The organism is Falsiroseomonas ponticola, assembly GCF_016805305.1.
Lineage (GTDB): Bacteria > Pseudomonadota > Alphaproteobacteria > Acetobacterales > Acetobacteraceae > Falsiroseomonas > Falsiroseomonas ponticola.
Genome location: NZ_JAERQN010000002.1, coordinates 333,395 through 446,998, shown reverse-complemented (window position 1 = coordinate 446,998; position 113,604 = coordinate 333,395). Strand labels below are relative to the sequence as shown.

Below are 113,604 nucleotides of genomic sequence, written 5' to 3'. Positions count from 1 at the left end.
GATGGTTGCGATTGGGTGTCGAATTGGGCGAGAGTGCCGAGCAGTCTTCACCTAGCGTGAGGTTCAGCAGGCATCATGAAGGCACTTGGTGGGTAATGAGCCGCGTTGAGCGCGGTCCAAGGTCAGTCCACCCATATACAAAGTTTGTATATCTGCCCCCCAAGGTTCTCGGCGGAAAATTTAATAACGGCTTGACTTAACGCGAATATATAAGAAAATTTATTATCCATCAACAAACAAGGATATATGGACATGATGAGTAAAGCAAAGCGTTTGGCTTATATTGCAGAGGCAAAGCGAATGAGGGCGGCTGGCGAGAAGCCCAGCGAGGAATTTAGGAAGCTGGCTATACAGGTTATTGCGGACGAGGCAATGGATAAGCTGCGACTGCCAGAGAACAGGGACTTACTGATTGCGCTTGGCGCGCCCACGCCAAGACACAGAACGGCGCGCAAGCGCTAAATGAGCACGACAAGATAGGCATAATGCAGCTGTGCGGGCTTTGGCATATGAGGCACATTTATAGCACTGCCCCAGCTGCCAGCACTACTTTCGTGAAGCCGCCTGTCGCGCGACCTGTCTTACGTGTCGCGCGGACGCCAGTTCTTGTTCTGAATTGCGAATGAGATTGAACGCTGGCATATACAAACTTTGTATATGGCTTGAGGGAGGTGGAGGACGGGGCGTGAGCAAGGCGGACCTGCAGACCAGATACGAGGCGTTGCACAAGGAGTGCGGCGGCAGCTTCGACGCCCTCCAGCGCTCCCGCGAGGGGCTGTGGCGCTCCCTGGTGCGTGCGTATCTGTGGTGGCGCGACTGCCAGCAGACGCCTGGGTTCCTGGAAGCGCTCTACGTCGAGCAAAAGATCGGGTACCAGGCGACCAAGGACAACACCCCCAACTTCAATCCGCTGCTGAGGTTGCTGTTTTACAAGCCCACGCTGAGTGGCAGCGAGCGCAGCATGATCAGCAACTGGAACGCCGCTCTGGTCACGCTGCACGCGGAGTTCACAGACAACGACGCTGCCTACCGCACCAATCCTGAAGGCAAGCTGGTCAAGCTCATCGGGGACCGAGGCGGGCTTGTGCAGATGGCGCGCAAGGCTGAGCAAGAACGCACGCAGGTAGACGAGGAAGACCTCACCACGAAAGCCGCCAAGAAGGCGATCACCAAGCCACCCGCGCCCGATGTGAAGCGCCAGATCCAGACGCGGGCGCTGGACATGATGGGCACGCTCAAGGGCACTGGCACAGTCACAGCTGATGTGCCGCTGCGTGTGGGAACGATGGACCTGATCGCGCTGCTGGCGCGGCGCATGCCAGACGGCAGTGTGGTCACGCTGGGCAGCACCTCCAACAGTGAGGCGATCAGGCTGATCAGCGAGGACATTGCGGCACGCAGCGTGGTGCATCTGAGTGCCAATCTGCGTGTGATCCTGGAAGTGCTGCGCAGTCAGCTGTATCCCCCGCAGTCGCAGCCGCGCGATCCTGTGCAGCGAGCCGCTTGGCGACGTGCCGTGCTGCTGGATGCCACCGAATTCCGTGTGAGCGATGTGCCAGGACGCACTGGCAGCAAGGGGCAGCGCCTCACATCCGCCAAGAAGCTCTTGATCCACGGTGCGGATGGCACGCTGCTGCTGAGTGGCACCAAGCTGAAAAGCAGCGTTGTCACACGCTGTCGCACCAAGGTGAGCCTCGTGGGCAAGGCAGATCATGTGTTTCTGCGCATCAATGATCGGGCGCGGCTGGAGCATTGGCTGGAAACCAGCGAGGTGCATGTGCGAGCTGTGTCTCCCGCCAAGGGCTTGGAGCGGGCAGCTGGCACTGAGAAGTTCACGCACAGGCTCACGCTCAAGGGCGATAAGCCCCAAGCTGATCTGCGCATGCACTTCTATGACGTGAAGAAGAAAGCTACCCTGCCCACCAGCTTTCAGGCGACCTTCAAGTTCGACAGCTTCAAGCCTGATTGGTCATGTGAAGTCACCCATGCCTGGTTTGGCAAGCTGCGAGAGCAGATGCTGGATACATGGTTTGTGAAGCTGGGCGAGAAGTGGCAGATCAATCGTGCCAACAATCGTCTCATGTGGCTAAATGTGAGCGAGCGCCAGATTTCGATCCGCTTCAATGCAGTGGATGCCACAAAGCTTGCTGCCGACCACCCCATGCCTGCTGGCACTCAATGGCAAGGCGGAAAGACCACCTATGAAACGCAGCACTTGAGCAAGGACATAGCGCCAGTGCTCTATAATTTGGCTGATGCACACGTGACAGGCAACATCAAGATCAGCGGAAGCGCACACACCGTTCTGTTCACATATGCGACCGATATGGGTGAATTCGATATCGCTGTGCCTGCTGTGTATGTGAGCAAGAAAGCCATAGTGCGGCACGAGCAGAACTTCACGGTGCTGCGCTATGGCTGAGAATCTGAGTGTAGCCGCAGATGCCTACGCTCTGTATCTGCCAGCTTTGCAGTCTGGCAGCGCACAACGCCTGCTGAGTGATCGCAAGGCTCTGCGTGCCAAGGACTTCCCCAAATGGCTGCATGTGAAAGACCTAAACTGGCTCGACCCTGGTAATCGTTATTGGCATTACCGTTGGTGCCTTGCCAGCGCAGGACACATGATCGACGCTCGTGATCGTAACGCGATCGCCCATCGGCACCCAGACACGGTGATCATGGGCGATAGCGGCGGATACCAAATTGCCACAGGTGCGTTGCGCGACATGGCGGCTGCCACGGAGCTGCGCAAGCAGCCCGATGCCGTGATGGAGCTATGGCGGGCTAGCGATGTGCGTGATCGCATCATCTCATGGCTGGACGCACACTGCACCGTGGCAGCCACCATCGACATGCCTATCTGGGTGCGTCATGCCAAGCACGAAAGCTCGCCATTCCACTATTTCTCGGAAGCGCAGCTGATCCAGGCGACGGTGGAAAATCTGGAATATATCCAGAGACACCGCGATAAACAAACAGGCTGCAAGTTCCTGAATGTGCTGCAAGGCTTTAGCCCCACAGGCGACTTGCGGGAGAGCATCGAGAGCGAAGATCGCTGGTTCGATGCTGTGAAGGCTTATCCATTCGAGGGCTGGGCATTCGGCAGCGATGTGGGCTGGCGAGGCGGGCTATATCGCGTGATGCGGCGGCTGCTCGTCTTGCGGGATGCAGGCTTGTTGAATCCACCGCGCAGCTGGTTCCACATGCTGGGGCTCAGTCAGCCTGTGTGGGCGGTGTGTCTCACAGCCATGCAGCGCGGCATCCGCGCCACCGTGAACCCCGAGTTCAGGATCAGCTTCGACAGCGCATCGCCCTATCTGATGGCTGGCAAATACAACCAGTATTCCATCATGCCCCAGTTTGGCGACGATCTGCGCAACTGGGCAATCCGCAGCGTAGCTCTGCCCTCAGACTATGCTGTGGCTAATGCTGCAACCACTCAGCCATTTCCAGGCAGCAGCCCCATCGCCACACGCTTAACATTGCAGGACATGAATCCGCGTAAGGGCGATAGATTTGTTGCGAGAGCCATAGACGATCTAACCGCCGAGGTCCTGAATAATCACAATGTGTATGTTTATGTGAAAGCCATGATCGCTGCCAATGAGGCTGTGTTTAGCGCCCAGGCAGATGCTGATCATGAGTTGGTGCGTGCAGCTCGCATGATCGAAGAGATCATGACTAGCCCTGACGGCTTGCAGAAGCTGGAGCAACAGGCTCAGGCGCTTGAGAATGTGATCATGCGCACCAAGACTACCCCCACGGATAGCGCTGGAGAGGATCGGGAATAGCTTTGACTGAGTGCGGCTCCATATATAAACTTCTTATATATTGCCGCACGTGCTGGTCACCATATCTAGGAAATTCAGCAGAAAGGCGGGAAAATATACAAACTTTGTATATCGCTCCGCTCTTCGGGAGAATAGCAAACATGAGTGACGCTTCCCGTTTCGCATCACAGCTATCGCGCTTCATGCTGCTCGCCAGCGTGGCAGTCATCACCCTGCCCGCATCCCCAGCATATGCGCAGCCCAACCGAGTGACCGCCTGCGATGTGCTCACCGCACATCCTGATGACAGGCAGCGTGTTGCTGATCCTGTACCCATCACGGAGCGCGATCCTGCACGTGCCATCCCTGCCTGCGAAGAAGCACTGCGTGCGGACCCCAACAATGCACGCCTTCGCTACCAGCTGGGACTAGCCCTGGACACCGCGCGCAGGTTCACAGAGAGCTTCGCAGCATACCAGCAGGCAGCTCGCGCTGGGCATGTGGCAGCTGGTCATGCGCTGGGTTGGGCGTATTCCAGCGGTGAAGGCGTGGAGCGCAACGACGCTGAGGCTGTGCGCTGGTATCGCTGGGCTGCCGAGCGTGGTCACACAGGCAGCATGAACACGCTGGGCGTGATGTTCGAGAATGGTCGCGGTGTGCCGCGCGATCTTGCCCAGGCAGCTGACTGGTATCGTCGTGCTTACGACACCGATGGCAGGGTGATTGCTGGCTACAATTTCGCGCGGCTGCTGGCTGGTGGTCGTGGTGTGCCGCAGGACAATGCCCGCGCTGTGCAGCTGTTCAGAGTGGCTGTGCAGGCAGGACGTGCAGACGCAGCCCTGCAACTGGCACTCATGGCTGAGCGTGGTGAGGCGCCACAGGTCGCACCCGCCGAGCTGATCCAGCTGCTGGTGCTCGCGGAGACTGGCTCAGGTCAGCGAGATCGAGCTTTGCGCTCCATCAATCAGCAGATCGCGGCAGGAAATGGCGCTGCTGTGGACGCCGCTCGTCGTGCAGCCACAGCACGTGCCGACACGCAGCAGCGTGAACAGGAAGCTGTGAGGCAGCAGCGCGAACAAGCATTTGCACGCCTGAGCCAGCCTGCCCTGGCTGCTGCGCCTACTCCTGCGCTTTCTGCTGGGTCTTCAGCACCCAGCGCGGCTTCTGCCACCGCAGCTGCTTCTGCAAGCCCTGCCGCGCCCGCACAGATCGCCTGGGTTGGAGTGCAGCCGCCAAGGGCAGCACCTCAACCCGCAACGAACGACTTCGTTGTTACTCTGGACACATCAAGAGCCAACGTGCCTGATCGCGCACGTACCACATTGCAGCAGGTGGGCACCGCCGCACGACAGGGGGCGGGTGCGGTGGTGTGGGTCCATCTGGCTGATGGCGTCGCACGCTCAGTGGCTTGGGATTGGAGCGATCCTGATGCGTGGCAACGTATGAACGCTGTAGCAACAGAGCTGATGCGTTCAGGTGTGCAGCCCTCACAGATCGTGCTCACAACTGGATCGCGGACTTGGACGATATCTGCTGGCGGCAACGCAGTCTCTGACATTCGCCGAATTCAAGTGCTGCTCTATGTGGCTGGCTCACAGGGTATTGCGGCAGCGCCACGCGCGGCTTCTGTGGTGCCTGCACCTGCGCCTGCGCCGATCAGCAGCGCTCCATCAGCTGCTTCGCCTGTTGGAATCTCAACTACTCTGCATTCCGCGACTACCGACCCAGCTAATTGGTGCAGATTGACTTTTGAATTTCACAATCACACAGGAAGAAATATAACCCTGGCTCAGTCTGCAATCACCGCCAAAAACAACGACGGTCGAATTATAGACACAAGTACGTTTGCGGCGATTTTTTCCGGGCGCGACACCGCCACGGTTACTCATCTAATTTCCTTGCCATGCAGAGAACTTGCATCAGTTGAAGGAGCAATAACGTCCGTTATGGTCGATGGTAATTTTGCGCGCGACGCTTCACTGGTTGCTGCGGTAAATCGCGGCGATCGAGCTTCGCTTGTAGCTGGTATCGCAATGGCTGGCGCTGCTGGGCTTGCAGCCACATCCAATGCTAGCGGATTACCAGCACAGCAGCGTGCGAATCCTTCTGACGTCACTTCTTTGGAGGGGGCGCGCGCATTCATCGCGGGAAGGACATTCGAATGGCGCGATGAAACTGGCGTGCGGCTTGGCATTCCAGTGGGCATCACCCAAATGACGTTCAATAATGACGCGAGCCAGTGCACAGTTCGAGGTCGAATGATTACCCAGGACAATTGGGATGCGCCGCGAATGGGATCGTCGTCCTTGAGCTCAGGTAGATACATTGATACCGGAGCGCAATTTGTAAGGATAAACTGCTCCCTCATTGGATTTTCCGTCATAATTCAGCCAAATGGTCTATCTGTTGGAAATAGCTCTGTTAGGTGGTTTGCTAGGATTGTTCAATGAGGAGTTCGGCGTGCGTAAGCATTCTTAATGTAATGGTGCGCCGATACGCCTGCTGTTGCTATCTGGTGTTGCGTTGGCGTCTAGCTGATTGGCGATCCTGGCAGGGCATATCAGGGATCACCCAGATCCGCAGCTTGGCTCTGGGGCGTGGCAGCCTTGTGATAGTAGCCCTCCATCCTGCTCACGCTAGCGCGCAACTATTATTCCCATTTGATGGAGTATGAAAATTTTATATGTCACTCCACTCTTTGGGAAACCAGTAGGTATGGCTGAGACGTCCTGTTTCGCATCAGAGCTATCTCGCTTCTGCCTACTCGCCAGCGTGGCAGCGATCACGCTATGTGCGTCCCCAGCACATGCGCGGCCCAATCGAGTCACAGCCTGCGATGTGCTCACTGCACATCTTGATGACAGGCAGCGAGTTGCTGATCCTGTAGCCTTCACAGAGCGTGATCCTGCACGCGCCATCCCTGCCCGTGACGCAGCTCTGCGTACGGACGCCAACAATGCACGCCTTCGCTACCAGCTGGGTCTTGCACACGACAGCGCGCGCAGGTTCACGGAGAGCTTCGCGGCATATCAGCAGGCGGCACAGGCTGAATATGTGGCAGCTGGTCATGCCTTGGCTTGGGCATACGCGAATGCTGAGGGTACCGAGCGCAACGACGCTGAGGCTGCGCACTTGTACGGCTAGGCTGCCGAGCGTGGTCACACAGGCATCATGAACACGCTGGGCTTTATGTTCGAAAATGGTCGCGGCGTGCAGCGTGATTTCTTGCAGGCAGCCGAGTGGTATCGCCGCGGCAAAAGCGGTTATCGATCTCGAATGCCCTCCTCAAGCGTCTTGCTGAGATTGCCCCGCTCGTTTTGTCTGCTCATTCAGACAGCTTCGGAGTAGTCCAGCCATGAACTTATCGCGAAAACCAGCAAGCACCGGCGGAAGCAGTTTAGTTGGACAGGAGCGGCGCGGAATCTATGCCGGCTCTTGCGGGCAATGGAGCACGCCGCGAGGCAGGGCTGTTAGCTGGAAGTGATCGCCCTCAGCGAAAGCGTTATAGCTGACAGGCTCGAAGCGCGCATCGCGCATCTAGCCGGTCAGTCTGAAAAATCCCGGAAAATTCGAGCAGCCAGTCAATCTGCCTCACAGTTGCTCACATCAGCGCCCCTGTCCGATGCCGGTAGGCAGCTTTTGAGAGGCGTACGGTCCTGGTCGAAGTTGCGTAATTCAGCGGTGCATGAGCTAGCAAATGTGGTCGAGGGAACGTCAATAACTTGGAATGAGCGGGTTGCGACAACGAAGGTTGCAGGTGAGCAAGGAATGTCGATCGCACGCGCCGTTTCGAACTGGACCCGTAAGGCGCATCGTGGAGCCGGTTAACATCAAAGAGGGGCACGGGAGACCATACATGAAATATGGAATACGCTCTCATTTAACGGCTATCTTGTCTTCAGTTCTTCTGATAGGCACAGCTTCTGCACAGCAGGGGCAACGCATATCCGCCCAACAGGCGATCGGTTTCTGGCAGACATACGACACGAGACCAAAAACATTGTTGGAACAGATATTGAACTACACTCAATTCAGTGACGAGAATATTCAAATAAGCGGCGGGCAGCTTTCTTTTCGGCAACACCAGTCGGATCGAGAAGCCCTTGAGAGCTCTCTACTGCAACAGAGACTGAGTCACGGAGCATGGATTTCTGGCTATCAGGGCTCTCACAAATGCGTGATGACTTTGGTGGCGACACCAGTCCGCTCCACACCTGAAATCAGCGCGACGACGATAGTCAGGGAACGGATTGATATTAGAGAAATTAATCTGAACGGTTTCAGAATCATGGCGCAGAACCTTGGCGGCATCCCCATGATAATTGTGGGCGATGAAAATTTGCGAGTAGTTGCGCCTCGCGCCTTACATCCGATGCCCTCCCTGGAAAGACTACAGAACGCCTGGAATCTAGCATTCCGAGAATGTCCTGGTCGTCGCTCCGCATTCTAATCCTCAACCAACTTAGCATGGAGAGCCTTGTCGCCGCCGACCAGGGTGGCGAATTTGTGTGACCGGATCGGTAAAAGGTGGTGGCATCAGCAGTCGCTGAGGTAGTCACGACCATCAAAAGCCACAGCCTCACTCTGGGGCGTGGCTGCCTTTTGATAGCCGTGACTAATCCTATGCACACTGCCTGCTCATGTGGCAAATCAAGGTGCAACACCACCCAACTGGTCAGCCGTAGGTGTGACCACCGAGCTGCGCAGCCCGTGCTGCAGGCGTGGCTGCCTTGCCATAGTAGGCTTCAATCATAGCCACGCTGGTGCCCATGTTGCGGGCGATCATGTAGATATCGATGCCTGCACGAATGCTCATGACCGCGTAGAAATGCCGCAAGCTATAGAGTGTGAACTTCTCACCCGAGCTATTGTGCGTGCAGCCAGCCCGAGCGAGCACAGTGTTGAACTGATCGATGAGCGTGGTGATTGCGCCACCATCCTGCATGACGAACACCCGATCATGGGCTGAGTAGCTTTCACGCAGAGCCAGCACCCGAGACACATACTTTGCGACTGCCACACGTGGGATCACCACACGAGCACCCGTCTTGCCACGCACATGCAGTTCCACGTTGTGCCTGTCCAGCGCATCCACGAACGGCACCACATCACTCACCCGCAGATTGTTGGCTTCTCCCACCCGTATGCCTGAGTTTGCCAGCACCAACACATAATCACGCAGCAGCTGCCTTGTGTAGCGAGACCGCGGATTATCTGCCTCTACAATCCAGGCACGCATGGCGCGATAGAGTGCACGATATTCGGGGATGGTGAACGCAGGTCGCACACGTTTCACCTTGGGCACAAAGGTGAATGTGGGCAGCGGCTTGTTGCCGCGATAGCCAGCATCATGGGCAAACTTGATGATGGCTTTGCCCAGCATTATCTCCCACTGCAAAGTCTTGTCAGCAGGATGCAGCTGAGCATTCCGGGGCAGTTCCACCATGTGCTCATAGTAAGATTTGCGCCACTTCACGTAGCCAGCCAGCAGCTTGTCGTCCACGACCTCAATGGCGCGGTTGCCTGCATATGCACGCCAGAATTTCACCACCCGCTGAACCTGCCTGAGCATGTGGTCGCTGGTGAACTTGCTGGTGCTGTTGTGTGCTGCTTTGCCCTGTGCGTTGTCTCGCTCGCGCCAGCTCACGTATTCTGAGATCACGCTGTCCAGGCTGCGCTGATGCGTGGGCAAGCCAGCTTTGAGCTTGAACTGGGTCTCGTAGAACAGCTGCGTGCCCAGCTGCTTGGCACGTTCAAGGTCTACGGTTTTCAGGCTGCGCCACAGATAGCGACCGTGACCCAGATACACCCGTGCCTGCCACAGCCCGTTGCGCAGGAACAGCTGTAGCAGACCATCATGCAGTGCATGGGTGGGATTTGTGGGCATATAATCCTGCCGCTCGTTATGCCTAACTTCTGCATAACTGCCTGCAGGATTTTCATGTGCCCAGCAAGTGCCTAACAGCCAAAACCCTTAGGCTTGGCTGCTACCACATTGATTTCATTGGGCGCTATGCGCGACCGTGGCAGTGCTTGTACTTCTTGCCCGACCCGCAGGGGCAGGGCGCGTTGCGCGGCGTCGCCGCCCAGGTGGCGGGGTCGTTCGGGTCCACGCTGGCGGCCACCATGGGCTGGCGGGCGGCCTGCGTCGCCGTGCCGTATTCCATGGGCGGCGGCGGGCCATCCGCGTATTCCAGCTCGTTCGGCGGCGCATCGTGGCGCATGTCCATCACCCGCACCGGCTCCGGCATGGGCGGGGGGGCGTCCGGGCGGATGTCGATGCGCATCAGCACGCTGGTGGTGCGCTCCCGCAGATCCTCCAGCATGCCGTTGAACAGGTTGAAGGCCTCGGACTTGTATTCGTTCAGCGGGTCCCGCTGGCCATAGGCGCGCAGCCCGATGCCCTGGCGCAGATGGTCCAGCGACAGCAGGTGTTCCTTCCACACCGCGTCGAAGATCTGCAGCAGCAGGCTCTTCTCCACCATGCGCATCAGGTCGGGGCCGATATTGGCGACGCGCGCGGCGTAGGCTTCGTCCGCGGCCTTCTCCAGCCGCTCCCGCACCTGCGTCTCGTCGATCCCCTCCTCCCGCGCCCAGTCGGCGACGGGCAGGTCGAGGCCCAGGATGTTCAGCACCTTCTCCTGCAGCCCGGCCAGGTCCCACTGCTCGGGATAGGCGTTCTCCGGGATCGCGGCATCGACCAGCTTGCCGATCGTCTCCCGCCGCATCTCGGCCACCGTCTCCGCCACGTCCGGCGCGGTCATGAAGGACCGGCGCTGGGCATAGACCTCCTTGCGCTGGTTGTTCATGACGTCGTCGTATTTCAGCAGGTTCTTGCGCGTGTCGAAGTTGCGCGCCTCGACCTTCTTCTGCGCCTTCTCGAGCGCCTTGTTGATCCAGGGGTGGACGATCGCCTCCCCCTCCTTCAGGCCGAGCTTCTGGAGCATCCCGCCCATGCGGTCGGATCCGAAGATCCGCATGAGGTCGTCCTCGAGCGAGAGGAAGAAGCGGCTGGCGCCCGGGTCGCCCTGGCGGCCGGAGCGGCCGCGCAGCTGGTTGTCGATGCGCCGGCTCTCATGCCGCTCCGTGCCGATGACGAGCAGGCCGCCGGAGGCCTTCACGGCCGGGCGCACGGCCTCCACCTCCGCCTTGTGGCGGGCGAGCGCGGCCTCGTATTCCGGGCTGTCGCTGTTGCCGACCTCGGCGCGGGCCAGCATGTCGGCATTGCCGCCGAGCTGGATGTCCGTGCCGCGGCCGGCCATGTTGGTGGCGATGGTGACGGCGCCGGGCCGGCCGGCCTGCGCCACGATGCCGGCTTCCTGTTCGTGGTAGCGCGCGTTCAGCACCTGGTGCGGCACGCCGCGCTTCTTCAGGATCTCGCTGATCAGCTCGCTCTTCTCGATGCTGGTGGTGCCGACCAGGATGGGCTGGCCCTTGGCCCGCGCCTCCTCGATCAGCGTGCCCACCGCCTCGTACTTCTCGCGCGCGGACTTGTAGACCTCGTCGTCGGAATCGATGCGCGCGACCGGCACGTTGGTCGGGATCTCCACGACCTCGAGCTTGTAGATCTCCGCGAACTCGTCCGCTTCCGTGGAAGCGGTTCCCGTCATGCCCGCGAGCTTGGGATACAGACGAAAGTAGTTCTGGAAGGTGATGGAGGCCAGCGTCTGGTTCTCGGGCTGGACCGTCACATGCTCCTTCGCCTCCAGCGCCTGGTGCAGGCCGTCGGAGTAGCGGCGGCCTTCCATCATGCGGCCGGTGAATTCGTCGATGATGACGACCTTGTCCTGGCGGACGATGTAGTCCACGTCCTTGGTGAACAGGACATGCGCGCGCAGCGACTGGTTGGCGTGGTGCACCAGCGTGACGTTGGAACTGTCGTAGAGGTTGCCCTCCGTCAGCAGCCCCGCCGCCGTCAGCGCCTGCTCCAGCGCCTCCGTGCCGTTCTCCAGCAGATGGACGGTCTTGAACTTCTCGTCCTTCTCGTAGAGCGACTTGTCCTTCACCAGCTCCTTCATCACCGCGTCCACGCGGTTGTAGAGCTCCGAGGTATCGTCGGTGGGGCCGGAGATGATCAGCGGCGTGCGCGCCTCATCCACCAGGATGCTGTCCACCTCGTCCACGATGGCGAAGGCGAAGTCGCGCTGGACCATCTCCTCCAGCCGGTACTTCATGTTGTCGCGCAGGTAGTCGAAGCCGAATTCGTTGTTGGTGCCGTAGGTGACGTCGCAGGCATAGGCGTCGCGCCGCTCGTCATCCGTCATGCCATGGACGATGACGCCGACGCTGAGGCCGAGGAAGCGGTAGATCCGCCCCATCCATTCGCTGTCGCGCTTCGCCAGGTAGTCGTTCACGGTGACGACATGCACGCCCTTGGCGGGCAGCGCGTTGAGATAGACGGGCAGCGTCGCGACCAGGGTCTTGCCCTCGCCGGTCTTCATCTCCGCGATCCGGCCGTCATGCAGCACCATGCCGCCGATCATCTGCACGTCGAAGTGCCGCAGGCCGAGCACGCGCTTGGCGGCCTCCCGCACCGTCGCGAAGGCCTCCGCCTGGATGTCGTCGAGCGTCTTGCCCGCGGCCAGCGCCGCGCGGAACTCGGCGGTCTTGGCGCGCAGCGCGTCATCCGACAGCGCGGCGAAGCTGGGCTCCAGCGCATTGATCGCCGGCACCCGCGCCTGGTAGCGCTTGACCTGGCGGTCGTTGGAAGTGCCAAAGAAGGCGCGGACGAGGCGTTGGAACATGGGGTCCTGGGGTCTCCGGCCGGCGCGGCGCCGGCCCGGGTCCGCCGGGCGGGGCGCCCGCGCCGAATGGATCGGGGGGCGCGGCCGGCCAGGCAAGGGCCCATTGCCGGCGGCGGCGCGGCAGCGGCAGAGATAGGCGGGCGACCCCGCCACGTCAACGCGATGCGCCGAGCCCCGGCAATGCGACGGCGCCGGGCCCCGGCGACGCGATGCGCCGAGCCCCGGCGACGCGATGCGCCGTGGCCGGCGACGCGATGGCGCCGGGCCACAACCCCCACCCCCCCGTTCTTGTGGCTGTGACCGTCATCGGCCATGTTCCGGCACCTGACGGAGAACCCCCGAATGCGCCGCACGGCCCTGCTGTTCGCCGCCCTGATGCTGCCGGCCGGCATGGCCCTGGCCCAGGGCACCCCACCCGCCAATCCCGTGGTCGCCCGCGTCGATGGGCAGGAGATCCGCCTGGAGGATGTGCAGGAGGAAGCCCGCCGCCTGCCGGAGGAGCTGCGGAACATGCCGCCGCAGATGCTCTTCCCCCTGCTGCTGGACCAGATGATCACCCAGAAGGCCATCACCCAGGCCGCCCGCGCCGCCAACCTGGCGCAGGAGCCGGAAGTGGCCGCCCGGCTGCGCCGGGTGGAGGAGGAGACCCTCCAGCAGGCCCTGATCACCCGCGCGGTCCAGCCCCTGCTGACCGAGGAGGCGCTGCGCGCCCGCTATCAGCGTGACATCGCCGCCCGCCCGGCGGAGGAGGAGGTGCGCGCCCGCCACATCCTGACGCCGACCGAGGCCGAGGCCCGCACTGCCATGGCCGAGGCCCGCCGCCCCGGCGCCGATTTCGCCGAGGTGGCGCGCCGCCGCTCCACCGGCCCCGGCTCCCGCGAGGGCGGGGACCTCGGCTTCTTCAAGCGCGGCGACATGATCCCGGAATTCGCCGAGGCCGCCTTCGCCATGCAGCCCGGCCAGATCAGCACCACCCCGGTCCGCACCCAGTTCGGCTGGCACGTCATCAAGGTGGAGGAACGCCGCGCCGTGCCGCCGCCGCCCTTCGAGGAAGCCCGCGAGGGTCTCCGCCAGACCGCCTTCGAGGAAGGCGTGAACGCGGAGGTGGAGCGCATCCGCGCCGCCGCGCGCATCGAGCGCTTCGGCATGGATGGCAGCCCGGCGCCCGCGCCCTCGCTGCTCGACCGCGCCGCGCCGCCGGCGCCCGCCCCCGCCCAACCCCGCCGCTAGAAGAAGACGACGCCCATGGCCGGCAAGGACCTTCCCGTCTCCCCCCTCGCTTTGCCCCTGCCGGAACTGCCGCCGGTGGCGGGGGTGCGCCTCGGCTCCGGCCGCGCCGCCATCCGCTACACGACGCGGGAGGATGTGACGATGATGGTCTTCCCGCAGGGGACGACCGTCGCGGGCGTCTTCACGAAGAACAAGTGCCCGGGCGCGCCGGTGGATTGGTGCCGCGCCGCACTGGCGGGTGGCAAGGCCCGCGCGCTGGTGGTGACCGCCGGCAATTCCAACGTCTTCACCGGCAAGGCCGGCCGGCAGACCTGCGCCGACACGGCGGCCGCCATGGCGCAGCTCGCGGGCTGCAAGCCGAAGGAGGTCTTCCTCGCCTCCACCGGCGTGATCGGGGAGAAGCTGCCGACCGAGAAGCTGGTGGCCGCCCTGCCCGGCCTGTTCGGCGCGCTGGGCGATGATGGCTGGCAGGGCGCGGCCCGCGCCATCATGACCACCGACACCTTCCCCAAGGGCTCGACCCGGACGGCCAGGATCGGCGACGCGACCGTGACGGTCAGCGGCATCGCCAAGGGCAGCGGCATGATCGCGCCCGACATGGCGACGATGCTCTGCTTCCTGGCGACCGACGCGAAGATTCCCGCGCCCGTGCTGCAGAAGATCCTCTCCAAGGGCAGCGACCGTTCCTTCAACTGCGTCACGGTCGACAGCGACACCTCCACCAGCGACACCGTGCTGATGTTCGCCACCGGCGCCACCAAGCACCCCCGCGTCCCGGCCGAGGGCGGCGCGATGCTGCGCGACTTCACCCGCGCGGTGCATGAGGTGCTGATGGACCTGGCCCTCATGGTCGCGCGCGACGGAGAGGGCGCGCAGAAGCTGATCCAGATCGACGTCACCGGCGCGGTCAGCGCGAAGTCCGCGCACCGCATCGCCATGTCCATCGCCAATTCGCCGCTGGTGAAGACCGCGATCGCGGGCGAGGACGCGAATTGGGGCCGCATCGTCATGGCCGTCGGCAAGGCGGGGGAGCCCGCGGACCGCGACAGCCTCTCGGTTGCCGTCGGCGGCACCTGGATGGCCCGCGAAGGCGGCGTGGTGCCGGGCTATGACGAGACGCCGGTCGTCGCCCACATGAAGGGCCGGGAAGTGCATATCGAGGTCGATATCGGCCTCGGCCGCGGCAAGGCGACCGTGTGGACCTGCGACCTGACGCATGGCTACATCGACATCAACGGGTCGTATCGCAGCTGAGACGAGGGGCGCGCGGGACACAGCGGCGGAAACTTTCCGCCCGCCCCCGGCACGCCGCCTGACAGCGCCCGAGTCCCGGCGTTAAGACCGGGGCAACCCCCACCCACCAGGTCGTGATCGGCCCGGCGGGCGGGATCGCCCCGTTCGAACGCCGCAGGACCCCGCCCTACCCATGGCGACCACCTCCCCCCTTGCGCCGGCCGCCTCGCCCCCCGGGGATGAGCCGGATCCCCTCGCGCCGCCGCCCTTCACGCCGCTGCGCACGGAACGCCTGACCATCCGCCCCCTGCGGCCGGAGGATGCGGCCGACCTGCACCGCCTGGTGAATGACTGGGAAGTGGCCAAGACCCTGGCGCGCGTGCCCTTCCCCTATCCCCGCGACCTCGCGGATGAATGGATCGCCTCCACCCGCGCGCAGATGGCGGAGGGGCTGGCCTGGCACCTCGCCATCACCGGGCTGGAAGGCGCCGACACGGCGGAGGAGCGGGAGGTGCTGGTGGGCTGCATCGGCCTGACGCGCGATGCGGCGAAGCGGGAGGCGGAGCTGGGCTACTGGGTCGGCCGCCGCTTCTGGGGCCATGGCGTGGGGCCGGAAGCCGCGGCGCGCATCGTCAGCTGGGCCTTCGCCCATATCGACGTGGACCGCCTGGTCGCCTCCGCCCTGGTGGACAACGAACGCAGCCAGAAGCTGCTGGCCCGCATCGGCTTCCGGGAGACGGGGGAGGGCGTGCGGGATTTCGTTGCGCGGGGCGGGCCGATGCCGGTCAAGCTCTTCGCCATGACCCGTGCCGACCTGCCCACCCCCGCCCCTTCCGCCACCCCGCCCGCCGCGCCGGCGCTGGCCGATGGGCCCGCCGGGGCGCCGGGCAAGAAGATCCTCCTGGTCGCCGCCTGCGCGCTGATCGATGGCGATGGCCGCGTGCTGCTGGCGCGGCGGCCGGAAGGCAAGCCGCTCGCGGGCCTCTGGGAATTCCCCGGCGGCAAGGTCCATGCCGGGGAGACGCCGGAAGCCGCCCTGATCCGGGAGCTGAAGGAGGAGCTGGCGATCGATGTCGCGGAAAGCTGCCTGGCGCCCTTCGCCTTCGCCAGCCACGGCTACGAGGCCTTCCACCTGCTGATGCCGCTCTATCTCTGCCGGCGCTGGTCCGGCCCGGTGACGGCGGTGGAGGGACAGGCCCTGGCCTGGGTGCGGCCGCAGAAGCTGGCGGACTACGCCATGCCGCCGGCGGACAAGCCGCTGGTCGCGCTGCTGCGGGATTTCCTGTAGCGGCGCGCCCGGCCCCTCGCCATCATCGGCACCCGCCTGCCGCCAGGACTCCGCTGCATGACCGAATCGAATCCCGTCGCCTGCCTCCTCGTCATCGGCAACGAGGTGCTGTCCGGCCGCACGCAGGACGCCAACATCAAGTTCCTCGCGACGCGGCTGGGCGAGATCGGCATCCCGCTGCGGGAAGTGCGCGTCATCCCCGACATCCGCGACACCATCGTCGCGACGGTGAACGAGGTCCGCCGGAAGTTCGACCACGTCTTCACCACCGGCGGCATCGGGCCGACGCATGACGACATCACCAGCGAATGCATCGCCGCCGCCTTCGGCGTGCCCTGGGAACCGCACCCGGAGGCCTGGGGGCGGCTGGAGCGCCACTACAAGCCGGGCGAGTTCAATGCCGCCCGCCAGCGCATGGGCACCATGCCGCGCGGCGCCCGGCTGATCGACAACGCCATCTCCATCGCGCCGGGCTTCAGCATGGAGAATGTCCATGTCATGGCCGGCGTGCCGCGCATCATGCAGGCGATGTTCGAGGCGCTGGCCCCCTCCCTGCAGGGCGGGCCGCCCATCGCCTCCCGCACCGTCCACGCCAATGGCGTGATGGAGGGGCGGATCGCGGAGGGGCTGGCCGACATCCAGAAGCGGTGGCCCGACCTCGATATCGGCAGCTACCCCTATTACCGCATGGGCGGCGGCGGCGTGGCGCTGGTGGCCAAGGGCAATGATTCGGAGGCGGTGGACGCGGCCTCCGCCGCCATCACCATGCTGCTGCGCGCCGTGGGCAGCCAGCCCGTGCAGGGCGAGCCCCCCACCTGACCCCACCCCACCCCGGCACCATGCGGGCCACGCGGAGGGGGCATGCAAGGGTTCACGAAGCATTGCGCGATCCGGAACCCGCCCCATCTGCCCGTCCAGAGGAAGGCGCCGTGACGCGGCGGCGCGCCAAGACAGACGCCGCATCCAGACGCCATCAGGAAGCAAAGACCGTGAACATCCAGACCCCGCCCAGCATCGCCGCCCCCCAGGCCTCCACCCTGCAGCGTCCCTCGCGTGCCGAGGCCGAGGCCGCCGTCCGCACCCTGCTGCTCTGGGCCGGCGACGACCCGAACCGGGAGGGCCTGGTCGATACCCCCGCCCGCGTCGCCCGCGCCTATGAGGAATTCTTCGGCGGCTACGACACCGATCCCGTCGAGCTGCTGGCCCGTTCCTTCGAGGAGACGGACGGCTATGACGAGATGGTCGTGCTGCGCGACATCCGCCTGGAATCGCATTGCGAGCACCACCTGGTGCCGATCATCGGCCGGGCGCACATCGCCTATATCCCGGATGGCCGCGTGGTCGGCATCTCCAAGCTCGCCCGCGTGCTGGAAGCCTATGCCAAGCGCCTGCAGATCCAGGAGAAGCTGACGGCGCAGGTCGCCAACACGATCGAGACGGTGCTGAAGCCCAAGGGCGTCGCCGTGGTGATCGAGGCGCAGCACCAGTGCATGACCACGCGCGGCATCCACAAGCCGGGCGTCAGCATGGTGACCTCCCGCATGCTCGGCGCCTTCCGCGACGATGCCTCCACCCGCCGCGAATTCATGGCGATGATCGGCTCCCCGCGCCTGGGCGCGGAGGGCTGAGCCTGCCGGGGGGCCAGGCGGCCCCCCGCCCCCGCGGCCGTCCTCGCCGCGAAATATTCACCATCGCCAGGCCATCCTGTTCCCCCCGTGCCGGTCCCCGACCTGCGGCGCGGCGGAAGGGCCGGAGGCGATGCAGGTCACATCAGTCACGCTGCGGGCCGCGGGCCAGAGCCTGACGATCAACACGCTGACGCCCGACCAGGTCGCCGGGCTCGGCGACCCCTTCCTCGCGCGCATGACGCCGCAGGCCATCGCCGTGATGCGGGCGGACCAGCTGGCGGCGCTGACGCCGGAGGCGATCGGCAAGATCCCCGGCCGCGCCTGGTCCGGCCTTTCCTCCACCCAGGCGCCGGCGCTCGGCAGCGCGCAGCTGGCCGCCTTCGGCACCGCGGGCATCGCCGCCCTGCAGGCGCGCACGGTCGGCGCCCTCGCCTCCGGCCAGCTGGCCGCGCTCGGCGCCCCGCAGATGCGCGCCATCGCGCCGGCCGGCATCGCCGCGCTCTCGCCCCTCCAGGCCGCGGGGCTGTCCGCCACCCAGGCCGGGGCGCTGGGCGCCACGCAGCTTGCGGCGCTGCGGCCCCAGGCGGTGGCGGCGCTCGGCACGGCGGCGATCGGCGCCCTTGGCGCGACGGCGCTGGCGGCCATGCCGACGGCGGGGATCGCCGCGCTGCGGACGGACCAGGTGGCGGCGCTGTCCACCGCGCAGATCGGCAGCCTGACGCGCCAGCAGGTCGCGGCCCTCAAGCCCGCCCAGGTGGCGGCGCTGGGCACGGGGCAGATCGCCGCCCTCTCCCCCACCGCGGTCGCGGGGCTGCGCGCCGCCGCCGTCGCCCGCCTGTCCGGGGATGGCCTGGCCGCGCTCTCCTCCACCCAGGTCGCGGCGATGGAGGGGCGGCAGCTCGCGGCCATCGCGGCGGCGGATGTCGGCGACCTCTCCGGCGCGCAGCTCGCGGCCATCAGCGCCTCCGCCATGGCGCTGCTGACCGTGGCGCAGGTGGCGGCGCTGGACAGCGCGGACCTGGACGCGCTGACCACCACCCAGATCCGCGCGCTGGGCCGCGCGCAGGTGGAGGCGCTGACGGCGCCGGAGGTGGCGTCGCTGGAGACGACGCAGCTCGCGGCGCTGTCCGCCGATGGCATGGCGGGGCTGGGTGCGGAGGATCTGGCCGGCCTGTCCACCGACCAGCTGCGCGCCTTCGGCAGCACCCAGATGGCGGCGCTGCGGGGCGCGCAGCTCGGCGCGCTGTCCACCACCGCCATCGCCGCGCTGCGGCCGGACCAGGTGGCGGGGCTGCCGCCGGCCGCGCTCGCCGCCCTGTCCTCGGACGCCTTCGCCGCGCTGGGGACGGCGTCGCTGGCGGCGCTCCGGCTGCCGCAGCTCCGCGCGCTGGGCTCCGCGCAGACGGCCGCGCTCGGCTCCGCCAGCCTGGCGGCGCTGAGCGCGGGGCAGGTGGCGATGCTGGGCTCCGCCGCGCTGGCCGGCCTCTCCACGGCGGCGGTGCGGGGCCTCACGGTGGATGCGCTGGATGGGCTTTCCGCCGGCGCGCTCGGCGGCATCCCGCCGGCGACGCTGGCGGCGCTGACGACGACGCAGCTGGCGGGGCTGCTGCCGGGGCAGCTCCAGGGCCTGGGCTCCGCCCAGGTGGCGGCGCTGTCCAGCACCGCCATCGCGGCCTTCGCCACCACCCAGCTCGCGGCCCTTTCCTCCACCGGGATCGCGGGGCTGTCGGACCAGGCGGTCGCGGCGCTGGGCACCACGGGCCTGGCCGCGCTCGGCCGGCCGCAGGTCGCGGCGCTGTCCAGCGCCGCCATCGCCGCCCTGTCCACGACGCAGCTCGCCGCGCTGTCCTCGACCCAGCTCGGCGGCCTGACCGCCGCCCAGGGCGCGGCGCTGACGAGCGAGGCGCTGGACGCGCTCGGCACCACCGGGCTCGCCGCGCTGGCGCCGGCGGCGCTGTCGGGCGTGCTGCCGGGACGGCTGGCGACGCTTCCGGCCGCGCGCTTCGCCACGCTGTCCACCGCCCAGATCGGCGCCCTCACCGCCTCCCAGGTCGAGGCGCTGGGTGCCGACCGGATCGGCGCGCTGGGCACGGCGCAGCTCGGCGCGCTGACGCGGGTGCAGGCCACGGCGCTGACCTCCACCATGCTGGCCGGCTTCGGCACCACGCAATGGGCGGCGCTGTCCACCAAGGCCATCGCCGGCCTGGCGACGGAGGCCGTGGCGGCGCTGGACGCGGGGGAGTTCGCCACCTTCTCCACCGGCGCCATCGCCGCGCTGCGCCCGGCGACCCTGGCCGCGCTGGGCACGGCGCATCTGGCGGCGCTGGCCACCACGCAGGTCGCGGCGCTCACGGCCGGGCAGGCGGGCGCGCTGGCGGCGGAGGACATGGCCGCGATCGGCACCGCCGGCCTGGCCGCGCTGCCGAGCGCCACCCTCCGCGGCCTGTCCACGGAGGCGGTCGGCGCGCTGGATTCCGGCTTCCTCGCCGCGCTGTCCACGGATGGCCTGGCGGCGCTGACCTCCACCCAGGGCGGCGCGCTGCAGGCCGGCGCGGTCGCGGCGCAGGGGACGGCGCGGCTGGTCGTGCTGGCGCCAGCGGTGATCGGCGGCCTGCAGCCCGGCGCGGTGGCGGCCCTCGGCACCACGCAGCTGCGGGCGCTGACGACGGGCCAGGTGGCCGCGCTGGGCTCCGCCGCGCTGGCGGCGCTGTCGCCGGACCAGGTGGCGGCGCTGACCACGACGCAGTTCGGCGCGCTGCCGGCCGCGGCCATCGGCGGGCTCGGCCCCGCCAGCCTCACGGCGCGGCTTCCGGCCATGAGCACCACGCAGCTTTCGGGCCTGGTCTCCACCCAGATGGCGGCGCTGGGGAGCGAGGCGGTGACGGCGCTCGCCTCCACCGCCCTGCCGGCGCTGGCCTCCGGCGCCATCGCCGGGCTCACCACCGATACGCTGGCCGCGCTCGGCACGCGGATCGCGGGGCTGACCAGCACGCAGATGGGCGGGCTCGGCTCCGCCCAGATGGGCGCGCTGACCACGGCGATGCTCGGCGCGCTCTCCGCCGGGCAGGTCGGCGCGCTGGGCTATTCCGCCACCAGGGCGCTGACGACGGAGCAGATCGGCGTGCTGGATACCGCGCAGATCGGCGGGCTGAGCACGGTGCAGGTGCTGGCGCTGACGACCGACCAGCTCGGCGCCCTGACCACCACGCAGCTCAGGGCGCTGACCACGACGCAGATCGCGGCGCTGACCACGGCGCAGGTGGCGTCACTGACCACCGATGCGCTGGCCGCGCTGGGGCCGGAGGATACGCCGGGGCTGACCACGCTGCAGCTCCAGGCGCTGGAGCCCGGCGATATCGGGGCGCTGGGGGCGGAGGCCTTCGCGGCGATGCGCCCCGGCACGCTGGCGGCGCTGGACAATGGCCAGCTGGCGACGGTGACGACGGCGCAGCTGGCCGCCATCCGCGCCCGCCAGATCGCCGCCTTCACCCAGGCGCAGCTGCAGCAGTTCAGCGAGCCGCAGCTGGCGGCGCTCTACGGCTAGAGCAATATGCGTTCAGATGGAATCATCTGAACGCATTTCTTGCTCTAGATTCAATGACTTCTAGAGCACGAGCTGCGTTCATTTGAACGCAGCGTGCTCTAGGCGACGGCTTCCGCCTCCACCTCGAACAGGAAGCGCGGATCGGCCAGGCCCGCCACCACCAGCAGGGTGCTGGTCGGCGCCAGCGTGCCGAGGAACTTCTCCCGCTCCGCCCGCCAGGGGCCGATCAGGGCGCGGTCGGTCAGGAAGACGCCCATCTTCACGATGTTGGCGGGGCCCATGCCATGGGCGGCCAGGATGGCGCCGAGATTGGCCAGCGCCTGGGCGATCTGCGCCTCCCCGCCCGCGGCGATGCTGCCATCGGGGCGGACGCCGATCTGGCCGGAGATGACGAGGCGCCGGCCCGGACCCTCCACCAGGGCCGCGTGGGAATAGCGCGATCCCGGGGCATGGACGCCGTCCGGGTTGGCGAAGGTGACGGGCATGGGCGGGTTCCTCAGCGGGGCCGGGTGGCGGAGAGGTCCTCGCGCTCCACCGTCTCCGGCGCCGGCGCGGCGGGGGTGGTCACGGCATCCTGCATCCAGGCGCGGAGCGTGCGGCGGAGCTGGAACTCGAACTCCACGTTCAGCTGCTCCATCGCGTCGCGCACCACATCCTCCGCCGCGCGGGCGCGGGCGCCGGGGGTGGCGCCATCCGGCAGGGTGCGGCCGCGGCGGGCCTCGGCCTCCACGAAGGCGACGCGGCGGCCCTCGGGCGAGAGGATCTCCAGCCGGCAGAGCAGCTGGCAGGTCAGGCGCTCCCCGGGCTCCCCGGCGAAGAGGCTGGTGAGCCCCCCGCCGCCGGCCAGCCTTTCGCGGGTGAAGCGCGCCTGGCTGATGATGAAGCGGCCCTGGCCTTCCGTCCCCACCGGCACCAGGCGTTCATCCGCCATGCGCCGCATCTCCACATCCGGCCGCAGCGCGGGGGCGGGGCTGGAGATCTGGACGGCGCCGGGCAGCGGGTCCGCGACCTCGATGTCCTGGACGTTGAGGCGCAGCGGCGTCAGGTGCCGGTAGCCGGTGACGAGCGGCGGCAGGGCCACGGGTTCGGGATCCCCCCCGCAGGCGGCGAGGCCGAGCGGGAGCAGCAGGGGGGCCTTGAGCAGCGACCGGCGCATCGTCATGGGGTTCGGGGCCTCCGGCGGGAATCGGCGCTGACTAGACACGGGCCTTGCCCGATGGGCAACGGTCCCGCTCAAGCGCGCCCGGCCTGGCCGCGGACCTCCGCCCGGTCGAAGCGGAAATCCACCGCGCAGAACTCGCAGGTCATGGTGATGGCCCCGGCTTCCGCCATGTGGTCCAGGTCATCCTGCCCGAAGCTCTCCAGCACGGAGGCGAGGCGCGCGCGGGAGCAGCGGCAGCCATAGGACAGCGCGCGGGCGCGGTCGGCGGCCAGGCCTTCGGCATGGAACAGCCGGTGCAGCAGCTGGTCCGGCGACAGGCCATCATCCAGCAGTTCCGCCGGCGTGATGGTGTTGGCCAGCACCTGGGCGGTGTGCCAGGCATCCTCATGCTCCTCCGCATCCGCGGCGGCGCCGATGCCGCCATCGGCGGCCACGCGTTCGATCACCAGCGCGCTGGCGCGCCAGCCGGAGAGGTGGCGGCCGCAGGCCAGCCAGACCTGGCTTTTCAGCTGCTCCGAATTCGCGAAATAGGCGCCGGTCATCGCCGCCAGGCTGTCGCCCTCGATGGCGACGATGCCCTGGTAGCGGTCCATGTCCGGGCCCTGGTCGCAGGTGAAGGCCAGGTAGCCCTTGCCGAGCAGCTGCTGCGCGCTGGGCTCGGGGTTCCGGGCCAGCAGCGCCTCCAGCTTCCCGGCATCCACCTTGGCGGTGCCGCGGAGCGCGCCGCCATCGGTGCAATCCGCCAGCAGCATGGTCACGGGCCCGTCGCCCTTGGCCTGGAGGCTGAAGGACCCCTTGTATTTCAGCGCGGTGGCCAGCGCCGCGGTCAGCGCCAGCGCCTCCCCCATCAGCTTCAGCACCACGGGGTGCTGGCTGTGGCGGCCGAGCAGCGCATCGGCCAGGGCGCCGAGCCGCACCAGGCGGCCGCGGACGGGCCGTTCCTCCAGGTGGAAGGGCAGCACGCCGCGCGGGACGACCAGGTCCGGCACCGGCGGGCGGTCATGGTTCAGGAAGGCGGGCGTGGCGGAAGGCGACGTCGGATCGGTCACGGGCAGCTACCAGTCGGGGAGGGTAAGCCGCCTAGATAGGGGCGCGGGACCGGGGAGTGAACCCGGCCCGCATCCAAGCCTTGTCCCGAGCCTCGTCCCCGAACCTCGCCCCGGGCCTCCCCGGGGCGGCCGCGCCTCAGAAGAGGCGGTTGAGGATGCCGGTGCGGCTGTTGGTCGCCGCGGGCTGCTCGATGGGGGTGGTGCCGTCCGTCGTCTCACGCCCCAGCGCCGCATTCTCCCGCAGGCGCTGGGCTTCCCGCGTCGAATCCACGGCGATGCCGGGGGGCGGGGCCTCGCGCCAGAACATCAGGCGATCGACGATGCTGCGCTCCGGCCGGTCCAGCCGCAGGCTTTCGGCATCCACCGCGCGGCGGACATCGCCGGTGACGGGGCCGCCGGCCTGGGCCAGCAGCGCGCGCTCGGCGCCCGACGGCGCGGCGGCGGTGGCGCCGGCGGCGCCGCCGGCCAGGATGGCGGCCGGCGCGCGGGCCTGGTCCTGCGGGCGGGGCGCGCCCGGCGTGGGCGGCGGCAGGTCCACCATGCGCGGCGGCACGGAGAGCGGCGCGCGGGTCGTGACCTGGAACTCGTCCGGCGGATCCCGCGTGAAGCCGAGGGAGCGGGCGGTATCGCCGCCGCAGCCCGCGAGCGTAGCTGCGAGCGGCAGGCCGAGCAGGAGGGTGCGGATGCGGGTCATGGCGCCTGATCCTTACCCCTGCCCGATGGCCGGAACAAGGCATCCGCGAGCAGGCAGCAGACGCCGATCACGATGGCGGCATCCGCCACGTTGAACACGTACCAGTGCCACCCCCAGGCATGGGCATCGGCGAAGTCCGCCACGGCGCCGAAGCGGGCCCGGTCGATCACGTTGCCGACCGCGCCCCCGACCACGGCGCCGAGCGCGAGCGCCGTCAGGCGGTTTTCCGCCCGCGCCATCCAGCGCAGCAGGAAGCCCGCGATCAGCAGCGCCATGACGCCGAGCGCGACCTGCGTCCACAGGCTGTCGCCCGCGAACATCCCGAAGGTGACGCCGCGGTTCCAGACCATGGTCAGGTCGAAGCCGAAGGGGCCGAGTGCCAGCAGCGGGATGTGGCCCACCTGCGGCAGGGCCACGACGTAGAGGATGAACCACTTCGAGACCTGGTCGGCGACCAGCACGATCGCCGCCAGGATCAGCCCGATGCGCAGCATGGGGTCAGCCGACCACCGCGTCGCAGCGGCGGCAGAGCTTCCCGGGGTGGCCGACCACTTCCGGCAGGACGCGCCAGCAGCGCTCGCACTTCTCTCCCGGCGCCTTGCCCGCTTCATGCGGGGGCTCGCCGGCCTCGATCGCGACGTCGGAGACGATGAGGATCTCCGCCCAGCGCTCCGCATCCAGCAGCGCATCCCCTTCGGGCAGGCGCAGCGTGACCGCGGCCTGGAGGGAGGAGCCGATCTCCTTCGCGTTGCGCAGCGCTTCCAGCTGCGTCGTCACCGTGCCGCGGAGTTCGCGGATGCGCGCCCACTTCGCCGCCAGCGCCTCGTCCCGCCACTCGGCCGGGATGGCGGGCCAGTCCTCGAGGTGGATGGACCCATCCTCCGAGGGGAAGCGCGCCAGCCAGGCTTCCTCCGCCGTGAAGGCCAGCACGGGGGCGAGCCAGGCGCAGAGGCAGCGATGCAGCACGTCCAGCACCGTGCGCGCGGCACGTCGCCGCAGGCTGTCCGGCGCGTCGCAGTAGAGCGCATCCTTGCGGATGTCGAAGTAGAAGGCGCTGAGATCCGTCGAGCAGAAATGGTGGATCTCGGGATAGACGCCGGTCCAGTCGAAGCGCGTCGGGCTGGCGGGATCGGCGGCGGCGCGCAGCTTCGCATCCAGCTCCGTCAGCCGGTGCAGCACCCAGCGCTCCAGCTCCGGCAGCTGGTCGTGCGGGACCTTTTCCGCCTCGGAGAAGCCATCGAGGCTGCCGAGCAGCCAGCGCAGCGTGTTGCGGATGCGGCGATAGAGCTCCGCCTGCTGCTTCAGGATCTCCGGCCCGATGCGGAGGTCGAGCGCGGTGTCGGCGTTCATCACCCAGAGCCGCAGGATGTCCGCGCCGTACTGCTTCATCACGTCCTGGGGCGCGGTGACGTTGCCGAGGGACTTCGACATCTTCCGGCCCTGCTCATCGAGCACGAAGCCATGCGTCAGGATCGCCTTGAAGGGCGCGACGCCGTTGGTGCCGACGCTCTCCAGCAGCGAGGAATGGAACCAGCCGCGATGCTGGTCGGAGCCTTCCAGGTAGAGGTCCGCCGGGAAGGGCAGGCCGCGCGGCGGCAGGACGAAGGCGTGGGTGCTGCCGGACTCGAACCAGACATCGACGATGTCCATGACCTGCTCGTAGTCGTCAGGATTGCGTTCGTTGCCGAGGAAGCGGGCGGCGGCGCCGGGCTGGTACCAGGCATCGGCGCCCTCCACGCGGAAAGCCTCCAGGATGCGGGCCATGACGGTCGGGTCGCGCAGCGGCTCGCCCGTGCGCTTCTCCACGAAGACGGCGATGGGCACGCCCCAGGCGCGCTGGCGGCTGATGCACCAGTCCGGCCGCGCGGCGACCATGCTGCCGATGCGGTTGCGGCCGATATCGGGGACGAAGTGCGTCTTCGCGATGGCATCGAGCGACTTGGCGCGGATCTGGCGCTCGTCATCCATGGCGATGAACCATTGCGGCGTGGCGCGGTAGATCACCGGCTTCTTGGACCGCCAGCTATGCGGGTAGCTGTGCTGCAGCTTGCCCGTCGCGGCCAGCGTGCCGAGTTCGGTCAGCGCGGCATAGACCGATGTGTGCGCCTTGAAGACGTGCTGGCCCTCGAAGCCCGGGGCCTGGACGGTGTAGGTGCCGTCATCGCCGACGCATTCCGGGATCTCGATGCGGCTGTCCGGATGCGCGCGGTTATGCGCGACGACGAGGGCGAAGTCCTCCTCGCCATGGCTCGGCGCGATATGGACGATGCCCGTGCCGGCATCGTCGGTGACGTAGTCGCCGGCCAGCATCAGCGCATCATGGTTGTAGGCGCCGGCGTGTCCCCGCAGCGGCGCCGCGCAGGCCGCCCCTTCGAACTCCGTGCCCGGGAAGGTGCGGACCAGCGTGTGCGTTGCGACGCGAGCGTCGACGCAGAATTGCGGCAGCAGCGCGAGCGCCACCAGCATCCGGGCACCTGGCTTCACCAGCGCGCCCTCGGCGACGCTGTCCACATGGATCTCGGCGTAGGTCAGCTCCGGCCCATAGGCCAGCGCGCGGTTGCCCGGGATGGTCCAGGGCGTCGTCGTCCAGATCACCACATCCGCGCCGACCAGGCCGGGCGAGGACGGCGCGCGCAGCACGCGGAACAGCGCGTGCAGCGTGGGCGAGACATGGTCGTGGTACTCGATCTCCGCTTCCGCCAGCGCCGTCTTCTCGACCGGGCTCCACATCACGGGGCGGAGCCCGCGATACAGCGAGCCGTTCATCAGGAACTTGCCGATCTCGCCGGCGATCACGGCCTCCGACGGGAAGTCCATCGTCGCGTAGCGGCCCTGCCAGTCGCCGAAGACGCCGAGGCGGGTGAATTCGTCCCGCTGCACGCCGAGCCAGTGCTGCGCATAGGCGCGGCATTCCGCGCGGAAGTCGAGGACGGGGACGCTGTCCTTGTCCTTGCCCTTGGAGCGGTATTCCTCCTCGATCTTCCATTCGATCGGCAGGCCGTGGCAGTCCCAGCCCGGGACGTAGTCGGCATCATGGCCGGCCATCTGGGCGGCGCGGTTGATGACGTCCTTCAGGATCTTGTTGAGGGCGTGGCCGATATGGAGCGGGCCGTTCGCATAGGGCGGGCCGTCATGCAGGACGAACTTCTTCCGGTCCTTCGACCGTTCCCGCAGCTTCGACCAGAGGTCCATCTTCTGCCAGCGGGCGATCCATTCGGGTTCGCGCTTCGGCAGGTCGCCGCGCATGGGGAAGGGTGTCTTGGGCAGGAAGACGGTGCCGCGGTAGTCGCGGGCAGCGGCTTCGGCGGTGGCGGGGCTGTCGGTCATCGGTGGTGTCCCGGGCGGCCCGGCGGGGCGGGCGGCGGAAAGGGGGTGTTCGGCGCGCGGCGTGTCCCGACCCTCAGCGGAGGGCCGGGCCGCTAATTCGAAGGGCGGGCTGCCGGAACATGACGGGCATATGCGGAGGCGCGGGCTTCCGGGTCAAGCGGCGGGCTCGGCTGTGGCTTTGAGGCCACTAAGAATACAGCGGATTTAGCCGATTATGCCGATTAGGTGCGTTTAGCACCGTTTTTCGCATGGGGGCTCCGCCCCCCTGCACCCCCCGCCAGGGTCCAGCGGGACCCTGGACCGCGGCATGTTGGCGCCACGCCAACTGACGACGGTCCAGGCCCGTCTCGGGACCTTGGTCCCTTTGGGCGGATAGGGTCCGGGAAAGGCAGCGCCTTTCCCGGAATCACCGGCGCATGCCTCAGGCGTGGTCTTGGGAACCTATCAGGAACACCCGCGCCGATGCCAGCGGAATCAGACCCCCTCCGGCCGCCCCGCGATGGCGACCGACAGTGCCTCCGGCTTCAGCAGCCGCCCCGCCACGCCGCGCAGCCCCTCCACCGTCAGGGCCCGCAGGCGGTCGCTGCGCTTGTCGAGCCAATCGACCGGGCGGTTGTTGCGGCGGAGCGCCAGCAGCGTGCCGGCGATGCGGCGGCTGTCGGTGAATTGCAGCGGCAGGTTGCCGGTCAGGAAGGCGACGGCATCCGCCAGTTCCTCCGCCGTCGGGCCCTCGGCCGCCATGCGGGCCCATTCGGCGCGGGTGACGGCCATCGCCTCCCCCACCTTGGCGTTGTCGGTGGCGGAGGAGCCCACGACGAAGCCCTGGCCGAAGAGCGTGTCGAGCCCCGCGCCGATGCCGTAGGTGAGCCCGCGCTGGACGCGCACCGCCTCCATGAGGCGGGAGGAGAAGCCGCCCCCGGCCAGGATGCGCAGCACGACCTGGAACCCCTCCCAATCCGGGTCGGAGACCGCGAGGCCCGCCTGGCCGAACTGGATGGCGGATTGCGGGGCCGGGACCTCGATGATGCGGGGGGCGAAGGGGACGAAGGGGGGCAGCGGCGGGGCCGTGGGCGGCTCCCCCGCCGGGAGCCCGGCAAACAGCGTCGGCAGCAGGGCCGAAAGCTGCGCCGCGGTGATGGCGCCGGAGGCCGCCACCAGCACGCCGCCGGCGCGAAGCTGGCGGGCCAGCGCGTCCCGGATCGCCTGTTCGGGCAGGGTCGACAGCGTCTCCACCGTGCCGCCGGTAGGGCGGCCGGCGGGGTGGTTGGGGTAGGCGGCGGCCCAGAAGGCGCGGCCGACCTGGCCGCGCGGCGTCTCCAGCTGGGACCGTGCGCCGGCGACCGCGCGGGCGCGCATGCGGGCCACGCTGTCCGGCGCCAGGCGCGGCGCCGTCATGGCCAGGTTGGCCAGCCGCACAGCCTCGGGCAGCGCGGGCAGCAGGGCGCGCAGCGAACCCTCGAACCCGTCCCGCTGCGCATCGAAGCCGAGGCCGATGGCATTGTCCCGCAGCGCATCGGCGAAGCCGACATTGTCGAGCTCCCCGGCCCCATCGGTCAGCAGCCCGGCGCCGAGCGCCAGCGCGCCCGCATGCTCCGGCGCATCCAGCGCCGCGCCGCCGCCCCAGCCCCAGGCCAGCGACACGACGGGGACGGAATGGTCCTCGATCAGCCAGGCGGTGAGGCCACCCGGCGCGGTGACGGTCTGGATCTCGAGCCTGAAGGGGGTGCTCACAGCCGCACCTCCGCCGGCGCCGCGACGCCTTCGGGCAGCAGCCAGCCGCTGCCGGAGGGCGCGCGGCCCAGCACGGCCTCGGCCGCCTTCGCCACCTGGTCGCGCGTGACGGCGCGCATGCGGCGCGGCCAGTATTCCACCGTCTCCAGGTCGAGGCCGATGGCCAGCGCATTGCCGATCATGCGCGGCGCGGCGCCGAGCCCATCGAGGGCCAGCAGGGATCCCGCCGTCATCTGCCGGATGCTGCGCGCGACCTCGGCCTCGGTCGGGCCGCCGGCATCCAGCAGGCGCTTCACCTCCGCCACGATCGCCTGCTCGACGCGCTCCGCCGGCACTTCCCGCCGCGGGGTGGCCGAGATGTCGAAATCGGTCCAGCCGGCGACATCGCCGTCGTAGCTGGCGGAGGCCGCGAGCGCGATGCCGCCTTCCACCAGCGCGCGGTGAAGCCGCGACCCCTGCCCGCCGCCGAGGAGATGGCGCAGCACCTCCAGCGGATCGGCGAGCGTGGAATCGCCCGCCGTCATGGACGGCGCCTGCCAGGATCGGACGAAATTGGCCTCGCCGCGCAGGCGCGGGTCGTTGCGGACGAAGCGGGGCTCCGGCGGGCTGGCGGGCGGCGGGGCGCGGTCCCGCGGCACGGCGGGGCCGGCGGGCAGCGCGCCCCATTCGGATTCGGCGATGCGCCAGAAATCCTCGGCCGAGACCGCGCCGGCCACGACCAGCACGGCATTGCCCGGCGCGTAGCGGGCGCGGAAGAAGGCCAGCAGGTCGGCATGGGAGATGGCGCGGATCTCCTCCTCCCACCCGATGATCGGGCGGCCGCGCCAGTGCTGGCGGCCCCACATGGCGGCGTCGAAGCCCTCATAGAACAGCGCGCGGGGGGAGGAGCCGGTGCGCTGGGCGCGCTCCTCCAGGATCACGCGGCGCTCGCTTTCCATCTCGGCGGCGGGGATCAGCGCGCCCGCGAAGCGGTCGGCCTCCATCATCGTCACCAGCGGCAGGCGGGACGCCTCCACATGCTGGAAGTAGCCGGTGACGTCGCGGGAGGTGAAGGCGTTGTCGTTGCCGCCTTCCCGCGCCACGCGGCGGGAGAATTCGCCGGAAGCGACGCGCGGGCTGCCCTTGAAGAGCATGTGCTCGAGGTAGTGGGCGATGCCGGAGAGGCCCGGCGGATCCTCGCCCCCGCCGGCCGCGACATAGGCGTAGTTGGCGATCACCGGCGCGCGGCGCTGTTCCACATGCGCGACCCGCAGGCCGTTCGGCAGGGTGCGGAGCGTGGCGCCGAAGAGGGGCCGGTCCTCCAGCGCGGCGGCGGGGGCCGCGGGCTGGGCCACGGGCTGGGCCAGCGGGGTGGCGAGGAGGGTGGTGGCGGCCGCGGCCTGCAGGCAGGTGCGGCGGGTGATCGTCGTCATGACCGCAAGATGGGGCCGGATGGGCGCGGCGCAAAGCGGCGACGGTTTCGGTGTGTATCGGCTGCTCGACCCTGCGGCGGGGCGCATGGTAGGTGCCGGGCTTCACAGCACCGTGACCGCCCGCCATGCATGTCCAGCCCGCGATGACGGCGCCCCCTGCCCTGCTCCGCCCCCCGCCGCGCGGCGCGGGCTGGGGGGCGACGGCGCTGGTGGTGCTGGCCTCGCTGGCGGCGGCGCTGGCGGCGCTGCTGGCCTTCGGCCCGATGATGACGCCGGACAGCCCGAGCTACCTGGCCTATGCCGAGGCGCTGCGCGCCGGGCCGCTGCCGGCGGGGGAGGCGCTGCTGCGCCAGGCATCCTCCCCGGCGACGATCTTCCGCACGCCGGGCTACCCGGCGGTGATCGCGGCGCTGCAGGCGCTGTCGCCGGGGGGCTGGGTCTGGGGGCTGGTCGCGATCCAGATGGCGGCGCAGGCGGCGCTGGCGGGGCTGGCGCATCGGGTGGCCCTCGCCCTCGGCCTGCGGGGCTGGGTGGCGGTGGCGGCGGCGCTGATGCCGGCGGCCGGCGTCACCATCGCCATGCAGGTCGCGGTGATGACGGATGCGCTCTATGGCGCGCTGGCGGGCGGGGCGGGGCTGGTGCTGCTGAAGGCGGGGCTGGGACGCGGGTCGCTGCGCGCGGTGGCGCTGGCGGGCCTCCTGCTCGGCATCGGGCTGCTGGTGCGGGAGGCGACGGCCTATCTGGTGGTGGCCTTCCTGCCCGCGGCGGTGATCGCGGCGGGGCGCGGGGCGGCGCGGCGGATCCTGGGCGCGGGGCTGCTGCTGGCGCCCGTGCTGCTGGCCGCGGGCTGGCTGATGGAGGAGAATTTCCGCCGCAGCGGCCATGCCGTGCTGTCCACCACGAAGCAGATCGTGATGGTGCAGGCGGTGCTGCCGCTGCTGGCGCGCGGCGTGCCGGTCTTCGATGGCGATGACCTGTTCGACCGCACGGTGCGCGAACACGTCGTGCCGCGCGGCTACCAGGGGCTGGACGCGATGAATGACGCGCTCTTCGCCGCCGGCATGACGGCGCCGGAGATCGCGGCGGTGGCCGGCGACCGCTACTGGCGCGCCTGGCGGCGCCACCCCGGGGAGATGCTGCGCGCCATGGTGGTGCGCGCGCCGGTAAAGCTGTTCCAGATCGGCTTCATGCCGGTGGATGCGGTGGCGGAGCTGCATCTGCGCTTCGACCGCCCGCGCCCCTGGTACGGGCGGATCGACGCCATCCTGGACCGGCTGAAGGCGGGATCGCCCGTGGCGCTGGCGGCGCTGGCCGCGCTGTCCGGCAGCCGGGCCATCGCGCTGCTGCTGGCGGGGGCGGCGATGCTGGCGCCGCTGCTGCTGCGGGGCGACAGGCGCCTGCCCGCGCTGCTGGGCGCCTGGCTGGTCTGCGGCGGGTTCCTGGGCGTCTACCTGCCGGTGCATGTGGAGCAGCGCTACCTGATGCCGGTCGCGCCGCTCCTCGTCCTCATCGGGATGGTCGTGCTGTCACGCGGCGCGCAGGCGGTTCGCGAAGCTCGCCACCTCCGCCCGTAGCGCGGAGCCCTGGCGGCCGACGGCGGCGCCGGCCTCCCGCAGCGTCGCGATGCCCTCGGCGCCGGCGGCGACTTCCTCCGTCAGGCCGCTGATGTCGGCGGCGGCATCCTGCGTGCCGGCCGCGGCCTCCGCCGCGTTGCGGGCGATCTCCCGCGTCGCGGCGCCCTGTTGTTCGACGGCGGCGGCGATGCTGGTGGTGACTTCCTCCATCCGGCCGACCGCATCGGCGATGCCGCGCACGGCGCCCACCGCCTGGTCCGTGGCGCCGCGCATGGCGCCGATCTGGCTGGCGATCTCCTCCGTCGCCTTGCCGGTCTGCGCCGCCAGGGCCTTCACCTCCTGCGCCACCACGGCGAAGCCCTTGCCGGCCTCACCGGCGCGGGCGGCCTCGATGGTGGCGTTGAGGGCGAGGAGGTTGGTCTGCCCCGCGATGTCGCTGATCAGCTTCACCACATCGCCGATCCGCGTCGCCGCTTCCGCCAGCCCGGCGACGGTGGTGTCGGAGGCGCGGGCGGCGGAGGCCGCTTCCTGCGCGGTGCGGGCGCTTTCGGCGACCTGGCGGGTGATCTCCGCCACCGAGACGGCGAGTTCCTCCGCCGCCGCGGCCACGGCGTTGACGTTGCCGGTGGCCTGGTCGATGCGCCCCGCGCTCTGCGCCGCGCGGGCGGCGGTGCGGGCACTGGCCTCGCCCACCGTCTCGGCCGCGGCCAGCAGCGCATCGGCGCGGCCGCCGAGTTCGCCGGCGATGGCGCCGACCGCTTCCTCCAGCTGCGCGGCCGTGGCGCCGCGGGCGGCGATGCGCGCGGCCTGGGCTTCCTGGCGCTCGGTCTCCGCCGCGCGGGCCTGGGCCTGGGCGACGGCGGTCGCATCCCGCAGGGCGGCGACGGCGCGGCCGATATCGCCGAGTTCGTCATGCCGGCCCGTGCAGGGCACATCGGCATCCAGCCGGCCCGCCGTGATGGCGCGCAGCGCCCCGGCCAGGCCCTGCAGCGGGCGCAGCGACCGGCGCAGCAGCCACCACATCAGCGCGCCGGCCAGCACCAGCGTCAGCCCCGCGGCCATCATGGCGCGCTGGATCAGCGCATCGGCGCGGGCATCGGCTTCCGCCATCGGCACCGCGACGCCGATCATGCCGACCACGCGGCCGGTGCCGTCCTTCACCGGTTCATAGGCGCCGAGATGCGGCTGGCCGAGGATCTGCACCCGGCCTTCATACCGCACGCCCCGGCCATAGACCGCGTCGCGCACCGGGCCCGGGCCGATGGGAGCGCCGACCGCGCGGCTGCCATCGGGGCGCAGCACGTTGGTGGCCACCCGGACCTCCCCCGCGAAGATGGTCGCGACGCCGCCGGTGACGCGCTTCACCGTATCGACCAGCTCATGCCGCCCGTTCATCACCGTGTCGCCGAGCCGGAGCGTCTCCCCCTCCAGCCGCCACTGCGTGCCGAAGGGCTTCAGCACCTCCGCCAGCAGGGCGAGGTTGGCGCGGATGGATTCCTGTTCCTGCCGCCGTTCCTGTTCGCGGCTGTCGGAGAGCAGGATCGCGATGGGCACGATGGCGCCGATGGTCAGCATGGCCAGCGCCGCGGCCAGCAGCCCGGCGCGGAGGGAGGGGTTGAGCACGCGCATCAGCGCGCCCCGCATCATCGTGATCACGGCAGCTTCCTGTTCTGGGAGGTCACGACTTCATGACATGGCCGCCATGAAGACAGGCTGAACATCGCCACCCCGCGCGCCGGCGGGGCGCGCGCCCTTCACCCCGCGCGCATGCGGCCGGCGAAGCTGGCGACTTCCGCGCGCAGCGTGGCGCCCTGGCGGCCGACCTCCGCGCCCGCATCGCGCAGCGCGGCGAGGCCCGTGGCGCTGGCCGCGATCTCCTCACCCAGCGTGCCGATATCGGCGGCGGCGCCTTCCGTGCCCTGCGCGGCTTCCGCGGCGTTGCGGGCGATGTCGCGCGTCGCGCCGCCCTGCTGTTCGACGGCGGCGGCGATGCTGCCGGTCACCTCCTCCATCCGGCCGACGGCGGTGGCGATGGAGCGCACGGCGCCCACGGCCTGGTCCGTCGCGCCGCGCATGGCGCCGATCTGGCTGGCGATCTCCTCCGTCGCCTTCGCGGTCTGGTTGGCCAGCGCCTTCACTTCCTGCGCCACCACGGCGAAGCCCTTGCCGGCCTCGCCGGCGCGCGCGGCCTCGATGGTGGCGTTGAGGGCCAGCAGGTTGGTCTGGCCCGCGATGTCGCTGATCAGCTTCACCACGTCGCCGATCCGCGTCGCCGCTTCCGCCAGCCCGGCCACGGTGGTGTCGGAGGCGCGGGCGGCTTCCGCCGCTTCCTGCGCCGTGCGGGTGCCGGCGGCGACCTGGCGGGTGATCTCCGCGACCGAGCTGGCGAGCTGCTCCGCCGCCGCGGCCACGGCATGGACGTTCTGCGTGGCGTGGCCGATCCGCTCCGCGCTCTGCCGCGCGCGGCTGCCGATGCGCTGGCTGACCTCCCCCGCCCCGTCCACGGCGGTGAGCAGGGCGGTGGCGGCGCCGGCGACCTGCTGCGCGATGCCGCCGACCGCCTCCTCCATCTGGTCCGCGGCGGTGCGGCGGGCGGCGTCGCGCGCCGCTTCCGCCTGCTGCCGTTCGGCTTCCGCCGCCGCCTGGGCGCGCAGCGCTTCCGCATTGCTGTCGCGCAGCGCCAGCACGGCGCGGCCGATATCGCCGAATTCGTCGCCGCGATCCGTGCAGGGCACCGCGGTGGCGAGCTGCCCGGCGCCGATGGCGCGCACCGCGCCGCCCAGCGCCACCAGCGGGCGGAGCGAGAGGCGCAGCAGGGCCCAGAGGGCGATGGCCACGACCACGCCGAGGACCAGCGCCGCCATCGCCAGGTCGCGCTTCTGCGCCTCCACGATCATGGTCGCGGTGGCCAGGTCCTGGCCCACGAAGATGATGCCCACCTGGCGGCCCGCGGCATCGCGGATGGGCTGGTAGATGGTGACATGCGGGCGGCCGAGGATCATGGCCGGGCCGCGATAGGTCTCCCCCCGCCGGACCGCGTCCAGCGCCGGGCCCGGGCCCAGCGCGGTGCCGACGGCGCGGCCGCCATTCGGGCCGGGGACGTTGGTGGCGATCCGCGTCTCCCCGGCGAAGATGGTGGCGACGCCGCCGCCGCCCTGCTTCACGCGGTCGGGGATGCGGTGGTTGTCGTTCATCAGCGTGTCGCCGAGGAACAGGCGGTTGCCGCCCTCCAGCCGCCAGGTGGTGCCGACATCGCCGAGCAGCGCCGTCATCAGGTCGAGGCTGCGTTCCAGCTGGCGGGTGGCCGCGGCCATCTCATGCCCGTGCAGGGTCCGGATGCTCCAGGCGCCAAGGCCGGCGAAGCTGCCCAGCAGCGCGGCCACGACCAGCAGCAGGATGCGGGTCCGGACGCCGATGGCCGAGAGCAGGCGGAAGCGGCGGGCGGGCAGGTGCATGCGGCGACTCCGGCAGCATGCCGGGCCGCGGGGCGCCGCCCCGCCGGCCGGCGGTATCCGTCCCCGCCGGGCGGCGGAGATGCGCCGGATTCTAACGCCCTGGGAATGAATCGCGGGTGAAGCGCGGCCCGCCGCGGTTCAGCCGGCGCCGAGCGCCCAGAGCAGCACGCCCTTCTGGGCATGCAGGCGGTTCTCGGCCTCGTCGAACACCACGCTCTGCGGGCCGTCCATCACCTCGTCCGTGATCTCCTCCCCGCGATGGGCGGGCAGGCAGTGCATGACGATGGCGTCCGGCGCGGCGCCGCGCAGCAGGGCGGCGTTGAGCTGGTAGGGGGCGAGGAGGTTGTGGCGGCTGATCTGCGCCTCCCCCTTCTCATCCGACATGGAGACCCAGGTATCCGTCACCACGCAGCGCGCGCCGGCGACGGCGGCGTGCGGGTCGGCGGTGAGTTCGATGCGGGCCCCTTCCCGCCGCGCCCAGTCGATGAGCTGGGCGGGGGGCGCGAGTTCGGGCGGCGTCGCGAGCCGCAGCGTGAAGTCGAAGCGCGCGGCGGCCTGGATGAAGCTCTGCGCGACGTTGTTGCCATCGCCGGTCCAGGCCACGACCTGGCCGGCGATCGGGCCGCGATGCTCCTCGAAGGTCATCAGGTCCGCCATCAGCTGGCAGGGATGGGAGACATCCGTGAGGCCGTTGATGACGGGGATGGTCGCGTGTTCCGCCAGTTCGCGGATCTTCGCCACATTGTCGGTGCGCAGCATGATGGCATCGACGTAGCGGGACAGGACGCGGGCGGTATCGGCCGGCGTCTCCCCGCGGCCGAGCTGCATGTCCTTCGAGGACAGCACGATGGCGTCGCCGCCGAGCTGGCGGATGCCGACCTCGAAGCTGACGCGGGTGCGGGTGGAGGGCTTCTCGAAGATCAGGGCCACGGTCTTGCCGGCCAGCGGCTTGCCCTGCACCTGGCCGCGCTTGGCCTGCACGCCGAGGTCCAGCATGCGGCGCAGCGTCGCCGCATCATGGTCCATCAATTCGAGGAAATGCCGGGGGGCGGCCTTCCCGCCCCCCGGGACACTCTTGAGCGCCACGCTCACTTCGCCGCGACCTGCGCCTGCGACGGGGTCATGCGCAGGCAGGCGCGGTCGAGCAGCGCGAGCGCCTGCTCCACCTCGGCCTCCGTGATGATGAGCGGCGGCGCCAGGCGCAGCACGTTCATGCCCGCGGCGACGGTCAGCAGGCCTTCCGCCACCGCGGCGCCCTGCATCTCCCCGTTATTCACCTCCGGCCGCAGCTTGAGGCCGAGCAGGAGGCCCGCGCCCTGCACGCCCGCGATCACGGCCGGGTGCTTCGCGGCCAGGTCCAGCAGCCCGCGCCACAGCACGCGGGCCACGCGATCGACCTGGTCGAGGAACCCCGGCGCCAGCACCACGTCCAGCACGGCATTGCCGGCGGCGCAGGCCAGCGGGCCGCCGCCATAGGTGGTGCCATGCGTGCCGGGCTTCAGGTACTTGGCCACCTTCTCCTTCGCCAGGATGGCGCCCAGCGGGAAGCCGCCGCCGATGCCCTTGGCGGAGGACATGACATCCGGCTCGATCCCCGCCCATTCATGGGCCCAGAGCTTGCCGGAGCGGCCCATGCCGGTCTGCACCTCATCGAGCGCCAGCAGCAGCCCGAATTCGTCGCAGACGGCGCGGAGTTCGCGCAGGAAGCGGAGATCGGCGGGGCGGACGCCGCCCTCCCCCTGCACGGGCTCGATCATGATGCCGGCGGTCTGGGGCCCGATCGCGTCCCGCACGGCGTTCATGTTGCCGAAGGGGACATGGTCGAAGCCCTGCACCGGCGGGCCAAAGCCGGCCAGGTACTTCTCGTTCCCCGTGGCGGAGAGCATGCCGAGGGTGCGGCCGTGGAAGGCGCCCTCGAAGCAGATCAGGTGGAAGCGCTCGGGATGGCCCTGCTCCGCATGGTATTTGCGGACGGCCTTCACCATGCCCTCGTTCGCCTCGGCGCCCGAATTGCAGAAGAAGACGCTGTCGGCGAAGGAATGCGCGACGTGGCGCGCCGCCAGCTGCTCCGCCTGCGGCACCCGGTAGAGGTTCGAGACGTGCATGACCTTCGCCGCCTGCTCCGCGATCACCTTGGTCAGGTGCGGATGGCCATGGCCGAGGCTGGAGGTCGCGATGCCTGCGCCGAAATCGAGGTATCGTCGCCCATCCGCCGTCCACAGCCAGGCGCCCTCGCCCCGCTCGAAGGCGAGGTCGGCGCGGTTGTAGGTCGGCATCAGGGCGGGGATCACGGGATCCATCCTCCGTCGGTCCGCGCGGCCTTGGGCGTCCATTCGCCAAGGCGGGCGTGGAAGCGGTGGAAATTGCACGAAAGAGAGGCGCCGGTCAAAAGCGCCCGGCATGAAAAAAAGGCCGGCCCCCTGGCGGGGACCGGCCTTCCCGGGCGGCGCGGCCGCTACTGGCGGACGCCGCCGCTATTCGCGGGATAGGCGCCGGAGGTGTTGGAACCCGTGGCGCGGTCATAGGCGCGCTGGGCGGCCGTGCCCGGCGGGTTGCCCGGCGTGCCGTCCGACTGCGTCGGATAGGCGCCGGAGGTGTTGGTGCCCGCCGCCCGGTCCAGCGCCCGCGTGGCCGCGGTGCCGGAGGGGTTGTTGCCCGTGCCGTCGGCGCTGGTGGGCGGGCTGCCCGTGGCGCGGTCATAGGCGCGCTGGCTGGCGGTGGAGGGCGGGTTGCCCGGCCGGCCATCCTGCGGGTTGGCGCAGGCGACCAGCGGCGCGAGGGCGGCGAGGGCGAAGAGGGTGCGCTTCATGATATCGGGCCTTTCGTTCAGCCGCGGCGGTTCGCGTTGTCGTAGGTGAAGGCCGGCAGGGCCTGCAGGCCTTCCTTGGTCGCGCCCTGCAGCATCCAGCGGTTGCGCTCCCCATTGTGGGTCAGGCGCTCATAGGGCACGGCCACGAGGCGCGCGCCGATGCCGAGGAAGCCGCCGACCGAGATGACGGCGACGGGCTGGCCGCCGGCGGCGGGGACGATGAGGTCATCGACCTCCCCGATGCTTTCGTTGTTCTCGTTGTAGACGGTGCTGCCGATCACCTGGCTGGCGCGGCGGCCTTCGCGCAGGCGCATGCTGTCCACCGCCATGCCGGGGGTGGTGGCGCCGGTCGCGGCCGCGCCGGTGGCGGGCGCCGCCGCGGTGCCGGGGGCATTGCCCGTGGCGCGGTCGATGGCGCGGCCGGCGGCGGTGCCGGGCGGGTTGTTGCCGGTGCCGTCCGCATCCGTGCGGTTGCCCGTCACGGCATCCAGCGCGCGCTGCGTGGCGGTGGAGGGCGGGTTGCCGGGCGTGCCATCGCGCGGCGCGGACTGCGTGGTCTGCGGGGCCTGGTTCGCCGGCGCCGTCGTCTGACCGAAGGCCAGCACGGGCGCGGCGCAGAGCGCGGCCGCCGTGGTCATGGTGAGGATGGTCTTGCTGGTCAGCATGGCGTGGCGTCTCCGGGGGGTGGCGCCGCGGGGTTGCCCCCCGCGATCCGCCACCCAACGCGGCCACGGGCGCGATGGTTGCGAAAGACGCTTCGTCAAGCGCGCGGGAGAATCACGCCGGCGGCGCGGCGCGCGCGCCGCCGCCCGGCCGCTTCAGGCGCGCAGCCGCCAGCCGCGCCGCACCAGCCGCAGCGCCACCAGCCACAGCGCGAGGGTGGTGGCGGAGAGCGCCAGCAGGTCGAGCGCGGTATGGCCCTCCGCATGGCCGGCGATGCCGGCGCGGAAGCCATCGATCATCCAGAAGAGCGGGTCCGCATGCGCCACCGCGCGGATGGCGGGGGGCAGGCGCTCCACCGAGTAGAAGGTGCCCGACAGGAAGGCGAGCGGCGTGATCACGAAGTTGGTGATGGTGGCCATCTGGTCGAATTTCTGCGCCCAGAGCCCGGCCAGCACGCCGAGGATCGCCATCAGCGTCGATCCCAGCGCGGCGAAGGCCAGGGCGGTGAGCGGCGAGGGGACGGAGAAGCCGACGATCGGCCACATCGTCGCCACCACCACCGCCGCGACGGCAAGCCCGCGCAGCGCCGCGCCCGCCACCAGCCCGCCCAGCAGCGCGGCCGGGGGGAGTGGCGCCATCAGCAGGTCCACGATGTTGCCCTGCACCTTCATGATGATCAGGGAGGAGGCGGAGTTGGAGAAGGCGTTCTGCGCCAGCGCCATCACCACCAGCCCGGCACCAAGGAATTCGAGATAGGGGATGCCGCCCACCTCCTTCTTCGTCTCGCCGAGCGCGAGGACGAAGACGGCGAGGAAGAGCAGCGTGGTGACGACCGGCGCGCCGAGCGTCTGTGCCCAGACCTTGAGGAAGCGCTTCGTCTCCCGCGCCGTCAGCGCGAGGAAGCCGCGCCAGGCGGGGTGGGTGGCATCGATGGGGGAGTCGGGTGCGAGGGTCGCCATGAGGGGGCGGACCATGGCAGAATGAGCCCATGGCACAAGAGCGGCGCCGCCACCCCCGCGCCGGGCATTCCCCCTCAGAACCGCGTCCGCCCGGACCACCGCCCAGCGCCGCCCGGCTGCAGGAAGCGGCGGTGGCGCATCTCGCGCGCTTCGCCGCGACGGAAGCCGGGCTGCGGCGCGTGCTGATGCGGCGCGTGGATCGCTGGAAGCGCGCGGCGGAAGCCTTCGGCATGCAGGACACGGAAGCGGCCGTCGCGGCGGGCAGGCAGGCGGCGGCGGAGGTGGCGAGGAAGATGGTCGCCACCGGCAGCGTGGATGACGCGGCCTTCGCGGAAAGCCGGGCGCGGCGGCTACTGCGCGGCGGCAAGTCCCGCCGCGCGGCGCTGGCGCACCTGGCGGCCAAGGGCGTGGATTCCGAAACCGCCGCGGCGGCGTTGCCGGAAGGGGAGGAGGCGGAGCTGGATGCGGCGCTGGCCTTCTGCCGCCGCCGGCGGATCGGGCCCTTCGGGCCGGCGGAGCCGGGCCTCGAGGAACGCCGCAAGGCGATGGCGGCGCTGGCGCGGGGCGGCTTCGGGCGGGATGTGGCGGGGCGGGCGCTCGGGATGGATCCCGGCCTGGCGGAGGACCGGCTGCTGGCGGCCCGGCAATCGTGAGCGGCACCGAGGAGGGCGCGCGGGCGCGCGGGCGGGTGGTCTTCACGCGGGACGGGGTGCGGCGCGGGGCCGTGACCTCCGTGCCGCTGCTGATCGGCATGGTGCCCTTCGGGCTGGTCATCGGCGTGCTCTCCGCCGCCAAGGGGCTGAGCTTCGCGGAGACGGTGCTGATGAGCACCTTCGTCTTCGCGGGCGCGGCGCAGCTGGTGGTGCTGGAACTCTGGACCGATCCCGCGCCGATCCTGGCCGCGACCATCGCGGCGCTGGTGGTGAACATCCGCATGGCGCCGATGGGCGCGGCGCTGGCGCCCTGGCTCGACAAGCTGCGCGGCTGGAAGCTGTGGGGCACGCTGTCCACGCTGGTCGATCATTCCTTCGCGCTCGGCATCGCGGAGCAGCGGGCGGGCGGGCGGGATGCGGGGTTCCTGCTCGGCGTCGGGCTCTGCATCTGGGTGGGATGGGTGGGCACCGTGGCGGCGGGGCATCTGGGGGGCGGGCTGGTGCGGGTGCCGCCGGGGCATCCGCTGTTCTTCGCCTCCATCGCGGCCTTCCTGTCCATCCTGGTGCCGCTGTGGCGCGGGCCGCGGCTCGACCTGCTGCCCTGGGGGGTGGCGGCGCTGGTCGCCATCGCGGCGCATCGGGCGGAGCTGCCGGTGCCGCTGCCGCTGCTGCTCGGCAGCTTCGCGGGGGCGGGGCTCGGCGCCTGGATGGAGATGCGCGGGCGGGGGATGCCGGGATGGAAGGACCAGGCGCGTGGCTGAGATGTGGGCCGTGCGCTGGGACGTGCTGGCGGCCATCACGGGGATGGCGCTGGTGACCTATGCCTGCCGGGCGGGCGGTTATGCCGTGCTGAGAGCGGTCAGGCCGCCGCCCTGGGTGGAGATGGTGCTGCGGCACCTGCCCGGGTGCCTGTTTGCCGCCTATGTCGCGCCGCCGCTGCTGGCGCTGGGCTGGCCAGGCTGGTGCGGCGCGGCCGTGGTGGTGGGGGTGCAGGTCACGACGCGCAACATGGGCGCCGCGATCATCGCGGGGATCGCGGCGACCTGGGGGCTGCGGCTGATCGCGGGGTAGGCGGGCGCAGACCCCCACCCCGACCAGCCTGTGGCGTTGCGGCAGCGCCGCAACCCCCCGCAATCGCGGGGGAGGGAGATGGCGCTACTGCCGGTCGATCCGGGCGCGGTCGATCACCTGGTTCCAGCGCGCGACCTCGCCGGCCACGAAGCCGCGCATCTCCTCCGGCGCGTTGGGCGCGACGCGGGTGCCAAGCGCCTCCAGCCTCTCCTTCACGGCGGGGATGGCGACGGCGCGGCGGAGTTCGGCGTTCAGGCGCTCGACGATCGGCGCCGGCGTGCGGGCCGGGGCGGCGAGTCCGACCCAGGACACCACCTCGAAGCCCGGCGCGGCGCTGGCGACGGTCGGCACTTCCGGCAGGGCGGGCCAGGGCGTGGCGCTGGTGACGCCAAGCGCGCGGACGGTGCCGGCGGCGATGCCGGCGCCCGTCACCGTCACGCTGTCCACCATCATGTCGATGCGGCCGGAGAGCAGGTCCGTCAGCGGCTGGGTGCCGCCGCGATAGGGCACATGGGTCAGGGAGACGCCGAGCGTCTGCGCGAGCAGTTCGCCCGTGAGGTGCTGCGTCGATCCGACGCCGACGGAGGAGAAGGTGAGCGCGCCCGGGTCGCGCCGCGCGCGGTTCGCCATTTCCGCGATGGAGGTGATGGGCCCGTCCGCGCGCGTGGCGACGACGAAGGGGAAGACGGAGACGGTAGAGATGAAGCTGAAATCCTCGATCGGGTCGAAGCGGAGCGACCGGTAGAGCGCGGCGGAGACGGCGTGGCCGCCGGTCAGCAGGATCAGCGTATGCCCATCGGGCCGGGCGCGGGCGACGGCTTCGCTGGCGATGTTCCCGCCCGCGCCGGTGCGCGCTTCCACGACGACGGGTTTTCCCAGAGCTTCGGCCAGTGGTGCCGCGATGACGCGCGCGATGACGTCCGCGTTCCCGCCCGCGCCGAAGCCGTGCATCAGCGTGATCGGCCGGTCAGGCCAAGTCTGTGCGAGGGCTGGTGTGGCGAGTGCGGTGCCGAGTAGAGCACGGCGGGTGATCTGGAGCATTTCCTGTCGTTCCTCATTCTTGTTGATTGAAGGCGGGGTCCGGGGGGCGCCACGCCCCCCGGCGGAGCGCGAGGCAGAGCCTCGCACTTATTCGTTCTGTGCCACGTCGAAGCTCACCCCGAAGCGGAACCGGTCCGCGCGGTAGTCGATCTCCACCAGGTCCAGCACGCGCCGTTGCGCATCCTGGCTGATGCCGGTGAAGAACAGGATCGGGCTGAGCGGCGGCACGCCGAGAAGGCGCGTGACGTCGGGGCTGCCGAGCCGCGCTTCCACGCTGTTCTCGATGCGCGCCACGGGCAGGTGCAGCGCATCGCGCAGCACGCGCGTCATCGGCCAGCGCGCGAGTTTCTCCAGCGGCACGCGGCGGCCGTGCTCGACGGGCAGCCAGTTGACGGCGTGGCTGACGACCTCGCCCGCGTTGCGGCGCAGGCGGCGGAAGACCGACAGCGTCGTGGCACCCGGGAAATGCGCGGCGAGGCGCGGCGGCACCGGGACCTCCGCCTGGTCCAGCAGCTCGAATTCCTCCGCATCATGCTGCGCGAAGTGGGAGGCGAGGGAGCCGCGGAGTTCGAGCGGCGGCGCGGTGGGCGCATCGGCGCGCACGAAGGTGCCGCGGCGGCGGTGGCGGGTGATGACGCCCTCCGCCTCCAGCGGCCGCAGCGCTTCCCGCACCGTCACCACGCCGACGCCGTAGTGGCGCGCCAGCTCCGCTTCCGTCGGCAGGCGCAGCGCCTGGTTCGGGCGCGGCCTGGCGCGGATGGTGGCGAGCAGGTGCTGCTGCAGCTGGTAGCGCAGCGGCAGGTCGCGGTCGAAGCTGGCGGGGGCGGGCCAGAGCGTGCCCGCCGCCTCCGTGCTCATCGCGGCCGGAATTCGCGCGACAGGCCGTCCCAGCAATCGGGATAGCCGGTATCCATCAGCTCCAGCGAGGAGGCATAGCCGGTCGGCGAGAGCGGGTACCGCGTCTCGAACATGAAGGCCATGGTGCCGGAGAGGCGCTCGGGCTTCAGCTCGCGGTTGGAGGCCTTCTCGAAGGCCTCGGTATCCGGGCCATGGGCGATGAGGGCGTTGTGCAGGCTCATGCCGCCGGGCTTGAAGCCTTCGGGCTTGGCGTCGTACTGGCCGTAGATCAGGCCCATGAACTCGCTCATGACGTTCATGTGGTACCAGGGCGGCCGGAAGCTGTCCTCCATCACCACCCAGCGCTCCGGGAAGATGACGAAATCGACGTTCGCCGTGCCGGGGATCTCGGAGGGCGAGGTCAGCACCGTGTAGATGGACGGGTCGGGATGGTCGAAGAGCACCGATCCCACCGGGGAGAAGCGGCGGAGATCGTACTTGCAGGGCGCGAAATTGCCGTGCCAGGCGACGACGTCGAGCGGCGATTGCGCGAGCTCCGTCGCGTAGAGCTTGCCCTGCGCCTTCACCAGCAGCTCGCAGGGTTCCTCGCGGTCCTCATAGGCGGCGACGGGGGTCAGGAAGTCCCGCGGATTGGCCAGGCAATTGGCGCCGATCGGGCCGCGCTCGGGCAGGGTGAAGTAGGCGCCGTAATTCTCGCAGACATAGCCGCGCACGGGGCCGTCCGGCAGGTCCACCTTGAACTTCATGCCCTTCGGGATCAGCACGATCTCGCCGGGCGCGGCGTGCAGCTTCCCGCACTCCGTGAAGACCTCGATGGCGCCGATCTGCGGCACCAGCAGCATCTCCCCATCCGCATTGTAGAAGTAGCGGTTATCCATGGAGCGGTTGGCGAGGTAGACATGGCTCGCCATGCCCGCCTGCATATGGGCGTCGCCGCAGGTGGTGATGGTGCGCAGCCCCTGGAGGAAATCCGTGGGCTCCGCCGGCATGGCGATCGGGTGCCAGCGCAGCTGGCCGATCGGCAGGTCGCTCTCGTCCCGGCAGGGCGCGGTGCGGATCAGGCCGGGATCCACGGCGCGGAAGCCGCGGCCATGCCGGACGCTGGGGCGGATGCGGTAGAACCAGGTCCGCTTGTTGGCATGGCGCGGCGCGGTGAAGGCGGTGCCGCTGAGCTGTTCGGCATAGAGGCCGCGCGGCGCCTTCTGCGGCGAATTGCGGCCGACCGGCAGCGCGCCGGGCACGGCCTCCGTCGCGAAGGAATTGGCGAAGCCGGTCATGTAGGCCAGCGTGCCGTCGGTGGGGGAGAGCACCGCCTCGGAGGGCGGCATCAGCACGGTGTCGGGCATGGTCGATCCTCCCTGGGTTTCAAAGATGCCTGCCGCCATCGACGAGGATGGCGGTGCCGGTGGTCAGCCGCAGATGGGTGGCCGCCGCCATGATGGCGAGTGCCACGTCATCGGCCTCCGCCACCGTCTTCAGCGGCGTGGTCGCCGCCTGGCGCTCCACCCCTTCCCGCCCGCGGCCCGGCACGAAATCCGTCGCGACGGCGGCGGGGGAGACGCTGATGATCCGCACCTCCGGCCCCAGCACGCGGGCCAGCGACATGCCCATGGTGTCGAGCGCCGCCTTCGACGCGCAATAGGCGATGGAGGAGCCGAGGCCGGTGGAGGCCGAGAGGGAGGAGACATTCACCACCACCGCATCGCCGCCCCGCTTCATGAGCGGCGCGAAGGCGCGGATGGTGGAGAAGGGGCCGCGGACATTGGTGATGAGGATGCGGTCGAAGCTGGCATCGTCCAGCCCTTCGAGGTCCGCATGCGGCACGGCGCGCGTCACCCCCGCCGAATTCACCAGCACGTCGCAGCGGCCGTACTCGGCTTCGACCTTCGCCGCCGCGTCGCGGATGGCGGCGCTGTCCTCCATCGGGATGCGCAGCGCCAGGTGCCGGCCCGGCAGTTCAGCGACCAGCGCCGCCGCGCGATCCGCGCCGGCATTGTAGCCCACCACCACGGAAGCGCCGGCGGCGGCCAGGCGGCGGACGGTGGCGGCGCCGATGCCGCTGCTGCCGCCGGTGACGACGGCCACCCGACCCTCAAGCCGGTATTCGCCCTGTCCGCCCTGACGCAGCGTGGCACTCATGCGCTTCCTCCAATCCTTCTATGGATAGGAGGAATACGCCCGCCCCCGGCGGGTGGTCAACGCGGAAATCAGGCCGCCGCGCGGGCCAGCGCCGAATCCAGCGCCATGGCGAGTTCCGCCAGGCTGTAGGGCTTGGCCAGGCGCTGCGGCCCCGGCCCCTCCGGCCAGGGCCCCGCATGCCCGGTGGCGAGGATGACGGGCAGGCCCGGATGCAGCGCGCCGATCCGCCCGGCCAGCGCCGCGCCCGTCATCCCCGGCATGGCGAAATCCGTCACCACGGCGCGGAAGGGCTCGGCCGCGGCATCCAGCAGCGCCAGCGCCGCCTCGCCGGAGGTGGCCGTCACCACCTCATAGCCCAGCTCCTCGATCAGGGAGGCGGTGCTGTCGAGCACGAGGGGTTCGTCATCCACCAGCAGCACGCGGCCGCTGCCGAGCGGCGCGGATTGCTCCGCCGCCGCGGCGGCCAGCGGCGCCACGGGCGCGTCGGAGCGCGGCAGCCAGAGCGTGCAGGTGGTGCCCTGCCCCGGCGTGCTGTCGATGGTGAAGGCGCCGCCGGACTGGTGCGCGAGGCCATGCACCATGGACAGGCCAAGCCCCGTGCCCTGCCCCGGCCCCTTGGTGGAGAAGAAGGGCTCCACCGCGCGGGCCAGGGTGGTGGCATCCATCCCGTGGCCGGTGTCGCTGACGGCGATGCGCAGCAGGCGCGCCGCATCCGGCGCGGCGCCAGCCGCCGGGGGCGCGGCGCCAGCCGCCGGGGGCGTGGCGCCGGCCGGCGGGGGCACGAGGCCCAACGGCGGGGTCGCTTCCTCCACCACCACGGTGATGCACCCGCCATCCGGCATCGCATCCCGCGCATTCACGACCAGGTTGATCAGCGCCAGTTCCAGCGCATGGGGATCGACCAGCGCCGGCGGCAGGCCGGGCCCCGCCTGCACCGCCACCGTCACGCGCGGGCCGGCGGAACGCGCGATCAGGTCCCGGAGGTTGGCCAGCAGCGCCGCCAGGTCCACGGCGGAGGGCTTGAGGTCCTGCCGCCGCGCGAAGGCCAGCAGCCGCTGGGTCAGCTGCGCGCCGCGCTCCGCCCCCAGCACCGCGGCATCCAGGTGGCGGATGACGGCCGGCGCCGGTGCCTCCCCCAGCCGCTTGCGGGCCAGCGCCAGGTTGCCCAGCACGGCCATCAGCAGGTTGTTGAAGTCATGCGCCACGCCGCCGGTCAGGCGGCCCAGCGTCTCCATCTTCTGGGCTTCCAGCAGCTGCGCCTGCGCGACCTTCAGCGCGGTGACGTCGCGCGCTTCCGGCACCAGCAGGGCGACCAGCCCATCCTCCCCCCGCACCGGCTTGATGGAGAAGTCCACGGTGATGACGGTGCCGTCGGCGGCGCGCATGCGCGCTTCCCGCCGCACGAAGCCGCCTTCCGCCGCCTGGCGGATGGAGGCGCGCACGGCCTCCACCTCCTCCTCCGGCCACCAGGGGGCTTCCCAGGATTTGCGGCCGGCGATGGCGGCGCCCTCGGCGCCCACCAGGCGCAGCAGCGCGTCATTCGTCTCCAGCACCGTGCCGTCCGGCGACAGCAGGCCGATGAACTGGAAGGTGGCGTCGAAGATGCCGCGGAACCGCGCCTCCCCTTCCCGCAGCCGGGCATTGGCATCGGCCAGGGCGCGGGTGCGCTCCGCCACGCGGCGTTCCAGCGTGGCATTGGCCTCCGCCAGCGCCTGCGCTTCCCGCCGCCGCGCCGTGACGTCGAGCGCGATGCCCAGCAGGCGGCGCGCATCGCCGCCGATGGAACGCCGCACCTCCGCCCGCACGCCGATCCAGCGCTCGCCCTCCCGCCCCGGCGCCAGGCGGAACTCGAAATCGAGCGGCGCATCGCCGCGCACCGCGGCATCCAGCGCCGCGGCCAGGCCGGGGCGGTCCTCCGGATGGATGGCCCGGAACGCGGTGCGGGTGGTGACGCGGCGGCGGATGCGCAGCCCCCAGGCCAGGAAGACGTCGCCGATCAGCGTCAGCCGGCCATCGCGCAGGTCCCAGTCCCACAGCCCGATGCCGCCGGCCTGCTCCGCCAGGCGCAGCCGGGCCTCGCCCTCCTGCACCGAGGCCAGCAGGTCCTCCCGCTCCGCCAGCGCGAAGGCCAGCGCGCTGCCGCGTTCCTCCGCGGAGGCCAGCGCCGCCCTTTCCCGCCGCGCGGCGCGCAGCGCGGCCATGGCGAGGACGCCGGCGATGGCGATGGAGGCGCCGAACAGCACGCCGTTGCGCAGCAGCCGGGCGTGGAAGGGCGCCAGCACATGGTCGAGCGAGACGGCCGCGCTGGCGACCAGCGTCAGCCCGGGCGTGCTGGACCAGGCCAGCAGCCGGCGGCTGCCATCCGGCGCCACATCCTCCCGCCGCCCGATCGGGCCGGGCAGCGGGTCCGGCGGCGGCAGGGTGGCGCCTACCGGCGGCAGCGGCCACTGCATCACCGCCGTGCCGTCCTGGCGCGTCAGCCGCAGCACGGCCCCGGGGCCCAGCGCCAGGCCCTCCGCCACCCGGTTCATGTCCGTGCTGCCGATGGCGATGACGATCACCGCCCGCAGCGCGCCGGATTCGTCGCGCAGCGCGCGGCTCCAGGTATAGAACCAGCCGCTTTCCGGCCGGGTCCACAGCATGCCGGAGACGTGTTCCTGCCCGCCCTGCCGCAGCGGCGCGAAATAGGGGCGGTTCGAATAATCCTGCCCCAGCAGCAGCGTGCCCTCGCTGCTGCCCGCCACATGGCCCTCCGCATCCATGATCCAGAGCTTGGAGACCTCCGCCGTGCCGGTGGCCAGGGCGGCGAGCAGCGGCTGGCGGCGCTCCCCCAGCTCCTCCAGCCCATGGCGGTCGATCAGCGCCTCGACCCGTTCGGCGGTGATGGCGGCGATGCGCAGCACGCGGTCGGTGTGCTGGGCCAGCAGCGCCGCGGTGTTCTCCGCATCCGTCCAGCCCTGTTCCAGCGTCGCCTGGCGGTCCAGCAGCACGGTGGCGCCGAACAGCCAGGTGGCGATCAGCGCGAAGGCGGCCAGGCTGAGCGTCAGCCACCGCCCGCCCCGCGCCACCACGCGCCCAGCCCCGGATTGTCGCGCCGAACCCGCCGCCATCCCGCTTCCCTTCGCAGCACTCTACCGGAACGGTATCTAGACCGAGAACCGGACCCGCCGCACGCTCGTTAGGGCGCCGCCGGACCAGGGGCCGGCGAACAGCGGAGGGGCGGGCATGACGGATGGAGAGGCTTGGGGAGCGCTGCTCGCGCTGGGCCGCCAACCCGGCGCCGCCGCCATCCGCCCGAAGCTGGACGCCGACCCCGCCCGCGCCGCCGCCCTGACCCATGCCGCCGCCGGGCTGCTGCTGGACCTGTCCCGCACGTCACTGACGCCCGCGGTGCTGGACGCGCTGCTGGCGCTGGCGCGGGCGCGCGGCGTGGCCGCCTTCCGGGATTCCATGGCCGCCGGCCGGGCGGTGAACGGGACGGAGGGGCGCGCCGCGCTGCACATGGCGCTGCGCGGGCCGCAAGGCGCCTTCCGGGCGGGGGCGGAGGATGCCTCCGCCGCCGTGCATGGCACGCTGGCGGCCATGGCGGCCTTCGTGCGGGACGTCCATGCGGGGACGATTCGCGGCGCGCGGGGGGATTGCTTCACCGATGTGGTGAATATCGGCATCGGGGGCTCGGACCTCGGCCCCGCCATGGTGGCGCGCGCCCTGTGGCGCGCCGGCATGCCGATGCGGGCGCATTACCTGGCCAATGTCGATGCCCATGCGTGGGAGGCACTGCGCCCCGCGCTCGACCCCGCGCGCACCCTGGTGCTGGTGGCGTCCAAGACCTTCACGACGCAGGAGACGATGGCCAATGCCGGGCTGGTGAAGACCTGGCTGGCGGAGTCGCTGGGGGAGGCGGCGGCGGGCGCGCACCTGGCCGCGCTGTCCACCAATTTGGCCGCGACCGCCGCCTTCGGCATCGCGCCCGACCGCGTCTTCGGCTTCCGGGACTGGGTGGGCGGGCGGTTCAGCCTGTGGTCCGCGGTCGGGCTTTCCGTGGCGCTCGCCTGCGGGATGCCCGCCTTCGAGGGGCTGCTGGCCGGCGCCCGCGCGATGGACGGGCATTTCCTGGCCGCGCCGGAGGCCGCCAACCTGCCGCTGCTGCTGGCGGCGGTGGAGGTCTGGCATGTGAATGCGCTCGGCTACCCCGCCCGTGCCGTGCTGCCCTATGACGAGCGCCTGTCGCGCTTCGCCGCCCATCTGCAGCAGCTGGAGATGGAAAGCCTCGGCAAGCGCGTGACGGTGGCGGGCGCGCCGGTGGCGCATGCCACCGGCCCGGTGGTGTTCGGGGAGCCGGGGACGAATGCGCAGCATTCCTTCCTGCAGCTGATCCACCAGGGCACCACGCCGGTGCCGGTGGATTTCGTGCTGGTGGCGCGGCCGGACCACGGCCATGCGGAAAGCCACCGCATCCTGCTGGCCAATGCGCTGGCGCAGGCGGAGGCGCTGGCGCGCGGCCGGACGGAGGATGAGGCGCGGGCGGAGATGGCGCGGGCGGGCCTGCCGCCCGCGGAGATCGACCGCCTGGCGCCGCATCGCAGCTTCCCCGGCAACCGGCCCAGCGTCTCCATCCTGCTGCCGGCGCTGACGCCGGAGACGCTGGGCGCGCTGGTCGCGCTGTATGAGCACAAGGTCGCCTGCCTCGGCGCCTTCTGGGGCATCAACCCCTTCGACCAATGGGGGGTGGAGCTGGGCAAGCAGCTGGCGGGCGGCATCCTGCCGGCGCTGGCCGGGCAGGCGCAGGCCGCCGATGCCGCGACCGCCGCCATGGTGGCGGCGATCCGGCGGCTGCAGGGCTAGCGCCGCCCCTTTCATCGCGCGGCGGCGATGTCCCGGATGCGGTCATAGGCGACGTTCACCGCGCCCATCTTCAGCGTCACCGCGCCATCGACGCGCGTCGCGCCCGTCACCTCCCCAGTCACGGTGTGGTTGAGGGCGACGCTGCCGCCATCGCTGGCCTGGCCCGTGACGGTCAGGCGGTAGCTGCCATCGTCGCGCAGCCGCCCGCGCGTATCCTTGCCGTCCCACTGCCAGGTGCTGGCGGCGGTGCCGAGCTGGACGGTCTGGCTGCGGACCAGGTTGCCGGTGGTGTCGCGGATCTCGATCCGCGCGGCGCGGGCGGTGCCGGCGGCGGGCAGGTTCACCTGCGCGCGGCCGCCCTGCAGGGGCAGGCGGTCCGATTCCACCGTGACGCGCTGGCCGACCAGGGAGGCCGCCTGGCCGAGCTGCCCCGCCTGCTGCAGCGACAGCAGCGATTGCAGCGTGGTGTTGGTGTTCATCTGCTGCTCGACGGTCGAGAACTGGACCAGCTGCTGCGTCAGCTGGTTGGCGTCCATCGGCTGGGTGGGGTCCTGGTTCTGCAGCTGCGTCGTCAGCAGCCGCAGGAAGGTGTTCAGGTCGGCCGACAGGCGGTTGCTGTTGGCGGTCGCCTGCGCGCCGGAGGTGGTCGAATTGCTGGCGGTGATGCTGCCGCTCATGGCGTTGCTCCTTCAGACGGCAAGGTCGAGGAGGCCGCGATGCGCGGCCCCCTGGCGATGGATGGCGCCCGGCACGGGCAGCGGCCCGGCGGCTTCGCGCGGCGCGGCGGCGGCGCGGGCGGATGATGTCCCCTGCCCCTGCCCTTGGGCCTGGGCTTCGCGCTGCGCCTGGTCCCGCGCCGCGCCGCCATCGCCCAGGCTGAAGGAGAGGCTGGTCCCGCGCTCCCCGAGCCCGGCATCGGCGAGGGCGCGTTCCAGCTCCCGCGCATCGCGCTGCAGCAGCGCCAGCGTATCGGCCCGCTCCGCCGTGACGCGCACCATCGCGTCGCCGCGGCTGCGGTCGATCGAGACCTCCACCCGGCCGAGCGCGGCGGGGTCGAGCGTCAGCGTCAGGCTGGATTCGCCGCCGAGCGCGAGCGCGACGGCGAAGGGCGCCACCTGGCGGGCGGGCCAAGCGATGGGCGTGGCGGGGGCGCGGGCCAGCAGGGGCGGGGTGCGCGGGGCCGGATCGGTGGGCGCGGCGGGCTGCGGCGGGGTGGCCGTGGCCTCCGCGCGGGGATCGGCGGCATGCGGCGCGGCGGCATGGCCGGCGGGCCGCGACTCCGCGGGCGGCGGCGCCGCCACCGGGCTGGCCCCGGCATCGCGGAGGGCGGCGGCCGGCAGCTCGATCCCCGCCGCGCCATCGGGCGGGGGGGCGGGATCGGTGGCCGGGGCACCGGCCAGGGCGGGGTCGGGGGCCAGCGGCGTGGGGTCCGGCGCGGCCTCGGGCTGGGTGCGTGCCGCGGGCACGGCCGGGGCCTCGGGCGTCCTCGCCGGGGCCGGGCTGGCGGGGCGGGATGGCGGCGCGGCGGCGGCGACGACGACGCCGGCCAGGGGCTGGGTGGCCGCGGCCTGGGGCGCGGCCTGGGCTTGGGCTTGGGCCTCGGTCGGGGCCTGGCTGGCGGCCGGGCTGAGCGCCAGGGCAGGCATGGTGGCAGGCGTGGTGGCAGGCGTGGTGGCGGCGGGCGCCTGGGCGGTGGCGGGGGCGGCCTCCGGCGGCGAGGCCGGGGCCGGCGCGGCCGTGGCGGGGGGTGGCGGGGCCGGGGCGGCGGGCTGGGGCGCCGCGGCGGTCGCCGGGGGCGCGGCCGCGGGCTCCGCCGGCGGCGCGGCTTGCGCCAGGCCCGCTTCCGGGGTCGCGGCGGGGGCCGGCGCGGCGGCGGTGCCGGGCGGCGTGGCGGTGGCGGGCGGGGCGGCAGCGAGGCCGGGCGCCGGCGCGGCGGCGGGCGGGCCGGGCGCGGCCGGGGACGGCGGGGCGGCGCCATCCGCCACCGGCCCCGCCGATGCCGGGGCGGTCGGCGGGGCGGCGGGCGGGGCTTCCGCCAGGGTTCCGGGCGGCGATGCCGGGGCCGCGGCGGCGGGCGCCACGGGCGGGGCCGGGCTGGCCGGGGGCGGCGCGGCGGCCTCCGCCACCGGCGGCGGGGCCATGGCACCCGGCAGGGCGGCATCGCCCGCCGCCGGGGCGGTGGCGGCGCCGGGCAGCGGCGCGGCCGGGGCGGGCGAGGCGGCGGCGGGCGGGGCGCTGTCCGGGGCGGCGGGCGCCGCCGGGCTGGCGGCGAGCGGCGGCGGGGCGGCCGGCAGCGCGGCCATGGCCTGCTCGATGCTGGTAGGCGTCACCGGCAGGGTGGCGGGATCGGCCACCGGCACGGCGATCGCCGGGGCCGGGACCGCGTCGGGAAGCGGCGCTGCCCCGGCGCCCGGCGGCATGGCGGCCGCATCGGTGCCCGCGGGCGGGGCGGCGGGATCGGTGGCCGGCGCGGCATCCGTGGCGGCGGCATCGGCGGGGGCGGGCGCGGCCTCGCCCTCCGTTGCCGGGGGCGCCGCATCGCCGGCCGGGGCCCTGGCCTCGGCGGCCATGGCTTCCCCCAGCACCGCGCCGAAGCGCCCGCGCCCGGCCGCGCCCATGGCGGGGGTGGCGGGGCCGGGCGGCCCGGCGGGGGGCGGGCTGGCCGAGGGAAGGGGAAGGTCCATGCGCGGGCCCGATGCGGTTCGGCCCCGCCCGCGCAACCGCCATGCCAGGGGCGCGCCGCGCCCGGGCGGCAGAAGCGGGCCGGGCCCCGGCAGGATCTGCCGCCGGACGGCAGGACTGGCCCCGCCGGCGGGGGCGCCGGGCTGGCACGGGGGTTGCGGTGGGACCGCGCCAAGGCACGGGGCGAGGCACCGCGCCAACCGGGCCCGGGGGCGGCGACGCCACCGGCCCGACACCCTCTCTGGAGCATCCGGACCATGTCGCTGCTCGGCTCGATGACCACCGCGATCAGCGGCCTTGCGGCGCAGGCCCGCGCGCTGGGCCATGTCTCCGACAACGTGGCCAACAGCCAGACGGTCGGCTTCAAGCGCACCGACACCAACTTCACCAACTGGCTGACGCGGTCGAACCTGCGGGTGAACCTGCCGGGATCGGTGGAGGCGCGGCCGGACTACACCAACACCGTGCAGGGCACGATCGAGCAGGTGGAGAACCCGCTGGCCATGGCGATCGCCGGCCAGGGCTTCTTCTCCGTCGCGCAGTCCCGCGGCGGCTCCGGCGCCGACGTGATCTTCGACGACCGGCAGATGTTCACCCGCGCCGGCGACTTCGCCATGGACCGCGACGGCTACATGGTGAACGGCAGCGGCTACTACCTGGAAGGCTGGACCATGCTGGCCAACGGCCAGCCGGACCGCACGACGCTGGCGCCGATCCGCATCTCCGAACTCGTCTACAACCCGGTGCCGACCAGCTCCATCGACCTGGCGGCCAACCTGCCGAGCAACGTGGACGCGGTGGCGGCGATCCCCGCCGCCGCGCCCTGGGCGCCGGCGGAGAACCCGGTCAGCAGCGTCATCCAGATCTATGACGCGCTGGGCAACCAGCAGCAGGTGACGCTGGACTGGTGGCGGCTGGATACCGACACCTGGCGCCTGCGCATCACGCCGGAGAACGACACGACCAACCCCGCCGATGGCCGCTTCGTGGACGTGCAGTTCGGCGGCCAGATCGCCGCCGGCCCGCCGGTGGTGACGGCGGCGCCGGGCACCATCTCCTCCATCACCACGCGCGCCAACACCACCGGCACCACGCCCGCGCCGACCGAGGCCGGGGACAACGCCTTCCTCGGCTTCACCGTCGATTACGGCTACGGGAACCAGGACGTGCAGATCAACCTCGGCGGCTTCGGCGTGCCGACGGGCCTGACCATGTATGCCGGCACCGAATACACGGTGCGCGACCTGTCGCAGGACGGCGTGCCGCTCGGCGCCTACAACGGCGTGACGGTGCGGGAGAATGGCGACGTCGCGGTGAACTACGACAACGGCCAGACGCGCATCGTGGCGCGCGTGCCGATCGTGGCCTTCAACGACCCCGACAAGCTGCAGAAGCTGGACGGCCAGGCCTTCCTGCGCACGGTGGAAAGCGGGGAGGCGCGCGTGACCGATGCCTCCACCAACGGGGTCGGCAAGCTCGTCACCAATTCGGTGGAGCGGTCGAACGTGGACATCGCGGCGGAGTTCTCGAAGCTCATCCTCGCGCAGCGGGCCTATACCTCCAACACCCGCATCGTGACCGCCAGCGACGAGATGCTGCAGGACACCATCAACATGAAGCGCTGATCCGGCGGCCGGGGAACGCTGACCGATGAGCCTCGACCTCGCCTTCACCGTCGCGCGCAGCGGCCTGCGGCTGCTGGAACGCCAGATGGCGCGCACCTCCAACGACATCGCCAATGCGGGGGTCGAGGGGCATACGCGCAAGGTGCTGGACGGCCGCGCCATGACGGCCGCCGGCACCGGCATCGGCGTGAGGAGCCAGCCGGTGGCGCGCGACGTGGACCTGGCGCTGATCGCCGCGCATGACCGCGCCAGGGGCGACGTGGCCGCCGGCGCGCTGCGGGAGGAGCTGCTGCGCGGCGTGGAGGCGGCGCACGGCTCCCCGGCCGATGGCGACAGCATCGGCGGGCTGGTGGGCGGGCTGCGCGACGCCATCGTCGCGCTGCGGGAAGCGCCGGGGGATGCGATCCGGCGCGGCGACGTGGTGGCGGCGGCGGAAGACCTGGCCGCGCGGATGAACAGCGTCTCCGCCGCGATCGGGGAGGCGCGCCAGCAGGCGCAGGACGCGATGCGGGCGGAGGTGGATTCGATCAATGCCAGCCTCTCCGCCATCGCCGGGCTGAACGACGCGATCCGGCAGGAGAAGGCGGCATCGCGCAGCACGGCGGAGCTGGAGGACCAGCGCGACCTGCTGATCGGCCAGGTGGCGGAAAGCCTCGACATCACCGTCATCCGCCGTTCGAACGGGGAGGTGACGCTGGTCGCCCGCGGCGGCATCAGCCTGCCGCTGGAGGAAGGCGCCACGCCCTTCTCGCTGGATGACGCGACGGTCGGCTCGGGCGCCTGGCACGGCAATGGCGGCACCCTGCCCGGCGTGATGCTGGACGGCATCGACGTGACGGCGCGGCTGGCCGGCGGGCGGCTCGGCGCCGCGGCCGCGCTGCGGGACGCGACGCTGCCGCGCATGCAGGCGGAGGTGGATGTGGCGGCCTCGCAGCTCGCCTACCGGATGGAGGCGCAGGGCCTGCGGCTGTTCACCGACGATGCCGGCACGGTGCCGGACGTGACGCAGCCCTATGCCGGCAGCGCCATGGTGGGCTTCGCCGGCGCCATCCGGGTGAACCCCGACGTGGTGGCGGACCCCGCGCTGGTGCGGGACGGCACGCATGCCGTGGTGGCGGCCCCCGGCGGGCCCACCGACTTCACGCCCAACCCCGCGACGGGGCCGGCCGGCTTTTCCACCCTGCTCGACCGGCTGCTGGATTTCAGCTTCGGCGCCGAACAGGCCGCGGGCACGCCGCAGCCCGGCTTCGCCAGCGGCGGGCTGGGGCCGGATGGCACCCTCTCCTCCCCCCTCAGCGGGCTGCGCACGCTGGAGGAATACGGCAGCGCCCTGGTGGCCGAGCAGGCCGGCACGCGCGCCGCCGCCACCGCCACCAAGGAACGGGCGGAGGGGCTGCGCGACGTCCTCTCCTCCCGCTTCCAGGAACGGTCGGGCGTGGATGTGGACAAGGAAGTGGCGTCGATGGTGCAGCTGCAGACGGCCTATGGCGTGAATGCGCGCGTGGTCTCCACCATCCAGGCGATGTGGGACGCGCTGTTCGGCGCGGTGCGCTGAGCATGTCCACCATCGCGACGATCGGCAGCATGGCGCTGGAACAGGCGCAGATGCGGTCCCGCGTGGACGTGATCTCCCGCCAGGTCAGCACCGGGCAGCGGGGGGCGGTGCATGGGGATCTCGGCCTCGATGCCCGGCGCGCCATCGACCTCAAGGTCGAGATCGCGAAGCGGGAATCCTTCACCGATGCCGCCGACCGCGCCCTGGCGCGGGCGGATGCGGCGCAGACCGTGCTCGGCCGGCTGCACGACCTCGCCAGCAACGTGGCGGCGGAGGCGCTGCGCGCGCGCACCCTCGGCGCCGTCGCCGTCACCTCGCTGGCCGATATCGCCCGCGCGGCGCTGGAGGAGGCGGCGGCGCTGCTGAACACCCGCCACGGGGGCGAATACCTCTTCGCCGGCTCGGACGTGACGAACCCGCCGGTGCCCGATGCCGCAACCATCACGACCGGGCCGATGGCGACCGCCATCGCCGCTTCGGTCGCGACGCTGGACCCGACCAATGCCGCGACCGTGCTGGCGGATACGCAGGCGATCGCGACCGACCCCGCCACCACCCCCTTCTCCGACTTCCTGGAGGGCGATGGCACGACGGAAGCGCGCCGGGCGCTGCAGGTCTCGGACGGCGAAAGGGTCGCGATCGGCGTCTTCGCCAACCGCGACAGCACGGATGAGGTCACGGCCTCCTGGGGGCGGGAGCTGCTGCGCGGCCTGGCGGTGCTGGCTTCGGTGGACCAGGCGCAGTTCGACACCGGCGAGGGCTGGCAGGACCTGCTGGAGGGCACGACGGAGGCGCTGAACGGCGCCGTCGGCGGCCTGTCGGCGGAGCAGGGCAAGCTGGGCGCCGCCTATGCCCGCATCGATGCGACGCGGGAGCGGCACGAGGACATGCTGGTGGTGCTGCGCACGCAGCTCGGCGACGTGGCGGAGGTGGACCTGGCGCAGGTTTCCGCCGAGCTGGCGCAGGTGAGGGAGCGGCTGGAGGCTTCCTACACCGTGACGACGATGATCTCCCGCCTCTCCCTGGCATCGATGCTGGGGTAGCGATGGCGGGACGGGATGGCTGGCCAGGATGGCGGCGGGAGGATGGCATGCGGGATGACGGGATGGATCGGCGGCGCGGCCTTCAACCCTGGTTAAGCCGAATGGGGGAAGATGCGTCTGCGACGTGCGTCCCTGGCGAGAAGGCCGGGGGGGCGCGGCGCGCCCTCGAAGGATCGAGCACGCGGCGCAGGCTGTGTGGTGGCGAAAGATTCGCGTTGGCCGGCGTTCGCCGGCCCCCCGGCATGGCGGGCTTCTACCCCCCCGCCGCCATGCCGCCAGTCTTGGGAGAGTGGCATGTCCACGTTGGTGCTCGAGATGCGTGCCGGTGAGTTGATGGTGGTGAACGGCGCGTCGCTGCGGTTCCGCAGCCGGACCCGGGTGGAGCTTGTTGCCAAGGCGCGTTTCCTGTTCGGCAAGCAGGTGATGGCCCCGGAGGCCGCGAACACGCCCGCGCGCCGCATCTATTTCGCCCTGCAATGCGCCTATGTCGGGCCCGAGGAGGACCGTGAATCCGCGATGGCGGATGCGCATCGCCTGGTGGCGGAATTCCAGGAGGCGACGACGTCGTCCATGGCCCGCCAGCTGCTGGAGCGCGCGCTGGCGATGGCCGAGCAGGATGAGTGGTACCAGGCGCTGCGGCTGGTGCGGCACGTGATGCGGCACGAGGCGACGGTGCTGGGGCTGGACGTGCAGACCGGCCTGCCGATGCCGATGGTGGGCGTCGCCGCGGCGGCGCAGGCGCAGATCCAGGCGCAGATCCAGGCCCAGGCGATGCGGCCGCACGCCGAGTGAGTTCTTCCTGCCGCGGCGAAGGGGGCTTTACGCAAGCTTCATTCCCGTCGTGGCAGGATACCGGAGAAGGCCCGCGGAGCGCGGGTCTCCGGCCGGTGGCGGCGGCGTCGTAGCGACGCGGTGCGCCCGGCCCCGTGAGGAGGGAGGCAAAATGCCGGCCTGACCACGGAACGCCTGTCGAAGGAGATGGGGACGATGTCCTCCGTCAACACCAATGCCGCCGCCATGGCGGCGATCCGCTCGCTGAACAACATCGGCAAGGACATGGGGAAGACCCAGCAGCGGATCGAGACGAACCTGCGCATCAGCAAGGCGGATGACGATCCCGCGGTGTTCGCGATCTCGCAGAACATGCGCGCCGACCTGAACGGCATGACGGCGGTGAAGGACAGCCTGAAGTTCGGCAAGTCCGCGCTGACGGTGGCGCGCGACGCCGCGACGCAGATCTCCGACGAACTCGGCCGGCTGAAGCAGACCATGACGCAGGGCCAGCAGCAGGGCCTGGATGCGGAGCAGATCAACAACCAGATCACCAACGCGCTGCAGAACATCGACGCCTTCGCCCGTTCCGCCACCTTCAACGGCGTGAACCTGCTGGTGAACGGCCTGACGGTGGAAGGCGTGACCAACACCTCGGTCGACATCGTGCGCGACATCCAGGGCTCCGTCACCTCCGTGCAGGGCACGGACAGCACGGCGGCGGGCCTGGACCTGACGGGCCTGTCGGTCACCTCCGCCGCCCGCACCATCACCTTCGACGACACGCTGGCGCCCGCGAATGGCGAGGTGCTGACCGTGACGGTGCAGCGCGACCTGGACAATGACCCGGCGACGGCGCTGGAAGACGTGGACCTGGTGTTCGAGTTCAGCGACGGCACCGCCGCGCTGGGCACCACGCCCGACCCGAATGTCCGCGTGTATGACGTGCAGTTCGAGGCGACGGACAGCCCGCTGACCCGCATCACCGCCCTGATCACGCGGATGAAGGAAGCGGGCCTGGATGCCGGCCTGAACAATGAGGGCGAGCTGTACATCCGCGGCAACTCCGAGGATGTCACCACCGACATCACCGGCGCCACGGTGGAAGCGGCGCCGGCGGCGGGCACGGGCCAGGATGAGGCGATCGCGCTGGTGGAAGGCGCCATCGACCTGATGGGCACGCGGCTTGCGAACCTCGGCGCCAATATCCGCCAGGTGGACGGCCTGACGACCTTCACCACCCAGCTGAACGACTCGATCAAGGAGGGCCTCGGCGCCCTGGTCGATGCGGACCTGGCGGAGGAAAGCGCGCGGCTGACCAGCCTGCAGACCAAGCAGCAGCTGGCGACGCAGTCGCTCTCCATCGCCAACGAACAGAGCCAGTCGCTGCTCAGCCTGTTCCGATGATCGGCTGACCGATCGTCGAAGGCGGCGGGGGCGCCGGCGGTGCCGGCGCCCCCGCCGGATCGTACAAACCGGAGGGATCATGAGCGCTGCGCGCTACGCCGCCACCCAGAACGCCCACGCCCATCCGCGCGACATCGAGTTGCGCGCCTTCCGCTACGTCAACGGCCTCATGGCCGCCGCCACCGACACGAAATCCCGCGCCACGGCGCTGGAGAAGGTGCACCGCCTGTGGTCGATCCTGATCAGCGACCTGGGATCGCCGGGCAACAAGCTGCCGCCGGCGCTGCGCGGGCAGCTCATCTCCCTCGGCCTCTGGGCGCAGCGGGAGACGGACCTCCGGCTCGATGACGGGGGCAGCCTGGAGCCGCTGATGGCGCTGCATCGCGACATGATCGAGGCGCTGGAAGCCCAGCGCGCCCTGCCGGCCGCGCCTTCGGCGCCCGCGGGCACCGTGCTGCACTTCGTCGCGGGCATGGCGTGACATGCTACCCGGCCTCGGCGCGCTGACGGCCTTCGCCGTCGCGAGCCGCGACGGCGCCAACCTGGAAGCGCGCTTCGCCGCGCGCGCCGACACCAAGGCGGCGATGGACCGCTTCCGGGACGCGGCGACGAAGCACCGGGATGTCGAGAGCCTGCTGAAGGACCGCCGCACCCTGCAGGTGGTGCTGGAAGCCTTCCAGCTGGAAGGCGAGATCGACAAGCGCGGCATCCTGCGCAAGATCCTGACCGAGGACCCGACCGCCGAAGGCAGCCTGGCCAACAAGCTGACCGACCGGCGCTGGCGCGAACTGGCCGCGGCCTTCGCCACCCGCCAGGCCAGCGCGCTGACGACGACGCAGGTGGCGGCGCTGACGACGACGCAGATCGCCGCCCTGACCGCGAAGCAGGTGGCGGGGCTGACCACGGACCAGGTGCGCGCCCTGTCCAGCACGCAGGTCGCGGCGCTGTCCACCACGCAGCTCCGCGCGCTCGGCTCCGCCGCCATCTCGGTGCTCGACCTGCCGGATGTGCGCGCGCTGGGATCGACGCAGGTGGCGGCGCTGCGGCCCGCGCAGGTGGCGGCGCTGACGCCGCTGCAGGTCGCGGTGATCGACCCCGGCGAGGCCCGGCAATGGAGCGCGGCGCAGATCCGCGCCCTCTCCTCCACCCAGATCGCCACCATGGGCACGGAACAGGTGGCGGCGCTGTCCACCACGCAGCTCGCGGCGATGAGCTTCGACCAGTCCCGCGCGCTGACCACGCGGCAGATGGCGGCGCTCGGCACCGCGCAGGCCGCCTCGCTCAGCCGCGCGACGCGGCTGGGGGATGAGGCGGCGGCGGCCGCGGCCGCGGCGGAAGCGGCCGCGACCTCTCCCTTCGCCGCCGATCCGGCCCTGCTGGACCGCCTGGTCGCCGGCGCCGTCACCAACCGCTACGAGAAGGCGATGGGCGAGGGCAATGCGGGGCTGCGGGAGGCGCTGTACTTCATGCGCAACGCCGCCAAGGCGACGACGATCGTCGGCCTGATGGAGGACAAGGCGCTGACCGCGGTGGTGCGCGGCGCGCTCGGCCTGCCGGAGAGCTTCGGCGCGCTGGATTTCGACCAGCAGAAATCGCTGCTGACCCGGCGGCTCGACATCACCAAGCTGCAGGATACGCGGGAAGTGGCGAAGATGGCGCAGCGCTACCTGGCACTGTCCGCCGGCACCACCAGCGGCGGCAACAGCGCGACGATGGCGCTGTTCGGCGGCAGCAGCGCCAGCACCATCGCCAACCTGTCCACGCGGCGCATTTCCTTCACCGCATGAGGCGCGCGCCGCCGGCGCGCGGCGGGGATTTCAGCGGGAGACGTCGACGCTCGGCGCGGGTTCGGGCCGCGGCTGGTCGCGATAGGCTTCCAGCTCCTTCGGCGTCGGGATGGACAGGGAGACCTCTCCCACCGCGTCGCGGAACTCGATCACCACCAGGCTCAGCGCGGGGTCGATCCGCAGGCGCGGATTGGGCATCGCGGGCGCGACCTCCGCTGGCGCCGTCTCGGCCGTCGAGGGCGTCTGGCCCCGCGGCGGCAGGATCGGCGTCGCGGAGGAGGCGGGGCTGGCGGGCTGGAGCATGGCGGTGCTCATGGGCGGACTCTTCCGGAAGCGCCCTCCTGGCGAGATGGTCCGCCCCTGGCGAGGCGGAGGCGGACAGCCGGGCGCGATATTTCCGGCGTCAACGCCCACCATGCGGGATGGCCGCTACCGAAGCGTTAAGCGCGGCCGGAAGAATGCGTCACGGCGCGAGAATCCGCCTTGACCATGAGCAGGGACCCAATCCTGGCACGGGTTTGACCGCATCGCATGGCGGGAGGATGCTGCACCACGGAAGAAATCTCGGTCGTGGCCCCCTCCCCTCCCCCTTCGCCGCCCGCGCCGCCCGGGCCCCTGGCCTATCTGCTGACGGCGCTGGCCGCGGCGGGGGGCGGGGCGCTGTTCTCCCTGCTGCATATCCCGCTGGCCTGGATGCTGGGCGCCATGGCGGCGACCGGGGCGCTGGCCTGGCATGACCGCGCGGCGGTGGCGCCGCCGATGCGGCCGGTCGGGCTGGTGTTCCTCGGCCTCGGCTTCGGGCAGACCTTCTCCACCCCCGTGCTGGCGGCGCTGGCCACCGCGCTTCCCTGGCTGGTGGTGGCGGCGGTGGCCAGCATCATCATCGGCGCGCTGGTGGCGCAGGCCTTCGCGCGCATGGCGGGGACGGATACGCGCACCGGCTATTTCGCGGCGGTGCCGGGGGGCGTCATCGTCATGGCGGTGCTGGCGCAGCGGGCCAATGTCTCCGTCCCCGCGGTGACGCTGGCGCAGACCATCCGGGTGATGCTGGTGGTGGTGATCTTCCCGCCGCTGATCACCTGGCTGGCGCCGCGCGGGGGGGCGGGCGCCTTCCTGGCGGAACGGCCGGCGGTGGACATGCTGGGCCTGCTGCTGCTGGTGCCCGCGGGCTTCGCGGCGGCCTTCCTGTTCCGGCTGATGCCGCTGGCCAATCCCTGGATGCTCGGCCCCTGCGCGATCGTGGTGCTGATGGCGGCCTTCGGCGTGCTGCCATCCGGCGTGCCGACCTGGATGGTCAATCTCGGCCAGATCGGCATGGGCGCCAGCCTGGGCCAGCGGCTGAGCCGCCGCTTCATCCTGAGTTCGCGGCGGCTGGCGCTCGCTTCCGTCGGCTCCACGCTGCTGCTCTCCGCCATCCTGGCGGCCTGCGCCGTGGCGCTGGCCTGGGTGTCGGGCCTGCCGGTCACGGCGGCGCTGCTCGGCATGGCGCCGGGGGGGATGCCGGAGATGACGATCACGGCCAAGGCGCTCGACATGGCGGTGCCGCTGGTGCTGGGTTTCCACCTGGTGCGCACCGTCGCCTGCAACCTGCTGGTCGATCCGATCTGGCGCATCGCGGTCAGGATCGGGCTGGCGAAGTAGCGGCTATCCTGCCCGCCAGTTGAGGCGGCGCAGCAGCCATTCGCGATAGGCCAGCGCGATGTCGGGCGCCGCGCAGAGGGTGGAGGAGAGCATCGTCGCCTCCGCCGCGCCGACGCGGCGCGCGCCGTCATCGGCCGGGCCCGGCGCTTCCTCCGCCCATCGCTGCGCCGCACCCCGCCACAGCGCCACCACATCGGCGGAGGTGAGCGGCGGCAGCACGACCAGGGCGCGGGTGCGCAGCGCGGCGCCGGCGGCGCGGGCGGCATCCAGCAGGTCCGGCCGGTGCGGATCCGGCAGCAGGTCGCCGAGGGAGGGGATCTCCGGCGCCATCTGGTCCCGCCCCCCGCCCGCGGCATCGAAGGCGAACCAGGCGGCAAGGCCCAGCGCGGCGGCGCGGGCGCCGGGCGCGGCGCCGCAGATCACCAGCGCATCCGCCTGGCCGTTCCGCACCGCGGCCTCCGCCGCCGGGCCGGACAGGCCGAAGATCGGCGTGGTGCGCCGGCCGAGCAGGTCGAGCGCCAGCAGCGCCGCGGCTTCCGGCGCGCCGGGGCTGGGCAGGGCGACGCGCAGCGGCGCGGCATCCGCCGGCGCGCCCCGCCCCGCCACCACCGCGGCCTGCAGGCTGGCGCAGAGCGCCGGCCATTGCCGCGGCTCGTAGCGGGCGCGGCTGTCCCCCACCAGCTGCGCCTGGGCGGCCAGGCCCGGCAGCATCAGCAGCACGCGGCCATCGGGCGCGGTGGAGGAGGCGAAGCGGTTGGCCGCCGTGATGCCATCCGGCCCGCCCAGCACCGCGACGCGCACCGCGGCGGCCTGCACCAGCCCACGCGCCAGCGCCGCGGCGGCGCGGGCGGCCATGCGCGCTTCCGGCCCATCCTCCGGCCCCGGGGCCAGCAGGGTGGCGGCTTCCGGCACGGGGGCGGCGGCACGGGATGGGCGCGAGGCCGCGGCCAGCGCCGCCGCCAGGGCCGCGCCGGTGAGCCCCCTTCGGGTCGGGTACATGCTTCCCATCCCCCTCGGCCTCTCCATCCGCCGCCACCTAGCCGCCGGAATGAGGCGCAATCGTGGCAGGCTCCTGCCAGCCCGTGGCGCGGCGGCAGGGGCCAGCCTTCAGGATGGCGTCTCCACCGCCTGGCCGGCGGCGCGGGACAGGGCGGAGAGGCTGCGTTCCACGAGCGGCGGCAGGCCGGCCAGCAACCGGTCCGCCCGCGCCGCATCCCCCGCACGGGCGGCCGATTCCAGCGCCAGCGCAGCCTCCCGCAGCGCGGCCACGCCGAAGGTGCCGGCGGCCGCCTGCAGGGAATGGGCCTCCTCCTCCAGCACCGGCAAGGGCAGCCCGGACAGCAGGCGGCGCAGCCGCGCCTCGGTTTCCGCCACGAAGATCGCGATCAGGTCCGGCAGGCGCCCGGGGCCGAGCGCGCCACGCAGCTCCTCCAGCGTCGCGCGGTCCAGCAGCGAATGGGGCGGGCCGGGCTCCGGCCCCGGGGCCGGGCGGCGCGGGCGGCGTTCCATCAGCGCGGCGACGGCGCCCACCAGCGCGTCCCGGTCCACCGGCTTGGCGAGGTGGCCGTCCATCCCGGCGGCGAGGCAGCGTTCCGCATCGCCCGGCATGGCGGCGGCGGTGAAGGCGAGGATGGGGACCTGCGCCGCCTCCCCCTCCAGCGCCCGGATCATGGCGGTGGCGGCGTAGCCATCCAGGCCCGGCATGCGCACATCCATCAGGATGGCGTCGTAGGAACCGCGCCCGGCGGCGGCCACCGCCTCCATCCCGTCCGTCACCAGATCCACGGCGAAGCCGGCGCGGCGCAGCATGGCGGCGGCGACCAGCTGGCTCGCCTCCCCATCCTCCGCCAGCAGAAGCCGGCCGCGCGGCGTGCCATCCGGCGCGCGGCGGGGCGGCGGCGGCGCCGGGGCGTCCGGCAGCAGCATGGCGGGCGCCGTGCCGGCGGGCTGGTCGGCCGCGGCCACCAGCGGCAGGTCGAAGCGGAAGACGCTGCCGGCGCCGGCCTCGCTCTCCACCGCGATGGTGCCGCCCATCAGCCCGACCAGGCGGCGGCAGATCATCAGGCCGAGGCCCGACCCGCCATGCCGCCGCGCCGTGCCGGAATCCGCCTGCTGGAAGCGCTGGAACAGGCGGCGGCGGAGCGAGGGGGAGATGCCGCAGCCGCTGTCCTGCACCTCCACCACCAGGCGGTCGGCGAAGCGGGCCAGGCGGATCTCGACCGCCCCGGCGGCGGTGAACTTCACGGCGTTGTCGGCCAGGTTCAGCAGCACCTGGCGCAGCCGCTGCGGATCCCCCACCACGCGCTTCGGCAGGGCCGGGTCGATGCGGGCGCAGAGCCCGATGCCCTTCTCCGCCGCTGCCGCCGCCTGCAGGGCCAGCACGTCCCGCACGGGATGGTCGAGGTCGAAGGGGATGGATTCCAGCTCCATCCGCCCGGCCTCGATGCGCGAGAGGTCCAGGATCTCGTTCACCGTCCAGAGCAGCGTGTCCCCGCAGCGGCGGGCGGTGTCCACATAGGCGCGCTGCTCGGCATCGAGCGTCGTGTCGGTGAGGAGGGAGAGAGTGCCGAGCACGCCGTTCAGCGGCGTGCGGACCTCGTGGCTCATGAAGGCGAGGAATTCGGATTTCTCGGCGCTCGCGCGCTCGGCCGCGCGGCGGGCGCGCTCCGCCGCGCGCTGGGCGGTGCGGGCGGCCTGTTCGGCGGCCACGCGCTCCGTCACGTCATGCTGGATGCCGAGGATGTGGCGCAGCCGGCCATCGGCGTCGAAGACCGGGGAGAGGTGGAGTTCGTTGACGAAGCGCCGCCCGTCGCGCCGGTAGTTGACCAGGCGGATGTCGAGGGGCCGGGCCTCTGCGACCGCGGCGCGGATGGCGGCGATCGCCTCCGGCTCCGTCCCCGGGCCCTGGAGGAAGCGGCAGTTGCGGCCGATCACGGCCTCCGGCGGGTAGCCGGTGATGCGGTGGAAGGCGGGGTTGGCGAAGATGATGGGGCAGTCCGGCAGCGTCGGGTCGGCGATGACGATGCCGGTGGGCGCGGCGGCGGCGGCGGCGGCCAGCACGGCCGGAAAACCGGCCAGCGCGAGGGCGGCCGGGAGGGCAGCGTGTTCCGGGATGCCCGCCGCCGGTCCGGGGAGTGACCCGGCGGCGGGCGAGAGTCTGGCCGGCGTCTCCGGCGGCGGATCGGCTTCCGATCCCGCCGGCGGAGGCCGGTCAATCCTCGTACTGGATGAGCGCTTCGAACGGGACATCGAGCCGGCCTCTGCCACCGAGGAAGGTCAATTCGATCAGCGCCGCGGCGCAGGGCACGACGGCGCCGGCCTGGCGGAGCAGGGAGATGCCGGCGGCCATGGTGCCGCCCGTCGCCAGCAGGTCATCCAGCAGCACGACGCGCTGGCCGGGCTGGATGGCGTCGGCCTGCATCTCGATCCGGTCCGTGCCGTATTCGAGCGCGTAGCTGAGCCCGATGGTGAGCCCGGGCAGCTTGCGCGGCTTGCGCAGCATGACGAAGCCGAGGCCGAGTTCGAGCGCGAGCGGCGCGGCCACGAGGAAGCCGCGGCTTTCGATGCCGGCCAGCACCTGCGGCTGGTGCGGGCGGATGATGTCCGCCATCCGCGCCATGGCGGTGCGCCAGGCGCTGCCGTGCCGGAGCAGGGTGGAGATGTCGTAGAACAGGATGCCCGGCTTCGGGAAATCCGGGATGCCCCGGATGTGGTCCTTCAGGTCGATCGAGGGATCGGGCAGGAGGCGGGAGGCATCGGCGCTGGAGGGGCCGTCAGGGGGGAGGTTCTGGTCAGCCATGCGGGTGGTCGTGTGCTCCGGGGTGGGGGCGCATGACCTCATGCCGCCGCGCGGGTGCGCGGACGGCGGTGCAGCCTGTGCCTTCCTCGGGGGGCAAGCTACGCCCGGCCGGGCGGCCGCCGCAACAGCGCTATCGAGTCGCCGGCCGGGCGGCGGATCGGGGGCTTGGCGGAACGGGGGCGCCGGTCCACATCGCGGCCATGTCCCGCATCACCATCGCCCTTCTCGTCGGCCTGACCGGCTTCGCGCTCTATGTCATGGCGGTGGTCGCGCTGGCCGACCATGTGCTGCCGCTGCACTGGACGCTGCAATTCGTCTATTTCACCGTGGCCGGCATCGCCTGGGCCTGGCCCGCCAAGCGGCTGATGTTCTGGGCCGCCGGCGCGCGCTGATGCGCGCCGGCGCTTTCTTCAGGACAAGGGGCGCGCGCTGACGCGCGCCGGTGCCATCGACGGCCTCAGAAGGGGCGGCTGAGCGTCAGCGTGAAGCGGTTGTCGCAGATCTTGGATCCGCCGAAGCAGTCATTGGCGACGCCGCCGCGTTCCGTGGACAGCGTGTTGTAGATGCCGGTCACGGTGCCGACGATGCCGCCCACGATCTCCCGCGACACGGACAGCGACAGGTAGCCGTAGTCCTTGGCGCCGAAATAGCCATCGCGGCTGCCGACGGCGGGGACGATGTTGCGCTCCACCCACTGGTAGCCGATGCGGGGCGAGACGGTGAAGCCGTAGTCGAGCGTCAGGTCGAAGCCGCCCTCGAGGTAGTAGGCCGCGCCGGATTCGCCGGTGAATTGCGGCGAATAGGCCGCGGTGCCGACGAACTTCACCGGCGCGATCTCGTAGCTGGCGCGCAGCGCGAATTCGTAGAAGGCCAGCTCGAACCCGCCGCGCGGCGCGTCGTAGCCGGGATAGGCGTAGTAGGTGGCGCCGAGGTCGAGCTTCAGGTCGCCGATGGCGAAGCGGTAGCCCGCGAGAAGGTCGAGTTCCTGCCGCGCATTGGTGCCGGCGAAGGCGACGTTGCTGAGGAAGGCGCCGACATAGACGCCGCTCTCATGCTCCACATCGAGGGTCAGCTGCGCCGCGGGGCGGCTGCGCGTCTGGCTCAGGCCGCGGAAGATGTAGTCGCTGGTGATGGCGGGGGTGGTCGTGACGGTCACGCCCAGGCTGTCGATGGTCTGCTGGGCCTGGGATGCCTGCGGCGCAAGCACGATGCCGCCGGCCAGGGCAGTCGCGGCAAGAAGCGTGAATCGGAGCATCGGACGTATCGCCTTCTGCGGTTGCACTGGCGAAGTCCATGCAAGCGGGGCGCCAATTGCTCGGGCGCCGCGCAAGCCTCAAGATTTCGTGTCCGCACCGGTTCCGCGCGGGCATGAAAAAGGCGGCGCCCCGGGGGGACGCCGCCTGCCGGGCCCGGTCGGGCCGAAGCGTCAGAACGGGCGGCTCAGCGTCAGCACCGCGCGGCTGTCGCAGACCTTCTGGCCGCCGAAGCAGTCCTGGCGGCCGGTGTTGCTGTTCCAGACGCCGGTGAAGGTGCCGATGACGCCGCCCACGATCTCACGCGAGATGCCGACCGACAGCGTCAGGTAGTCGGGGCTGCCGAAATAGCCGTCGCGGCTGCCGGTGGCGGGCACCAGGTTGCGCTCGATCCACTGGTAGCCGATGCGGGGCGAGATGGTGAAACCGTAATCCAGCGCCATGTCGAAGCCGCCCTCGAGGTAGAAGCCCGAGCCGGACTCGCCGTAGAAATTGGGCGACCAGGCGGCCAGGCCCACGAACTTCACCGGCGCGATCTCGTAGCTGGTGCGCAGCGCCAGCTCGGCGAAGTTCAGCTCGAACCCGCCGCGCGGCGCGGTGTAGCCGGCGTAGGTGTAGTAGGTGCCGCCGATGTCGAGCTTCAGGTCGCCCAGCGTGAAGCGGTAGCCGGCGCTGTAGTCCACCTCCTGCCGCGCATTCGTGCCCTGGAAGGCGACGTTGCTGACGAAGGCGCCGACATAGAGGCCGCTGCTGTGCTCGGCATCCACCGTCAGCTGCACGGCCGGCTTGCCGCGGGTCTGGCTCAGGCCGCGGAACAGGTAGTCGGTCGTCACCGCCGGCGTCGTCGTGACGGTCACGCCGAGCGCGTCGATCGCGGTCTGCGCCGTACCGGCCGGGGGGGCCAGCAGGATGCCGCCGCAGAGGGCCGTGGCGGCAAGGACGAGGTTGCGGGCCATGGGGGGCTCCTCGGGAAGGGTTGGGTTTACCATTTCCCCATAGCAGCCTCACACAATCGCGCGAGGGAGATTCAACGACGTTGTGTTGAATTCATGCAGCATTGTTGCAAGCGTGCATCGCACGCTTTCATTAATGGGACGGCTGCGCGCCCCCGGCGCGGGGCCGGGCACGAAAAAACCCCGCCAGGCAGGTGCCTGACGGGGTTCCGTCGCCGCGGCCGATTGGTCGGAGTGAGAGGATTCGAACCTCCGGCCCCTGCGTCCCGAACACAGTGCTCTACCAGGCTGAGCTACACTCCGGTGGGGCGCGGCGAGGTGGGCGCTATAGCGAAGCCCCAATGGGGCGGCAAGGGGGGGGGTAGGCGGCGGCACGGCGCCGGCCGGGCGCGCGGCCAGGATGGTTTGCGACGAAATGCGACAGGCCGCGCAAACCGTTGCGCCGGCACTCCGATGCTGCCAGCCTCCCATCCCTCCGATACCGGAAGGGATGGACGGATGCGTTCTTGGATGCTTGTGGCTGGCCTGGCGCTGGCGGTCGGGTCGGCGGCGCCGGCCTTCGCGCAAGGGGATGTCATCGCGGAACGCCGCGCCGGCTTCCGCATGCTCGGCCAGACCATGGAAGCCTTCACCCAGGCGGTGAACCAGCGGGGCGATACGCGCGCCCTGGCGCCGCGGGTGGACCAGATGATCGCCTTCATCAACAGCCTGCCGAACCGCGTGCCGACCGCGTCGCTGACGCCGCCGCAGCCGCAGGGGACGAATGAGGGGCAGACCCGCGCGCTGGCAGCCATCGACGCCGACCGCGCCGGCTTCGCGACCCGCGCCAGCAACGCCGCCACCGCCTTCGCCGCGCTGAAGGTGGCTGCCGAGGCCGGCACCGTCACGGCCGATACGCTGCGCACCGTGGGCGGCACCTGCGGCGCCTGCCACCAGCCCTTCCGCGCCCGCTGACCCGCGGGCCGCCCCCGGCCGTGCGCCCGCACGGCCGGGGATGCGGCTCAGCCGAAGCCGCCCCCGGCGCCGGCCCCCAGCCCCACCACGTACCAGACGATGCCCGCCGCGGCCGCCAGCAGCAGGATGGCCAGCAGCGGATGGCCCATGCGCGGCTGCGGGCCGCTGTAGAGCACGGGGATCTTGAGATCGCCCGTGAGCATGGGGCCCACCAGGTTCTGCCCGCGCAGCACGCGATAGGCGATGATCGCCAGGATGTGCAGCACCGCCGCGGCGACGATCACCCAGAACACCCGCACATGGATGCTGGTGGCCAGTTCGCTGTCGCCCTCGCTGACCAGCATGGAAAGCGGGCCGTGCTGCGAATAGGTGAAGCCCGGGTCGTGGTTGGCGAAGAGCCCCGTGGTGGCCTGCGTCAGCAGCAGCAGCAGCAGGACCAGCACCATCCAGCCGCCGGCGGCGTTGTGGCCGATCTCCACCCCCGCCGGCCGCTGGCGCAGATGGCCGAGGTGGCGCAGCGCCTCCAGCGGTGACTTCAGGAAGTTGCGGAAGCGCGCGGTATGGGACCCGACCAGGCCCCAGGCGATGCGGAACAGGATCAGCGTCAGCATCGTGTAGCCCGCCAGCAGGTGCAGGTCCCAGCGGTCCGTCTTCGCCGTCCAGAAGGAGATCGGGATCAGCAGCACGATGGACCAGTGCACCAGGCGCACCCAGGGGTCCCAGACCTTCAGCCGCCGCGTGCCGGGGCCCGGCCCCGCGCCCGTATAGGCCCTGCCCCCCTGCCCCGGCTGGGGCCCCTTGCCCGGTTTCGGTTCCGCCATGCCATCCAGTCCGCTGTCGTTGCGCGGGGGGATTAGGCCGCGCGGGGCCCGCCGCCGCAAGTTTCGTTCGGTGACGGGCCCGGCCGGCAGTTGCGCGCCCCCGCGCGGTGGCGGCAGGAAGGCGGCATGGATGCATCGATGCTCTGGCCCGGGCTGGTGGCGCTGCTGGTGGCGGCCGCGGTGGCGGGCGCCGCGCGGCTCGGCCGGCGCCCGGCCCTGGCCGCCCTGGCCGCCGCCGCCGGGCTGCTGGCGGGGTGGTGGTGGACGATGGGGCTGGTGACGGCCTCTCCCCGCCAATTGCCGGAACGCCTGCCGCTGCTGGCCGCGGCCCTGCTGCTGCTGGCGGCCCTCGGCATCGCGGCGGCGCGGGGCGGGCGCTTCGCGGGGCTGGCGACCATGGGCGCCGGCGCGCTGGCGACGGGGTGGTGGATGGCGGGCGCGCCGCGCACCGGGGCGGACCTCGCGGCCTCCCTGCACGTGCTGGCGGCGGTCACGGCGCTGGCGCTGCTGCTGCTGCGGCGGGATGCGGCCTGGTCCGCCCCCGCGGCGGCGCTGGTGCTGCTGGCGGCGCTGGTGCTGGCGCGGCTGCCGGGGCCGGGGGTGGTGCTGGGCGTCGCGGCGGCCGGGGCGGCGCTGGGCGGGGCCCTGGCCGGCGCCCTGGCGGGGCCCGCCGCGCGGCGGGCGCCCCTGCTGCCCGCCATGCCGCTGGCGGGGGGGATGGCGGCGCTGGCGGCGCTGCCGGTGCTGGCGCGCGGCGCGGCCGCGGATTGGGCGGCGGCGGCGGCGCCGGTGCTGCTGCTCTGGGCCGCGCCGCTGCTGGGGCGGGTGCTGCCGGTCCGGATTCCCGCCGCCGCGCTGTCGGCCCTGGGCGGGCTGGCGGGGCTCGGGGGGGTGTGGCTTTTGCGTTGACAAGTTGCAGCGAAATGATCGGTGCGCCTCGCAGGCCCTTGTGCCGGCGCGACTTCACGCTCTAGTTACGGGGTCATGAAGCCCAGCGGGCGCGTCCTGTTGATCGTGGCCATGGCCGCTGGTGGCCTGGCCGCTTATGTCGCCAGCCAGTTCGCATCGCAGGAGCCGATGCGGGGCGCCCCGCCGCGCCCGCCCACGGAGACGCGGCCGGTGCTGGTGCCGCCGCCCGCCACCCCCGCCCCCGCCGCTTCCCCTGCCGCCGCCATCCCCGCCACCCCCGCCCCGGCGCTGGAGCCGCCGCGATTCGACGTGGCGCGCGTCGGCGCCCGCGGCAATGTCGTGGTCGCCGGCCGCGCCGCCCCGGGGTCCGAGGTGCTGCTGCTGGAGGATGAGCGGGAGATCGGCCGCACCCGCGCCGATGCCCGCGGCGAATGGGTGATCCTGCCCGCCGATCCGCTGCGCCCCGGCACCCGCCAGTTCAGCCTGCGCGGCCGCCAGGGCGGCGCGGAGATCGCCGGGCCCGATGTCGTCGTCGTCGTCGTGCCCGACCCCGCCGTGGTGGCGGAGCGCGAGGCGCGCGAGGCCGCCGAACGGGCCGAGGCGATCGCCCGCGCCGAAGCCGCCGCCCGCGCCGAGGCCGAGGCCCGCGCCGCGCAGCTGGCGCGACTCGAGGAACTGGCCCGCCAGGCCGCCGCGCAGGCGGAGCGCGAGGCGCGCGAGGCCGCCGAGCGCGCCGAGGCGACCGCCCGCGCCGAAGCCGCCGCCCGCGCCGAGGCGCTGGCCCGCCGGGAGGCCGAGGAACGCGCCGCCGCCGAGGCCCGCGCCGCCGAGGAACGCTCCCGCGCCGAGGCGCTGGCACGCCGGGAGGCGGAGGAGCGCGCCGCCGCCGAGGCGCGTGCCGCCGAACAGGCCGCCCGCCTGGCCGCGGAGGCCCGCGCCGCCGAGGAAGCCGCCCGCCTGCAGGCCCAGGCGCGGCAGGAAGCCGAGGCCCAGGCCCGCGCCGCGGAGGCCGCCGCCCGCGCCGAGGCCCTGGCCCGCGCCGAGCAGGCCGCGCGCGCCGAGGCCAATGCCCGCGTCGATGCCGCGCTGCGGGTCGCCGAAAGCGCCGCCCGCGCCGCGGAGGCCAGCGCCCGCGCGGCGGAGATTTCCGCCCGCGCCGCCGAAGCCTCCGCCCGCGCGGCGGAGGCCGCGATCCGCCAGCAGACCCTGGCGCGCGCCGAGGCCGAGGCCGCCGCCCGTGCCGAGGCCGCGAGCCGCGCCGGTCAGGCCCGCCAGGCGGAAGCCGCCCGGCAGGCGGAGGAAGCCCGCGCCGCCATCGCCCGCCAGGCGGAAGCCGCGCGCCGCCAGGCCGCCGCCGCCGTGCCGCCGCCCGCCCCGGCGCAGCCGATGGTGGTGCTGGTGCCGGGCGCGCCCGCCGCCCCGCCCCGCATCCTGCAGACGCCGACGGGCCCGGCGCGCCGGGGCCTCGGCCTCGATGTGGTGGATTACGACGATGCGGGGGGCATCCGCTTCTCCGGCAGCGCCGCGCCCGGGGCGCCGGTGCGCATCTACGTGAACGGCGTGCATGCCGGCGATTCGCGGGCGGATGCGCAGGGGCGCTGGGAATTGTCGCCGCCGACCGCGCCGGCGATCGGCCGCCACCGCGTGCGGGTGGACCAGCTGGCGGCGAATGGCGCGGTCTCCGCGCGGGTGGAACTGCCCTTCCAGCGGGAAAGCGTGCCGCAGGGGGAGATCCCCGAGGGCCGCGTGATCGTGCAGCCCGGCAACAGCCTGTGGCGCCTGGCGCGCGCGGCCTATGGGCGCGGCGTTCTCTACACCGTGATCTACGACGCCAACCGCGACCAGATCCGCAACCCGAACCTGATCTTCCCCGGTCAGGTCTTCACCCTGCCCGCGCCGCCGCCGCCCCCGGCGCCCCGCCCGGCATCCAGGCCCGCGGATTCCAGCCGGTCCAGATAGGGGTCGAGCGCGAGCGCGAAGGCCACCATGGCACGGACCAGCGCCGTGGCCGTCACGTCCCCCTGCCGCGGCAGCGCCGCTTCCAGCCGCACCCGGTGGTCGGGCAGCAGCCGCAGCCGCCAGCCCTCCGGCAGTTCCGGCGCCATCTCGCCCAGCGCGGCGAAGGCGCCGGGGCGGACCTCGGCCCGTTCCGCCGTATAGGGCACGGCGCCGGCCTGCACCGTCAGGCTGACATGCCCGTCATCGAAGGTGGCCTCGCAGCCACGGCCGCGCCATTCGAAGCGCATCGCGGGCTGTCGATGGGGGGTGAGCGACCCGTCCTCGGCGACAAGGAAAGGCCCGTGCGTGATCTGTGGCATGACGCCTATGTTGTCCGGATAGAGTGAACGGACCATAAGCGCCCGCATGAGCCTGATCTCCAGCTTCCGCCTCGTCCTCGCCAAGCCGCATCCGGCCGGGCGTCCCTTCATCTATGGCGGCGTCGCCGTCGCCGTGCTGGGGGGCCTCTTCCTCGGCAAGTGGCTGTTCTGGCCGGGCGTGGCCTTCACGCTGTTCTGCCTCTACTTCTTCCGCGATCCCGAACGGGTGATGCCGCCCCGCCCCGGGGTGGTGATCGCCCCCGCCGATGGGCGCGTGGTGATGGTGGGGCCCGCCGTGCCGCCGGCGGAACTCGGCCTCGGCGACATGCCGCGCTGGCGGGTCTGCATCTTCCTCTCGGTGCTCGACGTGCATGTGAACCGCGTGCCGGTGGATGGCGTGGTGACGCGCATCGCCTATCGCCACGGCGCCTTCCTCAATGCCAGCCTGGACAAGGCAAGCGACGAGAATGAGCGCAACGCCATCGCCATCCGCATGCCGGATGGGCGGGACGTGGCGGTGGTGCAGATCGCCGGGCTGATCGCGCGGCGCATCCTCTGCCATGTGCGGGAACAGGACCAGGTGACGGCCGGCGACCGCTTCGGGATCATCCGCTTCGGCAGCCGCACGGATGTGTACCTGCCGGAGGGCGTGCGGCCGCTGGTCGCGGTCGGCCAGCTGATGATCGGCGGCGAGACGGTGGTGGCGGAGCTGAACGCCGCGGGGCCGCGGGCATGAGCGAGGAGGGCCGCAAGCCGCTGCAGCGGTTGCGCCGGCGCTTCCGGCCCCGCACCCGGCCGCGCTTCGATGGCCAGTCCTTCAACCGGCTGATCCCCAATATCCTGACCATGCTCGGCCTCTGCGCCGGGCTGGTCGCGATCCGCTTCGCGATCGACGGGCGCTGGGCGCCGGCGGCGGGCATGATCGTGGTGGCCGCGGTGATCGACGGGCTGGACGGGCGGCTCGCGCGCCTGCTGAAGGCGACCTCGCGCTTCGGCGCGGAATTCGACAGCCTGGCGGATTTCCTGAGCTTCGGCGTGGCGCCGGCGCTGGTGCTCTACCTCTGGTCCATGCAGGCGGTGGGGCCGATCGGCTTCGTGCCCTGCCTGCTCTTCGCGGTCTGCTCCTCGCTCCGCCTCGCGCGGTTCAACGCCTCGCTCGATATCGGGCCGGCGCCGAAGCCGGCCTATTCCTACAACTTCTTCACCGGCGTGCCGGCCCCGGCGGGCGCGGGCTGCGCGCTGTTCCCGCTGTTCGGCGGGCTGGCGCTGGGCGAATGGGGGTGGGAGGGCACCGCGACGGTGATCCGCCACCCGGTGCTGGTGGGCGTGGTGCTGGTGGCGGTGGGCGGGCTCATGGTCTCCACCCTGCCGACCTGGTCCTTCAAGAATTTCCGCGTGCCGCGCGCGGCCATCCTGCCGCTGCTGCTGGGGGTGGGCTTCTACGTCGCGCTGCTGCTGGCGGAGCCCTGGGCGGCGCTGGCGGCGGGCGGGATCATCTATCTCGGCATGCTGCCCTTCTCCGTCCGGTCCTACCTGACCCTGAAGCAGGAGGCCGAGGCGCTGATCGAACCGGAGCCGGAGCCCGCCGCCGGCCGGCCTTGATGCGCGCCCCCGCCGCGCCACCTGCCGGAAAAGGGCGGGAGGCAGGCGGATGGCGCGGGCGATCTGGAACGGCGCGGTGATCGCGGAAAGCGAGGCGGTGGAGCGGGTGGAGGGCACCCTCTACTTCCCCCGCGCGGCGGTGAAGCCGGAATTCCTGCGGGACAGCAGCCACACCACGGTCTGCGGCTGGAAGGGCACGGCGCGCTACCACGACATCGTCGTGGACGGGCGGGTGAATGCGGGCGCCGCCTGGTACTACCCGGACCCGAAGCCGGCGGCCGCAAACATCCGTGACCACCTGGCCTTCTGGCGCGGCGTGACCGTCGAGGGCTGATCGCCGGCCGAACCGTTGCATTGTCCCCGTTGCCTCGTTGCGGCAGGCTGCCGATGCCGGGAAGGAACGGGGAGAACTCCATGATGATGCGATTGATGGGCGCGGCCGTCGCCGCGCTGTGCCTCGCCTTGCCCGCCGCCGCCCAGACGGGATCGCCCGATGCCGCGCTGCTGGCGCGGGGCAGGCACCTGGTGGAGGTGACCGGCGCCTGCGGCAATTGCCACACGCCGATGGGCCCGCAGGGGCCGGACATGACCCGCGCGCTGGCCGGCGGCAATGTCTTCGACGAACCGCCCTTCCGGGCCGTCGCCTCCAACATCACGCAGGACCCGGAGACGGGGATCGGCCGCTGGACCGATGCGCAGATCGGCCGCGCGATCCGGGAGGGCATCCGCCCCGATGGCCGCATCATCGGCCCGCCCATGCCGATCGGCCTCTATCGCGGCCTGTCGGACCGGGACCTGGCGGCGATGGTCGCCTATCTCCGCACCGTCGCCCCGGTGCGCAACGCGGTGGAGGCGAGCGTCTATCGCATCCCCCTGCCCCCGGCCTATGGCCCGCCCGTCGCCACCGTGCCGGACCCCGCGGACAACCCGGTGGCGCGCGGCGCCTACCTGGCCAATGCGGTGGCGCATTGCATGGAATGCCACACGCCGATGGTGGATGGGCGGAACGATTTCAGCCGGATCGGCGCCGGCGGCATGGAATTCCGCGGGCCCTGGGGCGTCTCCGTCGCGCGCAACCTGACGCCGCACGCGAACGGCATCGGCGGCTGGACGGATGCGGAGATCATCCGCGCCATCACCACCGGCGTGTCGCAGAATGGCCGCCCGCTGGCCCCGCCCATGGCCTTCTGGGCCTATCGCAGCATGACGCCGCAGGAGCTGTCGGACCTGGTCAGCTACCTCCGCAGCCTGCCGCCGCAGCCGTGAGGGCGCGCGCATGAGGATCCGCGGCACGCTGCCGCTGGTGGTCGCGGGGCAGCCCGTGACCATCACCGGCGGCCCCTTCGATGCCATCCCGGACGGCGCCTTCGGCGTCTGCCTGGAGATGCAGGCGGAGAAGGCGTGGCTGGCCGATGTGGCGGTGCCGACGCCGGATTTCGGCCTGCCGGACCCGGCGGTGCTGCGGGAGGCCGTGGGCCGCGTGCTGGCGCAGCTGCAGGCGGAGCCGGGGCGGCCCGTGCATGTCGGCTGCCGCGCCGGCATCGGGCGCACCGGGCTGTTCATGGCCTGCCTCGCCAGGGCGGCGGGGGTGCCGGGCGATCCGCTGGACTATGTCCGCGCCCATTACCTGGCCCATGCCGCGGAGACGGCGGAGCAGCAGGCGATGGCGCGCGGCTTCACCTGGCCCTGAATGGGCGGAGCCGCCCGGCCAGCCGGCCATCGATCAGCAGCAGCCCCGTGCCGATCACGGCCATGCCGGCCAGGTGGCGCGGGGCCAGCGCCTCATCCAGCAGCAGCCATCCCAGCAGCAGGGCGGAGACGGGGACCAGCAGCGTGACCAGCATGGTGTTGGTGGCGCCCGCGCCGGCCAGGATGGCGTAGTACAGCGCATAGGCCAGGGCGGTGGCGACCAGGCCCAGCACCACCAGCGCCAGCACCGCTTCCACCGGCGGGGCGGGCAGCGCCCAGGGCCGTTCCCAGGCCAGGGACAGCGGCAGCATCATCAGGCAGGCGGTGGCGCATTGCCCCGTGGCGGCCGGCAGCGGCGCCAGGCCGGCGCGCTTCACGCGGCGTGACCAGACGCCGGACAGCCCATAGGACAGGCAGGCGCCGAGGCAGAGCGCGATGCCCAGCGCCTCCCCGCCCCGATGCAGGTCGAAGGCGGCGGGGCCGATGAGGAGCGCGACGCCCGCGACGCCGGTCAGCGCCCCGGCCAGGCGGTTTGCGGTCAGCCTTTCGTCATCCGCCAGCCAATGGGCGCAGAGCACGGCGAAGACCGGCGTCGCCGCATTCACCACGGCGGCGAGGCCGGAGGGGATGAATTGCAGCCCCGCCACGATCAGGGTGAAGGGGATGGCGTTGTTCAGCAGCCCCATGCCCGCGCAGGCGGTCCAGGCCTGGCGCCCGCGCGGCAGGCGCAGCCCCATGGCGAGACAGGCCAGCCCCAGCACCAGCGCCGCCATGGCGGTGCGGGCGCAGACGATGGTGAAGGGCGGAAAGCCGCGCAGCGCCACCGCCATGGTGAGGAAGGAGGTCCCCCAGGCGAGGGAGAGCGCGATCAGCAGCGCCCAGAGGCGGGGGGTCATGACCATGGGCATGGGGGGCCGGGCATGGGGCATGGTGTCGCCCATGCCGCCGGCCCGCGCCATCCGGCCGTGGCGCGGGTCTGCCCCGTCAGGCGTAGAGGTCGAGCAGCCGTTCGGGCACGCCCGCCGCCCGGGCGCCGGCCACCCAGCCCGGCTCCTGCCCCGGCGCCGCCGCGGCGGGCCCGGGCGCGGGCTCCTGGTCCGGCCGCGCGGGATCGATGCCGCGCTTCGCCCGCGCGACATCGGTGCAGTCCCGGCAGGGATAGCCGTTGACGATCTGCATGGCCGGGCATGATCCCGCCCGGGCATGAAGGCCGGGTGAAGGGCGGGGAGGCCGCCGCCTCCCCCTTCCCTCAGAAGCCGAACTTCTCCAGCGCCGCCGCGTGGCGGGCGATGGCGGCGGCGGTCTGTTCGCGGATGGTCGCGACATCCGCTTCCGGCATCGCGACCAGCTGGTAGAGGCGGCGCTCCGTCGGCGTGCCGCGATGCACGCCAGGGGTGACGTAGAAGGGTGCTTCCTCCGTCACTTCCGCGATCTCCTTGGCGGAGAGCGAGGCATCGGCGGGGGCGCGCTTCACATACCATTGCCGCAGCAGCGCCGGCTGGCCATCCAGCAGCGCCAGCGCGCCCTGGTTGCCATGGTCGATGCGCCAGCGGTTATGGGTGACCTCCTCGAGGGAGATGTTCATCTCCATGCCCCCGACCTTGGCGCCCCACTGGGAAAAACCGTCGCGCCGGCCCGGCCCCATGGGCTTGAGCCGCGGCCGCTGGCGGGCCGGGATGGACTTGTCCTCGAACGCCTTGCCCCAGAGCGCGAGCAGGCGGTCGATTTCCGCCGGATTCTCGATCGCGCGGAGGCTGCGCGGTGGTTCCTTGCTCATGTACGCCGCGTGCCCACCACGATTCCCTTCGCTTTCAACTCGTTCACCTCATCCGCCGTGAAGCCGTGGCGGGCCAGGATGTCGTCGCCATGTTCGTTGAACCGCGGCGGGGCGGCACGGGTGCCGCCGGGCGTGCGGCTCATCTTGATGGGCGTGCCGAGGCCTCTATAGGCGCCAAGCTCCGTCACCATCTCGCGATGTGCGGTATGGGCCGCATTCATCGCCTCGTCCACATGCAGCACGGGCCCGGCGGGCACGCCGGCCTTGAGGAGGCGGTCGCAGAGCGCGTGGCCATCCTCCGCCGCCAGCCGCGCCTCGATGATCTCGGTCAGCTGGTCGCGATTGGCCAGGCGGTCGCCATTGGTGCGGAACCGCGCATCGTCCGGCAGCGACTTCAGCGAAAGGAAGTCGCAGAACTTGCGGAAGGCGGGGTCGTTGCCGACGGCCAGGAAGACCTCGCAGGTCGCGGTGCGGTACTTGGAGTAGGGGCTGATGTTGGGGTGCGGGTTGCCCGTGGCCTTGGGGCGGCGGTCGTTGAGGAAGTAGTTGGCGGCCTGCGGGTGCAGCAGCGCCATGCCGCAATCGTGCAGGCTCATGTCCAGGAACTGGCCCTGGCCGCTGCGGTTGCGTTCCTGCAGCGCCATCAGGATGCCGATCGCGGAATAGAGGCCGGTGGCGAGGTCGACGATCGGCGTGCCCATCCGCAGGGGCCCCGTCTCCGCATTGCCGTTGATGGACATGAGCCCGACCATGGCCTGGATGACCGCGTCATAGCCCGGCAGGGCGCCCAGCGGGCCATCCGGGCCGAAGCCCGAGACGCGGCAATGCACCAGCGTCGGAAAACGCTTGGACAGGACATCGGCATAGCCCATGCCCCACTTCTCCATGGCGCCGGGCTTGTAGTTCTCGATCAGCACATCGGCGCCTTCCAGCAGGCGCATCAGCACGGCGCGGCCTTCCGGCTTGCCGAGGTCGAGGGCGAGGGACCGCTTGTTGCGGTTCACGCCGATGAAGTAGCTGGCCGATCCCTCCACGAAGGGGGGGCCCCAGTCGCGCACCTCGTCGCCCTGGGGCGGCTCGATCTTCACCACCTCCGCCCCGTGGTCGGAGAGGATCATGGTGCAGTAGGGGCCGCCGAGGACGCGCGTCAGGTCGATGACCTTCAGCCCGGCCAGGGCACCGGCGGATTTCGCCAGGCCCTTGCCGCCAGCATGGGGGCCTTCGGGGGTGGGGACGGCATCCGTCATGCGGCGGCTTTCCTTGCAAAAACGCGGGCACAGAAGTCGGGGTAGGTTTCCAGCATCTCGTCGCAGACGGGGCCGCGGAGAAGCGAGAGTTCATCGGGCGTCGGATCCGGCGTGGCCGGAACCGCGGCGGGCACGTCGAAGTCGAAGCCCGTCGCGGCGCGGATGCTCTCCACCGTCTCGCCGGGATGCAGGCTGGCGAGGGTGAAGCGCGCGCTGGCGGCATCGAAGGTGAAGACGCATTTCCCCGTCACCAGCGCCTGGGCGGTGCCGCGGCGGAAGACGCCGGGCGCCGAGACGCCGGGGGCGGAGATGTTGTCCACGCGCGGCACCAGCACGCGGGGCGAATGCTCCTCCCGGAACAGGATCGTCCGCGGCGTCATGAAATACATGAAGGCGGAGCCGAAGCTGCCGGGGAAGCGGACGCCTGTGCCGGGCCATTCGCCGGTGCCGACCAGGTTGAGGTTGGCCTGGCCGTCGATCTGCCCGCCGCCGAGGAAGAACAGGTCGATCCGCCCCTGCCCCGTCAGGTCGAAGAGTTCGCGCGATCCCTCCGTGAAGGGGTTTCCGCTGCGCTTGTGCAGCAGGGAGAGGCGCACGGGATGCCCCGATTTCCGCACCAGCCAGCAGGCGGCGGCGGGGATGGGAGAGGCCGCGCCGACCGCGATGTGGCGGGCGGGGGGCGCGGCGGGGTCGAGGATCAGGCGCGCGAGTGCCGCGGCCAGGCGTTCCTCCGGCTGGATGCTCATTCCGCGGCCCTCGCGACGGCCGTGTTGAAGACGTAGCGGTCGAGGTACTCCCGGAAGCCCGCCTCCGTCTTCGCGAGGCGGGCGTATTCCGCGACATGGGCGGCATCGAAGCCGTATTCGTCGAGCAGCGCGACCGGCCAGGCGCCGCGCTCCGCCACCGCCACGGCCTCGATATAGGTGCCGCTGATGCAGCCCGGCGCCAGGCGCTCATCCTCCAGCATGTCGCCGGGGACCATCCGCTCCACCGTCGCCAGCACGCGCTTCGAGGCGTGGGAGAGCGTGGCCAATTCGCGCCGCCGGCCGGTCCAGACATTGCCCGCCTCATCCGCCATCACGCCATGGATCAGCGCGATGTCGGGCTGGCGGGCGGGCAGCAGGACGATCGGATCGCCGCCTCCGGCGGAGGGCGGATCGCCGCCTCCGGCGGAGGGCGGATCGCCGCCCCCCGCGAAGGGATTGTCGATCACCATCCAGTCCGGGCGATGGGCCAGGATGTCGGACCCGATCAGGCCGCGCAGCGGCATGAAGGGCACGCCCTTCTCGGCGGCCTGGAGCATGGTGTGGATGGCCGGGCAGGTGGCGTCCCGCACGGTGATGGCGCCGGCCTTCAGCGCCTGGGTGAAGCGCGGCGCGAAGCCGGCCTCGCCCAGGCTGACCGCGCTGGTCTCGATCTCCGCCACGCAGCCCGCGCCGACCAGCAGGTCGGTCGCGAAGCCGGAGACGGGAACGCCGAGCAGGCGGAGGTTGCGGGCGCCGCGGCGGATCAGCGCCCGGGCGAGCGCCACGGAAGGCAGCGAATTGTCCGGCGGCAGGGCGATCAGCGCCCCATCGGGCACGCTGGCGGCCAGGCGATCAACGGTGGGGGTCATGGGGCGGCTCCTTCCCGGCGCGGAACCTAGTCCCCCCGGCGCGGCGCGCCAACCTGCCCCCCTCCGGCCTGGCCGAAGACCCCCTGTTCAAGCCGGCGCGCGGCATGCCTAGGATGGATCCGGACAGGCAAGGATCGCCCCCCATGGCCGCGCCAGGCGCCCCGGACCCCTTGGAGGAGATCGCGGCGCTCCGTGCCGAGATCGCCGAACTCCGCGCCCGCGTCGCGGCGCTGGAGGGGCTGCTGGGCGGCGCGGCCGCGGCGCCGGCGGCCGGGGCTTGGGAGGAGGCGGCGCCGGAAGCCGTGGCCAGCATCGAGCCGGAGGAACCCTGGGGCCTGAAGCCGCCCGCGGGGAGCGCGGAGCCATGAGCCGCCCGGCCTTGCCCTGGCGGATCGCGATCGGCCTGGTCGCCCTGGCGCTGCCCCTCTCGGCCTGCCGCGGCGGCCCGGCACCGGCGGCGGCGCCGCCCAGCCTCAGCATCGAGGCGCCCTCCCCCTGGATCATCGATCCCCCTGGCCGCGGAATCCCCCGATGAGCACCACCACCGCGCCACCCGCCCCCGCGCCCTGGCCCGACGCCGATATCGGGCTGCTGACCGCGATCTACGAACTGCAATGCACCTCGCGCATGAACGCGATCTACTATGGCGGGCGGCTGCGGAGCCTGCAGAAGGAGGCCTTCCTGCTGGAGGTGACGACGGCGGTGACGGCCAGCGGATCCGGCATCGGCGCGCTGGCGCTGTGGAACCAGGGGGCGGGGCAGGTGGTGTGGCAGGGCCTGGCGCTGGTCGCGGCGCTGGCGGCGGTGGTGAAGCCGCTGCGCGCGCCGGGCAAGCGGATCGAGATCTTCACCCGGCAGCAGCAGGGCTACCACGCGAATTTCTTCGCGCTGAAGAAGCTGGCCTTCGCCATCCGCCAGGCCGGCAGCATCACCGACGACCACCGCAAGCGCTACGACACCTTCTACGACCGCCATGTCCAGCTGAACGGGGAGGATGAGACGAGCCCGGACGAGGATCTGCGGCGGGAGGCGCAGGAAGCCGTGCGCAAGGAACTGCCGGGCAGCGGCTTCTGGTGGCCGCCCGCCGGCGGCGGCGCGCCCCTGCCCGCGCTGACCGATGGGCGGAAGCCCGGCCCGGCATGACCGCCCCCGTCACGCTGCACGGCCCGCGCGTCCTGCTCCGCCCCTGGCGGCTGCCGGAGGACCTCGACCCCCTCTTCGCCATCAATGGCGATCCGGAGGCGATGCGCTTCTTCGCCAATGTCCATGACCGCGCGGAAAGCGATGCCTGGGGCCACCGCATCGCCAGCCTGTTCGGGGATCGCGGCTACGGCTTCTGGGTGGTGGAGCTGAAGAACGAAGGCATGGTCGGCGTGGTCGGCCTGCAACCCGTGGCCTTCGACGCGCCCTTCAACGACCCCGCCAGGCCCGAGACCGAGATCGGCTGGCGCATCGCGACGCGCTTCCAGCGCCGCGGCCTGGCGGAGGAGGCGGCGCGCGTGGCGCTGGCCTATGGCTTCGGCCCCGCGGGGCTGGATCGCATCGTCGCCTTCACGCCGCCGGCCAATGTGCCGTCCTGGTCGCTGATGGAGAAGCTCGGCATGAAGCGGGAAGGCAGCTTCGACCATCCGCGCCTGGCGGAGGGCCATCCGCTGCGCCACCACCTCCTCTATGCCGCGACGCGGCGGGACTGGATCGACAGCCGCATCGGGGGGTAAGGCTTCGGCGACAGGGTCGGGGGAATCGCGCATGGGCTTCGCCGGGGGATTCACGCGGCGCGGCCTGCTGGCGGCGCCAGCCCTGCTCGCCGCCACGGCGCGGGCGCAGCCGCAGGCGACCAGCCGCTATTTCGTCGCCTCCGACCAGACGCGGATGCATTTCCTGGAAGCGGGCGCGGGGCCGACCGTGGTCTTCGTGCCGGGCTGGTGCATGCCGGCCTGGATCTTCACGCCGCAGATCGAACAGCTGGCGCAGCGCTACCGCGTGGTGGTGCTGGACCCCCGCGGGCAGGGGCAGTCCCAGGTCGCGCCCTCGGGCTACGAGCCCACGCGGCGCGGGCGGGACATCGCGGAGCTGCTGCCGCATCTCGGCCCCGGGCGCATCGTGCTGGCGGGCTGGTCGCTCGGCGTGCTGGATGCGCTGTCCTGGCTGGACCAGGCGGGCGATGCACGGCTGGCGGGGCTGGTGCTGATCGACAATTCGGTGGGGGAGGGCGATCCACCGCCCGCCGGCAATGGCCGCTTCGTGCAGAACCTGCGCGCGAACCGGGATGCGACGGTACGGGGCTTCGTCGCCAGCATGTTCCGCACGCCGCGCGATCCCGCCTGGCTCGACAGGCTGGCGCGGGATGCGCAGCGCATGCGGGTGGAGGACAGCATCCGCCTCCTCTCCTACGCCCGCCCGCGGGAGTTCTGGCGCAACACGCTGTATTCCACGCGCCGGCCCGTGCTCTACGCCGTCACGCCGCGCTTCCGCGGCCAGGCGCAGCTCGTGGCGCAGAAGCATGCCGCGGCCAGCATCGACATCTACGAGGATGCGGGCCACGCGCTGTTCGTGGATGCCGCCGCGCGCTTCAACACGCGCATGGAAAGCTTCATGGCGCGCGAGGCCGCCTTCGCATGATGCGCGCGCTGCTGCCGCTCTTCCTCCTCTCCGCCGCGGCGGTCGGGGTGGAGATCGCGCTGACGCGCTTCTTCGCCGTCGCGAGTTTTTCGGAGTATGGCTACTGGGTGATCTCCATCGCCATGACGGGCTTCGCCGTCTCCGGCGTGGTGATGGTGCTGGGGCGCGAAGCCTTCCTGCGGCGCGCGGCGACGCTGCTGCCGGCACTCCCGCTCGCGATGCTGGTGGCGGGCGCGGCGGGATGGATCGCGGCCTGCGCGAACCCGTTCAATCCGCTGGAGCTGCAGAACCCCGCGACCGCCTGGCCGCAGCTCGAGAACATCCTCGGCTACTATGCGGCGCTGTTCCCCTTCTTCTTCCTGGCGGGGCTCGCCGTCTCGCTGAACTTCGTGGCGCGGGCGGACCGGATCGGCCTGGTCTATGGCTATGACCTGCTCGGCGCCGGCGCGGGGGCCGTGGCGGCGCTGCTGCTGATGCTGGCGCTCCACCCCTTCCTGCTGGTGCCGGCGCTGCTGCCGCTGCTGGCGCTGGCCACGGCGCTGGCGGGGGGTATCCGCTGGCGGGTGGCGTCGGCGGTGGTGCTGGTGGCGGCGGAAGCGGCCGTCCTCGCCTTCGCCGCGCCCGCCGTCAGCCAGTACAAGCCGATCTACGCGCCGCTGAACGTGCAGGGCGGCCAGGTGCTGGGCGAATGGACCAGCCCGCGCGGCCTCTACCAGCTGCTCGACAATTTTACCGAACGCCTCGACACCGACGTCACCAACAATGCGGGCTCCATGGGCCTGCCCGCGCCGCCGCGTGCCTATGGCCTGTACCGCGACGGCAGCCGGATCGCGGCGCTGCCCATGCAGGTGCCGCCCGAGGCGGGCCATGCGCCCGGCGCGCTGGATGCCGCGCCCTATGCGCTGCTCGACGCGCCGCGTGTGCTGCTGCTGGGTGCCGCCGGCGGCTTCCGGCCTGCGGAGGCGCTGGCGCTGGGTGCCGCCCATGTCACGGTGATCGAGCCCGAGCCCATGCTGCGCGATGCGCTGCGCCACGGGCTCGGCCCCGTGCCGCCGATGCGGGCCGATCCGCGCGTCACGCTGTCCGATGCGCATCCGCTGCGCGCCACGGGGCGCTTCGACCTGGTCGATGTCAGCGGCGATTTCCTCGGCGCCGACGACCAGAACCGCCACGCCTATACGCGGGAGGCGATGGCGGCGCGCTTCGCGCAGCTGGAGGCGGGCGGTCTGCTCTCCATCCCCGTCTCCATCCGCGAATTGCCGGCCTATGCGGTGCGCGTGATCGCGACCGCGCGGGACGCGCTGCTGCTGGCCGGCGTTGCCGATCCCGCCGCGCATCTCGCCGTCATCCGCTCCGCCTGGAACCTCCGCGTGCTGGTGGCCCGCGAAGCGCTGGACGAGGCGCGCGTGGCGAAGCTGGTCGCATTCGCGGAGGCGCGGAGCTTCGACCTCTCCTGGGCGCCCGGCCTGCCGCCGGGGCGCGAGGTCTGGAACGAGCTGTCGCCAGTTTCCCTCGACAGCGGTGGCACGGACTCACAGACCGAGGATGCGGTGGCGGAGGAGGCGGCGGCGCTGCTGGCCGGCACGGCGCGGCAGGATGCCTTCGACCGGTCGCCGCTCACGGCCGATCGCCCCTGGCTGAGCCCGCTGGTGCGCCTGCCCGCCGTGGGCGCGGCGATCGAGCGGATGGAGGTGCTGCCCCAGCCCGAGATCGGGCTGCTGGTCAACGTCGCCGTGCTGGCGCAGGCAGCGGTGCTGGCCCTGCTGGTGGCGGGGCTGCCGCTGCTGGCCCGCGGTGCATTGAGGGTGCGCCCGGCCATGATGGGGCGCGCGCTGGTCTTCTTCCCCGCCCTCGGCCTCGGCTTCCTGATGGTGGAGATCGCGCTGATCGAACAGGCGGCGCTGCTGCTGGGGGACCGCACGGCCGGCTTCGCGCTGGTGCTGACGGCGATGCTGGTCTTTTCCGGTGTTGGCGCCATGCTCGCCGGCAGCGTCGCGCAGCCCGGGCGCGCGCTGCGCCTGGCGGCGCTGGTGGCGCTGGCGCTGGGGGTCGCGGCCGCCTTCGCGCTGCCTTCCGCCGTCTCGGCCGCGCTGGACTGGCCCTTCGCGCTGCGCGCCGGCCTGCTGGTGGCGCTGCTGGCGCCGCTCTCGCTGGCGATGGGCATGCCCTTCCCGCTCGGCCTCGACCGCTTCCGGCAGGAGGGGCCAGCGCTGCTGCCCTGGGCCTGGGCGCTGAACGGGGCCTTTTCCGTGGTCGCCACGCCACTCGCCAGCCTGATTGCTCACGGAATCGGCATCGCGCCATTGTTGCTGGCGGGTGCGGCTTGTTACCTTGCCGTGGCCCTCGCCTGGCCACGGAGCGCCGCCGCATGACCGCCTTCAAGATCGACCGCCGCGCGCTGCTGGCGGCCAGCCTCGGGGGCCTTGCCCTGCCCGCCGTGGCGCGGGCGCAGGCGCCCGCCTGGACGCGGGAGGCGATGAACGCCGCGCTTCGCGCCTCCGGCCGCAATGGCGAGGTCTCCGCCGCCACCTTCCAGGCCATCCAGCAGCGCAAGGCGCGCGCGCTGGCCAGCATCGAGAACTACCTGAAGGCCCGCTTCCAGGGAGAGGCCGACCCGGCGGTGCTGCGCGCCTTCGCGGAGGTGCCGCGCGAGTATTTCCACTACAACTACGATGGCGGCCGGCCTTCCTTCGGCGATGCCTATGAGAGCGAGGCCAAGCCCTGGTCGATCGGCTTCGGCTCCGCGCTGTCGGACTATCTCGGCCAGGCCTACATGACGCAGGTCTGCGCGCCGAAGCCCGAGCATGTGGTGCTGGAGATCGGCACGGGGTCCGGCTTCCAGTCCGCGCTGCTATCGCGGATCGTGGCCAAGCAGTATTCGATCGAGATCATCGAGCCGCTGGGCCGCGGCGTCTCCAGGATCTTCGAGCCGCTGGGCTACACCAATGTCGAGACGCGGGTCGGCGACGGCTTCTTCGGCTGGCCGGAGGTGGAGGGCGGCTTCGACACCATCATCGTGACCTGCGCCGCGCAATATGTGCCGCCCGCGATCATCCAGCAGCTGAGGCCGGGCGGGCGGCTCGTGATCCCCATCGGCCAGCCCTTCCGGCGCGGCCAGTTCCTCTACATCTACACGAAGGAGGAGGATGGGCGCGTGCGCAGCCGCAAGGATGTGGGCGTGTATTTCATCCCCATGACCGGCGCGATGATGAACCGCCCGCCGCCGCCGGGCACCCCCGTGGCCCCCGCCGGCGAGCCCGTCGCCCCCTCCCCCGGCCACGCCCCCATCCCCCGCCGCCCGGCGGGCTGACGACGGTCCAGGCCCGTCTCGGGCCCAAATCTTCCCCTTGGGGCGGATGGGGTCCGGGGAAGGCAGCGCCTTCCCCGCCGCGCCCCCACCCATCCATGCCCCGCCGCCCCGCGCGGGCCGGCCTTCGCGATTGCCCCCGCGCCCATCGTCGCGCGGCCCGCCCGGCAGCCCGCGGGGCCGCCTCGGGCACGCCCTTCCCCGCCATCCGCGTCCCCCCCTCCGCCGCCGCGACCGTTCCGGCCGCGGACGCATCCGGCGCGCCCCGACAGAACTGAGCGCTACTCGACATCACTCAGGGGGCTTCCATCGACGTCGTTCTCTATTGGTCGCAGGCGGCCCGCGTGGCCCAGCAACAGGACCCGTCCAGGGTCTTCACCAGGCAACGCTCCAGCGAACAGGGATCCATCGACGACCATGACCCGGCTTACGTCTCTTGCCTTCGCCGCAGCCTCGATCGCCTTCGCGCCCGTCCTCGCGGCCCAGGCGCAGGTGGTCGATACGACGACCTTCCAGGTGCGCGCGACGGTGGTGCCGGTCTGCACCGTGCAGGCCACCAACGTCGACTTCGGCGTCTATCGCGCCAACCAGGCGGCGCCGACGGACGCGACCGGCTCCATCACCGTGCGCTGCACGCTCAACACGCCCTTCAAGCTGTCGCTCAACGGCGGCACGGTGACGGGCTCCACCATCCTGAACCGCCTGCTGTCCAGCGGCGCGAACACCGTGGCCTACCAGCTCTACGTCGATGCGGGCCGCACCCAGATCTGGGGCGACGGGGCGCAGGGCGTGTCCCATTCCGGCGTCGGCACCGGCACCTCCACCACCGTGACCATGCATGCGCGCATGCCGCCGCTGCAGTTCCAGCCGGCGGGCATCTACACCGACACGATCACCGTGACGCTGGAATACTGACGACATGATGCCCACGCGCCGGGCCGCGACGGTGACGATCGCTTCGCTGCTCGCAGGCTCCTGGCGCGGGGCCCGGGCGCAGGCGGTGCCGGCGCTCCAGATGTCGGTCTCGCCCACCATGCTGGAACTCTCCGGCGCGCAGCGGGCGGCGATCGTCGATGTCGCGGCGGTCGGCCCCGACGCCATCCGCATCCAGCTTCGCATCCGGCGCTGGCGCATGAATGGCGGCCTGCCCGTGCTGGAGGACACCGACGAGATCGCGGTCAGCCCGCCACAGGCGGTGGTGACGGCGGGGCGGTCGCAGACCGTGCGCGTGGTGGCGGACATGGTGGAGCCGGATGCGGTGGAGCGCGCCTACCGCCTGCTGGTCACGCAGCTGCCCGGCGGCCGCGCCAGCGGCACCGGCGTGATGGTGGCGATGGAGGCGAGCCTGCCGGTCTTCTTCGCCGGCCGGGGCACCGCCCCGCCGCGGCTGCAGGCCGCCGCGCGCCAGGTGCCCGGCGCGGTGGAGCTGACGCTGCGCAACGATGGGGACAGCCACACGCGCCTCACGGATCTCGTCCTGCGCGCCGGCGCCGCGCCGGTGGCGGAGGTGCGCGGCCTGGCGGGCTATGTGCTGGCGCGGTCCGAACTCAAGCTGCGCTTCCCCACCCGCGCGCCGGTCGCCGGTGCCGCCACGCTCGACGTGACGGGATCGAAGGGCGTGTCGCTGCGCGCGCTGCCGCTGCGGATCGATGCCTAGCATCCGCACGGCGCTGGGGGTCACGGGGCTGGCCGCCGCGGGCCTGGCCGTCGCGGGCGGCGCATCGGCATCGGTCGCCGCCACGGCCCCGACGCAGGTCTCGGTGCGCATCCAGGGCCGCGCCGATCCCGCCGTGCCCGGCATCCTGCTGCGCGGCGATGCCTATGTCGCCGCGGCCGATCTCCGCGCGCTCGGCCTCACGCACCTCCTGCCCGCGCCGGAGACGGAGAGCCGCGCCCTGGTGCCCCTGTCGCGCCTGCACGGCATCGGCTGGTCGAGCGCGAGGGACGGCACCGTCACCATCATCCTGCCCGCGCGCGAGAACGGCGACGGTGCGCGCCGCCTGCGGCTGATGGCCGCCGATGCGGCGCTGGGCGAGGTGCGGGCCATCCTGCATGACGGCGTGACCTACCTGTACGCGGCCGACCTGCAGCGCTTCGGCGTGACGCCGAGCGACACGCGGCGGCGCCTCGTCGCCCTGCATGAATTGCCGCGGCCGCTGCGGGTGGAGCCGGTGGAGGCCCGCCCCCAGCCGCCGCTGGCCGCGGCCCTGCCGCCGGCTGCGGCCGCGCCGGCAGCCCTGCCCGCACCGCCCGCGCCGGCCAGCGCGCCGCCGCCACCCGCGGCGCGCGTCGCGGAGCCGCGCGGACGCCGCATGCCGGCCGGCGGCCGGGAGGGCCCGCGCACGACGGAGGTCGCCGCCACCGCCGCCCTGCCCATCTCCGGCCTCGGCGGCGATGCGCGCGAAGCCGCGGCGGCGGCGCCCGGCATGGCGGAGCAGGGGCTCGCGCTGCTGGTCACGGTGAATGGCGCGCCGCCGCGCTTCATCGTCCGCGCCATCCGCCGCGACGGCACGCTGCTGATCCGCCGCCCGGACCTCGTGCCGCTCCGGCTGCGGACGCCGGCGGAAGCCGGCACGCTGGTCGCCCTCTCGGACATCCCCGGCCTCACCTGGCGCATCCGGGATGCCGAGCAGGTGCTGGAACTGGATGTGCCGCTCGGCCAGCTGGTGCCGGAGGTGCTGGAGGTGGATGGCCGCCAGCGGCGCCCCGTGCAGCCCGCCACGACGGGCGCCGTGCTGACCTATGACGTGGAGGGCCAGCGCCGCATCGGCGGCATGGGCGACGGCCATGTCGGCGCCTACGGCTTCTTCGGCGCCAACGCCTTCAGCCCCTACGGCACGCTGACCGCGACGGCCCTGGCGCGGGGCGGGGACCGGATGGTGATGCCCGATCCCGGCTTCGTGCGGCTCGACACCGCCGTGCAGGTGGATGACCCGGAACGCGCCTGGGCCTACCGGCTGGGCGACGTGGTGACGGGGGGCGGGGAGAACCGGCGCCGCATCCGCCTGGGCGGCGCGCAATGGGCCAGCGACTACCTGATGCGGCCCGACATCGTCACCTATCCGCGGCCCTTCCTGTCCGGCACCGCGGCCCTGCCCTCGACGGTGGATTTCCTCATCAACGGCGTGCGCACCTTCTCCGCCCCGGTCGGGGCCGGCCCCTTCGAGCTGCGGGAGATCCCCGCCCTGATCGGCCCGAATGCGATGAGCGTCACGCTGCGCGACGCGCAGGGCATGGTCAGCAGCCGCATCGTCGAGATCAATGCGACCCGCCGCCTGCTGGCGCCGGGGCTGACGGAGCATTCGGTGGAAGCGGGCGCGATCCGCCGCCGCTACGGCTTCGCCTCCAACGACTATGGCCGCCCCGTCGGCAGCGGGATGCTGCGCTATGGCCTGACGGACCGCGTCACGCTCAGCAGCCGGACCGAGATCGCCGACGACCTCGTGCTGGCGGGGCTCGGCGCCACGGTCGGGCTGGGGCCCGCCGGCTCCCTCTCCTTCGAGCCCACCTTCTCCTCCCGCCGCGGCCAGGGCATCGGCACGGAGCTGTCGGGGCGGTGGGAATTCTCGCGGGAGAGGTATTCGGCCAGCATCGGCGGCAGCACGGCGCTTGGCGGCTACTCCGACCTGGCGGGGCTTGCCGGCGATCCGACGCGGCGGCGGAGCCTGAATGCCAGCCTGGGCGTCGCCGTCGGCGACCGTTCCTTCGCCGGCGTCACCATGCTCGACCAGAAGCTGGATGGCCTGCCCGGGCAGCGCATCGCCCTGGCCAGCTACACCGCGAATATCGGCGATGCCGGCGCCGTGCTCGGCGTGAACGCCTTCACCAGCCTCGGCGGCCGGGACCAGCAGGGCGTGGTCGCCTACCTCTCCATGCCGCTCGGCCCGCTGCGCGGCTCGGTCGGCGGCGGCAGCGAGCGTGGCGCCGCGACCGGCCGCGCCTCCATCGAACGCCAGGTGCCCTTCGAGGGCGGCCTCGGATGGCGGCTCGCGACCCAGGAGGGCAGCGTGCCGATCCGCCAGGGCGAGGTGCGGCTGGCGACCGACCAGGCGGAATACGAAATCGGCGCCGCGATGGTCGGGCAGGAAGGCGTCGCGCGGGCGCGCACCTCCGGTTCAGTCGTGATGCTGGATGGCGTGCACCTGCAACGCGCCACGCCCGGATCCATGGCGCTGGTCGAAACCGGCCTGCCCGGCCTGCGCGTGACGCGGGAGAACCGGCCCGCGGGCACGACGGATGCGGCGGGGCGGCTGCTGCTGACCGGCCTGCAGCCCTATGCGGAGAACCGCATCGCGATCGATCCGCTCAGCCTGCCCATGAACGCGACGGCCAGCACCACCGCCGCCGATGTGGTGCCGCCGCGCGGCGCGGCGGTGCGCACCCGCTTCGACATCGCGGCCAGCAACGCGGCCCTGATCCGCCTGCGCCGGCCGGATGGCGCGCCGGTGGCCCAGGATTCCGTCGTGGCCGCGCCGGACGGGCAGGCCATCGGCCAGGTGGGCCTGGATGGGGAGCTGTTCCTGACCCAGACCGAGCGCGCGATGCGGCTGGTGGTCGCCGATGCGGCGGGGCCCTGCCAGGCGGAGGTCACGATCCCGGCGAATGCCACGCGCATCCCGGTGGTCGCGGGCCTCTGCGCGCCGCTGTCCCGGGCGGCGCCATGAAGGCGGCGGGCCTGGCCTGCGCGGCCCTGCTGGCCTGCGCCTTCGCGCGGCCGGCCGCCGCGGAGGTCTGCAACAAGCCGGGGAACATGCCGCGGATCTCCGCCTCCGGCCTGGAGTTCGGCCGCGTGCCGGGCCTGTCCGGCGCGCCCGTGCGGTCCGCCATGACGGTGCATGTCGCCTGCCCGCGCGCCGGCGATACGCTGCCGCCCTTCCGCGTGATGCTGCTATCCGCCGGCGGCACCGCGATGCTGGCCGGGCCCGGTGGCGCGGCGCTGCCGCTGGCGCTGCGGGGCCTGGCCGGCGACGACACGATGGGCGGCGCGACGCTGTTCCGCCAGGCGGCGGCCAGCCACGGCAGGGCCGCCTTCACGATCGACGGCGCGCTGTTCCGCGACGCCAGGATCGCGGCGGGCCTCTATGCGGGCACGGTGACGTTGCAGCTGCGCCTCGACTGACCATGCGCCGCCATCCCGATCGAGGTCCCGTGCATGCCCCCCCGCGCGCGTCCCGCCGCGCCGGGCGATGGGCCCGGCCGCGGTCCTCCTCTCCACCGGGCATCGCGGCGCTGCCCGTCGTCACGTGCCTGCCGCCAACCAGCAACGAGAACGGCTACCGCCGGATGACACCCAGAACGGTTCCCTTCCCCGCCCGGCAGCACCCGCCAGCGGCGGGACGATGGCGCCGCGCGCCCATCGGGCAGGCCAGCGCCAGGGGCGCCGCGCCATGCTGATGGAGGTGCTGTTCGAACGCCCCGTCACGGACTATCTGCGCGATGCCGCGATCGGCACGGATCCCTGCGTCTTCGTGCACATCCCGAAGACCGCCGGCACCTCGCTGCGCACGGAACTCGCGGCGCTGCTGGAACCCAGCGCCAGCATCGCGGTGGATGCCGCCGACGGGCGCCCGGATTTCCGCGCCCGGATGGACGATGCCGTCGAGCAGTTCCTGAAGGATGGCGGGCCGGCGGGCATCCGCTTCGTGTCCGGCCACCTGCTGGCGCGCCACGCCGCGCGGCTGCGCTCCCACTACACCGATGCGCGCTTCGTGACGCTGCTGCGCAACCCGGTGGACCGCGTCGTCTCCGACTACCGCCACCAGCGATCGCCCCGCAACCCGCTGCAGGCCGACTTCACCGCGCGCTTCCCGACGCTGAAGGACTATGTCGATTTCGCGCCGGAGCAGAACAGGATGGCCCGGCACCTGGTGCCGGACCCGCTTCTCGCCAGCGGCCGCGCCGCCGCCTGCATCGCCTACATCATGCGCGCCTACGCCTTCGTCGGCATCCAGGAGATGTACGAGGTCTCCTTCCTGACCGTGACGGCGCTGTCCGGCCGGCCGCGCCTGCCGAGCCTGCGGATCAACGTGAACGAGGATGACGAGGATGAGCGCCGCGTGACCACCGCGATGGCGCAGTACATCGGGCAGGCGAACCGCCTGGACGTCGCCATCTACGACCACTTCCATGCGCGCCTGGCCGGCGCGGCGCCCGCGCTCTCCGCGGTGCTGGCCGCGGCGTGACGCGACGCGCATCGCCGGCGCGGGGCGCGGCCCCGCCCGGCGATGGTGCCCCGCGGCCGCGGCGCCGCCGGGCCGCGTCAGCTCACGCGCAGCACGCGCTCGCCATCCTGCTTCTGCGGCGGCGCCACCGCCTGCGCGCCCGGCAGGCGCGCCACCATGGCGGCGAGGTCATCGAGCCGCCGCGTCACCTGGTCCAGCTTCTCCTGCAGCCTGGCCTCGCGCTCGCCCGCCTCCCGGCGGCGCTGCGCGACGAGCAGCAGCAGGCCGAGCTGGTCCGGCGCGCGCTTCAGCAGCCGGCGCAGCTGCTGGGACCGCACGGCCGGCCCCGAATCAGGCTGCTCGAGCCGCAGCAGGCCGCGCATCACCAGCGGCGCCGGCAGCAGGACGATGCGCCATTCCGCGGCGAGGCGGAGATGCAGGTCCCATTGCGCGGAAGCCGGCGGCAGGCACGCCCATCCGCCGACGCGGTGCAGCGCTTCGCGGCGATAGACGAAGCAGGTCGCGGGCGCATCGGGGCGGCCCAGCACCTCCTCCACCGTCAGCTCCGCCTCTCCGCCCAGGCCACGCTGCGGATCCTCCGCATCGCTGACGCGGATCGCGACCGCGGCGATGGAGTCGCCGTCCTCCGCCGCGAAGCGGCCCTGCACGGCCTGCAGGAAGCCCGGCGCCAGCACCTCGCCCGCCTCGACCACGGCCAGCGCGGCGCCGGCGCATTCATCGACGAGGGCGGGCAGCAGGTCCCAGCCGCCGCCCTCCCCGGCCCGCGCCACCGCCCGGCCCGCCAGCGCCGGCGGCAGCACCTGCGCGACCAGGCCGCGCACCTCCTCCACCTCGCCGGCTTCCGTCGCGATGGTGATGTCGTCCGGGGGCAGCTGCTGCGCCGCGATCGATTCCAGCGTCGCCCGCAGGGCGCCGATGCCACGCCCCGACACCACGACGATGGAGACGCCGGCGCCGGAGACGGAAAACGCTTCAAGGCAGCAGGACACGAAGGAACTCCCGAACCATGCAGTGTGGGCCACGTCATCATAGGAAGGCGCGAAGACGCGCACCCGGTGGCTTTTGTCGAGTTTCGACCACTTCTCTCGCCCCGCGCGCGGCGCCGGGGGCAGGGCGCGCGCGGCGGCGTCAGCCGGGCTCGGCGGCGGCTTCCGGCGCGACGCGCAGCGCGATGACGAAGACCGCACCCTCCGGCGTGTTGTGCGCGGCCAGGCGGCCCTTCATCGAGCGGACCAGGCCGTGGCTCGCCGACAGGCTCAGGCCATTGCCGCGGTCGGGGCCCTTGGTGCTGACGAAGGGCTCGAAGAGCCGGGCCAGCACCTCCGGCGCGATGCCGCGGCCGGTATCCGCGACCGAGACCTCGGCCCAGCCGGGCTCCGTCCTGGCCGCGCGGATGCGCAGGCGGCGGGGGCTGCCCGGCGGCAGCCGCTCCATCGCCTCCCGCGCATTGGTGATCAGGTGCACCAGCACCTGCGCGATGCCGATCTCGTCGCCCAGCACGATGAGCGGCGCCACATCCGCGCAATCCACCGTCACGCCCGCCTCGGTAGAGGCGTGGTTGGTCAGCCGCAGCGCCAGGTCCACGGCATCGCCGATCATCACGGCGACAGGCGTCGTCATCCTGCTGCGGGAATCGGCGAAGCGGCGCAGCTGCTCGACGATATGCGCCGCGCTCGCCGCTTCCTCGACGATCAGGGCGAGGCGCCGGACCGCGGCCTCGGCATCCGCGTGGCGGAGGGCGAGGATGGCGATCTCGGCGGCGAGCGATATGGCCTGCAGGGGCTGCTTGACCTGGGGCGCGAGCCCCGCCCCCATCTCGCCCAGGGAGGCGAGGCGCGCGCTGGCCACCGCGCGCGCTTCCGCCACCGTCTCCGCCGTGATGTCGATGGTGTGGCCGACAACCTCGAAGCCGCCATCGGGCAGGTCCCGCAGCAGGCGGGAGGAGGTGCGCAGCACGCGGTTGCCGCCATGGGGCTGCGGCAGGTGCCAGATCAGGGATGCGGCGCCAAGCCGCTTCACCGCGGCCATATGCTCGCGGAAGGGGAAGACACCCTCATGCGGGACATGCACCGGCAGCAGGTCCGCCTGAATGTCCGCGACCGGCAGCCCCGTCACGCCGCCGATGTCTCCACCGCGATAGAGCGTCCGCATCCGCCCTGCCGCATCGACCGAGCGCAGGTAGATCACGGCGGGCAGCCCCTCATGCAGCCGGGTGATCTCCGCCCGGCCTTCCGCCAGCGCCGCGTCGCGGCGCTTCGCGACCTGCAGCGTTTCCTGTTCGCGCGCGATGGCCAGGAACAGCAGGGGAAGCGTCGCGGTGAACACGGCGGTGAGCAGCGCCGTCGGCGCGCGCACGAAGCCCCAGACGTCCCGGCGTTCGGAGAGGTCCGGCAGCGACAGCAGGAAGATGGCGCAGAGCCAGGCGGCGACGAAGGCGAGCAGCAGGGCGAGGTCGAGGGCCGCCCGGACGCCGTCGCGGCGATACAGGGCGACAAGCTGGGCCGTGCCCCCGATCAGCAGGCCGCTCGCCAGCGGCACGAAGACCGCAAGACGGGCCACGGGATTGTAATCATCGCCGATGACGATCCGCGCCGCGTACCAGAGGAGGCTGGGCAGGACCGCCCACCACCAGGGGGCGGGCAGGCCCTGTGCCCGCCGCGCCCCCATCCAGATCAGCGTCAGCGCTGTCAGCAGCGCGGCATTCAGGTGGTAGAAGACGAACACGGGCGGGAGCTGCCCCCGCGCGGCATTGCCCAGGCAGACCAGCGTCTCGATGACCGCCGCGGCCAGCCAGATGCCCGGCACGGCCGGCCCCTCCGCCCCGCGCGGCGCCACCCGGCAGCGCGCCAGCAGGACGCAGCCGAGCATGCCGGCGAGACCGCCTGCCACCAGGATCGACGGGGAGTGAAGCTGGAATGAGACATCCGGCATCCCGCGGATCCCTGCATCTCAGGCGTTGTGACGCACGCTCCGATCCTGTTCGCATCGGCCATGGCCTGGCAGGCCTGCAACCTTGCCAGTTTGGTCGGTGTGAGTGGCGGCGAAACCCCCTTCAGGCAAGTCGGGACATCTCGTGATTGATCGGCGGGCGGGCCGCGGCGGCGGAGCGCGCTAGGCGCTGCGCGCCTTCGCCATCAGCTCCAGCAGATCCTTCGCGCGGCGGCGCCATTCGGGATCGGCGATGGCGCCGTACAGCTCCACGATCGCAACGCGCTCGGTCACATCGACATCCAGGTAGGCGCTGCTGAGCGAACCCTCGTTCATCTCCGCCTCCGGCCAGATGCTGCTGATGAGCAGCAGGGGCGAGATGCGCAGCGCCTGCGCGATGCGCACCAGCGTGGCGGCGGAGACGCGGTTCAGGCCGGTCTCGTACTTCTGCACCTGCTGGGGCGTGATGCCGATGAAGCGGCCCAGATCGGCCTGCGTCATCTGCCGCAGCTTCCGCATGTCCCGCATGCGCTTGCCGAGGCGGATGCTGGCGAGATCGGCCGTCCGCTCGGCGGTGGTCGGGTCGGCTGCGACGATGTCGCCATGCATCATGTTCACGGTCGTCTCCCTGGGCATCGCATCGTCAGGCGGGTCTTGGAATGGCGGTGGTTCCTGCGCCGGGGCGCGCGGCGCCGTCACCGGATCGGCCGCCGCGGCATCCCGCCGCAGGCCTGGCATGGCGGAGCAGGCGTTCATCGATGTCTGGACGGCACGGCTCGGGTACAGCGGGCGCATCGGGCATCTGTGCGCGATGGCGGCGGCTTTTTCCACGCGCAGTGTTGTCGATTCCCGTTGATTCTGCTCTGGATGAGTCCACGCGGGCCGGGGCGGGACAGCGTGGGCGGAATCCGCGCCTGCTTAGATTCCTTGACGTCAGCACATGAGTTTTCGATAGATGTCGAGTTGTGTGGTGCAATGTCGCGCCACCTTGCGGCTGTTCCGCGACGGTCGATATACGGCGACCTAGATTTGTTGAGTATCGAGTGCGTCATGACCGCTGCCCAGGTGCACGCTGTGCCACCGCCAAGCGCCGGATACTCGGTCCTCGTCGTGGATGACGAAGCCGCGGTGTCACGGCAACTGGTCGATGGGCTGGCGGCCTTCGGCTTTCGCGTCTCGAGCGCCCCTTCCTCGGAGGAAGCGCTCGCGGCGCTCGATGCGAACCCCATGATTGCCGTCGTGATCAGCGATATCCGCATGCCGGGACTGGATGGCCTGAACCTCGCCCGCCACATCCTGCGGGACCGGGATGACGAACGCGCCGTGGAGGTCATCGTGATGACCGGCCACGCCACCATCGACGATGCGGCAGCGGCCGTGCGCACGCGCGTCAGCGATTTCCTGCGCAAGCCCTTCCGCCTGGCGGAGGCGGCGCGGGCCGTGGGCGCGGCGCTGGAACGGGCGGGCACCCGACGGCGCAACGCGCGGGAACGGCAGTCGCGGCTGAGCCGGCTGAGGACGCTGGAAGGCGCCGCCACGCCCGGCGCCGGGACGGCATCGGCGGGCGGCGACCGCGACATCCATGCCATCTCGCACGCGCTGCGCACGCCGCTCTCGGCCATCGCGGGCGGGGCGGAACTCCTGGCCTCCCCATCGCCGGCGGCAGGCTCCGCGGCCTGCATGGCGCTGCTGATCGATGGGGTCCGCAAGGCCACGGAAGCGGTGGAGCTGGTGGAGGAGCTGCATCGCGTCGGCCAGCGCGACCTGGCGGCGCCGGAACGCGGCACCATCCTCGCCGATCTGATGCGCGGCACGGCGGAGCAGCTCCAGCCCCTCGCCGCGCGCAAGGGCATCGCGCTGGCATGGGGCACGATGCCGCCCGTGGCCGTCGATGCGTCCCCCGGCCTGCTCGGCCGCATCATCGACCATGCGATGCAGGAAGCGATGGAATGGGCACCGCCCGGCGCCCTGCTGCGCCCTGCCATCGCGCTGGCCGGGGATCCGTCCTGGGTCGTGGTGACGTTGCTGGTCGTGCCCGCGGGGGCGACGCCGGAGGAGCCGCCCGCCGGCATCGCCTTCGAGGAGACGACCAGCCCCTGGGTGCGGACCCAGGAAGGGCTGCGCTTCGTCATCGCCCGCCGCCTGCTGGAAGGGCTGGGCGGCCGCATGACGTCGTGGAACGGCGCCTCGGGGGCCATGGCGCTGCGCATGGCGATGCCGCTTCGCGCCGCGGAACCGCGCGATGCGTGAACGCATCCGGCGAACGCCGCCGCATAGCTGGCGTGTCCTGATCATCGGCGTCGTGCTTCTCGGTGCCTACGCGGCCGGATCGGCGGGCGTGGATCGGCTGGTGGCGGAAACGCAGGCGAAGAACGAGGCGCATAGCCGCCTGATCGCCGATGCGGCGGTCGAGGCCATCCGCCAGCGCATCGAAGGGTCGCTGGAGGCAGCGCTGACGCTGCAGGTCATCGCCCGGCACGCCTATGTTCACGACCATGCCGCGATGGTCAACGGCCCCACGCAGCTCGAACGCCATCTCCAGGAAGTGGCGGAGGCCAGGCGCCTCGATGTGCGGCAGGTCGGGATCATCGACGCCACCGGCCGCATCGCGTGGAGCACCAACCCGCGCTTCATCGGCGTGGACGTGTCGGAGCGCGACTATTTCCAGCGCCACCGTGACGGACACATGGCGCCCTCCATCAGCGCGCCTGTCCGTGGCGTCGTATCGGGCGAGTGGAGCGTCCAGGTGACGCAGCCACTCCTCGATCGCGGCGGGGCCTTCGCCGGCATCGGCGTGGTCTCCCTCGATTCGCTCGCCATGAGTGCGGGGCTTGGCGCGATCGACTTCGGGGCGGGCGCGGTGGCCGCCGTGATCCGCCATGACGGCACGGTGCTGGCGCGCAGCGAGGATCCCCTCAATTCCATCGGCCGCCGGATCAGCCAGCGGACGTTGAGCATCCTTGACAGCGCGCCGCAGGGCGGCGCGCTGATCCGCAGCGAGATCGATGGCCGCCGGCTGCTCTGCGCCTGGCAGACCCTGCCGAAATGGGGCGTGACCGTCGCCTTCGGGCTGGACTACGCCCCCATCGAACAGGCGGCGGCGCGGCAGCGGCAGACCCTGACCTTCGCGCTGTTCTCCCTGCTCGCCGGCGCCACGGGCGGGCTTCTGCTCGTCTTCGCCGGCCTGGATGGCAGCCGCGCGCGCTTCGAGGCCGCGGCCGACATGGCCGCGGCGAAGGAAGCCTCCGCGCTTCTCGCGGCGATGCCGGGCCGGGCCTATCGCGGAACGATCGACAGCGACGGCAATTTCAGCAGCCTGCTGACCCACACGCAGGTGGGGGAGAAGGCGTGCTGGCCGGAGGAGGCGCCGCCGGAACAGCCGGGGCGCCGCCTGCTGGCGCGCCCCGGCGCGCCAGGTCCCGCCGATGCCCGTGCCGCCTTCTTCCGCAATGTCTACGCGGCATCGGAGGCGATCCGCGAATTCCAGACGCGGTCGGAGGCGGGCGGCCATGCCTGGGTCCGCGAACACTGCCGCGTCGTCAACACCGCCTCGGCGCCGGGCAGCCTCGAGGTCGTCGGCCTGATCATCGACATCACGGAGGAGCGCACCATCAAGGCGCAAGCGATCGCGGCGGCCAAGCTGGCCACGCTGGGCGAAATGGCAACCGGCGTCGCGCATGAGCTGAACCAGCCCTGCGCCACCATCACCCTTGCCGCGGATGTCGCTTCCTTCGAACTGGCGCGCGGCACGCCGGCGGACCTCGCCTCCGCCCGGCAGCGGCTGGACGACATCGCGGTGCAGACGGCGCGGCTGCGGGAAGTGATCGACCACTTCCAGATCTTCAGCCGCATGCCGGATGGCCAGGTCGGCGCCGTGTCCCTGCCGGATGTGGTCTCGGGCGCGCTCAAGATCAGCAACGGCATGCTCAACGCCTCGGGCATCGGCGTGGCCGTGGACCTGCCCGCGACCCTCCCGATGGTGCATGCCGAGGTGGTGCCGCTGGAACAGGTCCTCGTGAACCTCTTCGTCAATGCGCGGGACGCGATGCGCTGCGTCACCGGCCGGCACAAGCGGATCGACATCGCCGCGCGCCATGACGCGGCCGCGGGCCGGGTGGTCCTGACCGTGCGCGACCATGGCGAGGGCCTGCCCGCCGGTTCCGCCGACCGGCTGTTCGAACCCTTCTTCACCACCAAGCCGGCGGGCCAGGGCACCGGCCTCGGCCTTTCCATCGCCTATGGCACCATCCGCGGCTTCGGCGGCACGATCGATATCGCGAACCATGCGGATGGCGGCGCGGTCGTCACGCTCTGCCTCAACGTGCAGGAAGGCCGCGCGGCGGGTGAGGTGATGGTGCCCGCGCAAGCCACGGCGGTGCAGGCATGACCGCGACGCTACCGCGCATCCTGGTGCTGGACGACGACCCCGCCTATGGGCGCCAGATCGCGGCCTATCTGCAGGCGCAGGGCTGCACCGTGGCCGTCACGCAGGAACCGCAGACCTTCCAGCAGCAGATGGAGCATTTCGCACCGGACCTGATCCTGCTGGACCAGCGCCTGGGCGATGTCCGCGGCACGGAGCTGCTGCTGAACCTCCGCCAGCGCAGCAGCACGCCCTGCATCATCGTCACGGGGGTCTCGGACCTCACGGACCGGATCCTCAACCTCGAGATCGGGGCGGATGACGAGGTGGAGAAGACCGCGGCGCCGCGCGAATTGCTGGCGCGCATCCGCGCCGTGCTGCGCCGGCACGTGCCTCGCGGCCGCGATCCCGCCCCGTCCAAGGCGCGCGACCGGCAGATCGATGGCTGGGTGCTGTCCGCCCTGCGCCGCGACCTGATCCGGCCCGATGGCACCGGCTGCAACCTGACCAGCTCGGAGTTCGAGACGCTGGCCCTGCTGTGGGATGCGCTGGGGCGGCCGGTCAGCCGCGCCGCCATCAGCGAAGCGGTCTTCAAGCGGCCGCACCGGCCGGGCGACAGGGCGGTGGACACCGTCGTGATGAAGCTGCGCATCAAGATCGCGCCGGGCAACATCCGGGCGGTGCGGATCGCGGGCTACGTGTTCACCGGTTTCACGGTCGAGGAGGATCAATGAAGCGACTGCCCAGCGGCGACCGCGCCGTCGCGGCCTGCGACGCGGTGCGGCGGCTCGTCCATGAAGTCGCGCAGCCGCTGGCGACCAGCGCCCTGGCGCTGGACGTCGCCCTGCTGGCCGATGCGCGACAGGATGCGCGGGAAGCGGGGCGGCGCATGCAGGATGCGGCGCAGGCCATCAGCCAGGCGCAGGCGGTGTTGCAGGCCTGGTCCGACGCCTGCCGCGACAAGCGGTCCTGACGCGCGGCCGGGGCGCCGCTTTCCCGTTGCATCGCCCGGCGCGCTGCGCGAGCCTTCCCCCAACTCAGGGGAAGGAAACCGGTCCATGAAGCGTGTCCTGCTCGGCGCCGTCGCGCTCGCGGCCCTGTCGCCCGCCGCGATGGCGGAGGTGGTGCGGTTCGAGCTGACGGGCCCGCCGCGCCCCGCCTTCGAAGGCCAGGCCTTCGGCGCCGCCGGCCCCTATATGGAGATCCGCGCCCGCGCCACCATCGCGCTGGATCCCGCCGATCCGCGCAACGCCGTCATCGCCGATATCGACCGCGCGCCGCGCAACGCCGAGGGGCGGGTGGAGGCCACGGCGGATGTCATCATCCTGCGCCCCGCCGACCTTGCCCGCGGCAACGGCACGCTGCTGGTGGAGCCGCCGAACCGCGGCCGGCGCATCGTCACGCAGGTGCTGAACGACAGCTCCGCCGCCGGCACGCCGCGGCTGGAACAGGCCGCCGATGCCGGCAATGGCTGGACCTTCCGCCAGGGCATGACGCTCGCCTGGGTGGGCTGGCAGGGCGACTGGACGCCGGGCCAGGGCATGAAGGTGCAGGTGCCGCGCATCACCGGCATCACGGGGCCGTCGCGGGAGGAGTTCGTCTTCGACAACACGACGAACCCGGCCATCGGCCAGCTCACCTATCCCGTCGCCGATCCCGCCAGCATCACCCTGACGGTGCGCGCACGGCAGGAGGACCAGCGCCAGACGCCGGCCGGGCTGGCCTGGCGCCTGCTGGAGGGCGACCGGATCGAGATCACGCGCCCCGCCGGCTTCGATGCCGGCGCCATCTACGAACTCACCTACACCGCGCGCGATCCCCTCGTGCTCGGCATGGGCTTCTCCGCGTTCCGCGACGTCACGGCCTTCCTGCGGCGGGACGGCAGCGATGCCAATCCGCTGGCGGCGAATGGGCGCAGCACCGTGACGGCGACGCTCGGCATGGGCATCTCCCAGTCCGGCCGCTTCCTGCGGGACTACCTGCATCTCGGCTTCAACGAGGATACGCGCGGCCGCCCGGTCTTCGATGGCCTGGTGGCGCATATCCCGGGCAGCCGGCGCACCTTCATGAACACGCGCTGGGCGCAGCCCGGCCGGAACCCTTCCGACCACACGGATCGCCTCTACGCCGCCGACCAGTTCCCCTTCACCTACGCGACCACGACGGATCCGCTGACCGGCGCGCGGGATGGGCTGCTGCGGCGCTGCCGCATCTCCAACACCTGTCCCCGCGTCTTCCAGACCGATAGCGAGTTCGAGTTCTGGGGCGCGCGCGGGTCGCTGACCTACACGGACCCGGCGGGGCGGCATGTGGACCTGCCGCCGGAGGTGCGGGGCTACATGATGACCGGCCATCCCCACTACGCGGTGGCGGAGGCGGTCGCGAACCGCAACCCGATGTGCCAGATGCCGATGAACCCGCTGCAGGCCGGGGCCCCCACCCGCGCCCTGGTCGCGGCGCTGGAGGCCTGGGTGCGCGAAGGCGCGGAGCCCCCGGCCAGCCGCGTGCCGATGGTGGCGCATGGCACGCTGGTGCCCGCCGCCGCCTATCCCGCCATCCCCGGCATGCCGCGCCTGACGTCCTGGACGCCCGCGCCGCTGCTGGACACCACGAAGAACCCGCCGGTGGTGATCGGCAGCTACCCGATCCTCTTCCCCCGCGTGGATGCGGATGGCAACGCCATCGGCGGGCTGCGCACGCCGGTCATCGAGGCGCCGCGCGCCACCTATACCGGCTGGAACCCGCGGAGCGCCGGCTTCGGGGAAGGCGCGCTCTGCACCAACCAGGGCGGCGTGATCCCCTTCGCGGCGACGCGGGCGGAACGCCAGGCCGCGGGCGATCCGCGCCCCTCCCTCGAGGAACGCTGGCCGGACCAGGCCGCCTATGTCGCCGCCGTGCGCGCCAGCGCGGAACGGCTGCAGGGCGAACGCCTGCTGCTGGCGGAGGATGCGCGGGCCATCGTGGCGGCGGCGGAGGCCGGCACGCTGGCGCGCCTCGCGCCGCGGTAGCGCGGATTACGATCTGTTCACTCTTGTTCGCCGGTCCGGGATCGCGCAGATGAGGGGGGATGGATCGCCGCCTAGCCGCCCTGGCCCTGCTGCTGGCCGCGCCCCTGCTCGGGGCCGCGGTCTCCCCGGGGCGCACCCAGGCGGAGGTGGAGGCGCTGGGCTGGCGGAAGATGGAATGGCACGGCATCCGCCCGGCCGATTTCAGCGCCACGCCCGGCGGCGGCATCCGCGTGCGCGGGCGGGGCGAAGGGGGCTTCGTCTTCCGCCCCCTCTCCGGCGCCGCCACCTGCCTCGCCTGGCGCTGGCGCGTCGATGCGGGGCCGCCGGTCACGGACCTGACCCGGCGCGGGGGGGATGACCGGGCGCTGGCGATTTCCGTCGGCTTCACCGAATTCGGCCCAGCCGTCAGCTTCGTGACGCGCACCCAGCACGCGGTGGCCCAGGCCAGCGCCGGCGACCACCGCCTGCCGCGCAGCGTGCTGAGCTATGTCTGGGGCGGCACGGGGCGGGAGGCGACGGCCGGAACCTTCTTCGCCAGCCCCTGGACCGGCGCCATCACCCGCATCCGCGTGCTCCGCCCGGCCGAGGCGCCGCGCGGGCAATGGGTGGAGGAACGCGTGGACCTGGCCGCCGATTGGCGCCTGGCCTTCGGGGGCGGGGAGGTGCCGCCGCTGCAGGAGGTGGTGATCTCCTCCGACACCGAGGATAGCGGCGCGGCGGTGGATGCGCAGGTCGAGAACATCCGCCTGGTGCCCTGCCGGTAGCCGCCATGGAACCGCCGGACGCCGCGGGCGGTTGATGCGACCGGGTAAGGGAGGCCCGGCGCATGCGAGACGGTTCCAGCTTCGAGACGACGGTCCCCGCCCGGCTGGACCGCCTGCCCTGGGACCGCTTCCACACCCTGGTCTGCGTGGCGCTCGGCGTCACCTGGATCCTGGATGGGCTGGAGGTCACGCTGGTGGGCAGCCTGGCCCCGGCCATCGCCGCCAGCCCCAGCCTGCGGCTGACGGAAAGCGAGGTGGGGCTCATGGCCTCCGCCTATCTGCTGGGCGCCGTGCTGGGGGCGCTCGGCTTCGGCTGGGCGACGGACCGGCTCGGGCGGAAGAAGCTCTTCACCGCCACCGTCGCGGTCTACCTGCTGGCGACCATCGCCACCGGCTTCGCCTGGGATTTCTGGTCGCTGGCCTTCTTCCGCTTCCTGACCGGGGCGGGGATCGGCGGCGAATACGCGGCGGTGAACAGCGCCATCCAGGAACTGATCCCGGCCAGGCGGCGCGGGCAGACGGACATCGTCATCAACGGCACCTTCTGGGCGGGCGGCGCCATGGGCGCCGTGATCGGCCTGGTGGTGCTGAACCCCGCCGTGGTGGATCCCGAGATCGGCTGGCGCGCGGCCTTCATCGTCGGCGGCGCGCTGTCCTTCGTCATCCTGCTGCTGCGCCGCTACATCCCGGAAAGCCCGCGCTGGCTGATGACGCATGGGCGGCCGGAGGAGGCGGAGCGCATCGTCAGTGAGATCGAGCGCGGCGCCGAATCCCGCCACGGCCCCCTGCCGCCGCTGCAGCACGGCCCGATCCGCCTGCATCCCCGCGACCATATCGGCATCGCGGAGGTCGTCGGCATCATGTTCCGCCGGCACCGGGACCGCAGCGTGCTGGCGCTGGTGCTGATGGCCTGCCAGGCCTTCTGCTACAACGCGATCTTCTTCACCTATGCCCTGGTGCTGACGCGCTTCTACGGCGTCGCGAACGAGCATGTGGGCTGGTACATCCTGCCCTTCGCCATCGGCAACCTGATGGGGCCGCTGCTGCTGGGAAGGCTGTTCGACACGGTCGGGCGACGGCCGATGATCACCCTGACCTATGGCCTGGCCGGCGTGCTGATGGCGATCACCGGCTTCGCCTTCGCGCAGGGGTGGCTTTCCGCCACCAGCCAGACCGCCTGCTGGACGGTGATCTTCTTCTTCGCCTCCGCCGCGGCCTCCGCCGCCTATCTGACCGTGGGCGAGGCCTTCCCGCTGGAGATGCGCGCCATGGGCATCGCCGTCTTCTACGCCTTCGGCACCGGCATCGGCGGCGTGGTCGGCCCCGCCCTGTTCGGCTGGCTGATCGAGGGCGGGCAGCGCGTGGACATCATGTGGGGCTACCTGCTGGGCGCCAGCCTGATGATCCTGGCCGCCATCACCGAATGGCGGCTGGGCTTCGCGGCGGAGGGGCGATCGCTGGAGGAGGTCAGCGAGCCGGTTTCCGCCCGCGCCAGGCCCTGACCCTCAATCCACCTTCACATCCGCCGCCCGCACCACGCCGGCCCATTTCGTGATCTCGCTGCGGATGAAGGCCGCGAAGTCGGTGCGGTTGAGGAAGGTGGCGGTGAAGGCCTGGTCGGCCACGCGGGCCTGGAAATCGGGCTGGCGCAGCACACCCTCCACCGCCTGCTCGATCCGCGCGGCCTGCGCATCCGGCAGCCCCCGGGGCCCGAGCAGGCTGATCCAGCCCACGGATTCGTAGCCCGCGACCCCCTGCTCCGCGATGGTCGGGACCTCCGGGAAGAAGGGTGAACGCTCCCTGGACGTCACGCCGATGGCGCGCACGCGGCCGCTCCGCACCAGGTCCGTCACCGCCGCCAGCGTGTCCGACATGAAGGGCACCTGCCCCGCCACCAGGTCGGCCAGCGCCGGGCCCGATCCGCGATAGGGCACATGCGTCAGGTCCGTGCCCGTCAGCGTCTTGAACAGCTCCACATTCAGGTGCTGCGTCGTGCCGTTGCCGGAGGAGGCGTAGAAGATCCCGCCCGGATTGGCCCTGGCCCGCGCGATCAACCCCTGGATGTCGCGCACCGGGAAGTCGTTGTTGACGATGAAGAGCTGCGGCACGCTGGCGATCAGTGCGATCGGCGTCAGGTCGCGCAGCGTGTCGTAGCCGAGGCGCGGGAAGAGGCTGCCCGCGATGGTGGTCGGCCCGCTGCCGCCCATCACGACGGTGTTGCCATCCGGCGTGGCATTGGCCGCGTATTCCATGCCGAGCGTGCCGCCGGCGCCGGGCCGGTTCTCCACGATCACGGGCTGGCCGAGCGGGCCCTGCAGCCGTTCCGCCAGCAGGCGCATCAGGATGTCGCTGCCCTGCCCCGGCGGGAAGGGCATGATGATGCGCAGCGCGCCGCGGCCCTGGGCCATTGCGGTGCCAGTGGCGAGGCCGGGCAGCGCGAGGGTCGTGGCGGCGATCAGCAGGCGGCGGGTGGGCATGGGCGGCGGCGTCCTTGCAGGCGGGTGCGGCGCAGCATGGACCCAAGCCGCGCCGTCGCAAAACCGGGAAAGCGCCTGTCTTCCGCGCGGCTGCCCGCGCGACTAGCTTGCATCCCAGCCCTTCCGGAGAGAACGCCATGCCCGAAGCCCCCCTGCCCGCCGGCCCCACCTTCCCGATCGGCCTGGCGGAGACCGCCGGCCGCAACCGGCGGCTCCGCGAACTCCTGGCCGGCCCCGACCTCTTCCTCGCCCCCGGCGCCTTCGATTGCGTCGGCGCGCGTCTGGTGGAGGCCTCCGGCCATGCCTGCCTCTACATCACCGGCGCCGGCATCTCGATGAGCGCGCTGGGCGCGCCCGATGTCTCCGCCCTGTCCTTCGGGGAGATCCTGGACCGCATCCGCCGCATCTGCGACGTCGTCTCCATCCCCGTCATCGCCGATGGCGACACGGGCTATGGCGGGCCGCTCAACGTCATCCGCACCGTGCGCGAATACGAACGCGCCGGCGTCAGCGGCATCCAGATCGAGGACCAGGAATGGCCGAAGAAGTGCGGCCACGAACCCGGCCGCAAGCTCGTCTCCACGCATGAGATGTCGATGCGCATCAAGGCGGCGGTGGAGGCCAGGCGCGACCCCGACTTCGTCGTCATCGCCCGCACCGATGCCCGAGCGGGCGAGGGGCTGGAAGCCGCGATCGACCGCGCCCGCGCCTATCGCGCCGCCGGCGCCGACGTGATCTTCGTGGAAAGCCCGCAGAGCGAGGCGGAACTCGCCGCGGTCGGCCGCGCCTTCCCGGACGTGCCGCTGCTGGCCAACATGGTGGAGGGCGGCAAGACGCCGATCCTGCCCGCCGCCCGTCTCCAGGAACTCGGCTTCCGGCTGGCGATCTACCCGAATGCGCTGACGCGCCTCTTCGCCAAGGCGGGGCTGGAGGTGCTGGCCTCGCTGAAGGAGACGGGGTCCTCCAACGCCACGGCCGGGCGGATGCTCAGCCATGGGGAGCTGTGGACGCTGTTCGACAACGCCACCTGGCGGGGGCTGGAGGATCGCTACATGGGCACGAACACGAAGGTCTGACGTGCCCGGGCGGGGGGCGTCAGGCCCCCTGCCGCTCCCGCGGCCCTAAGCGCCACGCCGCTCCCTGGCGATCTCCCCGTGCTGGCGCACCACCTCCGCCATCACGCCCCGGATGAAATGCTCGGCGAAATCGGCGTCGAGGCCCGCGCGCTCCGCCATGCCGCGCAGCTTCGCGACCTGCGCTTCCTCCCGCGACGAATCCACGGGCGGCAGGCGGTGCACCGCCTTCAGCACGCCCACCTCCCGCGTCACGCGGAAGCGCTCGGCCAGCATGTGAACCAGGGCGGCGTCGATGTTGTCGATGCTGCGGCGCAGTCGCCAGAGATCCTCCGGGACGGCTTCCCCCGCGGGTGCGGCGGCAGCGGGGACGGAATCATGGGGCATGGGCGCTCGGCCGTCTTTCCTGGCATTCGTCGGGCCCGCAAAGAACGCCGCCGGCGCCCGGAAGGCAAGGGTGGCCCCCGCGCGCCCGTGAATCGGCGCGGCTAACGGACGAGTCACAGGAAGGGACCTAAGGATGCGTCCCTTCATGGCCCAGACAGGCACCCTGCCCCGGAGACGGCGATGGTCGGCATTCCTTGCCGGCTGCGCGGGGCTGTTCGCCCTGCTGCTGCTGTGGTCGGGGGCGGAGGCGATCGGCGACCATGTGGAGGCCGATGCGCTGGAAGCCGCCGAACAGCGCGCCGGCGCGATCGCGGAGGCAGCGAGCCAGTTCGCCCAGCGCGCCCTGGCCGCGGCGCGGGACGCGCAGCTGCTGGCCGGCCATTGGGCCGCCCATCGCGCGCCAGGGGATTCCGCCATCCAGGCGGAGGTCGCGGCCCTGCTGGCCCGGCACATCGCCGATTCGGCCGGCGCCATCGCCCGCATCGCCATCGTGGATGCCGCGGGCGCCGTGGTCTGGTCCTCCGCGGGGGGCGGGGGGTCGGTGGCGGACCAGCCCTGGTTCCAGGCCCGGGCGGCCGGGCCGCGGGTGAACCCGACCCTCGGCGAGGCCCCGGCCGATGCCCCCCTGCCCGGCTGGAGCATCCCCGTCTCCGCCCGGATCGAGACCGCGGAAGGCGGCTTCGGCGGCATGGCCGTGGTGGCGCTGGACAGCGCCGGGCTGGCCGCCTCCCTGGCCGCGCTGGCCCCTCGCCCCGGCGAGGTCGCGGCCATCCTGCGGCGAGAGGGGGATCTGCTGGCCGGCAGCGCGCAGGCGGCGCGGCTGGCGGGCCGCCTGCTGCTCGACGGGCGCGACCCCGCGCCGCGGGGGGAGGAGGCCATCGCGATGCGGGGCCTGAGCCCGCTGAGCGGGGAGGAGGCGATGCTGGCCCTGCGCGCCGTGCCGGGCGGCAGCCTGCTGGCGATGGGCTCCGTCGCGCTGGGGCCGGACCTGGCCCAGGCGCGGAAGGTGCATGGCTGGGCGCGGGTGGCGGCGCTGGTGGCCTGGGCGGTGCTGGTGCTGCTGCTGCTGGCCGGCTTCGCCGTGCTGCGCGGGCGGGGGGACCGGCGGCGGCTGGAAGCGCAGCAGGCCGGGCGGGCGGAGATCGAGCGCCTGCTGGCAGGGCTGCCCGCCATCGTCTTCCTGCGCGAAGTCGGGCCGGATGGCCTGGCGCGGCACCTCTACCGCAACGGCGACAGCGCGGCGGTGTCCGGCTGGCCGGAGGATGCGCTGCCCCGCCTGCAGCCCTGGGCCCGGCTCGCCGACCCCGAGACGGATTTCGAGACGCTGTACCAGCGCGCCCTGGCGGAGGGGCAGGCCGTGATGGACTGGCGCATGCGCCAGCCCGATGGCGGCTGGGCCTGGATGCGCACGACGCTGCGTCTGCTGGAACGGCTGCCGGAAGGGCGCGGCCTGGTGGTGGGCTACATCGTCAACATCACCGCCGAACGCGCGGCGGAAGCGCGCGCGCTGGCCTCCTCGCGCCTCGCCTCGCTGGGGGAGATGGGGGCGGGGCTGGCGCATGAGCTGCGCCAGCCGCTGACCGCCATCTCGCTGGCCGCCGGCGTGGCCGTGATGGCGGCCAAGCGCGGCGACATGGACCGCGTGCTGGCGCGGCTCGATCGCATCCAGGACCAGGTGAAGCGCGGCTCGGCCATCATCGACTACCTCCGCCGCTTCGCCCGCGGGCAGGAGGAAGCGGATGCCCTGGCCCCGGTGCGGCTGGCGGATGCGGTGGACGGCGCGCTGGCGCTGTGCGGCGGCGCGCTGGCGGAAGCGGGGGCGGAGGTGCTGGTCACGCTCGGCCCGCCGGCGCCGGTGGTGCTGGGCCATGCGGTGCCGGTGGAGCAGGTGCTGGTCAACCTGCTGTTCAACGCCCGCGATGCGCTGGACACGCGCCCGCCCGGCGCGCCGCGGCAGATCACCATCACCGCGACCATCGAGGACGGCATCGCGCGGCTGGCGGTGGCGGATACCGGCGGCGGCATCCCCCATGCGGTGATGGGCCGGATCTTCGAGCCCTTCGTCACCACCAAGGGCCCGGATCGCGGCGCGGGGCTCGGCCTGTCCATCTGCCACGGCCTCATGCGGTCCATGGGCGGCGGGATCACGGCGGAGAATACCGGGGCGGGGGCGCGCTTCACCCTCTCCCTGCCCGTGGCGCCGGAGGGGGTCGGGGAGGGCATGGTGGAGGCGGCGGCGGAATAGCCCGGGGCCGGGCCGCCCTCAGATCCGCGCGCGGCGGGTCAGCACCAGCCGGGTGTCGCCGGGCCGGGCCAGCACGGCCTCCAGCCGCACCGGGGCCACGCGGGTGTCGGCCCGCAATTCCCGCAGCAGGAAGCGGGCGGCGATGGCCTGCAGCAGGCCGGCGCCATCGCCGAGGCGCGCGGGGCTGAATTCCATCAGCACCAGGATGTCGGGGCTGCGGTCCAGCAGGGCCTGCATGCCCTCCCACACCGCCTCCTCCGCCCCCTGCACGTCGATCGTCACCACATCCACGGCGCCCGGCACGAGGTCATCGAGCGCCAGCGTCGGCACCTCGACCTCCACCATCCCGTCCTGGCCCGTCACGGTACCGGGCGGCAGCAGGCGGCCATGCCTGGGGTCGGCGGGGTCGAGGCGGAGGCGCCGCACCTCCCCGCCCCGGTCGCTGGCGGCGGCCTGGTGCAGCGTGGCGCGGCCGGCCAGCCCGTTCAGGGCCAGGCTGCGGGCCGCGAGCGCGAGGAGGGCCGGGTTCGGCTCCACCGCCACCACCGCGCCCTCGGGGCCCAGGAGGTCGGCCATCAGCAGCGTGAGCAGCCCGAGATTGGCGCCGACATCGATGGCGACCTGCCCCGGCCGCAGGGTCCGCGCCAGGAAGGCGACAAGGGCATAGTCCCAGAAGCCATCCAGCATCAGCCGCGCGGAGAGGCCGAGGTCCCGCCCATCCACCAGCATCGGGTAGCGGCCGAGCGCGCGGCACAGCACGCTGCCATCGGGCAGCGGGACCGCCCGGGCCTGGGCGCGGATCAGGGCCTGCATGCCGACCCGGCGCCAGGGGCTTGCGTAATCCTCCGGCTCCAGCCGGTGCATGGCCTGGCCGGCGGCCAGGGGCCGGCGGCGCTGGCGACGGCCATGGATGCGGCTGGCACGGGCGACCAGCCAGGCAAGGGGTCCCACCGCCCGCGGCCTCAGGGCCCGATGGCGCCGCGCGGCGGGGCCGGGAAGGCGGGCGCCGGATGGCCCGTGCCGGTCACGCCGCCGCCACCCCGGTCACTCCCGGTTCTCGATCGAGACGCCGGGGTCGCCCGGCGCCGCCGCGCCTTCCCGCCGCCGGCGGCGGATGAAGACCGGCACCAGCACCACCACCACGGCCAGCAGGGCGATGACCCAGATGGGATAGGTCGCCTGGTCCGACCGCCCGGACCAGATCGGCATCATCACCAGCAGGAAGAGGCAGCAGGCGGCGGTGACGTAGTAGCCGACCACCCGCGTCAGCCCAGGTGCTTCGCGAAGAAGTCGAGCGTCCGCTTCTCCGCCACCGCCGCGTCGTCGGCCTTGTAGGAGGCGCGGTCCTCGCAGCCAAAGCCGTGGCCCGCGCCCTCATAGACGAAGATCGCGATGCCGGGCTGCGCGGCGCGGATCGCCTCCACGTCGCTCATCGGGATGGAGGCGTCGAGGCTGCCGAAATGGAGTTCGACGGGGCAGGACGGCTTCTCATCCTTCGTGCCGGCGATGCCGCCGCCATACCAGCCGCAGGCCGCCTTGAAGCTGGTGCTGCGCGTCGCGCCCCACCAGGCGACGGTGCCGCCCCAGCAATAGCCGACGATGCCCTTGGCGGCGCCCGCGGGCAGGGCGGCGGCGGCGGCCTCCACATCCAGCATCGGGCCATCGGCCGGCACCTTCGCACGCAGGTCGCGGCCGCGCGCCACGTCATCGCCGGTGTAGCCCAGCTCGACCCCCCGCTCGACGCGGTCGAACAGCGCGGGGGCGATGACGGCGTAGCCCTGCTTCGCGAAATCGTCGCAGATGCGGCGCATGTGGCGGTTCACGCCGAAGATCTCCTGCACCACCACCAGCGCCTTCTTCGCATCGGCGGGGCCGGCCTTGTAGGCGGCGAAGCGGTGGCCGTCGGCGGCGGTCAGCTCGA

At 72.0% G+C, this 113,604-nt stretch carries 100 protein-coding genes and 1 tRNA gene (1 of these 101 running past the window's edge); 54 read left to right on the top strand and 47 right to left on the bottom strand.

The window, feature by feature from the left end; translation table 11 throughout:
• Positions 1-685: 685 nt before the first annotated feature.
• The 4 genes from JJI54_RS09600 to JJI54_RS09585 all read left to right on the top strand — a co-directional run bounded on the left by JJI54_RS09600 (position 686) and on the right by JJI54_RS09585 (position 8,220).
• A complete protein-coding gene (locus JJI54_RS09600; protein ID WP_203072738.1) occupies positions 686-2,422 on the top strand; it encodes a hypothetical protein in 1,737 nt (578 codons plus the stop codon).
• On the top strand, positions 2,415-3,791 hold the full coding sequence (locus tag JJI54_RS09595; RefSeq protein ID WP_203072737.1) for a hypothetical protein: 1,377 nt from the start codon (positions 2,415-2,417) through the stop codon (positions 3,789-3,791). Before JJI54_RS09600 ends, JJI54_RS09595 begins: the two co-directional genes overlap by 8 nt.
• Positions 3,792-3,931: 140 nt before the next feature.
• A complete protein-coding gene (locus JJI54_RS09590) occupies positions 3,932-6,220 on the top strand; it encodes a tetratricopeptide repeat protein (RefSeq protein ID WP_203072736.1) in 2,289 nt (762 codons plus the stop codon).
• A 1,406-nt stretch (positions 6,221-7,626) separates the two neighbouring features.
• Positions 7,627-8,220, top strand: coding sequence for a hypothetical protein (locus JJI54_RS09585; protein ID WP_203072735.1), 594 nt, complete (start codon positions 7,627-7,629; stop codon positions 8,218-8,220).
• A gap of 225 nt (positions 8,221-8,445) precedes the next feature.
• Here JJI54_RS09585 and JJI54_RS09580 read toward each other — a convergent pair whose 3' ends face one another.
• Entirely contained in the window at positions 8,446-9,657 is a 1,212-nt protein-coding gene (locus JJI54_RS09580) for a tyrosine-type recombinase/integrase (protein ID WP_203072734.1), read from the bottom strand.
• Positions 9,658-9,781: 124 nt separating this feature from the next.
• Positions 9,782-12,514: a preprotein translocase subunit SecA gene (secA, locus tag JJI54_RS09575; protein WP_203072733.1), complete on the bottom strand. Its 2,733-nt coding sequence runs from the start codon at positions 12,512-12,514 to the stop codon at positions 9,782-9,784.
• A gap of 342 nt (positions 12,515-12,856) precedes the next feature.
• Here secA and JJI54_RS09570 point away from each other — a divergent pair, with 342 nt between their 5' ends.
• The 6 genes from JJI54_RS09570 (at position 12,857) to JJI54_RS32630 (ending at position 21,437) form a co-directional block, all read left to right on the top strand.
• Positions 12,857-13,744, top strand: a complete 888-nt coding sequence (locus JJI54_RS09570; protein ID WP_226381585.1) for a peptidylprolyl isomerase — start codon at positions 12,857-12,859, stop codon at positions 13,742-13,744.
• Positions 13,745-13,759: 15 nt separating this feature from the next.
• Positions 13,760-14,998: a bifunctional glutamate N-acetyltransferase/amino-acid acetyltransferase ArgJ gene (argJ, locus tag JJI54_RS09565; protein WP_203072731.1), complete on the top strand. Its 1,239-nt coding sequence runs from the start codon at positions 13,760-13,762 to the stop codon at positions 14,996-14,998.
• Between the two features lie 172 nt (positions 14,999-15,170).
• Positions 15,171-16,265, top strand: coding sequence for a bifunctional GNAT family N-acetyltransferase/(deoxy)nucleoside triphosphate pyrophosphohydrolase (locus tag JJI54_RS09560; RefSeq protein WP_203072730.1), 1,095 nt, complete (start codon positions 15,171-15,173; stop codon positions 16,263-16,265).
• Between the two features lie 57 nt (positions 16,266-16,322).
• Positions 16,323-17,084 carry a competence/damage-inducible protein A gene (locus JJI54_RS09555; protein WP_203072729.1) on the top strand — a complete coding sequence of 254 codons (762 nt, stop codon included), beginning with the start codon at positions 16,323-16,325 and terminating at the stop codon, positions 17,082-17,084.
• A 170-nt stretch (positions 17,085-17,254) separates the two neighbouring features.
• Entirely contained in the window at positions 17,255-17,893 is a 639-nt protein-coding gene (gene folE / locus JJI54_RS09550) for a GTP cyclohydrolase I FolE (RefSeq protein ID WP_203072728.1), read from the top strand.
• A gap of 130 nt (positions 17,894-18,023) precedes the next feature.
• Complete coding sequence (locus JJI54_RS32630) at positions 18,024-21,437, top strand: beta strand repeat-containing protein (protein WP_203072727.1); 3,414 nt, start codon at positions 18,024-18,026, stop codon at positions 21,435-21,437.
• A gap of 98 nt (positions 21,438-21,535) precedes the next feature.
• On the opposite strand, the gene JJI54_RS09540 is transcribed toward JJI54_RS32630, so the two are convergent.
• The 8 genes from JJI54_RS09540 to JJI54_RS09505 form a co-directional block, all read right to left on the bottom strand.
• The gene (locus JJI54_RS09540) at positions 21,536-21,922 is read right to left on the bottom strand and encodes a RidA family protein (RefSeq protein ID WP_203072726.1); all 387 of its coding nucleotides are present in this window, start codon (positions 21,920-21,922) and stop codon (positions 21,536-21,538) included.
• An 11-nt stretch (positions 21,923-21,933) separates the two neighbouring features.
• Complete coding sequence (locus JJI54_RS09535; RefSeq protein ID WP_203072725.1) at positions 21,934-22,599, bottom strand: hypothetical protein; 666 nt, start codon at positions 22,597-22,599, stop codon at positions 21,934-21,936.
• Positions 22,600-22,670: 71 nt separating this feature from the next.
• A complete protein-coding gene (gene hslO / locus JJI54_RS09530) occupies positions 22,671-23,648 on the bottom strand; it encodes an Hsp33 family molecular chaperone HslO (protein WP_203072724.1) in 978 nt (325 codons plus the stop codon).
• 136 nt (positions 23,649-23,784) lie between these two features.
• Positions 23,785-24,342 (bottom strand): DUF3035 domain-containing protein, encoded by a 558-nt coding sequence (locus JJI54_RS09525; protein ID WP_203072723.1) that lies wholly within the window; start codon positions 24,340-24,342, stop codon positions 23,785-23,787.
• Positions 24,339-24,836 (bottom strand): signal peptidase II, encoded by a 498-nt coding sequence (lspA, locus tag JJI54_RS09520; protein ID WP_203072722.1) that lies wholly within the window; start codon positions 24,834-24,836, stop codon positions 24,339-24,341. The genes JJI54_RS09525 and lspA overlap by 4 nt, the downstream gene beginning before the upstream one ends.
• A gap of 4 nt (positions 24,837-24,840) precedes the next feature.
• Positions 24,841-27,669, bottom strand: a complete 2,829-nt coding sequence (gene ileS / locus JJI54_RS09515) for an isoleucine--tRNA ligase (protein WP_203072721.1) — start codon at positions 27,667-27,669, stop codon at positions 24,841-24,843.
• Positions 27,670-28,143: 474 nt separating this feature from the next.
• The gene (locus JJI54_RS09510; protein WP_203072720.1) at positions 28,144-29,400 is read right to left on the bottom strand and encodes a M16 family metallopeptidase; all 1,257 of its coding nucleotides are present in this window, start codon (positions 29,398-29,400) and stop codon (positions 28,144-28,146) included.
• A complete protein-coding gene (locus JJI54_RS09505; RefSeq protein WP_203072719.1) occupies positions 29,397-30,812 on the bottom strand; it encodes a M16 family metallopeptidase in 1,416 nt (471 codons plus the stop codon). The genes JJI54_RS09510 and JJI54_RS09505 overlap by 4 nt, the downstream gene beginning before the upstream one ends.
• 125 nt (positions 30,813-30,937) lie before the next feature.
• Between JJI54_RS09505 and JJI54_RS09500 the strand changes: the two genes are divergently transcribed.
• A complete protein-coding gene (locus JJI54_RS09500; protein ID WP_203072718.1) occupies positions 30,938-32,386 on the top strand; it encodes a hypothetical protein in 1,449 nt (482 codons plus the stop codon).
• Here JJI54_RS09500 and JJI54_RS09495 read toward each other — a convergent pair.
• The 7 genes from JJI54_RS09495 to JJI54_RS09465 form a co-directional block, all read right to left on the bottom strand.
• Positions 32,339-34,033 (bottom strand): methyl-accepting chemotaxis protein, encoded by a 1,695-nt coding sequence (locus JJI54_RS09495; protein WP_226381644.1) that lies wholly within the window; start codon positions 34,031-34,033, stop codon positions 32,339-32,341. The two genes, JJI54_RS09500 and JJI54_RS09495, sit on opposite strands and share 48 nt — an antisense overlap.
• Positions 34,034-34,140: 107 nt before the next feature.
• On the bottom strand, positions 34,141-35,841 hold the full coding sequence (locus JJI54_RS09490; RefSeq protein ID WP_203072716.1) for a methyl-accepting chemotaxis protein: 1,701 nt from the start codon (positions 35,839-35,841) through the stop codon (positions 34,141-34,143).
• 138 nt (positions 35,842-35,979) lie between these two features.
• Positions 35,980-36,933: an ornithine carbamoyltransferase gene (gene argF / locus JJI54_RS09485; RefSeq protein WP_404817608.1), complete on the bottom strand. Its 954-nt coding sequence runs from the start codon at positions 36,931-36,933 to the stop codon at positions 35,980-35,982.
• The gene (locus JJI54_RS09480; protein ID WP_203072714.1) at positions 36,930-38,132 is read right to left on the bottom strand and encodes an aspartate aminotransferase family protein; all 1,203 of its coding nucleotides are present in this window, start codon (positions 38,130-38,132) and stop codon (positions 36,930-36,932) included. The genes argF and JJI54_RS09480 overlap by 4 nt, the downstream gene beginning before the upstream one ends.
• 164 nt (positions 38,133-38,296) lie before the next feature.
• Complete coding sequence (locus JJI54_RS09475) at positions 38,297-38,650, bottom strand: hypothetical protein (protein WP_203072713.1); 354 nt, start codon at positions 38,648-38,650, stop codon at positions 38,297-38,299.
• Positions 38,651-38,667: 17 nt separating this feature from the next.
• Entirely contained in the window at positions 38,668-39,315 is a 648-nt protein-coding gene (locus tag JJI54_RS09470) for a PRC-barrel domain-containing protein (RefSeq protein ID WP_203072712.1), read from the bottom strand.
• 153 nt (positions 39,316-39,468) lie between these two features.
• Complete coding sequence (locus JJI54_RS09465; protein WP_226381583.1) at positions 39,469-40,287, bottom strand: ABC transporter permease; 819 nt, start codon at positions 40,285-40,287, stop codon at positions 39,469-39,471.
• A gap of 116 nt (positions 40,288-40,403) precedes the next feature.
• Here JJI54_RS09465 and JJI54_RS09460 point away from each other — a divergent pair, with 116 nt between their 5' ends.
• From JJI54_RS09460 to JJI54_RS09450, 3 genes are read left to right on the top strand one after another with little or no spacing between them, the layout of a single operon-like run.
• Complete coding sequence (locus JJI54_RS09460) at positions 40,404-40,925, top strand: RecX family transcriptional regulator (RefSeq protein ID WP_318987474.1); 522 nt, start codon at positions 40,404-40,406, stop codon at positions 40,923-40,925.
• On the top strand, positions 40,922-41,686 hold the full coding sequence (locus tag JJI54_RS09455) for an AzlC family ABC transporter permease (RefSeq protein ID WP_318987473.1): 765 nt from the start codon (positions 40,922-40,924) through the stop codon (positions 41,684-41,686). The genes JJI54_RS09460 and JJI54_RS09455 overlap by 4 nt, the downstream gene beginning before the upstream one ends.
• Before the next feature lies 1 nt (position 41,687).
• Positions 41,688-41,996 carry an AzlD family protein gene (locus JJI54_RS09450; protein ID WP_226381641.1) on the top strand — a complete coding sequence of 103 codons (309 nt, stop codon included), beginning with the start codon at positions 41,688-41,690 and terminating at the stop codon, positions 41,994-41,996.
• Between the two features lie 84 nt (positions 41,997-42,080).
• Here JJI54_RS09450 and JJI54_RS09445 read toward each other — a convergent pair whose 3' ends face one another.
• The 5 genes from JJI54_RS09445 to JJI54_RS09425 all read right to left on the bottom strand — a co-directional run bounded on the left by JJI54_RS09445 (position 42,081) and on the right by JJI54_RS09425 (position 49,144).
• Positions 42,081-43,037: a Bug family tripartite tricarboxylate transporter substrate binding protein gene (locus JJI54_RS09445; protein WP_203072710.1), complete on the bottom strand. Its 957-nt coding sequence runs from the start codon at positions 43,035-43,037 to the stop codon at positions 42,081-42,083.
• Positions 43,038-43,124: 87 nt separating this feature from the next.
• Positions 43,125-43,895, bottom strand: coding sequence for a GntR family transcriptional regulator (locus JJI54_RS09440; protein WP_203072709.1), 771 nt, complete (start codon positions 43,893-43,895; stop codon positions 43,125-43,127).
• Positions 43,892-45,241 carry a homogentisate 1,2-dioxygenase gene (gene hmgA / locus JJI54_RS09435; RefSeq protein ID WP_226381582.1) on the bottom strand — a complete coding sequence of 450 codons (1,350 nt, stop codon included), beginning with the start codon at positions 45,239-45,241 and terminating at the stop codon, positions 43,892-43,894. Before hmgA ends, JJI54_RS09440 begins: the two co-directional genes overlap by 4 nt.
• A gap of 19 nt (positions 45,242-45,260) precedes the next feature.
• The gene (locus JJI54_RS09430; RefSeq protein WP_203072708.1) at positions 45,261-46,034 is read right to left on the bottom strand and encodes an SDR family NAD(P)-dependent oxidoreductase; all 774 of its coding nucleotides are present in this window, start codon (positions 46,032-46,034) and stop codon (positions 45,261-45,263) included.
• A gap of 68 nt (positions 46,035-46,102) precedes the next feature.
• The gene (locus JJI54_RS09425) at positions 46,103-49,144 is read right to left on the bottom strand and encodes a hybrid sensor histidine kinase/response regulator (RefSeq protein WP_203072707.1); all 3,042 of its coding nucleotides are present in this window, start codon (positions 49,142-49,144) and stop codon (positions 46,103-46,105) included.
• A 115-nt stretch (positions 49,145-49,259) separates the two neighbouring features.
• Here JJI54_RS09425 and pgi point away from each other — a divergent pair, with 115 nt between their 5' ends.
• Positions 49,260-50,879: a glucose-6-phosphate isomerase gene (gene pgi / locus JJI54_RS09420; protein WP_203072706.1), complete on the top strand. Its 1,620-nt coding sequence runs from the start codon at positions 49,260-49,262 to the stop codon at positions 50,877-50,879.
• Between the two features lie 11 nt (positions 50,880-50,890).
• Here pgi and JJI54_RS09415 read toward each other — a convergent pair whose 3' ends face one another.
• The gene (locus JJI54_RS09415) at positions 50,891-51,556 is read right to left on the bottom strand and encodes a flagellar hook assembly protein FlgD (protein ID WP_203072705.1); all 666 of its coding nucleotides are present in this window, start codon (positions 51,554-51,556) and stop codon (positions 50,891-50,893) included.
• A 12-nt stretch (positions 51,557-51,568) separates the two neighbouring features.
• The gene (locus JJI54_RS32950) at positions 51,569-53,563 is read right to left on the bottom strand and encodes a flagellar hook-length control protein FliK (RefSeq protein ID WP_203072704.1); all 1,995 of its coding nucleotides are present in this window, start codon (positions 53,561-53,563) and stop codon (positions 51,569-51,571) included.
• 255 nt (positions 53,564-53,818) lie between these two features.
• On the opposite strand from JJI54_RS32950, the gene JJI54_RS09405 reads away from it, so the two are divergent.
• The 7 genes from JJI54_RS09405 (at position 53,819) to JJI54_RS09375 (ending at position 61,749) form a co-directional block, all read left to right on the top strand.
• Positions 53,819-55,186, top strand: coding sequence for a flagellar hook protein FlgE (locus JJI54_RS09405; RefSeq protein ID WP_203072703.1), 1,368 nt, complete (start codon positions 53,819-53,821; stop codon positions 55,184-55,186).
• Positions 55,187-55,211: 25 nt separating this feature from the next.
• Positions 55,212-56,741, top strand: a complete 1,530-nt coding sequence (locus tag JJI54_RS09400; protein ID WP_203072702.1) for a flagellar hook-associated protein FlgK — start codon at positions 55,212-55,214, stop codon at positions 56,739-56,741.
• 2 nt (positions 56,742-56,743) lie between these two features.
• Entirely contained in the window at positions 56,744-57,784 is a 1,041-nt protein-coding gene (locus JJI54_RS09395) for a flagellin (RefSeq protein ID WP_203072701.1), read from the top strand.
• A gap of 294 nt (positions 57,785-58,078) precedes the next feature.
• Positions 58,079-58,576, top strand: coding sequence for a flagellar biosynthesis repressor FlbT (locus JJI54_RS09390; RefSeq protein WP_203072700.1), 498 nt, complete (start codon positions 58,079-58,081; stop codon positions 58,574-58,576).
• Between the two features lie 195 nt (positions 58,577-58,771).
• Positions 58,772-59,962, top strand: a complete 1,191-nt coding sequence (locus tag JJI54_RS09385; RefSeq protein ID WP_203072699.1) for a flagellin — start codon at positions 58,772-58,774, stop codon at positions 59,960-59,962.
• A gap of 79 nt (positions 59,963-60,041) precedes the next feature.
• Positions 60,042-60,443 (top strand): flagellar biosynthesis regulator FlaF, encoded by a 402-nt coding sequence (locus JJI54_RS09380; protein ID WP_203072698.1) that lies wholly within the window; start codon positions 60,042-60,044, stop codon positions 60,441-60,443.
• Between the two features lies 1 nt (position 60,444).
• The gene (locus JJI54_RS09375) at positions 60,445-61,749 is read left to right on the top strand and encodes a DUF1217 domain-containing protein (RefSeq protein ID WP_203072697.1); all 1,305 of its coding nucleotides are present in this window, start codon (positions 60,445-60,447) and stop codon (positions 61,747-61,749) included.
• 30 nt (positions 61,750-61,779) lie between these two features.
• Here the strand turns inward: JJI54_RS09375 and JJI54_RS09370 are convergent, their stop codons facing one another.
• Positions 61,780-62,064, bottom strand: coding sequence for a hypothetical protein (locus JJI54_RS09370; RefSeq protein ID WP_203072696.1), 285 nt, complete (start codon positions 62,062-62,064; stop codon positions 61,780-61,782).
• A 255-nt stretch (positions 62,065-62,319) separates the two neighbouring features.
• Between JJI54_RS09370 and JJI54_RS09365 the strand changes: the two genes are divergently transcribed.
• Positions 62,320-63,390, top strand: a complete 1,071-nt coding sequence (locus JJI54_RS09365) for an AbrB family transcriptional regulator (RefSeq protein ID WP_203072695.1) — start codon at positions 62,320-62,322, stop codon at positions 63,388-63,390.
• Positions 63,391-63,393: 3 nt separating this feature from the next.
• Here JJI54_RS09365 and JJI54_RS09360 read toward each other — a convergent pair whose 3' ends face one another.
• From JJI54_RS09360 to JJI54_RS09350, 3 genes are all read right to left on the bottom strand, one after another.
• The gene (locus tag JJI54_RS09360; RefSeq protein WP_203072694.1) at positions 63,394-64,389 is read right to left on the bottom strand and encodes a hypothetical protein; all 996 of its coding nucleotides are present in this window, start codon (positions 64,387-64,389) and stop codon (positions 63,394-63,396) included.
• A 108-nt stretch (positions 64,390-64,497) separates the two neighbouring features.
• Complete coding sequence (locus JJI54_RS09355) at positions 64,498-66,450, bottom strand: ATP-binding protein (protein ID WP_203072693.1); 1,953 nt, start codon at positions 66,448-66,450, stop codon at positions 64,498-64,500.
• Between the two features lie 151 nt (positions 66,451-66,601).
• A complete protein-coding gene (locus JJI54_RS09350) occupies positions 66,602-67,117 on the bottom strand; it encodes an adenine phosphoribosyltransferase (protein ID WP_203072926.1) in 516 nt (171 codons plus the stop codon).
• 272 nt (positions 67,118-67,389) lie between these two features.
• On the opposite strand from JJI54_RS09350, the gene JJI54_RS09345 reads away from it, so the two are divergent.
• Positions 67,390-67,581, top strand: a complete 192-nt coding sequence (locus JJI54_RS09345) for a DUF2842 domain-containing protein (RefSeq protein WP_203072692.1) — start codon at positions 67,390-67,392, stop codon at positions 67,579-67,581.
• A gap of 65 nt (positions 67,582-67,646) precedes the next feature.
• Here the strand turns inward: JJI54_RS09345 and JJI54_RS09340 are convergent, their stop codons facing one another.
• From JJI54_RS09340 to JJI54_RS09330, 3 genes are all read right to left on the bottom strand, one after another.
• On the bottom strand, positions 67,647-68,444 hold the full coding sequence (locus JJI54_RS09340; protein WP_203072691.1) for a TorF family putative porin: 798 nt from the start codon (positions 68,442-68,444) through the stop codon (positions 67,647-67,649).
• 171 nt (positions 68,445-68,615) lie between these two features.
• Positions 68,616-69,398, bottom strand: a complete 783-nt coding sequence (locus JJI54_RS09335) for a TorF family putative porin (RefSeq protein WP_203072690.1) — start codon at positions 69,396-69,398, stop codon at positions 68,616-68,618.
• Positions 69,399-69,621: 223 nt separating this feature from the next.
• Positions 69,622-69,698: transfer RNA gene (locus tag JJI54_RS09330), tRNA-Pro, on the bottom strand.
• 207 nt (positions 69,699-69,905) lie between these two features.
• Here JJI54_RS09330 and JJI54_RS09325 point away from each other — a divergent pair.
• Positions 69,906-70,349 carry a cytochrome c gene (locus tag JJI54_RS09325; protein ID WP_203072689.1) on the top strand — a complete coding sequence of 148 codons (444 nt, stop codon included), beginning with the start codon at positions 69,906-69,908 and terminating at the stop codon, positions 70,347-70,349.
• Positions 70,350-70,396: 47 nt separating this feature from the next.
• Here JJI54_RS09325 and JJI54_RS09320 read toward each other — a convergent pair whose 3' ends face one another.
• Positions 70,397-71,170 carry a cytochrome b/b6 domain-containing protein gene (locus tag JJI54_RS09320; protein WP_203072688.1) on the bottom strand — a complete coding sequence of 258 codons (774 nt, stop codon included), beginning with the start codon at positions 71,168-71,170 and terminating at the stop codon, positions 70,397-70,399.
• A 126-nt stretch (positions 71,171-71,296) separates the two neighbouring features.
• On the opposite strand from JJI54_RS09320, the gene JJI54_RS09315 reads away from it, so the two are divergent.
• Positions 71,297-72,079 carry a hypothetical protein gene (locus JJI54_RS09315; RefSeq protein ID WP_203072687.1) on the top strand — a complete coding sequence of 261 codons (783 nt, stop codon included), beginning with the start codon at positions 71,297-71,299 and terminating at the stop codon, positions 72,077-72,079.
• A gap of 111 nt (positions 72,080-72,190) precedes the next feature.
• Complete coding sequence (locus tag JJI54_RS09310; protein WP_203072686.1) at positions 72,191-74,038, top strand: LysM peptidoglycan-binding domain-containing protein; 1,848 nt, start codon at positions 72,191-72,193, stop codon at positions 74,036-74,038.
• On the opposite strand, the gene JJI54_RS09305 is transcribed toward JJI54_RS09310, so the two are convergent.
• Positions 73,954-74,397 (bottom strand): hypothetical protein, encoded by a 444-nt coding sequence (locus tag JJI54_RS09305; RefSeq protein ID WP_203072685.1) that lies wholly within the window; start codon positions 74,395-74,397, stop codon positions 73,954-73,956. The genes JJI54_RS09310 and JJI54_RS09305 overlap by 85 nt on opposite strands.
• Positions 74,398-74,443: 46 nt before the next feature.
• Here JJI54_RS09305 and JJI54_RS09300 point away from each other — a divergent pair, with 46 nt between their 5' ends.
• The 5 genes from JJI54_RS09300 (at position 74,444) to JJI54_RS09280 (ending at position 77,689) form a co-directional block, all read left to right on the top strand.
• The gene (locus tag JJI54_RS09300; RefSeq protein WP_203072684.1) at positions 74,444-75,133 is read left to right on the top strand and encodes a phosphatidylserine decarboxylase; all 690 of its coding nucleotides are present in this window, start codon (positions 74,444-74,446) and stop codon (positions 75,131-75,133) included.
• Complete coding sequence (locus JJI54_RS09295) at positions 75,130-75,999, top strand: CDP-alcohol phosphatidyltransferase family protein (protein WP_203072683.1); 870 nt, start codon at positions 75,130-75,132, stop codon at positions 75,997-75,999. Before JJI54_RS09300 ends, JJI54_RS09295 begins: the two co-directional genes overlap by 4 nt.
• Positions 76,000-76,048: 49 nt before the next feature.
• Complete coding sequence (locus JJI54_RS09290; RefSeq protein ID WP_203072682.1) at positions 76,049-76,333, top strand: DUF427 domain-containing protein; 285 nt, start codon at positions 76,049-76,051, stop codon at positions 76,331-76,333.
• A gap of 80 nt (positions 76,334-76,413) precedes the next feature.
• Positions 76,414-77,265, top strand: coding sequence for a c-type cytochrome (locus JJI54_RS09285; RefSeq protein ID WP_203072681.1), 852 nt, complete (start codon positions 76,414-76,416; stop codon positions 77,263-77,265).
• 10 nt (positions 77,266-77,275) lie between these two features.
• Entirely contained in the window at positions 77,276-77,689 is a 414-nt protein-coding gene (locus JJI54_RS09280) for a protein-tyrosine phosphatase family protein (RefSeq protein WP_203072680.1), read from the top strand.
• Here the strand turns inward: JJI54_RS09280 and JJI54_RS09275 are convergent.
• The 6 genes from JJI54_RS09275 to JJI54_RS09250 all read right to left on the bottom strand — a co-directional run bounded on the left by JJI54_RS09275 (position 77,676) and on the right by JJI54_RS09250 (position 82,327).
• Entirely contained in the window at positions 77,676-78,584 is a 909-nt protein-coding gene (locus JJI54_RS09275; RefSeq protein ID WP_226381579.1) for a DMT family transporter, read from the bottom strand. The two genes, JJI54_RS09280 and JJI54_RS09275, sit on opposite strands and share 14 nt — an antisense overlap.
• Before the next feature lie 88 nt (positions 78,585-78,672).
• Positions 78,673-78,867 carry a hypothetical protein gene (locus tag JJI54_RS09270; protein WP_203072678.1) on the bottom strand — a complete coding sequence of 65 codons (195 nt, stop codon included), beginning with the start codon at positions 78,865-78,867 and terminating at the stop codon, positions 78,673-78,675.
• Positions 78,868-78,937: 70 nt separating this feature from the next.
• Complete coding sequence (locus JJI54_RS09265; protein WP_203072677.1) at positions 78,938-79,465, bottom strand: hypothetical protein; 528 nt, start codon at positions 79,463-79,465, stop codon at positions 78,938-78,940.
• Positions 79,462-80,712: a CaiB/BaiF CoA transferase family protein gene (locus JJI54_RS09260; protein ID WP_203072676.1), complete on the bottom strand. Its 1,251-nt coding sequence runs from the start codon at positions 80,710-80,712 to the stop codon at positions 79,462-79,464. The genes JJI54_RS09265 and JJI54_RS09260 overlap by 4 nt, the downstream gene beginning before the upstream one ends.
• A complete protein-coding gene (locus JJI54_RS09255; protein ID WP_203072675.1) occupies positions 80,709-81,458 on the bottom strand; it encodes a CoA-transferase in 750 nt (249 codons plus the stop codon). Before JJI54_RS09255 ends, JJI54_RS09260 begins: the two co-directional genes overlap by 4 nt.
• Positions 81,455-82,327 (bottom strand): CoA transferase subunit A, encoded by an 873-nt coding sequence (locus JJI54_RS09250; RefSeq protein WP_203072674.1) that lies wholly within the window; start codon positions 82,325-82,327, stop codon positions 81,455-81,457. The genes JJI54_RS09255 and JJI54_RS09250 overlap by 4 nt, the downstream gene beginning before the upstream one ends.
• Before the next feature lie 143 nt (positions 82,328-82,470).
• On the opposite strand from JJI54_RS09250, the gene JJI54_RS09245 reads away from it, so the two are divergent.
• From JJI54_RS09245 to JJI54_RS09190, 12 genes are all read left to right on the top strand, one after another.
• On the top strand, positions 82,471-82,695 hold the full coding sequence (locus tag JJI54_RS09245) for a hypothetical protein (RefSeq protein ID WP_203072673.1): 225 nt from the start codon (positions 82,471-82,473) through the stop codon (positions 82,693-82,695).
• Positions 82,692-82,862, top strand: coding sequence for a hypothetical protein (locus JJI54_RS09240; RefSeq protein ID WP_203072672.1), 171 nt, complete (start codon positions 82,692-82,694; stop codon positions 82,860-82,862). The genes JJI54_RS09245 and JJI54_RS09240 overlap by 4 nt, the downstream gene beginning before the upstream one ends.
• Positions 82,859-83,470 carry a hypothetical protein gene (locus JJI54_RS09235; protein WP_203072671.1) on the top strand — a complete coding sequence of 204 codons (612 nt, stop codon included), beginning with the start codon at positions 82,859-82,861 and terminating at the stop codon, positions 83,468-83,470. The genes JJI54_RS09240 and JJI54_RS09235 overlap by 4 nt, the downstream gene beginning before the upstream one ends.
• Entirely contained in the window at positions 83,467-84,045 is a 579-nt protein-coding gene (locus tag JJI54_RS09230) for a GNAT family N-acetyltransferase (RefSeq protein ID WP_203072670.1), read from the top strand. Before JJI54_RS09235 ends, JJI54_RS09230 begins: the two co-directional genes overlap by 4 nt.
• Positions 84,046-84,076: 31 nt before the next feature.
• Positions 84,077-84,949: an alpha/beta fold hydrolase gene (locus JJI54_RS09225; RefSeq protein WP_203072669.1), complete on the top strand. Its 873-nt coding sequence runs from the start codon at positions 84,077-84,079 to the stop codon at positions 84,947-84,949.
• Positions 84,946-87,321 (top strand): polyamine aminopropyltransferase, encoded by a 2,376-nt coding sequence (locus tag JJI54_RS09220; RefSeq protein WP_203072668.1) that lies wholly within the window; start codon positions 84,946-84,948, stop codon positions 87,319-87,321. Before JJI54_RS09225 ends, JJI54_RS09220 begins: the two co-directional genes overlap by 4 nt.
• A complete protein-coding gene (locus tag JJI54_RS09215) occupies positions 87,318-88,259 on the top strand; it encodes a protein-L-isoaspartate O-methyltransferase family protein (protein WP_203072667.1) in 942 nt (313 codons plus the stop codon). Before JJI54_RS09220 ends, JJI54_RS09215 begins: the two co-directional genes overlap by 4 nt.
• Before the next feature lie 414 nt (positions 88,260-88,673).
• Positions 88,674-89,171 carry a Csu type fimbrial protein gene (locus JJI54_RS09210; RefSeq protein WP_203072666.1) on the top strand — a complete coding sequence of 166 codons (498 nt, stop codon included), beginning with the start codon at positions 88,674-88,676 and terminating at the stop codon, positions 89,169-89,171.
• Between the two features lie 4 nt (positions 89,172-89,175).
• Positions 89,176-89,913, top strand: a complete 738-nt coding sequence (locus JJI54_RS09205; protein ID WP_203072665.1) for a fimbrial biogenesis chaperone — start codon at positions 89,176-89,178, stop codon at positions 89,911-89,913.
• A complete protein-coding gene (locus JJI54_RS09200) occupies positions 89,906-92,920 on the top strand; it encodes a fimbria/pilus outer membrane usher protein (protein ID WP_203072664.1) in 3,015 nt (1,004 codons plus the stop codon). The genes JJI54_RS09205 and JJI54_RS09200 overlap by 8 nt, the downstream gene beginning before the upstream one ends.
• Entirely contained in the window at positions 92,917-93,375 is a 459-nt protein-coding gene (locus tag JJI54_RS09195) for a hypothetical protein (RefSeq protein ID WP_203072663.1), read from the top strand. Before JJI54_RS09200 ends, JJI54_RS09195 begins: the two co-directional genes overlap by 4 nt.
• Positions 93,376-93,595: 220 nt before the next feature.
• Entirely contained in the window at positions 93,596-94,438 is an 843-nt protein-coding gene (locus JJI54_RS09190) for a sulfotransferase family 2 domain-containing protein (RefSeq protein ID WP_203072662.1), read from the top strand.
• Positions 94,439-94,515: 77 nt separating this feature from the next.
• Here JJI54_RS09190 and JJI54_RS09185 read toward each other — a convergent pair whose 3' ends face one another.
• From JJI54_RS09185 to JJI54_RS09175, 3 genes are all read right to left on the bottom strand, one after another.
• Positions 94,516-95,427, bottom strand: coding sequence for a hypothetical protein (locus JJI54_RS09185; RefSeq protein ID WP_203072661.1), 912 nt, complete (start codon positions 95,425-95,427; stop codon positions 94,516-94,518).
• 139 nt (positions 95,428-95,566) lie between these two features.
• Positions 95,567-97,369, bottom strand: coding sequence for a sensor histidine kinase (locus tag JJI54_RS09180; protein WP_203072660.1), 1,803 nt, complete (start codon positions 97,367-97,369; stop codon positions 95,567-95,569).
• Positions 97,370-97,549: 180 nt separating this feature from the next.
• Entirely contained in the window at positions 97,550-97,978 is a 429-nt protein-coding gene (locus tag JJI54_RS09175; RefSeq protein ID WP_226381638.1) for a helix-turn-helix domain-containing protein, read from the bottom strand.
• Between JJI54_RS09175 and JJI54_RS09170 the strand changes: the two genes are divergently transcribed.
• From JJI54_RS09170 to JJI54_RS09135, 8 genes are all read left to right on the top strand, one after another.
• Positions 97,977-98,222, top strand: coding sequence for a hypothetical protein (locus JJI54_RS09170; RefSeq protein WP_203072658.1), 246 nt, complete (start codon positions 97,977-97,979; stop codon positions 98,220-98,222). The two genes, JJI54_RS09175 and JJI54_RS09170, sit on opposite strands and share 2 nt — an antisense overlap.
• A gap of 11 nt (positions 98,223-98,233) precedes the next feature.
• Positions 98,234-99,616: an ATP-binding response regulator gene (locus tag JJI54_RS09165; protein ID WP_318987482.1), complete on the top strand. Its 1,383-nt coding sequence runs from the start codon at positions 98,234-98,236 to the stop codon at positions 99,614-99,616.
• Complete coding sequence (locus JJI54_RS09160; protein ID WP_203072656.1) at positions 99,609-101,753, top strand: ATP-binding protein; 2,145 nt, start codon at positions 99,609-99,611, stop codon at positions 101,751-101,753. The genes JJI54_RS09165 and JJI54_RS09160 overlap by 8 nt, the downstream gene beginning before the upstream one ends.
• On the top strand, positions 101,750-102,463 hold the full coding sequence (locus tag JJI54_RS09155; protein ID WP_203072655.1) for a response regulator transcription factor: 714 nt from the start codon (positions 101,750-101,752) through the stop codon (positions 102,461-102,463). The genes JJI54_RS09160 and JJI54_RS09155 overlap by 4 nt, the downstream gene beginning before the upstream one ends.
• Positions 102,460-102,702, top strand: coding sequence for a hypothetical protein (locus JJI54_RS09150; RefSeq protein WP_203072654.1), 243 nt, complete (start codon positions 102,460-102,462; stop codon positions 102,700-102,702). The genes JJI54_RS09155 and JJI54_RS09150 overlap by 4 nt, the downstream gene beginning before the upstream one ends.
• 85 nt (positions 102,703-102,787) lie before the next feature.
• Positions 102,788-104,737 (top strand): alpha/beta hydrolase domain-containing protein, encoded by a 1,950-nt coding sequence (locus JJI54_RS09145; RefSeq protein WP_203072653.1) that lies wholly within the window; start codon positions 102,788-102,790, stop codon positions 104,735-104,737.
• 59 nt (positions 104,738-104,796) lie between these two features.
• A complete protein-coding gene (locus tag JJI54_RS09140; protein ID WP_203072652.1) occupies positions 104,797-105,501 on the top strand; it encodes a DUF3047 domain-containing protein in 705 nt (234 codons plus the stop codon).
• 62 nt (positions 105,502-105,563) lie between these two features.
• Complete coding sequence (locus JJI54_RS09135) at positions 105,564-107,003, top strand: MFS transporter (protein ID WP_203072651.1); 1,440 nt, start codon at positions 105,564-105,566, stop codon at positions 107,001-107,003.
• A gap of 3 nt (positions 107,004-107,006) precedes the next feature.
• Here the strand turns inward: JJI54_RS09135 and JJI54_RS09130 are convergent, their stop codons facing one another.
• Positions 107,007-107,978, bottom strand: coding sequence for a Bug family tripartite tricarboxylate transporter substrate binding protein (locus JJI54_RS09130; RefSeq protein WP_203072650.1), 972 nt, complete (start codon positions 107,976-107,978; stop codon positions 107,007-107,009).
• A 137-nt stretch (positions 107,979-108,115) separates the two neighbouring features.
• On the opposite strand from JJI54_RS09130, the gene JJI54_RS09125 reads away from it, so the two are divergent.
• The gene (locus tag JJI54_RS09125; protein WP_203072649.1) at positions 108,116-109,054 is read left to right on the top strand and encodes an isocitrate lyase/PEP mutase family protein; all 939 of its coding nucleotides are present in this window, start codon (positions 108,116-108,118) and stop codon (positions 109,052-109,054) included.
• A 45-nt stretch (positions 109,055-109,099) separates the two neighbouring features.
• Here JJI54_RS09125 and JJI54_RS09120 read toward each other — a convergent pair whose 3' ends face one another.
• Positions 109,100-109,438, bottom strand: a complete 339-nt coding sequence (locus JJI54_RS09120) for a chorismate mutase (protein ID WP_203072648.1) — start codon at positions 109,436-109,438, stop codon at positions 109,100-109,102.
• Between the two features lie 145 nt (positions 109,439-109,583).
• Here JJI54_RS09120 and JJI54_RS09115 point away from each other — a divergent pair, with 145 nt between their 5' ends.
• The gene (locus JJI54_RS09115; protein WP_203072647.1) at positions 109,584-111,683 is read left to right on the top strand and encodes an ATP-binding protein; all 2,100 of its coding nucleotides are present in this window, start codon (positions 109,584-109,586) and stop codon (positions 111,681-111,683) included.
• Between the two features lie 18 nt (positions 111,684-111,701).
• On the opposite strand, the gene JJI54_RS09110 is transcribed toward JJI54_RS09115, so the two are convergent.
• From JJI54_RS09110 to JJI54_RS09100, 3 genes are all read right to left on the bottom strand, one after another.
• Positions 111,702-112,634 (bottom strand): FkbM family methyltransferase, encoded by a 933-nt coding sequence (locus JJI54_RS09110; RefSeq protein WP_203072646.1) that lies wholly within the window; start codon positions 112,632-112,634, stop codon positions 111,702-111,704.
• A gap of 93 nt (positions 112,635-112,727) precedes the next feature.
• The gene (locus tag JJI54_RS09105; RefSeq protein ID WP_203072645.1) at positions 112,728-112,943 is read right to left on the bottom strand and encodes a hypothetical protein; all 216 of its coding nucleotides are present in this window, start codon (positions 112,941-112,943) and stop codon (positions 112,728-112,730) included.
• Positions 112,944-112,948: 5 nt separating this feature from the next.
• Positions 112,949-113,604, bottom strand: partial view of a dienelactone hydrolase family protein gene (locus JJI54_RS09100; RefSeq protein ID WP_203072644.1) — the 3' portion only. The gene runs 7 nt beyond the window's last position; the window shows 656 of its 663 coding nt (coding positions 8-663); the start codon falls outside the window, past its right edge; its stop codon occupies positions 112,949-112,951.

Bases quoted from the DNA above. Each gene is read 5' to 3' on its own strand.
- JJI54_RS09595 (WP_203072737.1), top strand. From the start codon at position 2,415: ATGGCTGAGAATCTGAGTGTAGCCGCAGATGCCTACGCTCTGTATCTG.
- JJI54_RS09590 (WP_203072736.1), top strand. From the start codon at position 3,932: ATGAGTGACGCTTCCCGTTTCGCATCACAGCTATCGCGCTTCATGCTG.
- JJI54_RS09585 (WP_203072735.1), top strand. From the start codon at position 7,627: ATGAAATATGGAATACGCTCTCATTTAACGGCTATCTTGTCTTCAGTT.
- JJI54_RS09580 (WP_203072734.1), bottom strand. From the start codon at position 9,657: ATGCCCACAAATCCCACCCATGCACTGCATGATGGTCTGCTACAGCTG.
- secA (WP_203072733.1), bottom strand. From the start codon at position 12,514: ATGTTCCAACGCCTCGTCCGCGCCTTCTTTGGCACTTCCAACGACCGC.
- JJI54_RS09570 (WP_226381585.1), top strand. From the start codon at position 12,857: ATGCGCCGCACGGCCCTGCTGTTCGCCGCCCTGATGCTGCCGGCCGGC.
- argJ (WP_203072731.1), top strand. From the start codon at position 13,760: ATGGCCGGCAAGGACCTTCCCGTCTCCCCCCTCGCTTTGCCCCTGCCG.
- JJI54_RS09560 (WP_203072730.1), top strand. From the start codon at position 15,171: ATGGCGACCACCTCCCCCCTTGCGCCGGCCGCCTCGCCCCCCGGGGAT.
- JJI54_RS09555 (WP_203072729.1), top strand. From the start codon at position 16,323: ATGACCGAATCGAATCCCGTCGCCTGCCTCCTCGTCATCGGCAACGAG.
- JJI54_RS32630 (WP_203072727.1), top strand. From the start codon at position 18,024: ATGCAGGTCACATCAGTCACGCTGCGGGCCGCGGGCCAGAGCCTGACG.
- JJI54_RS09540 (WP_203072726.1), bottom strand. From the start codon at position 21,922: ATGCCCGTCACCTTCGCCAACCCGGACGGCGTCCATGCCCCGGGATCG.
- JJI54_RS09535 (WP_203072725.1), bottom strand. From the start codon at position 22,599: ATGACGATGCGCCGGTCGCTGCTCAAGGCCCCCCTGCTGCTCCCGCTC.
- JJI54_RS09525 (WP_203072723.1), bottom strand. From the start codon at position 24,342: ATGACCCGCATCCGCACCCTCCTGCTCGGCCTGCCGCTCGCAGCTACG.
- lspA (WP_203072722.1), bottom strand. From the start codon at position 24,836: ATGCTGCGCATCGGGCTGATCCTGGCGGCGATCGTGCTGGTCGCCGAC.
- ileS (WP_203072721.1), bottom strand. From the start codon at position 27,669: ATGACCGACAGCCCCGCCACCGCCGAAGCCGCTGCCCGCGACTACCGC.
- JJI54_RS09505 (WP_203072719.1), bottom strand. From the start codon at position 30,812: ATGACGACGATCACCCGCCGCACCTGCCTGCAGGCCGCGGCCGCCACC.
- JJI54_RS09500 (WP_203072718.1), top strand. From the start codon at position 30,938: ATGCATGTCCAGCCCGCGATGACGGCGCCCCCTGCCCTGCTCCGCCCC.
- JJI54_RS09495 (WP_226381644.1), bottom strand. From the start codon at position 34,033: ATGATGCGGGGCGCGCTGATGCGCGTGCTCAACCCCTCCCTCCGCGCC.
- JJI54_RS09490 (WP_203072716.1), bottom strand. From the start codon at position 35,841: ATGCACCTGCCCGCCCGCCGCTTCCGCCTGCTCTCGGCCATCGGCGTC.
- JJI54_RS09475 (WP_203072713.1), bottom strand. From the start codon at position 38,650: ATGAAGCGCACCCTCTTCGCCCTCGCCGCCCTCGCGCCGCTGGTCGCC.
- JJI54_RS09470 (WP_203072712.1), bottom strand. From the start codon at position 39,315: ATGCTGACCAGCAAGACCATCCTCACCATGACCACGGCGGCCGCGCTC.
- JJI54_RS09465 (WP_226381583.1), bottom strand. From the start codon at position 40,287: ATGGTCCGCCCCCTCATGGCGACCCTCGCACCCGACTCCCCCATCGAT.
- JJI54_RS09450 (WP_226381641.1), top strand. From the start codon at position 41,688: ATGTGGGCCGTGCGCTGGGACGTGCTGGCGGCCATCACGGGGATGGCG.
- JJI54_RS09445 (WP_203072710.1), bottom strand. From the start codon at position 43,037: ATGCTCCAGATCACCCGCCGTGCTCTACTCGGCACCGCACTCGCCACA.
- JJI54_RS09440 (WP_203072709.1), bottom strand. From the start codon at position 43,895: ATGAGCACGGAGGCGGCGGGCACGCTCTGGCCCGCCCCCGCCAGCTTC.
- hmgA (WP_226381582.1), bottom strand. From the start codon at position 45,241: ATGCCCGACACCGTGCTGATGCCGCCCTCCGAGGCGGTGCTCTCCCCC.
- JJI54_RS09430 (WP_203072708.1), bottom strand. From the start codon at position 46,034: ATGAGTGCCACGCTGCGTCAGGGCGGACAGGGCGAATACCGGCTTGAG.
- JJI54_RS09425 (WP_203072707.1), bottom strand. From the start codon at position 49,144: ATGGCGGCGGGTTCGGCGCGACAATCCGGGGCTGGGCGCGTGGTGGCG.
- pgi (WP_203072706.1), top strand. From the start codon at position 49,260: ATGACGGATGGAGAGGCTTGGGGAGCGCTGCTCGCGCTGGGCCGCCAA.
- JJI54_RS09415 (WP_203072705.1), bottom strand. From the start codon at position 51,556: ATGAGCGGCAGCATCACCGCCAGCAATTCGACCACCTCCGGCGCGCAG.
- JJI54_RS32950 (WP_203072704.1), bottom strand. From the start codon at position 53,563: ATGGACCTTCCCCTTCCCTCGGCCAGCCCGCCCCCCGCCGGGCCGCCC.
- JJI54_RS09405 (WP_203072703.1), top strand. From the start codon at position 53,819: ATGTCGCTGCTCGGCTCGATGACCACCGCGATCAGCGGCCTTGCGGCG.
- JJI54_RS09400 (WP_203072702.1), top strand. From the start codon at position 55,212: ATGAGCCTCGACCTCGCCTTCACCGTCGCGCGCAGCGGCCTGCGGCTG.
- JJI54_RS09395 (WP_203072701.1), top strand. From the start codon at position 56,744: ATGTCCACCATCGCGACGATCGGCAGCATGGCGCTGGAACAGGCGCAG.
- JJI54_RS09390 (WP_203072700.1), top strand. From the start codon at position 58,079: ATGTCCACGTTGGTGCTCGAGATGCGTGCCGGTGAGTTGATGGTGGTG.
- JJI54_RS09385 (WP_203072699.1), top strand. From the start codon at position 58,772: ATGTCCTCCGTCAACACCAATGCCGCCGCCATGGCGGCGATCCGCTCG.
- JJI54_RS09380 (WP_203072698.1), top strand. From the start codon at position 60,042: ATGAGCGCTGCGCGCTACGCCGCCACCCAGAACGCCCACGCCCATCCG.
- JJI54_RS09375 (WP_203072697.1), top strand. From the start codon at position 60,445: ATGCTACCCGGCCTCGGCGCGCTGACGGCCTTCGCCGTCGCGAGCCGC.
- JJI54_RS09370 (WP_203072696.1), bottom strand. From the start codon at position 62,064: ATGAGCACCGCCATGCTCCAGCCCGCCAGCCCCGCCTCCTCCGCGACG.
- JJI54_RS09360 (WP_203072694.1), bottom strand. From the start codon at position 64,389: ATGTACCCGACCCGAAGGGGGCTCACCGGCGCGGCCCTGGCGGCGGCG.
- JJI54_RS09345 (WP_203072692.1), top strand. From the start codon at position 67,390: ATGTCCCGCATCACCATCGCCCTTCTCGTCGGCCTGACCGGCTTCGCG.
- JJI54_RS09340 (WP_203072691.1), bottom strand. From the start codon at position 68,444: ATGCTCCGATTCACGCTTCTTGCCGCGACTGCCCTGGCCGGCGGCATC.
- JJI54_RS09335 (WP_203072690.1), bottom strand. From the start codon at position 69,398: ATGGCCCGCAACCTCGTCCTTGCCGCCACGGCCCTCTGCGGCGGCATC.
- JJI54_RS09325 (WP_203072689.1), top strand. From the start codon at position 69,906: ATGCTTGTGGCTGGCCTGGCGCTGGCGGTCGGGTCGGCGGCGCCGGCC.
- JJI54_RS09320 (WP_203072688.1), bottom strand. From the start codon at position 71,170: ATGGCGGAACCGAAACCGGGCAAGGGGCCCCAGCCGGGGCAGGGGGGC.
- JJI54_RS09315 (WP_203072687.1), top strand. From the start codon at position 71,297: ATGGATGCATCGATGCTCTGGCCCGGGCTGGTGGCGCTGCTGGTGGCG.
- JJI54_RS09310 (WP_203072686.1), top strand. From the start codon at position 72,191: ATGGCCGCTGGTGGCCTGGCCGCTTATGTCGCCAGCCAGTTCGCATCG.
- JJI54_RS09305 (WP_203072685.1), bottom strand. From the start codon at position 74,397: ATGCCACAGATCACGCACGGGCCTTTCCTTGTCGCCGAGGACGGGTCG.
- JJI54_RS09300 (WP_203072684.1), top strand. From the start codon at position 74,444: ATGAGCCTGATCTCCAGCTTCCGCCTCGTCCTCGCCAAGCCGCATCCG.
- JJI54_RS09295 (WP_203072683.1), top strand. From the start codon at position 75,130: ATGAGCGAGGAGGGCCGCAAGCCGCTGCAGCGGTTGCGCCGGCGCTTC.
- JJI54_RS09290 (WP_203072682.1), top strand. From the start codon at position 76,049: ATGGCGCGGGCGATCTGGAACGGCGCGGTGATCGCGGAAAGCGAGGCG.
- JJI54_RS09285 (WP_203072681.1), top strand. From the start codon at position 76,414: ATGATGATGCGATTGATGGGCGCGGCCGTCGCCGCGCTGTGCCTCGCC.
- JJI54_RS09280 (WP_203072680.1), top strand. From the start codon at position 77,276: ATGAGGATCCGCGGCACGCTGCCGCTGGTGGTCGCGGGGCAGCCCGTG.
- JJI54_RS09275 (WP_226381579.1), bottom strand. From the start codon at position 78,584: ATGACCCCCCGCCTCTGGGCGCTGCTGATCGCGCTCTCCCTCGCCTGG.
- JJI54_RS09270 (WP_203072678.1), bottom strand. From the start codon at position 78,867: ATGCAGATCGTCAACGGCTATCCCTGCCGGGACTGCACCGATGTCGCG.
- JJI54_RS09265 (WP_203072677.1), bottom strand. From the start codon at position 79,465: ATGAGCAAGGAACCACCGCGCAGCCTCCGCGCGATCGAGAATCCGGCG.
- JJI54_RS09260 (WP_203072676.1), bottom strand. From the start codon at position 80,712: ATGACGGATGCCGTCCCCACCCCCGAAGGCCCCCATGCTGGCGGCAAG.
- JJI54_RS09255 (WP_203072675.1), bottom strand. From the start codon at position 81,458: ATGAGCATCCAGCCGGAGGAACGCCTGGCCGCGGCACTCGCGCGCCTG.
- JJI54_RS09250 (WP_203072674.1), bottom strand. From the start codon at position 82,327: ATGACCCCCACCGTTGATCGCCTGGCCGCCAGCGTGCCCGATGGGGCG.
- JJI54_RS09245 (WP_203072673.1), top strand. From the start codon at position 82,471: ATGGCCGCGCCAGGCGCCCCGGACCCCTTGGAGGAGATCGCGGCGCTC.
- JJI54_RS09240 (WP_203072672.1), top strand. From the start codon at position 82,692: ATGAGCCGCCCGGCCTTGCCCTGGCGGATCGCGATCGGCCTGGTCGCC.
- JJI54_RS09235 (WP_203072671.1), top strand. From the start codon at position 82,859: ATGAGCACCACCACCGCGCCACCCGCCCCCGCGCCCTGGCCCGACGCC.
- JJI54_RS09230 (WP_203072670.1), top strand. From the start codon at position 83,467: ATGACCGCCCCCGTCACGCTGCACGGCCCGCGCGTCCTGCTCCGCCCC.
- JJI54_RS09225 (WP_203072669.1), top strand. From the start codon at position 84,077: ATGGGCTTCGCCGGGGGATTCACGCGGCGCGGCCTGCTGGCGGCGCCA.
- JJI54_RS09220 (WP_203072668.1), top strand. From the start codon at position 84,946: ATGATGCGCGCGCTGCTGCCGCTCTTCCTCCTCTCCGCCGCGGCGGTC.
- JJI54_RS09215 (WP_203072667.1), top strand. From the start codon at position 87,318: ATGACCGCCTTCAAGATCGACCGCCGCGCGCTGCTGGCGGCCAGCCTC.
- JJI54_RS09210 (WP_203072666.1), top strand. From the start codon at position 88,674: ATGACCCGGCTTACGTCTCTTGCCTTCGCCGCAGCCTCGATCGCCTTC.
- JJI54_RS09205 (WP_203072665.1), top strand. From the start codon at position 89,176: ATGATGCCCACGCGCCGGGCCGCGACGGTGACGATCGCTTCGCTGCTC.
- JJI54_RS09200 (WP_203072664.1), top strand. From the start codon at position 89,906: ATGCCTAGCATCCGCACGGCGCTGGGGGTCACGGGGCTGGCCGCCGCG.
- JJI54_RS09195 (WP_203072663.1), top strand. From the start codon at position 92,917: ATGAAGGCGGCGGGCCTGGCCTGCGCGGCCCTGCTGGCCTGCGCCTTC.
- JJI54_RS09190 (WP_203072662.1), top strand. From the start codon at position 93,596: ATGGCGCCGCGCGCCCATCGGGCAGGCCAGCGCCAGGGGCGCCGCGCC.
- JJI54_RS09180 (WP_203072660.1), bottom strand. From the start codon at position 97,369: ATGCCGGATGTCTCATTCCAGCTTCACTCCCCGTCGATCCTGGTGGCA.
- JJI54_RS09170 (WP_203072658.1), top strand. From the start codon at position 97,977: ATGTTCACGGTCGTCTCCCTGGGCATCGCATCGTCAGGCGGGTCTTGG.
- JJI54_RS09175 (WP_226381638.1), bottom strand. From the start codon at position 97,978: ATGATGCATGGCGACATCGTCGCAGCCGACCCGACCACCGCCGAGCGG.
- JJI54_RS09165 (WP_318987482.1), top strand. From the start codon at position 98,234: ATGAGTCCACGCGGGCCGGGGCGGGACAGCGTGGGCGGAATCCGCGCC.
- JJI54_RS09160 (WP_203072656.1), top strand. From the start codon at position 99,609: ATGCGTGAACGCATCCGGCGAACGCCGCCGCATAGCTGGCGTGTCCTG.
- JJI54_RS09155 (WP_203072655.1), top strand. From the start codon at position 101,750: ATGACCGCGACGCTACCGCGCATCCTGGTGCTGGACGACGACCCCGCC.
- JJI54_RS09150 (WP_203072654.1), top strand. From the start codon at position 102,460: ATGAAGCGACTGCCCAGCGGCGACCGCGCCGTCGCGGCCTGCGACGCG.
- JJI54_RS09145 (WP_203072653.1), top strand. From the start codon at position 102,788: ATGAAGCGTGTCCTGCTCGGCGCCGTCGCGCTCGCGGCCCTGTCGCCC.
- JJI54_RS09140 (WP_203072652.1), top strand. From the start codon at position 104,797: ATGGATCGCCGCCTAGCCGCCCTGGCCCTGCTGCTGGCCGCGCCCCTG.
- JJI54_RS09135 (WP_203072651.1), top strand. From the start codon at position 105,564: ATGCGAGACGGTTCCAGCTTCGAGACGACGGTCCCCGCCCGGCTGGAC.
- JJI54_RS09130 (WP_203072650.1), bottom strand. From the start codon at position 107,978: ATGCCCACCCGCCGCCTGCTGATCGCCGCCACGACCCTCGCGCTGCCC.
- JJI54_RS09125 (WP_203072649.1), top strand. From the start codon at position 108,116: ATGCCCGAAGCCCCCCTGCCCGCCGGCCCCACCTTCCCGATCGGCCTG.
- JJI54_RS09120 (WP_203072648.1), bottom strand. From the start codon at position 109,438: ATGCCCCATGATTCCGTCCCCGCTGCCGCCGCACCCGCGGGGGAAGCC.
- JJI54_RS09115 (WP_203072647.1), top strand. From the start codon at position 109,584: ATGGCCCAGACAGGCACCCTGCCCCGGAGACGGCGATGGTCGGCATTC.